Annotated in this window: 84 protein-coding genes (2 of these 84 only partly in view); 43 read left to right on the forward strand and 41 right to left on the reverse strand. The window is 53.9% G+C overall.

Annotated features, from left to right (window positions below; genetic code table 11):
* Together ACS5NO_RS08410 and ACS5NO_RS08415 are read left to right on the forward strand one after the other, a co-directional pair.
* Positions 1-794: the end of a tetratricopeptide repeat protein gene (locus ACS5NO_RS08410; protein WP_439414723.1), read on the forward strand. 2,692 nt of this gene lie to the left of the window's left edge; the window shows 794 of its 3,486 coding nt (coding positions 2,693-3,486); the start codon falls outside the window, past its left edge; the stop codon is at positions 792-794.
* Between the two features lie 103 nt (positions 795-897).
* On the forward strand, positions 898-2,961 hold the full coding sequence (locus ACS5NO_RS08415; protein ID WP_439414724.1) for a caspase family protein: 2,064 nt from the start codon (positions 898-900) through the stop codon (positions 2,959-2,961).
* 27 nt (positions 2,962-2,988) lie between these two features.
* On the opposite strand, the gene ACS5NO_RS08420 is transcribed toward ACS5NO_RS08415, so the two are convergent.
* On the reverse strand, positions 2,989-4,731 hold the full coding sequence (locus ACS5NO_RS08420; protein ID WP_439414725.1) for a DUF885 family protein: 1,743 nt from the start codon (positions 4,729-4,731) through the stop codon (positions 2,989-2,991).
* Positions 4,732-4,867: 136 nt separating this feature from the next.
* On the opposite strand from ACS5NO_RS08420, the gene ACS5NO_RS08425 reads away from it, so the two are divergent.
* The 4 genes from ACS5NO_RS08425 to ACS5NO_RS08440 all read left to right on the forward strand — a co-directional run bounded on the left by ACS5NO_RS08425 (position 4,868) and on the right by ACS5NO_RS08440 (position 12,113).
* A complete protein-coding gene (locus ACS5NO_RS08425; protein WP_439414726.1) occupies positions 4,868-7,057 on the forward strand; it encodes a M28 family peptidase in 2,190 nt (729 codons plus the stop codon).
* 77 nt (positions 7,058-7,134) lie between these two features.
* On the forward strand, positions 7,135-8,619 hold the full coding sequence (locus tag ACS5NO_RS08430) for a glycoside hydrolase family 32 protein (RefSeq protein WP_439414727.1): 1,485 nt from the start codon (positions 7,135-7,137) through the stop codon (positions 8,617-8,619).
* A 79-nt stretch (positions 8,620-8,698) separates the two neighbouring features.
* On the forward strand, positions 8,699-10,633 hold the full coding sequence (locus ACS5NO_RS08435; RefSeq protein ID WP_439414728.1) for a glycoside hydrolase family 2 protein: 1,935 nt from the start codon (positions 8,699-8,701) through the stop codon (positions 10,631-10,633).
* Positions 10,634-10,979: 346 nt separating this feature from the next.
* On the forward strand, positions 10,980-12,113 hold the full coding sequence (locus ACS5NO_RS08440; RefSeq protein ID WP_439414729.1) for a hypothetical protein: 1,134 nt from the start codon (positions 10,980-10,982) through the stop codon (positions 12,111-12,113).
* 74 nt (positions 12,114-12,187) lie between these two features.
* Here the strand turns inward: ACS5NO_RS08440 and ACS5NO_RS08445 are convergent, their stop codons facing one another.
* Genes ACS5NO_RS08445 through ACS5NO_RS08455 form a run of 3 tightly spaced genes read right to left on the reverse strand, consistent with a single transcriptional unit; the run spans position 12,188 to position 16,670 of the window.
* Complete coding sequence (locus ACS5NO_RS08445; RefSeq protein ID WP_439414730.1) at positions 12,188-13,675, reverse strand: restriction system-associated AAA family ATPase; 1,488 nt, start codon at positions 13,673-13,675, stop codon at positions 12,188-12,190.
* Complete coding sequence (locus ACS5NO_RS08450) at positions 13,672-15,225, reverse strand: restriction endonuclease subunit S (RefSeq protein ID WP_439414731.1); 1,554 nt, start codon at positions 15,223-15,225, stop codon at positions 13,672-13,674. Before ACS5NO_RS08450 ends, ACS5NO_RS08445 begins: the two co-directional genes overlap by 4 nt.
* Complete coding sequence (locus tag ACS5NO_RS08455) at positions 15,222-16,670, reverse strand: class I SAM-dependent DNA methyltransferase (protein ID WP_439414732.1); 1,449 nt, start codon at positions 16,668-16,670, stop codon at positions 15,222-15,224. Before ACS5NO_RS08455 ends, ACS5NO_RS08450 begins: the two co-directional genes overlap by 4 nt.
* A gap of 353 nt (positions 16,671-17,023) precedes the next feature.
* On the opposite strand from ACS5NO_RS08455, the gene ACS5NO_RS08460 reads away from it, so the two are divergent.
* Positions 17,024-18,151: a hypothetical protein gene (locus ACS5NO_RS08460; protein ID WP_439414733.1), complete on the forward strand. Its 1,128-nt coding sequence runs from the start codon at positions 17,024-17,026 to the stop codon at positions 18,149-18,151.
* On the opposite strand, the gene ACS5NO_RS08465 is transcribed toward ACS5NO_RS08460, so the two are convergent.
* The 6 genes from ACS5NO_RS08465 to ACS5NO_RS08490 all read right to left on the reverse strand — a co-directional run bounded on the left by ACS5NO_RS08465 (position 18,148) and on the right by ACS5NO_RS08490 (position 29,238).
* Positions 18,148-19,557: a cellulase family glycosylhydrolase gene (locus ACS5NO_RS08465; RefSeq protein WP_439414734.1), complete on the reverse strand. Its 1,410-nt coding sequence runs from the start codon at positions 19,555-19,557 to the stop codon at positions 18,148-18,150. The two genes, ACS5NO_RS08460 and ACS5NO_RS08465, sit on opposite strands and share 4 nt — an antisense overlap.
* Before the next feature lie 57 nt (positions 19,558-19,614).
* On the reverse strand, positions 19,615-21,537 hold the full coding sequence (locus tag ACS5NO_RS08470; RefSeq protein ID WP_439414735.1) for a histidinol-phosphatase: 1,923 nt from the start codon (positions 21,535-21,537) through the stop codon (positions 19,615-19,617).
* Positions 21,538-21,784: 247 nt separating this feature from the next.
* A complete protein-coding gene (locus ACS5NO_RS08475; protein ID WP_114409215.1) occupies positions 21,785-21,976 on the reverse strand; it encodes a cold-shock protein in 192 nt (63 codons plus the stop codon).
* A 141-nt stretch (positions 21,977-22,117) separates the two neighbouring features.
* The gene (locus ACS5NO_RS08480; RefSeq protein WP_439414736.1) at positions 22,118-23,980 is read right to left on the reverse strand and encodes a glycoside hydrolase family 97 protein; all 1,863 of its coding nucleotides are present in this window, start codon (positions 23,978-23,980) and stop codon (positions 22,118-22,120) included.
* A gap of 283 nt (positions 23,981-24,263) precedes the next feature.
* A complete protein-coding gene (locus ACS5NO_RS08485; RefSeq protein ID WP_439414737.1) occupies positions 24,264-25,931 on the reverse strand; it encodes a RagB/SusD family nutrient uptake outer membrane protein in 1,668 nt (555 codons plus the stop codon).
* A 31-nt stretch (positions 25,932-25,962) separates the two neighbouring features.
* Positions 25,963-29,238: a TonB-dependent receptor gene (locus tag ACS5NO_RS08490; RefSeq protein ID WP_439414738.1), complete on the reverse strand. Its 3,276-nt coding sequence runs from the start codon at positions 29,236-29,238 to the stop codon at positions 25,963-25,965.
* A gap of 77 nt (positions 29,239-29,315) precedes the next feature.
* On the opposite strand from ACS5NO_RS08490, the gene ACS5NO_RS08495 reads away from it, so the two are divergent.
* Positions 29,316-29,495: a hypothetical protein gene (locus ACS5NO_RS08495; protein ID WP_421828825.1), complete on the forward strand. Its 180-nt coding sequence runs from the start codon at positions 29,316-29,318 to the stop codon at positions 29,493-29,495.
* Positions 29,496-29,567: 72 nt separating this feature from the next.
* Here the strand turns inward: ACS5NO_RS08495 and ACS5NO_RS08500 are convergent, their stop codons facing one another.
* Complete coding sequence (locus tag ACS5NO_RS08500; protein WP_439414739.1) at positions 29,568-30,689, reverse strand: FecR family protein; 1,122 nt, start codon at positions 30,687-30,689, stop codon at positions 29,568-29,570.
* A gap of 240 nt (positions 30,690-30,929) precedes the next feature.
* Between ACS5NO_RS08500 and ACS5NO_RS08505 the strand changes: the two genes are divergently transcribed.
* Together ACS5NO_RS08505 and ACS5NO_RS08510 are read left to right on the forward strand one after the other, a co-directional pair.
* The gene (locus tag ACS5NO_RS08505) at positions 30,930-31,553 is read left to right on the forward strand and encodes an RNA polymerase sigma factor (RefSeq protein WP_439414740.1); all 624 of its coding nucleotides are present in this window, start codon (positions 30,930-30,932) and stop codon (positions 31,551-31,553) included.
* Positions 31,554-31,765: 212 nt separating this feature from the next.
* On the forward strand, positions 31,766-33,391 hold the full coding sequence (locus ACS5NO_RS08510) for a S8 family peptidase (protein WP_439414741.1): 1,626 nt from the start codon (positions 31,766-31,768) through the stop codon (positions 33,389-33,391).
* Between the two features lie 32 nt (positions 33,392-33,423).
* Here the strand turns inward: ACS5NO_RS08510 and ACS5NO_RS08515 are convergent, their stop codons facing one another.
* The gene (locus ACS5NO_RS08515) at positions 33,424-34,950 is read right to left on the reverse strand and encodes a T9SS type B sorting domain-containing protein (RefSeq protein ID WP_439414742.1); all 1,527 of its coding nucleotides are present in this window, start codon (positions 34,948-34,950) and stop codon (positions 33,424-33,426) included.
* An 84-nt stretch (positions 34,951-35,034) separates the two neighbouring features.
* The gene (locus ACS5NO_RS08520) at positions 35,035-36,258 is read right to left on the reverse strand and encodes a DUF5009 domain-containing protein (RefSeq protein ID WP_439414743.1); all 1,224 of its coding nucleotides are present in this window, start codon (positions 36,256-36,258) and stop codon (positions 35,035-35,037) included.
* A gap of 287 nt (positions 36,259-36,545) precedes the next feature.
* Between ACS5NO_RS08520 and ACS5NO_RS08525 the strand changes: the two genes are divergently transcribed.
* From ACS5NO_RS08525 to ACS5NO_RS08575, 11 genes are all read left to right on the forward strand, one after another.
* The gene (locus tag ACS5NO_RS08525; RefSeq protein WP_439414744.1) at positions 36,546-37,676 is read left to right on the forward strand and encodes a FecR family protein; all 1,131 of its coding nucleotides are present in this window, start codon (positions 36,546-36,548) and stop codon (positions 37,674-37,676) included.
* A 103-nt stretch (positions 37,677-37,779) separates the two neighbouring features.
* Entirely contained in the window at positions 37,780-38,241 is a 462-nt protein-coding gene (locus ACS5NO_RS08530; protein ID WP_439414745.1) for a RidA family protein, read from the forward strand.
* A gap of 69 nt (positions 38,242-38,310) precedes the next feature.
* Entirely contained in the window at positions 38,311-39,531 is a 1,221-nt protein-coding gene (locus ACS5NO_RS08535; RefSeq protein ID WP_439414746.1) for an aminotransferase class V-fold PLP-dependent enzyme, read from the forward strand.
* 27 nt (positions 39,532-39,558) lie between these two features.
* Complete coding sequence (locus ACS5NO_RS08540; RefSeq protein WP_439414747.1) at positions 39,559-40,806, forward strand: amidohydrolase/deacetylase family metallohydrolase; 1,248 nt, start codon at positions 39,559-39,561, stop codon at positions 40,804-40,806.
* 38 nt (positions 40,807-40,844) lie between these two features.
* Positions 40,845-42,602 carry a PQQ-dependent sugar dehydrogenase gene (locus ACS5NO_RS08545; RefSeq protein WP_439414748.1) on the forward strand — a complete coding sequence of 586 codons (1,758 nt, stop codon included), beginning with the start codon at positions 40,845-40,847 and terminating at the stop codon, positions 42,600-42,602.
* Between the two features lie 477 nt (positions 42,603-43,079).
* A complete protein-coding gene (locus ACS5NO_RS08550; protein WP_439414749.1) occupies positions 43,080-43,520 on the forward strand; it encodes a c-type cytochrome in 441 nt (146 codons plus the stop codon).
* A 17-nt stretch (positions 43,521-43,537) separates the two neighbouring features.
* Complete coding sequence (locus ACS5NO_RS08555) at positions 43,538-44,986, forward strand: PQQ-dependent sugar dehydrogenase (protein ID WP_439414750.1); 1,449 nt, start codon at positions 43,538-43,540, stop codon at positions 44,984-44,986.
* 10 nt (positions 44,987-44,996) lie between these two features.
* Positions 44,997-46,214, forward strand: a complete 1,218-nt coding sequence (locus ACS5NO_RS08560; protein WP_439414751.1) for an aminotransferase class V-fold PLP-dependent enzyme — start codon at positions 44,997-44,999, stop codon at positions 46,212-46,214.
* 124 nt (positions 46,215-46,338) lie between these two features.
* Entirely contained in the window at positions 46,339-47,619 is a 1,281-nt protein-coding gene (locus tag ACS5NO_RS08565; protein WP_439414752.1) for an amidohydrolase/deacetylase family metallohydrolase, read from the forward strand.
* A gap of 201 nt (positions 47,620-47,820) precedes the next feature.
* Entirely contained in the window at positions 47,821-48,933 is a 1,113-nt protein-coding gene (locus tag ACS5NO_RS08570; protein WP_138990169.1) for a bile acid:sodium symporter family protein, read from the forward strand.
* 201 nt (positions 48,934-49,134) lie between these two features.
* On the forward strand, positions 49,135-50,061 hold the full coding sequence (locus ACS5NO_RS08575; RefSeq protein ID WP_439414753.1) for an SMP-30/gluconolactonase/LRE family protein: 927 nt from the start codon (positions 49,135-49,137) through the stop codon (positions 50,059-50,061).
* Positions 50,062-50,079: 18 nt separating this feature from the next.
* Here the strand turns inward: ACS5NO_RS08575 and ACS5NO_RS08580 are convergent, their stop codons facing one another.
* Positions 50,080-51,135 (reverse strand): response regulator, encoded by a 1,056-nt coding sequence (locus ACS5NO_RS08580; protein ID WP_439414754.1) that lies wholly within the window; start codon positions 51,133-51,135, stop codon positions 50,080-50,082.
* Complete coding sequence (locus ACS5NO_RS08585) at positions 51,113-52,330, reverse strand: PAS domain-containing sensor histidine kinase (protein ID WP_439414755.1); 1,218 nt, start codon at positions 52,328-52,330, stop codon at positions 51,113-51,115. Before ACS5NO_RS08585 ends, ACS5NO_RS08580 begins: the two co-directional genes overlap by 23 nt.
* 245 nt (positions 52,331-52,575) lie before the next feature.
* On the opposite strand from ACS5NO_RS08585, the gene ACS5NO_RS08590 reads away from it, so the two are divergent.
* Positions 52,576-52,896 (forward strand): thioredoxin family protein, encoded by a 321-nt coding sequence (locus ACS5NO_RS08590; RefSeq protein ID WP_439414756.1) that lies wholly within the window; start codon positions 52,576-52,578, stop codon positions 52,894-52,896.
* 355 nt (positions 52,897-53,251) lie between these two features.
* Here ACS5NO_RS08590 and ACS5NO_RS08595 read toward each other — a convergent pair whose 3' ends face one another.
* Together ACS5NO_RS08595 and ACS5NO_RS08600 are read right to left on the reverse strand one after the other, a co-directional pair.
* Positions 53,252-54,970: a tetratricopeptide repeat protein gene (locus ACS5NO_RS08595; RefSeq protein WP_439414757.1), complete on the reverse strand. Its 1,719-nt coding sequence runs from the start codon at positions 54,968-54,970 to the stop codon at positions 53,252-53,254.
* 132 nt (positions 54,971-55,102) lie between these two features.
* Positions 55,103-56,497, reverse strand: coding sequence for a chloride channel protein (locus ACS5NO_RS08600; RefSeq protein WP_439414758.1), 1,395 nt, complete (start codon positions 56,495-56,497; stop codon positions 55,103-55,105).
* 351 nt (positions 56,498-56,848) lie between these two features.
* On the opposite strand from ACS5NO_RS08600, the gene ACS5NO_RS08605 reads away from it, so the two are divergent.
* Complete coding sequence (locus ACS5NO_RS08605) at positions 56,849-58,243, forward strand: TIGR00341 family protein (RefSeq protein WP_439414759.1); 1,395 nt, start codon at positions 56,849-56,851, stop codon at positions 58,241-58,243.
* 14 nt (positions 58,244-58,257) lie between these two features.
* On the opposite strand, the gene ACS5NO_RS08610 is transcribed toward ACS5NO_RS08605, so the two are convergent.
* Positions 58,258-59,160 carry a LysR family transcriptional regulator gene (locus ACS5NO_RS08610; protein ID WP_439414760.1) on the reverse strand — a complete coding sequence of 301 codons (903 nt, stop codon included), beginning with the start codon at positions 59,158-59,160 and terminating at the stop codon, positions 58,258-58,260.
* Between the two features lie 95 nt (positions 59,161-59,255).
* Between ACS5NO_RS08610 and ACS5NO_RS08615 the strand changes: the two genes are divergently transcribed.
* Both ACS5NO_RS08615 and ACS5NO_RS08620 read left to right on the forward strand, forming a co-directional pair.
* Complete coding sequence (locus tag ACS5NO_RS08615) at positions 59,256-59,867, forward strand: NAD(P)H-dependent oxidoreductase (protein WP_439414761.1); 612 nt, start codon at positions 59,256-59,258, stop codon at positions 59,865-59,867.
* A 122-nt stretch (positions 59,868-59,989) separates the two neighbouring features.
* Positions 59,990-61,576 carry a Na+/H+ antiporter gene (locus ACS5NO_RS08620; RefSeq protein WP_439414762.1) on the forward strand — a complete coding sequence of 529 codons (1,587 nt, stop codon included), beginning with the start codon at positions 59,990-59,992 and terminating at the stop codon, positions 61,574-61,576.
* Positions 61,577-61,752: 176 nt separating this feature from the next.
* Here ACS5NO_RS08620 and ACS5NO_RS08625 read toward each other — a convergent pair whose 3' ends face one another.
* Positions 61,753-62,586 carry a peptidoglycan-binding protein gene (locus ACS5NO_RS08625; RefSeq protein WP_439414763.1) on the reverse strand — a complete coding sequence of 278 codons (834 nt, stop codon included), beginning with the start codon at positions 62,584-62,586 and terminating at the stop codon, positions 61,753-61,755.
* A gap of 295 nt (positions 62,587-62,881) precedes the next feature.
* On the opposite strand from ACS5NO_RS08625, the gene ACS5NO_RS08630 reads away from it, so the two are divergent.
* The gene (locus ACS5NO_RS08630; protein WP_439414764.1) at positions 62,882-65,053 is read left to right on the forward strand and encodes a beta-N-acetylhexosaminidase family protein; all 2,172 of its coding nucleotides are present in this window, start codon (positions 62,882-62,884) and stop codon (positions 65,051-65,053) included.
* A gap of 97 nt (positions 65,054-65,150) precedes the next feature.
* Here the strand turns inward: ACS5NO_RS08630 and ACS5NO_RS08635 are convergent, their stop codons facing one another.
* Positions 65,151-66,530: a glucuronyl esterase domain-containing protein gene (locus ACS5NO_RS08635; protein ID WP_439414765.1), complete on the reverse strand. Its 1,380-nt coding sequence runs from the start codon at positions 66,528-66,530 to the stop codon at positions 65,151-65,153.
* A gap of 190 nt (positions 66,531-66,720) precedes the next feature.
* Here ACS5NO_RS08635 and ACS5NO_RS08640 point away from each other — a divergent pair, with 190 nt between their 5' ends.
* A complete protein-coding gene (locus ACS5NO_RS08640) occupies positions 66,721-69,357 on the forward strand; it encodes a DUF7133 domain-containing protein (protein ID WP_439414766.1) in 2,637 nt (878 codons plus the stop codon).
* Positions 69,358-69,439: 82 nt separating this feature from the next.
* On the opposite strand, the gene ACS5NO_RS08645 is transcribed toward ACS5NO_RS08640, so the two are convergent.
* Positions 69,440-70,033 carry a 2OG-Fe(II) oxygenase gene (locus tag ACS5NO_RS08645; RefSeq protein ID WP_439414767.1) on the reverse strand — a complete coding sequence of 198 codons (594 nt, stop codon included), beginning with the start codon at positions 70,031-70,033 and terminating at the stop codon, positions 69,440-69,442.
* A gap of 63 nt (positions 70,034-70,096) precedes the next feature.
* Positions 70,097-71,143, reverse strand: a complete 1,047-nt coding sequence (locus ACS5NO_RS08650) for an Atu2307/SP_0267 family LLM class monooxygenase (RefSeq protein WP_439414768.1) — start codon at positions 71,141-71,143, stop codon at positions 70,097-70,099.
* Between the two features lie 225 nt (positions 71,144-71,368).
* On the opposite strand from ACS5NO_RS08650, the gene ACS5NO_RS08655 reads away from it, so the two are divergent.
* A complete protein-coding gene (locus ACS5NO_RS08655) occupies positions 71,369-71,953 on the forward strand; it encodes a TetR/AcrR family transcriptional regulator (RefSeq protein WP_439414769.1) in 585 nt (194 codons plus the stop codon).
* Complete coding sequence (locus ACS5NO_RS08660) at positions 71,950-72,621, forward strand: NAD-dependent epimerase/dehydratase family protein (protein WP_439414770.1); 672 nt, start codon at positions 71,950-71,952, stop codon at positions 72,619-72,621. Before ACS5NO_RS08655 ends, ACS5NO_RS08660 begins: the two co-directional genes overlap by 4 nt.
* A 38-nt stretch (positions 72,622-72,659) precedes the next feature.
* Here the strand turns inward: ACS5NO_RS08660 and ACS5NO_RS08665 are convergent, their stop codons facing one another.
* The 5 genes from ACS5NO_RS08665 to ACS5NO_RS08685 form a co-directional block, all read right to left on the reverse strand.
* Complete coding sequence (locus tag ACS5NO_RS08665; protein ID WP_439414771.1) at positions 72,660-74,036, reverse strand: sensor histidine kinase; 1,377 nt, start codon at positions 74,034-74,036, stop codon at positions 72,660-72,662.
* A gap of 6 nt (positions 74,037-74,042) precedes the next feature.
* A complete protein-coding gene (locus ACS5NO_RS08670) occupies positions 74,043-74,243 on the reverse strand; it encodes a hypothetical protein (protein WP_439414772.1) in 201 nt (66 codons plus the stop codon).
* 211 nt (positions 74,244-74,454) lie between these two features.
* The gene (locus ACS5NO_RS08675; protein WP_138990148.1) at positions 74,455-75,132 is read right to left on the reverse strand and encodes a response regulator; all 678 of its coding nucleotides are present in this window, start codon (positions 75,130-75,132) and stop codon (positions 74,455-74,457) included.
* 261 nt (positions 75,133-75,393) lie between these two features.
* Positions 75,394-76,005 (reverse strand): RNA polymerase sigma factor, encoded by a 612-nt coding sequence (locus ACS5NO_RS08680; RefSeq protein ID WP_439414773.1) that lies wholly within the window; start codon positions 76,003-76,005, stop codon positions 75,394-75,396.
* 262 nt (positions 76,006-76,267) lie between these two features.
* Positions 76,268-79,705 (reverse strand): ThuA domain-containing protein, encoded by a 3,438-nt coding sequence (locus ACS5NO_RS08685; protein ID WP_439414774.1) that lies wholly within the window; start codon positions 79,703-79,705, stop codon positions 76,268-76,270.
* Between the two features lie 161 nt (positions 79,706-79,866).
* On the opposite strand from ACS5NO_RS08685, the gene gloA2 reads away from it, so the two are divergent.
* Positions 79,867-80,259, forward strand: a complete 393-nt coding sequence (gene gloA2 / locus ACS5NO_RS08690; protein WP_439414775.1) for an SMU1112c/YaeR family gloxylase I-like metalloprotein — start codon at positions 79,867-79,869, stop codon at positions 80,257-80,259.
* 9 nt (positions 80,260-80,268) lie between these two features.
* Here the strand turns inward: gloA2 and ACS5NO_RS08695 are convergent, their stop codons facing one another.
* From ACS5NO_RS08695 to ACS5NO_RS08710, 4 genes are all read right to left on the reverse strand, one after another.
* Positions 80,269-80,850 carry a hypothetical protein gene (locus ACS5NO_RS08695; RefSeq protein WP_439414776.1) on the reverse strand — a complete coding sequence of 194 codons (582 nt, stop codon included), beginning with the start codon at positions 80,848-80,850 and terminating at the stop codon, positions 80,269-80,271.
* A complete protein-coding gene (locus ACS5NO_RS08700; protein WP_439414777.1) occupies positions 80,847-81,989 on the reverse strand; it encodes an efflux RND transporter periplasmic adaptor subunit in 1,143 nt (380 codons plus the stop codon). The genes ACS5NO_RS08695 and ACS5NO_RS08700 overlap by 4 nt, the downstream gene beginning before the upstream one ends.
* Positions 81,986-85,228, reverse strand: coding sequence for an efflux RND transporter permease subunit (locus ACS5NO_RS08705; protein ID WP_439414778.1), 3,243 nt, complete (start codon positions 85,226-85,228; stop codon positions 81,986-81,988). The genes ACS5NO_RS08700 and ACS5NO_RS08705 overlap by 4 nt, the downstream gene beginning before the upstream one ends.
* Before the next feature lie 109 nt (positions 85,229-85,337).
* Positions 85,338-86,666: a TolC family protein gene (locus ACS5NO_RS08710; RefSeq protein ID WP_439414779.1), complete on the reverse strand. Its 1,329-nt coding sequence runs from the start codon at positions 86,664-86,666 to the stop codon at positions 85,338-85,340.
* Positions 86,667-87,011: 345 nt separating this feature from the next.
* Between ACS5NO_RS08710 and ACS5NO_RS08715 the strand changes: the two genes are divergently transcribed.
* A complete protein-coding gene (locus ACS5NO_RS08715; RefSeq protein WP_439414780.1) occupies positions 87,012-87,689 on the forward strand; it encodes a response regulator transcription factor in 678 nt (225 codons plus the stop codon).
* Positions 87,686-88,960 carry a sensor histidine kinase gene (locus tag ACS5NO_RS08720; protein ID WP_439414781.1) on the forward strand — a complete coding sequence of 425 codons (1,275 nt, stop codon included), beginning with the start codon at positions 87,686-87,688 and terminating at the stop codon, positions 88,958-88,960. The genes ACS5NO_RS08715 and ACS5NO_RS08720 overlap by 4 nt, the downstream gene beginning before the upstream one ends.
* A gap of 57 nt (positions 88,961-89,017) precedes the next feature.
* On the opposite strand, the gene ACS5NO_RS08725 is transcribed toward ACS5NO_RS08720, so the two are convergent.
* Complete coding sequence (locus tag ACS5NO_RS08725; protein WP_439414782.1) at positions 89,018-90,082, reverse strand: winged helix DNA-binding domain-containing protein; 1,065 nt, start codon at positions 90,080-90,082, stop codon at positions 89,018-89,020.
* 172 nt (positions 90,083-90,254) lie between these two features.
* Here ACS5NO_RS08725 and ACS5NO_RS08730 point away from each other — a divergent pair, with 172 nt between their 5' ends.
* Together ACS5NO_RS08730 and ACS5NO_RS08735 are read left to right on the forward strand one after the other, a co-directional pair.
* The gene (locus tag ACS5NO_RS08730; protein ID WP_439414783.1) at positions 90,255-91,127 is read left to right on the forward strand and encodes an arylamine N-acetyltransferase family protein; all 873 of its coding nucleotides are present in this window, start codon (positions 90,255-90,257) and stop codon (positions 91,125-91,127) included.
* A gap of 132 nt (positions 91,128-91,259) precedes the next feature.
* The gene (locus tag ACS5NO_RS08735; RefSeq protein WP_114405507.1) at positions 91,260-91,907 is read left to right on the forward strand and encodes a carbonic anhydrase; all 648 of its coding nucleotides are present in this window, start codon (positions 91,260-91,262) and stop codon (positions 91,905-91,907) included.
* 68 nt (positions 91,908-91,975) lie between these two features.
* Here ACS5NO_RS08735 and ACS5NO_RS08740 read toward each other — a convergent pair whose 3' ends face one another.
* The gene (locus tag ACS5NO_RS08740) at positions 91,976-92,680 is read right to left on the reverse strand and encodes a hypothetical protein (protein ID WP_439414784.1); all 705 of its coding nucleotides are present in this window, start codon (positions 92,678-92,680) and stop codon (positions 91,976-91,978) included.
* A gap of 222 nt (positions 92,681-92,902) precedes the next feature.
* On the opposite strand from ACS5NO_RS08740, the gene ACS5NO_RS08745 reads away from it, so the two are divergent.
* On the forward strand, positions 92,903-97,120 hold the full coding sequence (locus ACS5NO_RS08745) for a hybrid sensor histidine kinase/response regulator (protein WP_439414785.1): 4,218 nt from the start codon (positions 92,903-92,905) through the stop codon (positions 97,118-97,120).
* A gap of 28 nt (positions 97,121-97,148) precedes the next feature.
* Here the strand turns inward: ACS5NO_RS08745 and ACS5NO_RS08750 are convergent, their stop codons facing one another.
* A complete protein-coding gene (locus ACS5NO_RS08750; protein WP_439414786.1) occupies positions 97,149-98,408 on the reverse strand; it encodes an asparagine synthetase B in 1,260 nt (419 codons plus the stop codon).
* Between the two features lie 236 nt (positions 98,409-98,644).
* Between ACS5NO_RS08750 and ACS5NO_RS08755 the strand changes: the two genes are divergently transcribed.
* From ACS5NO_RS08755 to ACS5NO_RS08765, 3 genes are all read left to right on the forward strand, one after another.
* The gene (locus ACS5NO_RS08755; RefSeq protein WP_439414787.1) at positions 98,645-99,646 is read left to right on the forward strand and encodes an ankyrin repeat domain-containing protein; all 1,002 of its coding nucleotides are present in this window, start codon (positions 98,645-98,647) and stop codon (positions 99,644-99,646) included.
* Positions 99,647-99,655: 9 nt separating this feature from the next.
* On the forward strand, positions 99,656-100,660 hold the full coding sequence (locus tag ACS5NO_RS08760) for an ankyrin repeat domain-containing protein (RefSeq protein WP_439414788.1): 1,005 nt from the start codon (positions 99,656-99,658) through the stop codon (positions 100,658-100,660).
* A gap of 449 nt (positions 100,661-101,109) precedes the next feature.
* Positions 101,110-102,144, forward strand: coding sequence for a YrzE family protein (locus ACS5NO_RS08765; RefSeq protein ID WP_439414789.1), 1,035 nt, complete (start codon positions 101,110-101,112; stop codon positions 102,142-102,144).
* A gap of 81 nt (positions 102,145-102,225) precedes the next feature.
* Here ACS5NO_RS08765 and ACS5NO_RS08770 read toward each other — a convergent pair whose 3' ends face one another.
* The 3 genes from ACS5NO_RS08770 to ACS5NO_RS08780 form a co-directional block, all read right to left on the reverse strand.
* Positions 102,226-102,462, reverse strand: coding sequence for a PspC domain-containing protein (locus tag ACS5NO_RS08770; protein ID WP_439414790.1), 237 nt, complete (start codon positions 102,460-102,462; stop codon positions 102,226-102,228).
* 141 nt (positions 102,463-102,603) lie between these two features.
* Complete coding sequence (locus tag ACS5NO_RS08775; RefSeq protein ID WP_439414791.1) at positions 102,604-104,754, reverse strand: FUSC family protein; 2,151 nt, start codon at positions 104,752-104,754, stop codon at positions 102,604-102,606.
* A 63-nt stretch (positions 104,755-104,817) separates the two neighbouring features.
* On the reverse strand, positions 104,818-105,042 hold the full coding sequence (locus ACS5NO_RS08780; RefSeq protein ID WP_138990131.1) for a hypothetical protein: 225 nt from the start codon (positions 105,040-105,042) through the stop codon (positions 104,818-104,820).
* A gap of 536 nt (positions 105,043-105,578) precedes the next feature.
* Between ACS5NO_RS08780 and ACS5NO_RS08785 the strand changes: the two genes are divergently transcribed.
* Positions 105,579-106,697 carry an AI-2E family transporter gene (locus ACS5NO_RS08785; RefSeq protein ID WP_439414792.1) on the forward strand — a complete coding sequence of 373 codons (1,119 nt, stop codon included), beginning with the start codon at positions 105,579-105,581 and terminating at the stop codon, positions 106,695-106,697.
* 58 nt (positions 106,698-106,755) lie between these two features.
* Positions 106,756-107,880 carry a DmpA family aminopeptidase gene (locus ACS5NO_RS08790; RefSeq protein WP_439414793.1) on the forward strand — a complete coding sequence of 375 codons (1,125 nt, stop codon included), beginning with the start codon at positions 106,756-106,758 and terminating at the stop codon, positions 107,878-107,880.
* Positions 107,881-107,884: 4 nt separating this feature from the next.
* On the opposite strand, the gene ACS5NO_RS08795 is transcribed toward ACS5NO_RS08790, so the two are convergent.
* From ACS5NO_RS08795 to ACS5NO_RS08805, 3 genes are all read right to left on the reverse strand, one after another.
* Positions 107,885-108,937, reverse strand: a complete 1,053-nt coding sequence (locus ACS5NO_RS08795; protein ID WP_439414794.1) for a methyltransferase — start codon at positions 108,935-108,937, stop codon at positions 107,885-107,887.
* A 68-nt stretch (positions 108,938-109,005) separates the two neighbouring features.
* The gene (locus ACS5NO_RS08800; RefSeq protein ID WP_439414795.1) at positions 109,006-109,815 is read right to left on the reverse strand and encodes a 3-keto-disaccharide hydrolase; all 810 of its coding nucleotides are present in this window, start codon (positions 109,813-109,815) and stop codon (positions 109,006-109,008) included.
* 104 nt (positions 109,816-109,919) lie between these two features.
* The gene (locus tag ACS5NO_RS08805; protein WP_439414796.1) at positions 109,920-111,248 is read right to left on the reverse strand and encodes a rhamnogalacturonidase; all 1,329 of its coding nucleotides are present in this window, start codon (positions 111,246-111,248) and stop codon (positions 109,920-109,922) included.
* A 131-nt stretch (positions 111,249-111,379) separates the two neighbouring features.
* On the opposite strand from ACS5NO_RS08805, the gene ACS5NO_RS08810 reads away from it, so the two are divergent.
* Entirely contained in the window at positions 111,380-112,285 is a 906-nt protein-coding gene (locus ACS5NO_RS08810; protein ID WP_439414797.1) for a PIG-L deacetylase family protein, read from the forward strand.
* A 126-nt stretch (positions 112,286-112,411) separates the two neighbouring features.
* On the opposite strand, the gene ACS5NO_RS08815 is transcribed toward ACS5NO_RS08810, so the two are convergent.
* Entirely contained in the window at positions 112,412-112,957 is a 546-nt protein-coding gene (locus tag ACS5NO_RS08815) for a DUF4833 domain-containing protein (protein ID WP_439414798.1), read from the reverse strand.
* A 154-nt stretch (positions 112,958-113,111) separates the two neighbouring features.
* Between ACS5NO_RS08815 and gldG the strand changes: the two genes are divergently transcribed.
* The gene (gene gldG, locus ACS5NO_RS08820) at positions 113,112-114,767 is read left to right on the forward strand and encodes a gliding motility-associated ABC transporter substrate-binding protein GldG (RefSeq protein WP_439414799.1); all 1,656 of its coding nucleotides are present in this window, start codon (positions 113,112-113,114) and stop codon (positions 114,765-114,767) included.
* Between the two features lie 170 nt (positions 114,768-114,937).
* Positions 114,938-115,343: the beginning of a DNA polymerase III subunit beta gene (gene dnaN, locus ACS5NO_RS08825; RefSeq protein WP_114405491.1), read on the forward strand. 731 nt of this gene lie beyond the right edge of the window; the window shows 406 of its 1,137 coding nt (coding positions 1-406); its start codon is at positions 114,938-114,940; its stop codon lies off the right edge, out of view.

Here is a 115,343-nt window from a genome sequence, read left to right on the forward strand (position 1 = left end):
TGGACAGCATGAACGTTGATTACGCCTTTATGGCCGCTAAATTATACTTCTATGATGGCTACAATCTGAGCAAACCAGACCTGGTTTTTGAGATGGCCAGTCGCGTAATCGCTGTCGACACAATTGCTTATCCCGTAGCCGCCCGTCGCGATTCTGTCGTAAGGGCCCGGCTAGCGACAACTTATGGCATGTTAGGAAAAGTTTTATTTGTCCGGAAACAGCATCTACAATCCATTCTTTGGAATAGGAAAGCGATAACTGAACAACCTGAAAGCAAGTTCAACGATTATTATTTGTCCCAGATTGGATTGGCCTACATCGATTTAAATCAACCCGCCAAAGCCATCTCCTCTTTCCGGGAAGCCATTCGATTAAAGCCCAAGGATATCAGTTATCGTTTACAGTTAATGGTGGCTTTGGTCCGATCGGGTGATGCCGTCGCAGGTGAAACCGAAGCCAGAGCCGCGTTGCGCCTGGACTCCGTCAACGTGCGGGCTACGCAGACCTTAGCCGTTGCCCTCTTGCGCCAAAACCGGTATGCCGAAGCCTGGCAGTGGGGGCAGCGGCTCGAAAAAATAGCCACGGTCAACCTGTGGGAAGCGCCCTATTTCTACGCCCGCTGGTTTGCCCGGCAAGGCAATACAAAAGAAGCGTTACCCCACTTGGAGAAAGCCTTTAAACAAGGCTTCGGCACCGATGCCAGCGTCATTCTGACCAATCCCGATTTTGATCCCATCAAACCGGACACCGGGTTTATGAACTTGATGCGAACCTATTGCCCGGAAAAGAAATAAAACCGCTACTCTTAACCCATTTCGGCCGTTCGCACCTGTTACTTTTTGCCCGGTTTTCGGGATAACCTACTGAATACGTTCTTTCAACCTAAGTCTTTTTTCTATGGATCTTCGTCAATTTATCCCGTATTCGGTTCTGGCGGTTTTAGCTGCGTTGGTGCTGGCTACAACGCCCGCGCTGGCCCAGACCAAACGCGCCCTCATTGTTGCCATTGGCGACTACCCGAACGAAACCAACAAAAACCGGGGCAACACCGACTGGCCGGATATCAATTCGGCCAACGATGTGTTGCTGATTCAGGGCGCGCTGAAACGGCAAAATTTTACGGACATCGTTGTGCTGCGCGACGCCCAAGCGACCCGGAAAGGTATTCTGGCGGCCGTAGACACCCTGATTGCCCATAGCCAGAAAGGGGATATTGCGGTCATTCATTTCTCCAGCCACGGCCAGCAGATTAATGATAATGACAGCGATGAACTGGATGCCCTCGACGAAGCCATTGTGTGTTACGGCGCACCGAGCGATACGACCGGTCAATTTGCAGCGTACGACGGAAGCCAGCACCTGCGCGATGAAGATCTGGGCGAATCCATCAACCGCCTTCGTACCAAACTGGGGGCCGATGGCGACGTCCTGCTGATTGCCGATGCCTGTCATTCCGGCACCATTACGCGCGGAAACGATGGCCCGTTCCTCTTGCGAGGCAACAAAAAGCCGATGTATCTGGCAAATCATAAAACCAAAACCGCCCCGCCGGTTGTGCAAAAACCGCGTCCATTTTTGGCTGCGACTTACAACCGCCCCGCCAGCCCGACTGGTATGGCACCCTACGTCGTGATCTCGGCGGCCCGGGCCAATGAAGTCAATCAGGAATGCATTACAGCGACCAAAATGCCCGCCGGATCACTCTCCTACGCTTTCACCCGGTCGATGACGAACCTTCGGCCGGGGGAGACCTACCGGTTATTATTCAACCGGATTGTTACGGAGTTGCTGCGCATGGGCAAGAGTCAGCACCCCGAAGTGGAAGGGGATGTGGACCGGCAACTGTTTGGGGGGCAGGTGGTGGAGCAGCAACCCTATTACACCCTGAGCGAAGTGACTGAAAACCGGCGCCAGTTGACCATTCCGGCGGGGCGGTTGGAAATGATTTATCCCGGAACAACCGTCCGCGTTTGCCCCGCCGGAACCCAAAATCCCGCGATGGCAACGAAGGCGGTTTCGGGCACCGTAACGACCGGTACGCTGTTTTCGACGACCATCAACCTGGCCAAACCGCTTCCTCCGGGTCTGGAGAGTGAATACTGGGTGTTTCTGCAGGAACGGACTTTCGGCGATCTAACGGTTCGGGTTAGTCTCGACAGCCTGCAGCGACCCGCCTTGCGGCAACAGATGCAGGCTTCATTGGCTAAACTGCCGCTGGTGAAATTTGACCGGACGACGCCCGACTTGCAACTCTGCCAGCGCGATTCCGCGGGATTTTCGCGGGTGGCCGTGCAGCGAATGTCTGACGGAACGCAATTTGGCGACTTAATAAGGCTGAACGAACCGGGCGGAGCAGAGAGGGTGAGTCTCCGGATTCAGGATTATGTACAGGCCAAATTTCTGCAAAATTTCAATCCGTCATATCCCGGTATCGACGTTCGGATGGAAATCCTTCCCAACAAACCCCAAAGCCGCGACGCCAACGATACCACCAGCCGGGAGCCGTTTCTTCAGAATGGGTTGCTGGCGTTGCCGCCGGGTTGGATCTCGGTGCGGATGTTCAATGCCGGTGATTTACCGGTTTATTATTCCGTGATCGACATTCAACCCGACGGCATCGTGTCGGTTATTTTTCCCCGACCGAACACACCCGATACGCCCGACCAATACCGACTCGAGCCGAAGCAAAGCCTGATCATTCCGAGCCGTGTGGCAATTTCTGCGCCCTACGGAAGCGAAACGTTCAAAGTGCTGGCATCCCTCGAAAAATTTGACTTGCGTAATGTGATTAAAATGCGCGAACGAGGCAATTTGAGCATGCGGGGCGTCAACAATGTGCTGGAACTCCTGTTTGGTCGGGCTCAGGTGATGGCCCGGTCGTCCGTTGCCGAAACCGGGTTCCCCGAAACCACCATCGGATCATTTAGCTACCCTTTCCTGATTGTTCCGAAAAAACCGTAAGACTGTCTGTCTGAACCACAAAACCGTTTACTTCCCGTCTTTCTCATAAAACCGCCAGGAGGTCTTGAAATCTTTGCTCAGTTTCTGATTGGTCAGAATGGCCCGGATCATTTCGACCGGCATGGCGTTGAGCTGCAAAATGGCGTCGTGGAATTGCTTGTAGGTCATCTTTTTACTGTCCACAAATTCCTTTTTCAGGCCGTAAAACTGAAAACCGCCCGTCATGTAAGCCAGTTGGTAGAGCGGGGGATAACCGCCCACGAACGACCGGCGCACTTCGCCCTCGGCATTAGCCCGCTCGTGGCCAACCCGGTCCACCAGAAAGTCAATGCACTGCTGCGGGGACCATTTGCCGAGGTGGTAATTGAGCGAAAAAATGATGCGGGCGCAGCGGTGCATCCGCCAGAACAGCATCCCGATCTGGTCTTCGGGCGACTGCGGAAACTGCATGTCCCACAGAATCATTTCCCAGTACAAGGCCCAGCCCTCCGTCCAGAAGGGTGTGTCGAAATTGCGGTAGGTCTTATAGCGGTTGTTCATAAACCCCTGGAGATGGTGTCCGGCAATCAGTTCGTGGTGAACCGTCGAGCGCGAAAAGTGCGGATTGTTGCCCCGCATACTCATCAGCTTATCCTCGTGTTCCATGGTGTTCGTTGGATACGAAATCAGGATGGATTCGCCCCCCAGAAAGAACGGTGACACCTTCTGCCGGGCGGCTGCCATCATGTTCATTCGCCAGGTTTCTTCGGCGATGGGCGGAATGGTCACCAGATCATTTTTTTTCAGGAACGCAATCGACTCATCGTACAGTCGTAAGATCAGTTCGGGCTGTTTACCGGCCGGAACGGCGGTATTTTTGACTTTTTCCTGAGCGGCTTTCCAGTCTGTACCAAATCCCATTTCCTGCGAAGCTTTCAGCAACTCCCGGTCGCACCACGCAAATTCGCGGTTGGCAATGTCGACCAGTTCTTCCGGCGAATACGGAATGAGTTCAAACTGAAGCTGCCGTAGCAATTCTTCACGGCCCACTGCAATGCCTGAAATACCGCTGCCGTCGTCTTTGGTCGGCGCGGCCTCCCTGACTTTTTTGGTCAGCAAAGCCGTATACGTCGTCAGCAAGCTGTCGGTTTTTCGATACGGTTCGGGCACCCACCAGCTAAATTGCGGGTCGTAGGCGTTGTAGAACGTAAAGACGCTTTTTAGGGCAGCCTGCAAGCCTTTGGCGGTTCCTTCGGCGCGTCGGGCCTGCGCCGGTTCAATCTTCTCGGTTTTCTCAACCACCTTCCGAACCGTGATGATCTGTTTTCCAATGGCGTTCAGGTCCGCAGCCACCTGCTCGGCCACCAGCGGCATTCCCCGCCGACGGAGTTTTTCCAGCGTGTAGATTTTGTCGGCAAACGGAAACCAGTCTTTGGTCTGGTTAATCTCCCGTTCTTCGTCCGCTAATTCCTGAAGCGCTTTCTTCAGGTTTCGTTGAAACAGCAGGTAATCCACCCGGCTGTCGGTGCTCATCCGGTCAAAATCCAGTTGCTGCAATTGCCGGAGGTAATCGGTATGAAACGTCTTGAAACGCTCCCGCCGTTCGGGCGAATTTTCAAGGGTGTAAAACCGGCTGAGACTGCCCCGATCGGCTTCATAGTTCGTCAGCAGATGATGAACATCGCTCGTTTGCCGGTATAATCCGCTCGCCGGATTCGGTTGAGCGAATGCCACCAGTGGGCCGACAAAAAGCAGGAAGGAAAGGAAGGAACGGGTAAACGGTGGTTTCATGGGCGGTTTCATCGGTGGTTTCAATTCACTAAAGTAGTTATTGTATAATAAAAACCGGAAAATATTCGGCCAAAAACGATTTTTGCCAACTATTCTGTAACTTTTAGGCCTGTTAACCTGAACAACCTGCTCATCTATGAAACACAACTCCGTTTACTCAGTGCTTTGGCTGGCGTTGAGCCTGACCGCGGCACAGGCCCAAAAATTTACCGGTTTTACCCCCGCTCGTCAGGCCACTGAGGAAAAAGCGGAAGCCGAATTCAAGAAACACCAGTCGTCGGCAGCTTTTAAAAAGCACCTCGAAATGCTGAGCAGTGTGCCCCACGTGGCCGGAACGCCTGAAAATGAGAAGGTTCGGGATTACATTGCCGAAACCATGCGGAAAGCGGGCTGGCAGGTCGATATTTACCCGCACGACATTTATTTACCCAAAGGTCCGGGCGAAATTGCCGTCGAACTGGTAGAACCCATTCGCCAGCCGCTGAACATTCGGGAGTATCTTTTTGCGGAGGACAAATACGCCAAAGACCCGCGCCTGATGCCGGGCTGGAACGCCTATTCCGGTTCGGGTGACGTCACGGCGGAAATCGTTTACGCCAACTACGGTCGCAAGGAAGACTTCGAGCAACTGAAGGCGATGGGCATTTCGGTGCAGGGGAAAATCGTCATGGCGCGTTATGGCGGTAATTTCCGGGGCTACAAAGCCCTGTTTGCCCAGGCCGCCGGAGCTGCCGGGGTGATCATTTATACCGATCCGGCCGACAACGGCTACACCAAAGGCTTGACGTTTCCGGAAGGACCACAACCCAGTGAAAGCGTTATTCAGCGCGGATCATTGCTGACGGTTCCGTATACCGGTGACCCACTGACGCCCGGCGAACCCGCGTTGCCGATCGACGGAAAAACCAAAATCAAACGGCTCGATCCGAAGGATGTTGCCCTGCACACCATTCCGGTGACGCCCATTCCGTACGGGTCGGCCACCGAAATTCTGAAACGCATGACGGGCAGCAAAGCCGTTCCGACGGGCTGGCAGGGCGGTTTGCCGTTTACGTATCGGCTGGAAGGCGGTTCGGCCCTGAAAGTGCGGCTGATGGTGAAGCAGGAAAAAGCCATCACCCGAATTTATGAAGTGGTCGGGACGATGGTCGGAACGGAATTTCCCGACGAATGGATCATTGCCGGGTGCCATTACGACGCCTGGTCGTTCGGAGCCACCGATCCCAACAGCGGTACGGCGATGTTGCTGAGTCTGACCGAATCGTTGGGCAAACTGGCAAAAACCGGTCAAAAGCCCCGGCGAACGATCAAAATAGCGCACTGGGATGCCGAAGAGTTCGGCGTTATCGGCTCGGCGGAATGGGCGGAGCAGTTTCGGGATGAACTGACGCAGAAAGCCGTTGCCTACATGAATTATGATGCCGCCGTGTCGGGCCGGAATTTTGGGGCCAGCGCGTCGCCGTCCCTGAAAAAGATTCTGATTGAAGCCACGCAGGCTGTTCAATATCCTGATTCCAACAAAACCGTCTATGAGCATTGGCTGGGGCAGGGCGGTCGCCGGGGTGGCAGCACCGTTGACATTGCCTCATCGGCACCGGCTACGGTCGTCAACGAGCCGGTCATCGGCAACCTGGGCGGTGGTTCAGATCACATTGCGCCCTACATGCACGTCGGCATTCCGTCGCTGAACGCCGGAACGGGTGGGCCGACGCTCTACCATTCGTCCTACGACGACCTGTTTTTCTACGATAAATTTGCCGATCCGACTTACAAAATGGGGCCGATGGTGGAGCAGGTGGTGGGAACCATGACGCTGCGGCTGGCCAATGCCGACGTGCTGCCCTATGATCTGGTGCGCTACGCCAACGATCTGTCGACGCATTTGAAAGCCGCCGAAAAAGCCATCAAAGCGTATTCGCCGACCTATTCCATCGAACCGTTGCTGACAGCGGTGGTCGATCTGAAAAAGAATGCCGAAGCGGCCGAAACCGCCCGCCAGAATTATTTACAGGCGGGTCGCACCGATAAACTGGCGGAACTGAACAAAACCATGCGCCAACTGGAACAGTCGTTCATCGACCCCAAAGGCATGGCGTTCGGGTCGTGGTATCGCTCATTGTATGCTTCTTCAGATCCGAACAGCGGGTATGCGTCGTGGATGCTGCCGGGCCTGCTCTACGAAGCGTCGCTGAAATCGACCGCCAACCTGCCCGATCTGGAATCCCGCTACAAGAAAGCCATCCAAACCCTGAGCGACCGGTTGGGAACGCTGGTGGAAGGCATGGCTTCGGGCAATCCGGCGACCCTGGGCGGAGGGAAAAAATAGCGGTTTTTGGTACCTTCGGGCAGTTGAGGAGATTTTTGATTGCCCGAAGGCATCTGCCACTAACCCGACCCGTTACCATGACCTTTTTCAGTGTTCGAACCGTGATTCTTATCGGTTCATTTTGTGCGTCTTTCGTTGGATTTGCCCAAAACCAACCCATTATTCTCCGAAACCAGCGGGAGCTGTTTGTCGACGATTACCTGATCGACACACGCACCAACCTGGAACTGCGTCTGGGAACTCCGGTTTCGGCCGGAAAAGTGCTGCAATTTACCGAACCCTGGGAAGGACAGTTTTGTACGTACGTGTCCGTTGTGAACGCCGGTGACCGCTTTCAGCTATATTACCGGGGGCTGGCCGGCTATGAAGGCAAAGGTGATCAGCAGGTTACGTGTTACGCTGAAAGTCAGGACGGTATTCACTGGATGAAACCGAAACTGAAGCTTTTCAAGGTGAACGGCACGCTGGAGAACAACGTGGTGCTGGGCGACAATCCTCAGCGGAGTACGCATAATCTGGCGGTGCTTTACGACAACCGGCCCGGTGTTCCGGCCGACGAACGGTACAAAGCTGTTGGCGGAGAGTCGAACACCAAAATTCCGTCCAGCGGGCTGTTCCGGTATGTTTCGCCGGATGGCATTCACTGGAAACGCTACGCCAGGGATACCGCGGCTTTGTTCCATGATTATGCACTGGACTCCCAGAATGTACTGACGTGGGTGCCTGAGGAAAAAGTTTACGCTATCTACCTCCGCGCCTGGACGGGTGGAAAACCGGGTGAACTGTATCCCATTGGCGGCATTCGGTCCATTGCCCGGTCCACGTCCCGCGATTTCATCCATTGGTCAAAACCGGAAATGATGACCTTCGGCGACACCGCACGGGAACATCTGTACACCAACACCACACAACCCTATTTCAGAGCACCCCAGCTTCTGATTTCCATGCCTTTCCGCTTTTCACCCCAGTTAAAAGTGCTTTCGGATGCACAGTTGATCGAAAACGGGACTGACAAAACCCAGTGGAAGGGCGTTGCCGATGGCGTTTTTATGACTTCCAGGGGCGGAACAGTTTACAACCGGAAATTCATGGAGTCGTTTGTCCGGCCGGGTTCCGAGCAGAAAAACTGGGGAGCGCGGAGTAACATTCCGGCGATGGGCGTCATTGCAACCGGTCCAGCCGAAATGTCATTTTTCGTCACCCGGGCCTACGGCACCAAGGCGGTTTTTCTGGAGCGCATGACCCTGCGTACGGACGGTTTTGCTTCCCTGCATGGCGGTTATACAGAAGGAAGCGTCGTGACGAAACCGCTTGTTCTTCAGGGAAATAACCTGGTCGCTAATTACGCAACTTCGTCGGTGGGTTACGTGAAAGTGGCGGTTTTGGATGATAATGGCAAGGCCATTGCCGGTTTTGAAGAGTCGGAATTGTTGGTCGGCGATCAAATCGATGGCCTGGTAAGCTGGAAAAACGGCAAAACCGTCAAAGAACTGGGCGATCGGAAAATTCGGTTGAAATTCATCGTTCGGGATGCTGATCTGTATTCCTTCGCCATCCGTTGACCCGGCGGGCATTGCTTGTCCGGCGAATGTCTGAGCAACGGAAAGTATTCTATCTTTGCAGATCAACTTCCTGAATCCCATGAAACACCTGATTCGACACACGTTCGACCGTGTCACGTATTGTCTATTCTTCGCAACGCTTCTCCTTCCGTCCGTTCGGGCGCAAACCAACGCCACCGGTCCGGCCACGGCGGCCATTCTGAGTCGCTGGGAAAAGCAGGTGACGCCCGAAAACGCCTGGCGCGACTACCCCCGACCGCAATTGGTGCGGGCCAACTGGCAGAACCTGAACGGAATGTGGGAATACGCCATCCGGCCCAAAACCGAAGGCCAGCCCGCCACTTTCGACGGGCAAATTCTGGTGCCCTTCTGCGTGGAATCGACGCTTTCGAAAGTAACGAAATCACTCAAATCGGACCAACGGCTGTGGTATCGCCGGAATGTGACGATCCCCACCGACTGGAACGGGCAGCGGGTGTTGCTGCACTTCGGCGCGGTGGATTACGAATGCAATCTGTGGGTCAACGGCGGTTTGGTTGGATCACATGTCGGCGGTTCGGATGCGTTTGAATTTGACATTACGGACTTTCTGAAAGCCGGTCAGAATCAACTGGTTCTGGGCGTGACGGACCCCACCACCGACGGCGAACAACCGCGCGGCAAGCAGGTTTTTAATCCGAACGGCATCTGGTATACGCCGGTGTCGGGCATTTGGCAAACCGTCTGGCTCGAACCGGTTCCCAACCCGGCTTACATTGAGGAAGTTCAGCTCACCCCGGACCTGGATTCCAGCCGGTTGCGGGTGGAAGTGCTGCTAAACCGGCCCCTCACCAACCCAACGAGCGCGATCCGGTTGACGGCGCTGGACGGAACCCAAACCGTTGCGAGCCTTCTGGTTCGGTCGGGACGGGTGGCCTATTTGCCCATCAAAAACCCCAAGGTCTGGTCGCCCGACAGTCCGTTTCTCTACAATTTCAAGGCGGAACTGGTGACGGTGAAAGACCCCTTTCCCGGAACCGAAAACCGCCACCGTCCGCGCCACAACGACGCCGAGCGGTCGGCTTATGCCAAAGCCGAGGTAACGGGCAATGCCGTTGATGCCGTGACGAGTTATTTCGCGATGCGGAAAATGTCGATGGGGCCGGGCAAGATCGCCGGGCAGCCCATGATGTTGCTGAACAACAAGCCGGTTTTTCAAAACGGCCCGCTCGATCAGGGCTGGTGGCCGGGGAGTTTGCTGACTCCTCCGTCGGACGAAGCCATGATTTTTGAGCTGGATTTTCTGAAAAAATCCGGTTTCAATATGCTGCGGAAACACATCAAGGTGGAACCCGACCGGTATTATTACCACTGCGACCGGCTGGGTTTGCTGGTCTGGCAGGATATGCCGTCCGGTTTTTTGAGCGGACAGGACATGGGTCGTCAGGAGGTCGTCGAACCGTTGCGCCGGTCGAAAGGCAAAGAGCAGTTTGAACTGGAACTACGCCGGATGATGAACCGGCTGCACAATCACCCGAGCATTGTGACCTGGGTCGTACACAACGAAGGCTGGGGGCAGTACGACAACGTTCGGCTGGCGGATTGGGTGAAGGCACTCGATCCCAGTCGGTTGGTGAATGCCGCCAGCGGCTGGTCGGACCTGGGCGCGGGCGATTTTTTCGACATTCATACGTATGAAGAAGTGCCGAATATTCCGGAGCCCAAAAAAGACCGCGTCATTGTCGTTGGTGAGTTCGGAGGCATCGGCTGGCCGATTACCGGGCATTTGTGGGACCCCAAAAAACGGAACTGGGGATATCAGACGTATCAAGATAAAGATGCGGTTTTGAAGGCGTATCGCACCAAATACGCCAAAATGGTGGAGATGTACCAGAAAAATGGCGTTTCCGCAGCGGTGTATACCCAGACGACGGATGTGGAAGGCGAGGTCAATGGTCTGCTGACGTACGACCGGGAAATTATCAAGATTCCGGTTGAAACGCTGCGGGAAATCCACGCGCCCCTGTTCAAATAAAGGCGGTTTTCCCGACCGGCCAAAAGTCCGGCAAGGCCATTCAATTTACCGGATTTTGAGTGAACAGAAACAGCCCTGCAACGGTCGGCACCCGCTGGTTGTCGCCCGTTGCAGGGCTGTTTCTGTTGTTGTGCAGGCGTATCGTTTTAGTAACTCCCCAAACGGGCGGGATTATGCGCCAATTTTGGTCGAAATTAGCAGCTTTTCAACTGGTATGATCTGATTATCAGTCCGAAAATTCTTGCTTCGTAATGTCTCTCATCCATTTCCGGCCAAAATATTACGGTTTACTTGCGTATTAAAATAAAAAACGATTACTTGCTTGCAACTACAAACAACTATCTCGATGAAGATACAATTTCTACTTCTGATTTCTTTCATCCTGCTCAGCCTGGGGGGATCGGCGCAGGATTTGGATTGGAATACCTATCCGGATGGCTCGCTCAATCACACCTACCCAACGGTTGGCAATGCTCCGGTCAGTGTGGGCGTTGAGACGACCGGCAGTACGTCGTCGCTCAATGCGAATGAACCCAACGGCCGTCCGACGGGCCTGCGGCTTGCGGCTGATTTTCCCGCCAGCGGTAATTGTGTTTCGGTGAAAATTACGTTTTCGCAGCCCGTCAGTAACCTGAATTTCAATCTGATCGATATTGATTACGCAGATGGGGATAGTGACTATCAGGACGTTGTAACGGTTTCGGGTAGCAACGGGGGAACACCGGTTAGTCCGAGTATTGGGTCGGCGGCTACCAATACAGTCAGCGGCAATACCGTCACGGGAACGAACAGTGACGTTGCTTTAGCCCAGAATCTGGTCACGTTCAGCAGTCCGGTCACCGAAGTAACCATTCAGTACTGCGCCGGACCGGCTTTTGCTCTTCCCGAATCGCAGGAAATTTACATTGGCGACTTTACCTGGGACGATGCTGCGGCCATGCCGGTACGGCTGGCGTCGTTCAGTGGCAAGCGGGTCGAGCACCAGATGCTGCTGGGCTGGCAAACCACCTTCGAATCCAACAGTGCTTATTTTGTCGTGGAACGCAGCACCGACGCTCAATCCTTTGAAGCCATTGGCCGGGTGATTTCCCAGGGTTTTTCCGAAACGATGCAGGCATATGGTTTTACGGATGAGGCTCCGCAAAAAGGAACCAACTACTACCGCTTGCGGCAGGTCGACCGCGACGGCCGGTTTGCATTATCGAAAATCCTGGGGCTGACGTACGATGCCGACGGCTTCTATTTTGAGGTACTGGCGCTGGAACGGGGCCGGATCGAAGTGAAAACCAATGCGCCGGACCCCGCGTTTGCGGTGGTGGATCTATGGGGCATTGGCAACCTGGGGTCGGTTGAAAAAGTGGGCGCAACGCGGTATGTTTTGCAGGTAGCGCCCTCGGGTCTGGCCACACCATCCCTGAAAATCGTCCAGATGCGAACGAACCAGTTCGGCTACGCTAAACGCGTGCTGCTGAATGAATAACCTGAATTAATGTTTATTTGTGTATACCAGACACCCTGCCGGTTTTGCTGACAGGGTGTTTTTATGCGTATTGCTCAAGGGCTGGTGTGAACGCCGAAACACGACCGGAGAATCGCGTCGAACGTGGCTCCGTAGGTTTCCTGATCCGGGCGGCTCACTTCTACTTTCCGGGTGAGGGGCGCCCGGCTGAAAATGAAGACCTTTTCTTTGGGGAGATCGGCGGGAAGGTAGGGCGAATGGGTGGTGATGAGGCAGTCCTGCCGGATGGTTTCCGCGTGGTCGCTGCGCTTTCCGTCCGACGTCGGCAATTCCCGCAGCCGATCCATCAGGTTCATTCGCCAGACCGGATTGAAGTGCGATTCGGGTTCGTCCAGCAAGAAGAGGACATTCGAAAACGAAAGCATGCTGAAGGTGCCCAGAAGCTGGGCCAGTTGATGCTCACCGTCGGAAAGAGACACATAATCGACAATGGCGGTATGATTCCGGGCGTGGAAGTTCACCCGTTCGAAACGGAAAACCTTGTCTTCATCCTGCGGCTCCGGCAACCGCGAGGCAAACCGACGCGCTTTGGTTTCCTTGCTAAACCGTTCGCGGGCGTGTTTGGGAATCACGAGATCATTCAGCATGGCGAGCTTGTGAAATGCCGAATACAGGTCGAAGGCGGTTTTCCAGAAAAACCGGAAGCCGGTTTTGGTTTCGGTATCGACCAGAAAATCAAAGGTGTAGGTTTCGGTTTTGTCATCGTACTGGTAGCAGGTGGCACAGCGTTGCAGTCGGGTCAGGTATTCTTCGAGTTCATCCGTGAGCTGAATGCCTTTTCGTTTCGACTGCTTGCCAGCGCGGGCCGGTGCGCGGGGAGCCGCTCCGTGGGCCAGTTGAATGCTGCATCGAAAGGAGTGGAGGTCGTCCAGGTGGGCGTGTTTCAGCAGGGCGGAACGCTGTTCATCACTGCCCAGCAACAGATTGGCAACCAGCACTTCCAGGTGCGTTCCGTAGTCGATCAGCATCAGGCGCGTATCCTGAATACCGGTTGACGGGGTGGCTTGGTCGATGGCACTCTCGCGTACCTCTTCCGCATACCCACTCCGGCTGAGCAGGAAAGGCAAACTCAGCGTCTCGTTATCCCCGGACGAATACCCAACCACCTTGCTGGGCAGCAATTCCTTCGTTTCGGGCGCGGTCAGTTCGCAGTTTATCCAGGCTCCGTCCACTAGTTTCCGGATCGTCACCACCGGTCGGCGTTTTGTTTGCGCCCGTCGCGAAATCCGGACGTGAACCGTTGCCGGGCTGCCGTGGGGGCGGATCAGGTAGTCGACTTCGAACTGCAAACCGGGGTTTCCTTCAATGCGTTCTTCCTGACACACCACGGCATGAAAGGCCGACTGAAACATTTCGGCCAGCACCTGGAGCAACTGCGACTTACCAGTTCCGTTGGCACCCAGCAGACACAAGGGAGCGAAAGTTGTTTGCTCATCCATTTGAGAGCGCAACGAAATGTCGAGCCCATCGAGTAGTCCGCCACACGTATCGGCTGAAATGATGTGAATGCGTAAAAGCTTCATGGTTTTATCCGGATCAGGGTCATGGCCTGTTTTTCGGGGTCAAAGACCTGTTTCAGTGCCGGTTGTTTTTCGGAGAGAAGCGTAAAAACCGCTTCTTTCAAGGCATCGTATTCAACGGCGAGCTGACGGCGCAGTTCGTCGAAGGTGAACGGTCCATCCGGCAGGAAGCGAATGGATTCCAGCACGGTTTCGGGCGAGAGTGGGGTCATTCTGGGTTTTCGGGTACGTTTGGCCAAGGGCGTCGTTTGGGATCGGGCGGTTTTGTCGGCCTGCAGGCGCTGGAGAAGCAAGCCAGCGGGTTCATCTTCCGGATCTTGCGGGACCAAGTGTCCGCGAAAGGCGCTATCCAGGGTGGCCGCCGGCAACCGCTCAATTTTTGCCCGGGCCGCCACGCAGCGGGCTTCCAGGGCATCGGCATACGCAAACAGGGCGTCTACCCGGCGGACAATTTCGTGCTGCTCGGCAACGGGCGGCACCGGAAACCTGAAATGGCGGCATTGGGAAAGCGAAATGTTGATCTGCCCCGCCGACCCGCGCGTCTCGTGCAGGATGGACGCCAGGTTATCACCTTTGCAAAGCAGGTAATACAGCCAGCCGCTTGTGATTCGCGGGCCGGGCCGGAAGAGCGTCAGGGCCTGGTTGATGTTCCATTCGGGATAGGTATCGGGCACGATGGCAACCTTCCCCAGCGGTGGCCCCACGATGTTCATAAGCACATCCCCCGGCACGGTTTGCGACCTTTTCAGGGCCTTGTCGTGCGATGCCGTCGAAATGAATTGCGGTCTGGAAGTGAAGTCAATCGACTGATTGACAATATTATAAACCTTTAAAAACGGAATATTGGGGTGGTCGAGGAAACCTTCTGCGGGGGTGCCGCCGTTTTGAACTTTCGCGCAAACCGCGTCTGCCCGCTCCAGTGTCCAGTCCGAAAGGTCTTTCCCGCGCCATTTCTCTGTGAGTTTTCCGGTAATAGCCGCCGATAGAATCGATTGGCGCAGGTTTTTCAGCAGGCCCAGCACGCGGTCCAGACGGTCGCGGCAGGCTTCGATTCGGGCGAGGGTAGCCCCGATTTTGTGTACAATCCGGTGCTGCTCCCGGAGCGGGGCAATCAAAACCGGCAAGGTGGCTACTCGCTTGGGTTGCGCCCGGGTGAGCGACCCCCCAACGCCCGTGACCCCCCGGCAAATCAGTTCGCGGAAAACGGGTGTGCTGAAATAATACCGTAAAAAATCAGGCGATAAAACCGGTAACCGCACCACAATCCATTCGGACGACGCAATTTGCCGGAACTCGCCTTTGGGCCTTACTTTCCAGACGCGGTTAATCCGGGGGTTGATCTTGCAGATCAGAATGTCGTTGGGCTCCACCAGTTGTTTAATGGAACCAATGGCCGTGCCGGGCAGCCGCTCGGGCTGACGGGTTGGAAAGGCCGGTACGCTGTAGAGTTCAAAAATGACATCGGGTTGACTGGCCGGGTTGATCACCAGCGACGAAAATTCGTTGATTGCGCCCAGATCGACCCTGATCCAGCCCTGTGGTACGTCGCTCATACCTCCACCTCCTCTCCCAACTCCTCCATGATTTCCCGCAATTCTTCCAGCGCCCCCTCCAGTTCTTCCATCACCTCCAGCGCCAGCACGCCCGGCTCCGGCAGTTCTTCGCTTTCGTCCTTGAGCCACGAAATATCCAGGTTGTCGTTGTGCTGCGCGATCCACTCGCGGCTAAACCGGCGGAAGCGGTTGGTGATGCCGGTATCGTCCCGTCGCCGGGACAGAGCCTCCGGACGCCCCAGCGGATCGTCGCCAAAGGCGGCTTCAAATTCGGAAAAGTGGTTCCGGGTCAGGAGCGTGCGTTTTCCGTATTGCGGCATGTTCGCCCGCAAATCATATACCCAGACTTCTTTCGTATTACCCTGATCGGTGTGGCCTCTTGTGAAGAAAACCACGCAGGTTTTTACGCCCTGGGCGTAGAAAATGCCCGTCGGCAGACGCAAAATGGTGTGGAGATTGCATTTGTCCATCAAATCAGCCCGAATCTGTTTTCCGATGTTGCCTTCGAAAAGCGCGTTGTCGGGCAACACGACGGCAGCCCGGCCACCCGGTTTGAGGCCCCGGTAAATGTGCTGTAAAAAACAGAACTGCTTGTTGCTGGTCGGGTAGGGGAGGTCGGTGCGCTCGGGCAACCCCCCGCCTTTTTTGCTGCCAAAAGGCGGATTGGAGAGAATCAACGTGGCCCCCGGTAGCTTCTGCCCGTCGGGCGACAGCGTATCGCCGTAATGAACACCACCCGCATCGGGGTTGAAATCAATACCGTGGAGAAATAGATTCATGAGTGCCAGCCGATGCGTATCCTGCACATGTTCCATGCCAAAAAAGGTTCGGGTGCGGTATTTTTCAAGCTGGTGTTTGTTCCAGTTTTCCGGATTCTGGTGTTCACGAATGTAATGATTGGCCGCGATCAGGAAACCGCCCGTTCCGGCCGCCGGATCCTGAATCAGATCATCCAGCGTGGGTTTCATCACCGTCACCAGGCTGTCGATCAGCGAGCGGGTGGTGAAATACTGACCAGCTCCCGACTTTTTTTCGTTCGCACTCTTTTCCAGCAGTCCTTCATAAATGTCCCCCAGATCTTCCCGGCCGGCATTGTACCAGGCCAGTTTATCGATTCCATCTACCAGCGCGGAGAGAGTCGCTGGTTTTTTGATGACCGAGCTGGCATTGCTGAAGATTTCCTTCACAATCTGCTCCCCGTGTGCGCCCAGGTGAATCAGGGTAATTTTATAGGCTTCAAGTCGTTCCGGTTTTGGTTTGGCAATCAGGTTGTCCCAGCGGTGACCCTTCGGAATCTGCCCTTCTGTACCGGTTTCCTTCGCCATCTTGAAAAACAGCAGGTAGGTTAATTCGGTAACGTATTGGTGATACGTCACGCCATCGTCTTTCAACACATTGCAGAGATTCCAGAGCCGGGCGATGATGTCGTTGGAAATAGGTTTCATAGGGTCGTTTTCCGGGTTGTGGGGCCGGAAGTAAAAAGCCGGTTAGGCTGCGAAACTGCAGGGGTTAAATGGATCAACGGCCCAATCTAAAGAGGATGCCCGCGAAAAACAAAGCAGAAAGCGGTATTCTGTATCCTCATTTTCCGGAAAAAGTTACATGGGGTAACTGTGGTTACGGTTCGCTGGAGCTACTGATTCGGGTAAAACCGCTCTTTGTTGTTTACGCAAAGAATCCCTGTGGAATCTTCTCAGACGCCATTTTTGTCTTTTTCTCCTACTGCATTTGACTTTTGCTTGTGTTTGATCCGAATTATTGTTAATTCGCATGTACACACAAATAAACATTAAACATCATGAGACAGTTTGTACGACTGGCCATTTTTTGGCTATCAGTGTCGGTGGGTTGGGCGCAGGACCTCAACTGGAATACCTATCCGGACGGGGAGTTGACGAATACCTATACCAACATCGGGAATATTCCGGTCGATGCCACGGTCGATATAACCGGCCTGACGAGTTCCTTTTACCTCGATTATCCCCGCCCGAGCGCCAACGGGCTGGAGCTAAATGCCAACTTTCCCACGAATGGCAATTGTATTTCTGTCAAAATTACCTTTTCGCAGCCCGTCAGTAATCTGAATTTCAACCTGCTCGATATTGACCGGATCGATGGCGACAGTCAGTATCAGGATGAGGTGACGGTTTCGGGCAGCAACGGAGGAACGCCGGTTAATCCGGCCATCGGATCGGCGGCAACCAATACCGTCAGCGGCAATACCATCACGGGAATCAACAGTAACGTTAACAATGCGGTCAACACGATTGCGTTCAGCAGTCCGGTGACCGAAGTGACCATTCAATACTGTGCCGGACCGGATTGGGTCGACCCGAAACGACAGTTTATTTTCATTTCCAATTTCAATTGGGACGATGCTGCGGCCATGCCCGTGCGGCTGGCGTCGTTCAGCGGCAAGCGGGTTGAACACCAGATGCTGCTGGGCTGGCAAACTACTTTTGAATCCAACAGTGCCTATTTCGCTGTGGAACGCAGCACCGACGCTCAATCCTTTGAAGCCATTGGGCGAGTCGTTTCCAAAGGGTTCTCCGAATCGATGCAGGTATACGGTTTTACGGATGAAGCTCCGCAAAAGGGAACGAATTATTACCGCTTGCGGCAGGTCGACCGCGACGGCCGGTTTGCGTTTTCGAAAATCCTGGGGCTGACATACGATGCTGACGGCTTCTATTTTGAGGTACTGGCGCTGGAACGGGGCCGGGTCGAAGTGAAAACCAATGCACCGGACCCCGCGTTTGCGGTGGTGGATTTGCAGGGAATTCCGAATCTGGGAACAATTGAAAAGGTCAGTGCCACCCGGTATGTACTCCACGTTACGCCCTCCGGTCGGGCCACGCCGGTCCTGAAAATCGTCCAGATGCGAACGAATCAGTTTAAGTATGCCAAAAAAATTCTGCTGAATTAACGGGTCTTTACGGTCAAAGCCAGATCGGCCCCGAAAGCCGGGGTTTTAAGCGTTGCCAAACCGCCGGAATGCCGAAGTTTTTCCTTCTGCTTCCGGCCGGTTTCCGGCTCAACGTAGGTGACCGTATAGCGACCGGCGGGCAGATTCAGCGTCAGGCTCATCGGTTCGGGCTGTTTCGGATGGTTGCCGTTGTAGATGTACAGGGCGTACTGTTTCCCGGTTTCGCTGAGGGCGTGAACCCGCACCCGCGACGGTAACGAACCGCCTGGCAAAACCGTATCCGGTTTCATCCGAACGAAATCCAGCCCTTGCATAAAATCTTTCAGTACACCCAGTTGCTTCCGAAACGCCGGACTGCCCCCGCCGGGCGATTTCGGCCCCGGCGTGTAGGTGCCGTTGGGTTGAACGGACGTGAACGAATAATCGAGGTTGTTGTAGAGACCGCCCCCGGCCAGCAAAAACTCCCAGCCTTCTTTGCGGTAGGTGGAGTCGGCAGTGCCTTTAAAACCGGTTTCGTTGTCGCCCAGGACTTTGTTCAGCCCGTAATTGAGCGGGACCGCTTTGGGTGGCGTTGCGTAGTGAAAGTTAAAAACCGACACGGCCGAATGCGGCTTTTCGATTTTGGCCGAACCATTGGCGATGTTCTGCGTAATGAGGTGTTTGTTGGGTAAACTGGTCTCGGTTTCCACAATGAGGTCGGCGATGTGGTGCTGCCAGTTTAGTTGTACCCCGCCAAAATACGGTTCGTTGCAGATTTCAAACAGCACATTGCTGAAACCGTTCAACTCCGTCACGATTTTCCGCACCATGGCTTCCTGAATGGCCAGCAACCCGCCGTTTTTGTCGAGTGTGTAGACGTCGTTCCGCCCGACCGTTCCAACCGAATTGACGTTGTTAGCGGCATTCTTTGGGCTGATGACCCACATTTTCTCTTCGTAAAACGGACAGAAGAGCGCCAGTTCGACAATAATGCCGCGTTGTTCGGCGGCTCCCACAAAGTCCTTCAACCGGTTGAAATAAGTATCATCCCAACGCGAAAGGTCAAACTTGTTGCCACCCAACGCGTAGCCAGCCTGTTCGCTGCGGGGCCACGGACAAACAAACCGCCCCGTTTCCGGTGCCATCGTGTTGTGTTCGATCCCGAAGTCGCCGGGGGCTTCGCGGTAGGCTCCGGTGAAGGTGCGGGTCAGGTTCAAACCGTCTTTTTGAAGCGTGTTGAGATACGTAATGAAATCAAAATCCAGGTTCAGAACCGCTCCGTAATGTTCGCCCGACGTAATCAACACCGTGGGTTTGCCCTGGTAGCTGAAATAATGCGGATTGTCGGGGTGCAAACGGATGGGTTGCGCTGAAAGCCAGCCCGTTAGGCCAGTCAAGGCAAGGGTCGCTAGAAACCGGTTTCTCATGGTTCAGGAGTCGAATGGATAAAGGGCTATTATACTCTCTTGTCTTTGCTCTCAGGTCTATTTCAACAAAAAATCCCGTGCCAGTTCCAGTTGATCGGTGCTCAGAAAATCGGCACCGGCTTCGCGGAGTTTGGCCCACACCGCCGGATCTTCGGGACAGGCCCAGAGCCGCAGTTTCTTCCCCTCGGCGTGAACCCGCTGAACCAGTTGCCGGAGTTTTTGAAACTGCTCGTCCGGTATCGGCCCTTGTCCGCGCCATTGAAGCTGGTTGCCATAGGCATCGCTCACCACCGGCATCAGGTCGCGACTGAATCCCTTGCCCAGATCGGCGGGCCGTCCGTCGATGCCTACCAAACGCTCTTTGGCTCTTTTTACGGTTTCGATGGGGCGGTTTCCGGAAATAAAAACCGTGACAGCACCCGGCTGGCAGCGGTTTCCCTTGCAGGTGGTCAGAATCGACCGATAGCGTTGCAACACCTTCTCCAAAGCCCGGTAGGTGCTGTCGGCCCCGGTTTTGAAGTCGATCATCAGGTAAACCGGGCCGCTGTAGTTGGCATACACTTTCCCGCCGTTTTGGCGAATTCGCTCGGCCAGCGGGCGCAGGTACAGATTTTCGAGTGACTTATCCGTGTTCCAGAAAGCCGGGCGGTTGTGGGCGACATACAGCGTGTCCTGGTGCGCATACACATCAGCTTCTACACTCGTAAAACCGTGATCCAGCGCATCCCAAAGCGGGCGCGATTGCTCATAATCATTGTGCGCGTGGGCGTTGGGCAGCGGCACCACGCTGGCGAGTGGCTGCGGAGTCTGCAACGGAGCCATCGGCTGCGTCCAGGCGGTTTCGACATCACCCGGCTCAAACGGATTGAATTTGGGTTTGGTCGAAATGACTTTGGCCCGCACCAGCAACTCGTCGGTCAGCGTATAACTCGCTTCCGTGCCCGCCAGCTCGCGCAGAATTTCCGCCTTTTCCTGCCCTTTCCGAATGCCGATAAATTGAATTCGGTAGGTGACATCCGGTTCGGTTTTGATTTTAAACGCCACGGTTTTAGCGGTTTGCGTCAGGCTTTCGAAGGTGACCCCCGTGGTCGCGTAAAACCGGCCCGCTTCCAGCGCTTCCACAATCGTGTTGGGTTTTAGCTCGGGCGCGTTCACCATCACCCAGCCCCGACCCGAATTGCTGTAGGTGGGTCCGAAGAAATTATAATTATGACTGTCGTCGGTGGCCAGGCCGAGCATCAGCGGGCGGCCCTGCCGCAGAAACGTCAGGTTGATTTTATCCCACATGGCCTCAGTGCCTTCGCGGGTGCTGTCCCCGTAGTTATGTACCTGCGGGTGGCCGTTGAAGACCTCGAAAAACCGCTCGTGCCGGAGTTGCATCAGGTCGTTGGCCGTAATGGCGTAATGAAAATTGGGGTGGTTGATGTGGGGAAACATGGGCTGGCCCGTTTGCCGCCGTTGCGCTACCACCGCGTCGATGTTGTTCTGCATGACCTCGGCTACGCTGTTGCCCGGCAGCGGTTTCAGCAGGTTCTGGAGGTTGGTCATGTTGATGTGAATGGGCTTGCCCTGGTACCCCGTTGAGACTTCTTCGCTCTTGAGAATCAGGAACTTCTCCGGTTCTTCAAAATAGCTGCGGTATTCGCTGAGGTTCTTCAGCCGCACTTTCAGGGAATCATTCGGGCCGGTCTGGTATTTCACCCAATCGGGGCCGAAGGTGCGCAAATACCGTTCGAAGGTGCGCCGACGGTCGGGAGCGCGCGGCACTTTGATCCATTTTTCGCCTTCCTGAAATGTGTTGTGATCCGACAAACCGATGAACTGGTAGCCGTTGGCCTTGTACCAGTCCATGATCATTTCGGGATAATCGTCGCCGTCGCTCCAGAGCGAGTGCGTGTGGAGGTTGCCTTTATACCAGTGCTGGGCCTGGGCAAGCGGAATGAACAACAGAAGGAAAAGAAAGAGGAAAACCGGTCGCATGGGAGCATAAATGAGGATGCAACCGGGAAAGGGATTTGAGGGCGTTTTCTAACCTCTTCCACTTCGTTATTCGGTACTAACTTCGAAATTCGGTGTTCGTTATTCACTATTCGATATTAAGTTGAAATGAATATCGAATAGTGAACACCGAACACCGAATTTCGAAGTAAAATGGGAAGGCATAAAACAAAAAAAAACATGCCGGGAAGCATGTTTTTCAAGCGTTTCAAATTATTATATCTTTCGATTAAATAACCTCTACGTTAACGGCATTCAAACCTTTTTTACCTTGCTCAACTTCAAATTGAACTTTGTCGTTCTCGCGAACTTCGTCAATCAAACCTGATACGTGAACAAAGATGTCTTTGTCTGAATCCGAAGGGGTAATAAACCCAAAACCTTTGAGTTCATTAAAAAATTTAACAGTTCCTGTTTGCATTATATTGTATTGTATTTTAAAATTTCACCAAAGGTAACAAGAATAAATCAGAACCGCATCATGTCCTTTATTTATTTTGATACAAGCCATGATGAATAAAACCGTCCTGTCTGGATTTCCCGTTTTTTTAAGCCCATTCCGTTAGTTTCTTTTCAAGACCACCGCCTGTCCGCCGGAGGGTAACAGATTGGCAGTCAGGCGGTCTTTCGACGTGACGGTGCGGGTTTGCTTCCGGATCTTTCCGGTTCCATCGTCCTCATACACCGAGAGCGAATACCGTTTCCCCGGTTCCAGAAAGGCCAGCGACAGGTCGATTTTCCGGGCTTCGGTGCTGGTAATGGTGCCCAGAAACCAGTCATTTCCTTTCCGCCGGGCCACCGACACATACTGTCCGGGCGTTCCATCCAGCACTTTCGTTTCATCCCAAACCGTCGGGAGGTCTTTCCAGAATTCAATTTCCTGCCGATCCGGGAAATCGGCCGGTTTGCCGTACCAGTACAGATACTGAAGCGGACTGAAATAAATCACCGGCAACGCCAGTTGGTGGCCTTTGGTGTTGGTCAACCGCGGCTGGTTGAAGCAGAACGTATAATCGGCGGCTCCGGCAATGTACCGCGTGAAGGGCAAAACCGTGTTGTGGGTCGCATTGGGCCATTCTTCGTTGCCCCGCACGCCTTCCTGCGTCAAGAGGTTTGGATACGTCCGGCTGAAACCGGTCGGGCTATATTCATCGTGGATGTCCAGAACCAGTTGGTGTTTGGCGGCTTTGCGGATGGCGTCGTGAAGCCAGACCGTCCAGTGGTGCGATCCCGTATGCACAAAACCGTATTTGATGCCGGCAACGCCCCAGCGTTGGTAGAGCGGCAGCAGCGTATCCAGTTGCCGTTCGAGGGCGCGGTGGTTGACGTACAAAATGACTTTCTTCCCCTTCGATTTGGCATACCGAATGGCTTCGGGCAAATCCAGATCGCCTTTCGGATTCCGGCGCGGATCGACCGACACCCTGGTGGCGTCCGACGCAATTTCGTATTCGTGACCGTACCAGCCCGCGTCGAAATGGAGGTAGTCGATGTTTTGCTCCACCGCAAAATCGACCAGATTTTTGGCCCCGGTGGTCGACAGCGTCACTTCCCGCATTACTTTTCCCGGTTTGATCCAGCTCACATCTTTGATTTCATTCGGCGGATTGAGGTTCTGAATCAGGTAGTTGTGTTCCAGCAGATCGCCGGGGCGGTCGGCTGCCATCACCACCCGCCACGAACTGGCAAAGGGCGAAGCTTCGGTGATTTCGCCCGCCAGTTGGCTGACGAGTTGGTTCAGACCGGCGGTTTTGAGCCGCACCAGCGGATAACTGCTCTGCTCGGCTTGTGTGATGCAGGCCCAGGTTCCGTTGTCGAGTTTCAGGGTGAGCGGCATTTGGGCGGCTTTCGTCCAGTTCTCTACGTTCCGTTCTTCGTAGCTCCCCTGCGCATGATCGGTGTAGAGGGCTTTCGTTTTCGGCGGCAGGTTGAAAAAGGTCATTTCCTGCCCAACATCCAGAATCTGCATGCGCAGGTCTTCCGGGAAAAAATACCGGAAAGCCACGCCCTCGTCGTACGCCCGGACGATGAGTTGCATCGTTCCGCCCGACCCCGGCCCGTTGCGCAGGCTGACAACCAGTTCGTTGTAGCGATCCGGAATCTCGGCGCGTTCACCCCAAACCGGTTTCCAGTTTGCTTGCTGGCTTCGTTTCGTCGCCGACACGATCCGCAGGTTCTTATCCCAGTTCAACGGCCGGGAACCAGCGGGATTGCCGCCCAGTCCCAGCCGCGAAGGCTGAATCAGGGGCTGGTTCCGGTACGTTATTTCGTAAACCGGACTTTGGGGCGATTCCGGCATATCGCGCAGGCCAATCGACCAGGTGAGCAGGCCGTTGGGCGAACTGATCCGGAGCGAATCCGGCGTTTGCGCCCGCCCCAAGTTGATCAGGGTCAGGGAGAAAATAGCGAAAAGAATTCGGGTCATTCAGGTTGAACGTTTAAAAGGGTACATACACCAATCTCGCTGATTGTTCGCGATGATGGTTGAATATAAGGATTAAAAAGGTGAGCCATTCATCCCGCAGGGATTTAACAGCGCAGCGTCGGTAGTAGTAGGTCAGGCGATTTGTGGCTCTTGCGTGCCGTGAGGTACGCGACCCATTCTTGCGGTATATTGTCGCGTACCTCACAGCACGCGGGACGTTGAAATTCGTTTTTCTGCTACCGACGCTACGCTGTTATGCCCCTGACGGGGCACGGTTTTTTAATTAATACCCCGGATTCTGTTCGATTTTAGCATCGAGGTTGGCATCGATGAATTTCTGCGGAATCGGGAATAGTTCGTGTTTTTCGACGATGTTGCTGCCGGTTTTGGTATTGTACTTCTTCACCCGCTCAACCAATAGGGGCGAATTGGCCAGAAAACCGAAGCGGATGAGCGTTCGACGGCGGGGCTCTTCCATGATCAACTCCCGCACGCGCTCGTCCAGAATGTAGTCGAGCGTGGCGCGGTCGGCCGTAACCGGTTTGGCTTTGGCCCGGCTGCGCAGCACGTTGAGGTCGTCGGCGGCTTTTTGCCGGTCACCTTTCCGGATGTAGGCTTCGGCCCTGAGCAGGTAGGTTTCGGCCAGCCGGATTTTATAAAACTCAACGAACGTCCGCCCGGCGGTATTTCCGGCCAGCGGATCACCCTCGAGTTTCCGGGTATACGGATAATACCAGCCGGAATTCAGCGTGTCGATTTTGGCCGCCACAGGATCAACTTTCTGTCCGAAAAAACGGGAGGTGGCATTGTTGTAATAGAACGTCCGACGCATGTTGTACGCCGAATTCCGCATGTCGTTCCAATCTTCTTTCCAGACGTCGTAACTGGCGTAGGGCGTTCCCATCACCCAACCCACCGGACGGCCCAGGCTATCGCAAACGACCATACCCGACTTGCCTTCCGGGTCTTTGATGTTGTGATACCCGGCTCCCCAGGCCCGCATGCTGCTGTTTCCGCCGAAAGCGGTCGCGTTGGTTGCATTGGTGTAGGCAACGCCACCGGGTGTCTGGTATTCGAACTGAATGGCCCAGATGGTCTCGGTATTGGCCGCCAGATTCTGGTTTTTATCCCGAAACAAATCCGAAAAAACATCGCCGGGTTTGTCCAGTTTGCTGCCAAAGCGCTGCGTCATGAGCTTGTACGAACCGTCGTTGATCACGGCGGAAGCGGCTTCAATGGCTTTGTCGTTGTTGCCCAGCGCCAGGTAGACTTCGCTCAGAAAATGGTCGGCAGCGGCTTTCACGATCCGACCGGGAGCCGCCGGTTTTTTGGGGAGCCATTGCGAGGCAAACTCAAGATCCTGCCGGGCAAACTCCAGCACCTCCTGACGACTGGCCCGCGTATAATCCGTTTTGGGTGCCGTTTCGACATGCGACACCAGCGGGACACCACCGTACAGATTGGCCAGAATCGAGTAGGTGTAGCCCCGAAAAAACCGTGCTTCGGCCAGAATGGCGTTCTTTTCAGCCTCATTCGCCCATTTGGCGGTCGGTTTATCGGCATAATCGACCACGATGTTGGCACGCGGTAGCATTTTGAGATACGCCCATTCCCACCACAGATCGACGGACGCCAGCGTCGGGGTCAGCGAAACGTTGTAATCACGCAACAGCGTCGATACGGCCCCCGGCATGTAGGCATCCGTGCCGATGTTCATGGCGTGCAGGTTCTCGGTGTCGGTTCCGAATAATTCGTCCCGGGCGGCCGCGTGAATGGCGATGATGGCGGTTTCAAAACCGGCTTTATCCACCAGCACTACATCGGGATTCAAAAAGGCCCGGGGCGTTTCGTCGAGTACATTGTCTTTGCAGGCACTGGCCCAGAAAACCAGCAGCAGCGTTCCCAGGAGCGTCAGATGCCGTTTTGAAGCTAAAAAAAGGATGCGTTTCATTGGTTGAAATCCGTTCAGGGTGGCTGGAATGTTAAAAACTGAGGTTAATACCGCCCGTCAGGGTGCGGGGCATGGGATAACCGCTGGCTTCGGAGCCGATTTCGGGGTCAAACCCGGGGTACTTCGTGAACGTCAGCAGGTTTTTACCACTGACGTAGGCCCGGATGGTTCCGACTTTCCAGCGATTCAGGAGCGTTTTCGGCAACTCATACGCCAGCGAAACATCCTGCACCCGAACAAAATCGCGGCTGACGTAATACCCGTGTCCGTACGGATTGGTATACACCAGCGATGCCATTGTGTTCGATTTGTTTTCGGCCGTCCACCAGCCGTTGTCCGGGAAATTGGACGCACTCCCCGGAAAATTGTTGCTCGGAATCATCTGGTTGTAACTTTTGATCCAGCCCTGCATGGCATTCAGAAAAACCGACAGCGTGAAGTTGCTGTAGCGGAACGTGTTCGTCAATCCCCACCGGTATTTGGGTTCCAGCCGCCCCACCACCGTGCGGTCGTCAGTGGAGATTTTGCCATCGCCGTTCAGGTCTTTCAGGCGGTAAAATCCAGCTTTATAACCGGTCGGGAGCTGATCGCCTTCCTGGTAAACGCCATCGATGAGGTAATCGAAAGCAACCTGCACGGGCTGACCAATGAACCACTTATTGCCCAAATCATTGTCTTCCAGGCCATCCTGGTTCAGATCGCGGCTGTAGATGTGAACAATGCGGTTTCGGTTGGTCGAAAACACGATGTTGCTGCTCCATTCAAAAGGACCCCGCTGAAGGTTGGCGGTATTGATCGTCAGCTCGAACCCCCGGTTGTTGGTGGCTCCCAGGTTGGTGATGACCGACTGAAAACCGGTGGCGGAGGGCAATGAACGGTTCAGCAGCAGGTTTTTGGTGTCCATGTTGTAGTATTCGAGCGTTCCGCCAACCCGTCCTTTCAGGATTTCAAAATCAACCGCGACGTTGGCTGAGGTGGTGGTTTCCCACTTCAGATCGGTGTTGGCCATGCCCGATGGGTAGGTGCCGTTATACGTTGCGCTGCCATCGCCGAAAACATACTGGACCGTCCCGGAACGGCTCAGGGATTGGTAAGGCGAAATCGCCTGGTTGCCCACCGACCCGTACGACACGCGAAACTTCAGCAGGTCGATGAAGGGCATCGACTTCAGAAAAGGCTCGTCGGAAACAATCCAGGCCAGGGCGGCCGATGGAAAGGTCGCATACTTGTTCTGCGCACCGAACACCGAACTGCCATCCCGGCGGGCGGTGAGTGTCAGCAGATACCGGTCTTTGAAATGGTAGTTCAGCCGCAGCATCGACGATATACCGTCGATGGCCGAAGCTCCCGTCGTTGTTTGCTGGGTTTGGGCAATGCCCAGGTTATTCCAGCCATTGGCACCGTTGAAGAAATTGGACGCTGTAGCGGTTGTCGATTCCGACTGGCTGTGGTTGCGGCCATACAAAAGCGTCACATCGAAGGCATGATCGCGGCCCAGTTGGCGGCTGTACGTGGCAATGTTCTCCAGCACCCAGTCGAAAATTTCGACATTGTATTTCGTGGCATTCGACAGAATGTTCTCGCCAAAACGCTGGTACGCCGGTTCGAAGGTGTAGTTGTGCTGCCAGCGATAATTTGGCGAGTAATTGATGCGGTAGCTAAGTCCCTTGATGAAAGGAACTTCAATTTTTGCGTAGAAATTTGAAAACAGGTTGTGGTAAACTTCTTCATTCTGACGCCGGATGGAGTTAAAAAGGGGATTCGGAACCAGTTGCACATCCTGCGGAAAGTGGACCGGGTCTGTTTTGGCGTCATCGTAATACATTTTGGCAAAAGGACTGATCTGGGCCGCCCAGTTGAGGGCCACATCGACGCCCGATAAATCCCGCCGGGCGTAGGTGGCATTGGTACCCACCGTCAGCCAGTCGGCCACCTTCGTCTCCAGATTGGTTCGTAGCGTAACGCGTTTCGCCATGTCCTTGTAAATCAGCCCCTGTTCGTTCACAAAAGCCCCGGATACCAGGTAGTTGGTGCGGCCCGACTGACCGGCAATGCTCAGGTCGTAGGACTGAACCCCGGCTTTCTGCGAAACTTCATCCCAGGGATCGGTGACGGTGCCATTGCGGTAATTCTCGGCTTCGGTATTCTGGAGATAACTGGCCACGTTGGCCGGATTGGCTTCCTGTCCGCTTTGTGCGCGGTAATCCAGTGTTTTCTGGAGGTAGCGTTCCGGCGACAGCATTTTGATGCGGTTACTCCAGTCGGCTACGCCATAATAGCTGTTCACCCGAATGGTCGGTTTGTCGCTTTTGCCGCGTTTGGACGTAATCAGAATAACACCGTTGGCCGCTTTGGAACCGTAAATGGCGGCTGCACTGGCGTCTTTCAGAATTTCCATCGACTCGATGTCGTTCGGATTGATTTCGGCCAGACTGCCGTTGAAAAAAATACCGTCCAGAATAATGAGCGGATCGTTGCTGGCGGTGATGGAACGACGCCCCCGAACGAGGATGCTGCCGCCTTGCCCCGGCCGTCCGTTGTCGATAAACTGCACCCCGGCGACGCGCCCGCGCAGGGCCTGAGCGACGTTCGTATTGGGCAGGTTTTCGGTAACTTTCATGTCTACTTTTGCCACCGAACCGGTTACATTTCGTTTCGACTGGGTTCCGTAACCCACCACGACAACTTCACTCAGCGCCTTGGTATCGGATACCATCTGAATGGTGAGAACCTGCCGGTTGGTAACCGGAATTTCCTGCGTTACATAGCCAATGGAGCTAACGACCAAAACCGCCTTCCCGTCGGATACCTGAAACGTAAACTTGCCGTCTTTATCGGTGGTCGTTCCCCGGCTGGTGCCTTTCTGAATGAGGTTGACGCCCGGCAAGCCCTCACCCTTTTCGTCGGTTACAGTGCCGGACACGGACTGATCGAGCGGGGCGGTTTGGGCCATGTCGTTGTCGGACAGCGGTTTTGCCACGCCGGCCGGCGTGGCGGTGAGCAGAATCTGTTTGCCTTCCACTTTATAGGTAATCTTCAACGGTGTCAGGAGCTGATCGAGGATGGTTTCCAGCCGTTCATCGACCGCCGTAAACGTTACTTTCCGATCGGCCTGAATGAGCAGCGAGCTGTACAGAAACCGTACCTGAGCCGCTTTGCCAATGGACTTCAGGGTGGTTTTAATATCCTTATCGACCACCTGTACGGTTACTTTCTTGTTCAGCATTTCCTGGGCCCGGCTATCGCGGGCGAAGGAGAGGCTAACCACACAGGCAGCAAGCAGCACCTGGAGGAGGGAAAGTTTCATAAGCTTGATAAAGGAGGGTGAAATCCAGTCTGGATTTTTCATAAATTGGGTCGTTTTTTGAGTCGTTTCAGTTCGAAATGGACAAAAAATACCTCATCGACGCCCTTTTGGGCGTCTTGCAATCCGATGAGGAAATGGGTGGAACGGGCTGGGGGGCGCGGTCGGGTGTCGGAACGATGCTGTTGGAACCATTACCGGTCAGGCAGTCGGACACGCCAACCCAGCGACGTTTTCGCGAAGGCGGTGAGGGGAAGTAGAGTTTTTAGTCAGGCATAGGCAAGGCAGGTGGTTTTGAAAAGATACAAATCACGAAAAGCGTTTGGAAACCGTCAGGGCGTGCAACCCTGGCTGTGAATAATCACCCGACCCTCCACAACCTCGTAGGTCGCTCCAATGGCCTGGCAAATAAAACCGAGTTTTACGGACAGCGTTTCATCCGAAAACTGAGCGGTAATCGGGCATTTTTCCAGCAGATCCGCCTTGTAATCGATAGCGACGCCGTAGGCTTTTTCCAGTTTGGCCAGCACCTGCGTCACCGGAACGTCTTCGAAATCCAGCTCCTGAACGTGGGTAGCCACGGCCACTAGCTCCGGTTTTGCGACCAGTCCGCGTTGCAACTGTTCGGTTTTTCGGTTAAAGACCACTTCCTGATTTCGAATCAGGAGAACGCCGTTGCGGGTTTGAGTCTTCGTTTTCCGGAACGTTTTTTCAGCGAAAACCGAGACTTTTCCGGTTCGGACGGCCACGGCCACTTCCGGTTCGTGATCGAAAGCCCGAATGCGAAAGCTGGTGCCCAGCACTTTGGTGACGGTTTCGTTGGCGTAGATCAGGAACGGTTTTTCGGGATTCCGGGCAATTTCAAAAAATGCTTCGCCCGACAAATACACTTCCCGAAACGAACCGGTAAACGTCTTCGGATAACGGATGCGGCTGTTTTTCTCCAGCGTAATGGCCGACCCGTCGCTTAGCACCAGCGTCAGCGGTTCGTTGGTCGCATTCACTTTCTCTGAAAGCACCGTCGAACCAGCGCTCAAAGGCGGGCGGTAGGCCGTCTGATGGGTCGGTGAAGGGAGTTTCGGCAGCAGCAGCAAGCCCAATCCGATGATCACGAGAACCGAAGCGGCCAGACTCAGCCAGGTTCGCCGGTTTTGCCCCCACCAAACAATGGGTTCAGATCGGGATTCGTCGTCGTTTGTCCGCTCGGCCTGTTTCCGTTGACGGAACTGCCCCACCAGGTGTTGCACTTCCTGGCGGACTTCGTCGTCTGACAAATCCACCGGTTGTTGTTTCAGGGCGTATACCAGTGCTTTGGCCTGATTCAAAACCGCCCGTTGTTCCGGGTGCTGGCTGCGCCAGGCCGTCCAGAAGGCCGTCGCGTCCGGGTCGCCGTCGATCCAGGCGTGGAAGGTGGCGTCGTTCAAAAAATCGTCAACCTGCTGGTAGAGCTTCATGAAAAAGGCGGAACGTTAAAAAGGCGGTTCAGAGAAGGAGAATCAACATGGTGCCGGAAATAATCAAAAAAATCATTTTATTTTTTTATAAATGCTGGAAGCAACCCGACTTTTGTAGTCGGAAGAACGCCCCGGGAGCGGGTAAAAACCGGTTGGCAACCTCTTTTACCGGCGGCTCCTGGTGGAATACGGTTTTAGTTTGCCGGTTGCTACCACCAGAAATTAGTCGTACCATGCTGTATGTTTCGCTCATCCTCCCAAAACCGTCCTTCTGAATCGCCAACCGACGCGGCCCTGTGGCATCAGTTCAGGGAAGGGGATGAAGTGGCATTGGGCGAACTGGCCGAGCGGTATTACAAACGGCTGTATGGCTACGGCAGCAAATTCTCCCGCGATCGCGAAGCCATCAAAGATTGCATTCAGGACCTCTTTCTGGAAATCTGGGACAAACGGCACACCATCAGCGAACCGGATTCGGTTAAACTCTATTTGCTGGTTTCGATCCGGCGAAGAATTCTCCGGCGGAAAACCGGAGACAAGTGGCTGGAACAAAGTGAAGAACTGGATTTTGATGCCGCCGTGGTGGGCGATTTACCCATCGAAACCGCTATCATCGAAGACGAAACCAGCCAGTATTACGTCCGGAAGCTTCAGCAACTCATTCCTCAGCTTTCCCGGCGTCAGCAGGAGATTATTTACCTCCGGTTTTACGAAAATCTGGACAACGAGGCCATTGCCGAAGTCATGTCGCTCAGCCGGGGGGCGGTTGCCAACCTGCTCTGGCGGGCCCTGAAAGAACTGAAGGAATACTGGTATGCCGGGTTACTGCTTTTACTTTTACCGGGAATTTGTTTTCTGAAATAACGGGGCAGAAAGCTACACGTTCAAAATAACCAAATTATTGCCTGATGGGCCATACCATCCCCTGATTTGGGTGAAATTGGCGCAGCTTCCGGCAGAAATCAGTAAAATATACCGTAATTCGCCTTCGATTCGTTATACTAGACTGCTACCAGCGCGAACCAGTTTCTGTTTCAGTTGTTAACAGAAATAGACAACTGCTAACCTACTATTCTATGTCGTTCAAAAAGTTTGTATTCCGACTCCTGAGTCTCTATACATTCATCCTGTTTGGTTTTGCCCGTGGGCAGGCCCAAACGTCCCAATGGTTTCACCTCGATTCGAAAGCCGACAGCGTCTGGGGAATCAGCACCGACCGCACCTACCGCGAGTTACTCAGCCACCGCAAACCGACGCCGGTCGTCGTGGCCGTGATCGATGGCGGAATCGACTCCACGCACGAAGATTTAAAACGAATTCTGTGGACCAATCCGAAGGAAATTCCCGGCAACGGGATCGACGACGATAAAAACGGCTACGTCGATGACGTCCACGGCTGGAATTTTATCGGCGGAAAAGACGGCCGGAACGTCCAGTACGAAACCGCCGAAGTGACCCGGCAATACGCCCGGCTGCGCCCTTTGTATGAAGGCAAAAACCGGTCGTCGCTGAAACCGGCGCAACAGAAGGAATTCGACCAGTTCGTGAAATATAAAACGGAGATGGAGAAGAAACGCGCTGAGTATAAGGAGCAATACGATTCTTACAGCACGTTCAGTACCCAACTGGTGACGATCATTGATGGGCTGAAAAAAGCCCTGAACGTCTCCAAACTGGACACCGCGACGCTGCGCAATCCGGCCACCGACAATGATTTTGTGAAGAAAGCGGCTGCCGCTCTCTATGAAATGACCAGTGCGCAGGGATTCGGGCAGGCCGAAGATATTCAGGCCGAACTGACCAGAGGACTGGAAGACCTGAAAGGCAAAGCGGAATACGCCTACAACCCCGACTTCGACAGCCGCTCGATTGTGGGCGATAAACCTGACGATCTAACCGAAACCGCCTACGGCAATCCCGACATTACCGGCCCCGACGCGCTGCATGGCACGCACGTCGCCGGCATCATTGGCGCCGACCGCACCAACAACCTGGGGGTACAGGGCGTGGCGGATCAGGTGCAGATCATGGCCGTTCGGGCCGTTCCCGATGGCGACGAACGGGATAAGGATGTAGCCAATGCGATCCGGTATGCGGTCAATAACGGTGCCCAGATCATCAACATGAGCTTCGGGAAAGACGTGTCACCCCAACGCAAAACCGTCGACGACGCCATGCGGTACGCGCTTTCCAAAGGCGTTCTGCTGATTCACGCAGCCGGGAATGACAACAAGTTGCTGGATACGACCGCCAGTTTTCCATCAGACCGGTTTATGGATGGTTCGGCGATTCCGAACCTGATTACGGTGGGGGCTATTACGTCCAAAAACAATGAAAGTCTGGTCGCACCGTTTTCCAATTATGGCCGGAAAACCGTCGATGTGTTTGCGCCGGGCATGGCCATTTATTCGACAACGCCCCGCAACGGATATGATAACCTGAGTGGTACGAGCATGGCGGCTCCAGTCGTAAGCGGTATTGCCGCCGTCCTGAAATCGTATTTTCCGAAACTGACGTACAGCGATCTGAAGCGGATTATCGAAAAATCGGCTGTTGTGCAAAACCGGCAGGTGCTTCGTCCCGAGTCTACGGATCTGGTCAATTTTACCGATTTATCGAAAACCGGCGCCATCGTGAATCTCTACGAAGCCGTTAAACTGGCCGAGGCTGAAGAAGCCGCAGCGGCCGCGAAAAAAGGCTGACGGTTTTTGGTATTCATGGAAGGCGGGGCGCACTATCGGGTCAGACTGAGTGCGCCCCGTTTTTGTTCGGCCAGTACGCCGGTGCCCTGCTGAAGCTGGTAGCGAATCTGCCAGCCATACACGCCAACGGGCGCGGTTTTTCCCTGATACATCCCGTTCCAGGCGAACGGCGGCTCGGCGGTCTGGAAAACCAGTTCGCCCCAGCGGTTGAAAATCGACAGTGACATAATGGTAATGTCTCCGCAGCCAAAGGGTTGAAAGACATCGTTTTGTCCGTCGGCGTTGGGCGTAAAAATATCCGGTGTATACAACACGCAACCGCAATCTTCATACGAAATGCGAACGGTATCGCGAACGGTGGCGCAATCGTTGCTCACCGATGCCTGAAAAAAACCGGACTGCCCCACGGTTCTGATAACCGCTTCGGATTGATCCTGCCAGCTAAATTTCCCCTCGGCAAAGTCGGGCCGGATCGTAAATACTTCTGCCCCGCACAGGTTTTGATCCGGCCCCAGATTCAGCCGGGGCGGTGGCACAAACCGAACCTGAATGCTGTCGGTCGCTATGCAACTCGCCTGCTCGACCCGCAAGGTGTATAAACCGCCCTGCCTGACAACGTAGGTTGGCGTGGCAGAACCGTCCTGCCAGCGGAATGTTGGCGGAATACCGGGGGGCGTTTTGAGCGTTAGGGTTTGTCCCACACACAGCGTCGTGTCGCGGCCGAGGTCGAAATCGAGGGCGTAATCCACCCGGATGGTGTCGCGCAGAACTTTGCAGGGTGTGGTGACCGTGACGGAATAATTGCCCGGTTTGGTGACCCGAAACGTGGGCGAGGTGCTGCCATCGTGCCAGCGGTATTCGGTGGCACCGGGCGTAGTCGCATCCAGCAACAGTGTGCTGTTTCGGCCACAAAGCGTGGTGTCCTTTCCGAGGTCCATTTCAATGGGCAACAGCGAAACGTCGTCGATGAAGAGGTAGAAATAACCCAGAAAAACCGGCAGTTTTTTAAAGCTCCCGATGGTTAAATATTGCTCCCCGCCTTTGGCTTTGACATAGCCCGAAACCCGTTCCCAGCGCAACTGCGGAATGCTGGTCGTCAGGGCATTGTCAATCACTTGGGCATCCGCCGGAAGCAATCCTTTTTCCGGGGAAGTGATCGGTTTTTCAGACAAGAAAGCACCAATCGTTCCGTTTAAATATTTGTTCGGCGTTGGCGTGGCGACGTACATCTCGAAGAAATAACAGTCGTCGGCAACCAGCGGTTTTTTCAGGGGCGTCGCGAGGTATTCGGCCCAGCTCACATCCAGAAAAAGCCGGGCCAGTCCCTGCCCGGAACGGGGCGGCAATTCCATTTGAACCGTTGGGAAACACTGGTGATAAAAATCAGGCGTGGCCCCGTTGGGATTGTACCAGGGAACCGCTTCTCCCAACAGATTATCTTGGCGGGGGCAGGCTCGGTATTCTTCAAAACTGCCGTTCTGAAGCAGATTTTGGGCCATAGCGATTCCAGGCAGGCAGAATACCAGCCACCACACCATCCAAACGGCACGGCTCCGCATGTTTCAGTAAATCGCTAAAGTGATCGGGGAAATGTAATATACGGCCTTTTTGCGAAAAACCCCATTGGGTTGGGTGGTTGGAAGTTAGAGTTTTAGCCGGACGCCTGCTTTGCCCAGCATTTTGGTAATCCAGACACACAGCAGGGCAAACAGGAAGGATTTCAGCAGGCCGATGCCGCCGGTTAGCAAAACGTCCGGCAGGCGGATTCCCAGGAAAGCCGTGGTGGCGTAGGCAAAATACGGAATCAGGTAGCAGAGCAGCGTGTCCGTTCCGGCGGGTTTGATAAACCGGAACCACTGGCTTTTTCCTTTCACGTCGGCAAGCCAGTAAATGGCCGTGAACGCCAGAATCGTGAACGCACTGCACAGAAACAGCCAGGCAGGCGTGGCATCCAGCTTCGACAGGCCCCAGTAGGGCCGGGTGATGACGGACAGGCCGGTTAGCAAAACCGCCGTTCCCAGAAAAACAAGAGTCATCCGCCGGTTGTCATCTTGTTTGCGGTAATACTGAAACAAGGTCGCGATCACCACCCCGCCCATGCTCAGACCCGCCAGCGTGCCGCCCCGGATGGCCGCCGGGATGAAGTCGATGGCGCTGGGCAAGCGATCTGCCAGCGACAGCATACTCAGCAGTGCAAAACCGCACCAGGCTGCCAGGAGTACGAAAAGCCGGTTTCGGGCAAACACCGTGACGAGCGCGGCCGCCAGATACGACCAGCCGATGAGTCCCAGAATGCCCCACCAGTGCGGTTCGAAACGGGTGATTTTTTCGGCATCACCACCCCGGTACAGGGCGGCTAAAACCAGCAGGATCAGCAAACCGGCGGTTTTCAAACCTGTACGGAGCCAGTTAGGCATGGTCTTCGGGTAGGTATTCCAGACCAGAATGAACGACGTGCAGCACAACACATTCCACAAAAGCCGGGGCAGGCCCGTGGCGGTTTCGTTGATGGATTCGCCGTTGACCAGAAAAACACCCATCGTCAAGAGTGCCACCGACCGCAGCAGAACGTGCCCAACGAGTTGAAGATCAGTGTCGCCTTTTTTTCGCCGGTTATCGATCGCGAAGGGGAGCGACATGCCGACAATAAACAGAAAAGCCGGGAAAACGACGTCGGCCAGTCCGATGCCGTCGGCGCCGGGCGGCACGTGTTCGAGCCAGGCCGGAATGCCGGTTAACGACCAGAGGTCATTGACGAAGATCATGAGCACCATCGTCAGCGCGCGCAGAATATCGATGGCCCCGACCCGCGCCGGATTCAGGGCGGTTTGGGTGGTTTGCGAAGAAAGGGTTGTGGTTTTGTTCATGGTTATTACGGATGGGAACACGGATCAGGCGGATGGAACGGATTAAAAACGGATTTTAATTTGAATCTGTATAAATCCGTTCCATCCGCCTGATCCGTGTTCCCATCCAATTTTGTTCGTAAACTTCACTCACGTCCCAACGCCTACCGTCAAATGTACATGCATTCGCGGATTGGACGAAACGAAAACGAGGGAAAATGCGCTTCGAAATTTTATTCCGAAAAAAGGAGTATTGGCCGTACACACTTGCATCTTTACATACAAATAGCAAAGTATTACTGTTTTGTATGCAAGATTATCGGAATTTCGAGCCTGAAGAATTAGCTATTGATCCGTCTTTTCAACGTTGGAAATTGCTGGACGATCCTGCCGATCGTGATTTTTGGAAAGAATGGTTGGTTCAAAATCCTGATAAAGAGGAGCTTGTCGATAAGGCTTACCAGTTGTTGAGTACCCTGAATGACGTCTATACCCGGTTTCCGGGCGAGCGGGCAACGGTTTCGGACCGGGAAGTACAGAACGAAATCCAGCGGCTGAGTCAAGCCATCGATAGCCACGAAAAACCGTCGGTTCGCTGGTACCGCTCGGAGTGGGTGCGGTATGGCATGGCGGCCAGTATCATCCTGATGCTGGGCCTGTTCTGGCAGTATGGAATCCGCCCGACGGAACCGAAAAGTGGTAACGTTACCTACGACGAACTGGTGGCGCAGGTGTCGAATCCGCTTCGTGAAGTCGTCAACGCGACCAACGCATCGCGTCAGGTTCAGTTGCCGGATGGAAGTACCCTCGTATTAAAACCGAAAAGCCGGGTGAGTTATCCCGATCCGTTTCCGGGAACGACCCGCGAGGTTTACCTCGTTGGGGAGGCTTTTTTTCAGGTTCATAAAGACCCGAACAAACCGTTTTATGTCTACGCCAACGGACTGGTCACGAAAGTGCTGGGAACCAGTTTTACCGTGCAGACTTTTGAAGATAACAAGCAGGTTAAAGTGGTGGTTAAAACCGGAAAAGTATCCGTTTTTGCCGGCAACCAGGCTACGGTAACCCAGCAGAAAGAGGATTATAAACTGGGTGGAATCGTGTTGACGCCCAACCAGCAGATCGTCTTCACACCAACCGACACCCGGATTGTCAAGAGCCTGGTCGCTGAACCGGCTTTGCTGGAAAAACCGGTTCAGAAACAGCCTTTTAGCTTTAGACGAACCCCCATTGCCGAAGTGTTTGCCACCCTCGAAAAAGCGTACGGCATCCGCATCGTGTTTGACGAAGAAATCATGAAATCGTGTTACCTGACGGCTTCGCTGGAAGACGAACCGCTCTTCGAAAAGCTGGACTTAATTTGCAACACCATCAACGCCCGCTACGAACAACTGGACGCCCACATTATCATCAACAGTGACGGGTGTGGATCGCTTTAAAAATTGCTGATACATTTTGGGTCAAACACTGGCACGATAGGTAAAAAATTGGTTGATTTACTTAAATTTTTTAGTATTCATTTATCCATTCTTCAATTTTCTAATGAAACCACAACGCCGATCCATCTTAAAACGACTCTTTGCTTCCATTGCCGGTGTCACTGGCCTGGGTGTGGCTACCACCGCAGCTAAAGCCGAAGCCGCTCCCGAAAAGGAAGTATTTAACGTGGTAACTGAAAAGGATGTGCCACTGTTTTCCGGTTCAACCAAAATGGGAAATCTGGTCTTCGTGGCCGGCAAAGGATACCACAAGGAAGGTGACATCAAAGTACATACGGACGAGGTGCTGAAGGAATTGGAAAAGGAACTGATCAAAGCTGGTTCTTCGATGGAGAAAGTGCTGAAAGTGACGGTTTTTCTGCACGATCTGAACGACTACAAAGCCATGAACGAAGTCTACAAAGGCCGGTTTGGCAGCAAGCCGCCGGTGCGCACGACGGTAGCCGTTTACGGCGGTGTTCCCGGCGACTCGCTGGTCGAAATGGACTGCATCGCTTACATTTAATCTGGGCATTCAATCCCTCCGTCGGAGGGATTGAATGCCGGTTTCCCCGATTTATAGCTAACCCATCCCATGATCAGTAGAAGAACCATTCTCAAACGACTGTCGGCTATGCCGCTTTTAGGCGGTATCATCGGCAGTGCCGCCCCCTTGTCATCGGCTGTGGCCGCCACGGCACTCGCTCCCCGTAACCTGGTGAAAGAGTTGGGTATCAGAACATTCATCAATGCCGCCGGGACCTACACGGCCATGACGGGCTCGCTGATGCAGGACGAAGTAATGGAAACCATTCAGGCGGCTTCCAAAGAATTTATGATGCTCGACGATGTGCAAACCAAAGTCGGGGAGAAAATTGCGGCCATTGTCCACGCGGAATCGGCGGTCGTAACGGCGGGTTGCTTCTCGGCCATGACGCTGGGTCTGGCGGGCGTGCTGACCGGCATGGACCAGAAAAAGGTAGAAGCCCTGCCCCAACTGGAAGGCACCGGCATGAAGTCCGAAGTGATCGTTCAGAAGGGCCACAATGTCGGCTATTCGCACGCCTTGACCAATACCGGCTGCAAGATGGTTTTTGTCGAAACGCCCGAAGAAGTTGAAAAGGCGATTAACGAAAAAACCGCTCTGATGTGGTTTCTGCACATCCAGTCGGATCAGGGCAAAATCATGCACCAGGAGTGGGTGAACCTCGCCAAAAAGCACAACATTCCGACCATGATCGACATTGCCGCCGATGTGCCGCCGGTCGAAAACCTGTGGAAATTCCACGAAATGGGCTTCGATCTGGTGTGTGTGTCGGGCGGAAAAGCCATGCGCGGCCCGCAAAGTGCCGGTATTTTGATGGGCAAAAAACACCTGATTGCGGCCGCCCGACTGAGCATGCCACCCCGGGGTTCGACCATCGGACGCGGCATGAAAGTGAACAAGGAGGAGATCCTGGGCATGTATGTCGCCCTGGAAAAATTCGTGGGTCAGGATCAGCAGAAAGAGTGGAAAATGTGGGAAGACCGCGTCGCGCACATCGCCGATGCCGTGAAAAAAGTCAATGGCGTAACGACCGAAACCTTCCGGCCCGAACTTGGCAACCACACGCCGACGCTACGGATCAAGTGGGAACCGGCCAAAATCAACCTGACCACCAAAGCCTTGCAGGAAGCTTTGCGCAACGGCGATCCGTCCATTGAAATCGTGGGCGAACAGGGTGGTATTAGCCTGACCACCTGGATGTTGAAGCCCGGTCAGGAGAAAATCGTTGCGACCCGCCTGAAAGAAGAACTCGCCAAAGCTGCGGTCTGATTTTTCCGGTTATTGTTCCCTAAACCCATGCGAAAACTTTCCTTTTTACTGGCCGTACTCGGTCTGATCAGCGGTTCGGTTGACGCCCAAACCTACAGCCTCGTCATCAAGGGCGGGCAGGTCATCGATCCGAAAAACAACCTCAACGCGGTGATGGATATTGCCATCACCGACGGCAAAATCGTTCAGGTTGCCAAAACCATCGACGCGAGCCAGGCCAAACAGGTCGTCAATGCCAAAGGGATGTACGTCACGCCCGGTATCATCGACATTCACGGCCACGTTTTCTACGGCACCGAACCGAATCATTACCTCAGCAACGGCCTGACGGCGGTTTCGCCCGACGGTTTTACGTTCCGCGTCGGCGTCACCACCATCGTCGATGCGGGCGGTGCGGGCTGGCAGTCGTTTCCAGCGTTCAAAAAGAACATCATCTTCTCGTCAAAAACGCGGGTTTTGTCGCTGCTCAACATCGTGGGCGAAGGCATGCGGGGCGGTGACTGGGAGCAGGACACCACCGACATGGATCCTAAAATGGCCGCTGCGATGGCCCTCGGTAATCCGAACGACGTGGTCGGTTTCAAAGTGGCACACTACATGGGCGGCAGTTGGGCACCCGTCGATCGGGCCGTTCAGGCCGGAAAACTGGCGAACATGCCGGTGATGATCGACTTTGGCCGACACGATCCTCCGCTTTCGCTCGAAGAACTGTTCATGAAACACCTCCGCCCCGGCGATATTTTTACGCACACCTACACCTTGCTGGAAGACAACGTGCGCGAAACGATTGTGGACGAAGCCAGCGGAAAAGTAAAACCGTTTGTCTGGGAAGCCCGCAAGAAAGGCATTGTTTTCGACGTGGGTTACGGTGGTGCCAGCTTCAATTATTCGCAGGCCATTCCGGCGGTTAAGGCCGGTTTTTATCCGACAACGATCAGCACCGATTTGCACACCGGCAGCATGAACGGTTCGATGAAAGACATCCTGAGCATCATGTCCAAATTTGTCGGCATGGGCGTTCCGGTGGCGGATGTCATCAAAGCCAGTACGTGGACCCCGGCGCAGGTGATCAAACGCGAAATGTTGGGGCACCTTTCAGTGGGAGCCATCGCCGACGTCGCCATCCTGAACATGCGCGAAGGTAATTTCGGCTTCTACGACAAAACCGGGTATCGGGTGGAAGGCAAGAAAAAATTCGAGTGCGAAATGACCATCAAAGGCGGCAAAATCGTGTATGACCTCAATGGGATCGCCAACCCGCTGGTGGTGAACTAAAAATGAATCTGACTAGTCCTATTCTCTGAAACTTCTGAATGTCAAGACTCTATACCCGTAGCCTTTTTCTGGCTTTACTTGCTGCGGTCGGTTTTGTCCGGCCTGAAACGAATACCAACCTTCCGGTTCAGACGGCGGAAAACGGCGGACTTTTTCTGCCGGAAGGATTCGAAGCCACGGTCGTTGTCGATAGTCTGGCGGGTCGCGCGCGGCACCTCGCCGTCAACGACAACGGTGATATTTACGTGAAAGCACGGTTTGCGCGGGATAAGAACGAATCGGTGATTGCCTTGCGGGATACCAACGGCGATGGCCGGGCGGACATCATCAAACGCTTCGGCGGTCTGTCGCGCGAACGGGCGTACGGCACGGCGATGCGGATTCACAACGGCTACCTCTATTTCAGCTCCGAACTGATCGTTTATCGCTACAAACTGACCCCCGGCAAACTGGTTCCTGAAGGCCCAGTGGAAATTATTCTGACCGACGACCACGCCCACGGCATGCACGAGCACATTACCAAACCGGTGGCTTTTGACAACAAAGGCTATATGTATGTGCCGTTCGGAGCCGGTTCCAACGCTTGTCAGGAGAAAAATCGCATTCCGAGTTCGCCGGGTCTGAATCCCTGTGGCCTGCTCGCCGACCACGGCGGCATCTGGCGGTTCGACGCCAACAAAGTGGGACAGACCCAGAAAGACGGAAAACTCTTCGCCACCGGGCTGCGGAGTATCGTTGCGCTGGACTGGAATCCGGTCGATCAAACGCTGTACACCGTCGGCCATGGTCGGGATGATTTTCTGATGTTGTGGTCCCATTTGTATTCGCCCTGGGAAAGCGCGGTGTTGCCTTCCGAGGAGTTTTTGCGGGTGAAAGAAGGGATGGATGCAGGCTGGCCGTATTATTATTACGATCAGGAAAAGAAGAAAAAACTGCTCAATCCGGAGTACGGCGGAGACGGTAAAAAAGCCGGGAAAGGGGCTGATTATGAGCAACCAATCATCGGTTTTCCGGCCCACTGGGCACCGAACGATCTGGTGTTTTATCAGGGCACCGGGGCTTCCAATGGTTTCCCGGAGCATTACAAAAACGGTGCCTTCATTGCGTTTCACGGTTCGACCAACCGCGCACCGTATCCACAGGCGGGGTATTTCATCGGGTTCGTTCCCGACAAAAACGGGTCGCCATCTACTGACTGGGAAGTGTTCGCCGATGGGTTTGCCGGGGTCGATCCGATTGTCAACGTGAGCGATGCGGTCTATCGTCCGATGGGCATTGCGATGGGGCCGGACGGTTCGCTGTATCTGGCCGAAACCGAAAAAGGGAAAATCTGGAAGGTGACCTACAAAGGGGATAAAAGCAAGTTTGGTCCGGCGCAACTGGCGCAGATGGAAAAACGCAAGTCGATGTCGCACATCCGGACGCCGGATAAAGTAAACGACAACCTTGACAAAGACAAGCCGGTGCTGGGGAGCAAAGTCTACGGCGTCTATTGTGCCGCCTGCCACCAGCGCAACGGCCGGGGCGATTCGCAGCGGTTTCCGCCCCTGGCCGATTCGGAATGGGTGCTGGGCGACAAAACCCGCCTGATCGAAGTGCTGTTGAAAGGGCTGGAAGGGCCGATTGAAGTGAAGGGCCAGTCATATAACAACGTGATGCCGCAGCACGATTTTCTGAAAGACGAAGACATTTCCGAAGTGCTGACGTTTGTCCGCCAAAGCTTTGGCAATTCGGCCAGCGCGGTTTCCGCCGATGAGGTGAAAGCCGTTCGGAAGTCGATTAAGAAGAAGAAATAGAGGAGATTCGCCGATTGGTTAAAAAATAGCCCACGGACGGTTCGCCGTTGCGATTTAACCGTGGGAACGTGGGGGAAACGCCGTCTCACACAAACCGTTTCAACGACCAAAACCGTTGAAACGGTTTCAAAAATGCCCGTTATCCGTTTAAACCCCCGGTTAAAACCGGAGGCTAATACAGGGGTCATCCCTCCGGGATTATCAAATCCAACAATCCCGGAGGGATGACCCGTTTTGTAACGGTGGGTTTTAACCCGCCGAACGAGGTAAAGATCGAATGCGCAATCCCGGAGGGATGACCCATTTTGTAACAATGGGTTTTAGCCCGCCGAACGAGGTAAAGATCGAATGCGCAATCCCGGAGGGATGACCCGTTTTGTAACGGTGGGTTTTAACCCGCCGAACGAGGTGAAGATCGAATGCAACAAAATCCCGTCGGGATGAATCATTTTGTAGCGGTTCAATTTCAATTCAACAATGCGATTTTTTAAAGGATTCATCATTGGTTTTTTATCCCTGGGTTTAATCGGTGTTATGGGTTTTTCGGATAACCCAAAAACCGATGACCCCAAGCAGGAGAAATGGAAAGCCCCTGTCTGGGCCGATACGCTGAAAAGCCACTTTCCGACCGAGCCGTTGACGCTGGAACAGGGCGAAGAATTATTTATGGAATACTGCTCGTCGTGCCACGGCGAAGCGGGCTACGGCGATGGCGCTGCGGGCCGGGCGTTGGGGGCCAAACCGGCCAACTTCCACGACCCGGAAGTGACGAAACAAACCGATGGTGCCCTATTCTGGAAACTGTCGACCGGTCGCGGAAATATGCCGCCGTTTAAGGATGTTTTTTCGGAAGAACAGCGGTGGCAACTGGTCGGCTATCTCCGTAAATTAACCAAAAAGAATACCGACACGAAATGAGGGCGTTCAACGCATTTTTGAGAAAAATAAACCTGCTGACGGCCGTGGTATTCTGCCCGGTTCTGCTCCACGCACAAGGCCCCGATGCCAAAGCACCCATCCCGCCGACGGCCCTGCGCCCGGACATCAAGGTCGAGCATTTCATGACCGTTGGCCCCGAAGCCGTGCGGCTGATTCAGCATCCGACTACCGGCGATATCTATTACACCACCTTTATCGGCGACGTGTTTCGGGTGAAGCTAAACGGCCAGCCGCCGGTGGCCGAGAAGGTTTTTTCGGCCGAAGACCACGGCATTACGCGCTTGCAGGGGGCGGCTTTTCTGAAAAACACGCTGTTTCTGGCGGGCAACATCAGCGTCAACGACAACAAGGGAACCAAGGGCCGGATGGTGCGCTACGACCTGGCGTCGGGCGAAAAACCGGAACTGACCGTTGTGTTCAATACCGTCGAATACGGTACCAACAAAACCACCTTCGACCACGGTTGGAATGCCTTGGAAATCAGCCCCGATCAGAAATACATCTATGTCAATACCGGCGCGCGAACCGACCACGGCGAGGTGCAGGACAACGGCGGAGTCTATCCGAATGCGCGGGATAATGCGCTGACCGCCAAAATTTTCCGGTTTCCGGTCGATGCCAAAAACCTGGAGCTGCCGAACGACGAAGCCAAGCTGAAAGCTGATGGCTACATCTACGCAGAAGGCATCCGAAATGCGTACGACATGGCATTCGACGGTGATGGGAAGCTGTTTGCCGTTTCCAATTCCGGCGATTACGACCATGCCGAAGACATGTTCTGGGTCCAGAAAGGGCATCACTACGGTTTTCCGTGGGTCATGGGCGGCATCGACAATCCGCAGCAGAACCCCGACTGGCAACCCGATCCGGAGAAAGATCCGTTCCTGAGCAAGTTCGCCCACGCCTGGCTGATGCGGTATTTCCGGAATGATCCCGAGTTTCCGAAAAAACCGGCGGGCGTCAAGTTTACCGGGCCGGTTTTGAACGTCGGTCCCGATGCCAACGAATACCGCGACCGGGCGACCGGCGTCGTCATGGATGGCGATACGACGGGCGTTCCGGTTGGCACGTTCAACGCGCACAGTTCGCCCCTGGCCTTGTTTTTCGATACCCAAAACGTGCTGGCGGATGACCTGAAAGGCGACGGTTTTGTGATTCGGTATTCCGGACCACGACGCAATTCGACAGCGATCAACCCGCTGAAAAAACAGGGCCGGGACCTGTTGCATCTTGATTTAACGTACAACAAAACCACCGACAATTATTCCGTTAAAACCACCCGACTGGTTGACGGTTTCATGGAGCCAACCGACGCTTTGCTGGTCGGCAACACCGTCTATGTGATCGAATACGGCGGCAAGGGCGGCAACCTCTGGAAAGTTACTTTACCCGCCGATCCGAAAGCGGCCAAGAAACAGCGTAAGAAATCCAAATTAACCGATTAACGACACACGGATGTTAAGCAGAAGAAAACTCATTAAACGCCTGTCGACTGTTCCGCTGTTGGGCGGGCTGGTAGGCGGTTTTTCAGTACCGGCTTCGGCCGGTACTGTGGCGGCCCCCAAGCGGGATTTATTCAAGGAATTTGGGGTACGGACATTCATCAATGCCGCCGGAACACTGACCTACATGACGGGTTCGCTGATGCACGACGAAGTGCTCGAAGCCATCAATTATGCCTCGAAAGAGTTCTGTTTGCTGGACGAATTGCAGGATAAAGTCGGGGAGAAGATTGCCAAAATGGTGCATTCGGAAGCTGCGGTAGTAACCTCTGGTGCCTTTTCCGGGATGACCCTGGGCCTGGCCGGCATCCTGACCGGAACCGATCAAAAGAAAGTGGAAGCGTTGCCGCATCTGGAAGGCACCGGCATGAAATCCGAAGTGATTTGCCAGAAAGGACACGACATTGTGTATAACCACGCGCTGACCAACACCGGCTGTAAAATGGTGATGGTTGAAACCGTCGAGGATGTGGAAAAAGCGATCAACGAAAAAACCGCCTTGATGCACTTTCTGCACATCCAGTCGGACAAAGGTAAAATCATGCACGAAGAGTGGGTGGCGCTGGGCAAAAAACACAACATTCCGACCTCCATCGACATTGCCGCCGACGTGCCGCCAACCGAAAACCTCTGGAAATTCAACGACATGGGGTTCAGTTTTGTGGTTGTTTCGGGCGGAAAAGCCATGCGCGGACCCCAGAGTGCGGGTTTGCTAATGGGCAAAAAAGACATCATTGCCGCTGCCCGGATGCACATGCCCCCTCGTGGGTTCAACATCGGTCGCGGGATGAAAGTGAACAAGGAAGAGATTCTGGGCATGTACGTCGCGCTGGAGAAATTCATCACGCAGGATTACACCAAGCTCTGGAAGTCGTGGGAAGACGGGGTTGCGCACGTTGAAAATACCGTCAAAACCATCAACGGCGTCAAAACCGAGGTGCGCGTGAATCCGCTGGGCAACCACACGCCCTCGCTCCGCATCTCCTGGGACCCGGCGGTGGTGAAAGTGACCGGAAAACAGGTGCAGGAAGCCCTGCGGAACGGCGATCCGTCCATCGAAGTGGGTGGTGGTGGCCCCAGCAGCATCGGTGTGACGGTCTGGATGATGAAACCGGGACAGGAAAAAATCGTGGCGAAACGAATCAAGGAAGAGCTTTCGAAGGCGGTTTGAGAAAAAACGCCCCTAAATCCCCTAAAGGGGACTTGGACGCGGCTTAATCCGGATGCTGTCGCGTCCGTGCCCCTTTAGGGGGCTGGAGCAAAAGCGAATTCTTATAATCAATAACCTGAACTCTATGAAAAAATTAACATTTTTCATTCTTGCGGCTTTTGTCGCCTTCGGCAATCTCGCCTGGGCGCAACCCTATCACGTCGTGATCAAAGGCGGTCACGTCATCGATCCGAAAAACAACATCAATGGGATTATGGATGTAGCCATTCTGGACGGCAAAATCGCGAAGGTGGCGAAAAACATCGACGCGACGGGCGCCCGGCAGGTGGTGAAGGCCAAAGGATTGTACGTAACGCCCGGCATCATCGACATCCATACGCACGTGTTCTTTGGAACGAACATGGACCAGACCTACAGCAACGGACCGAATGCCTTGCCGCCCGATGGCTTTACGTTTCGGAACGGCGTGACGACCATTGTCGATGCGGGTTGCTCGGGCTGGCGGGATTTTGAAGCGTTCAAGAAACAGACCATCGATGCGTCACAAACACGGGTGCTGGCGTTGCTCAACATTGTCGGTAGCGGCATGCGGGGCGGAAAATTTGAGCAGAACATCGACGACATGGACGCCAAAGCGACGGCGGAAATGGCTCAAAAATACCCTGATCTGGTTGTTGGGGTTAAACTGGCCCACTTCAACGGCCACGACTGGACGCCCACCGACCGCGCCGTGGAGGCCGGAAAGCTGGCGAACAAGCCGGTGATGATCGACTTCGGCGGCAGCAAACCGACGCTTTCTATCGAAGAATTATTCCTGAGACGGCTGCGTCCGGGTGATATTTTTACCCATTGTTTCGGTCAACTGGCAACCCGCGAGCCGATTCTGGACGTGACAACCAACAAAGTCAAACCGTTTGTTTGGGAAGCGCAGAAGAAAGGTGTCATTTTTGACGTGGGCTACGGCGGGATCAGTTTCGCGTTTTCGCAAGCCATTCCGGCGCTGAAAAGCGGTTTTTTTCCGAACACCATCAGCACCGATATTCATACCGGCAGCATGAACAACGCGATGAAAGACATGCTGAATGTGATGTCGAAATTTATGGCGATGGGCATGGATTTGCCGGCGGTTATCAAAGCCAGCACGTGGAGTCCGGCGCTGGCCATCAAGCGGCCCGAACTGGGCAGCCTGACCGAAGGTTCGGAAGCGGATGTGGCCATCCTGGACTTGCAGGACGGCAAATTCGCGGTTCGGGATACCGGCTATTTTGGTTTTTTCGATTATACCGGCCACAAAATTGAGGGAAAACAGAAGCTCACCTGCGAAATGACCATCCGCAAAGGCCGGATCGTATACGACCTGAACGGCATCGCCGATCCGATTGTGGTGCGTCAGCGGGCGCAGTGACGGTTTACGGTATTCGGTTTTCTGTTTCCGGTGGGCTGACGCATTCACTGGGGCTAATCAAAATTGCAAACCTTGATCAGCGGAGTTAGCCTAAATGCGCTATCAGAAACGCGTCAGCCCACCGTAAACAGAAAACCGTAAACCGAATACCGAATACTGTTATATTTGGGGGTAATTCCTAAACCTTCTGAAAATAGTATCATGTATAAACTGATTTTAGGTCTGGCGGGCGTCTGTCTGCTGGTAGCACTGGGGTTGATGTTCACCGGAAATCTTCCGCTGGCGGGGCCGTTTCTGATTGCTTTCTTTCTCGCGGTCGCCATTGGGTTTCGGGGGTTCGAAAACCTGAAAGGGTTTTCCTACACGGTTATGATTTTTGCCGCCGTCACCACGGCGTTATTTTATCCCACGTATTTTGTTTCCTACAACGGCTTTAAATTCAGTACGTTAATTACGCCCCTGATCCAGCTCATCATGTTCGGAATGGGAACCTCGATGAGTCTCGATGATTTTGTCGGCGTGGTCAAAATGCCGCGCGGGGTGTTGATCGGCGTCGTTAGCCACTTCATCATCATGCCGACCATCGGCTACACCCTGGCGAGCATCAGCGGTTTGCCGCCCGAAATTGCTGCCGGTATCATCCTGATCGGTTGCTCGCCCAACGGCATGGCTTCCAACGTGATCTCGTATTTAGCCAAAGCCAATCTGGCGTTGTCGATCACGATTACGGCCATTTCCACCATGCTGGCTCCCTTCGTAACGCCCCTGTTGATGCGGACGCTGGCGGGTGCTTTCGTCGAAATCGACACGCTGGCGATGATGTGGGACATTACGAAAATGGTAATTCTGCCGATTGGTGCGGGCTTGCTGTTCAACAAGTTTTTGAGCGGGAAAGCCAAATGGCTGGACGATGCCATGCCGTATGTGTCGATGTTTGGCATCACGTTTATCATTGTGATCATTACCTCGGCGGGTCGCAACAGCCTGCTGTCGATCGGCCCCATTCTGCTGGGACTGGTTCTGATTCACAATTTGTCCGGTTATTTTCTGGGCTACTGGTCGGGCCGGTTGTTCCGCATGAGCGAGCGCGACTGCCGAACCATCGCCATCGAGGTCGGGATGCAAAACGGCGGTCTGGCGTCGGGGATTGCCAATCAGATGGGGAAAATGGCGACCGTCGGTCTGGCCCCGGCCATTTTTGGGCCGCTAATGAACATTACGGGTTCCATTCTGGCGTCGTGGTGGCACCGCCGGATGCCGAAAGAAGAACGCGATGCTCCGCAGGAAGTGGTGCACGGCCACCGAAGTTTGTAGTCACCCCGGAGGGGTTTTCTGTTAATAGAAATTCATTTTTTGGGTCTGAATAAGCTCCAGCGGAGCTTACTCAACATAAAATACGAGGTCGCCCCGCTGGGGCTTGAAGTTTTGCCCGATTGTTTTTCTATTAACAGGCTGCTCCTCTGGAGCCAAATGACGCTGGCGGGATTATAAACCTTGAATCACGGACTTTTTACAATGAATCGAATGCCCTTCAAAAAAATATCACTCGTTGTTGCCGCGCTGACTGGCGCGGGTTTACTTCTGATTTCAGCCATGCCGAATACCGCTGAGGAATTATTCAAATCGACGGTTTTTACGCCGGTCAACGGTTTTACGTCCGGCGTCGAAGGTCCGGCGGTGGACAAGGCGGGGATGGTTTATGCTGTCAACTTTGGCAAGCAGGGCACAATTGGACAGGTGACGTCAACGGGTGACGCCAGCGTGTTCATCGAACTGCCCGAAGGCAGCATCGGCAACGGCATCCGGTTCAATAAAAAAGGCGATATGTTCATTGCCGATTATCCCAAACACAACATTCTGAAAGTGGCTGCGGGCACCAAAAACCTGAGCGTTTTTGCCCACGAACCGCGCATGAACCAGCCCAACGACATCGCCATCGACAGCAAAGACCGCTTGTATGCGAGTGACCCGAGCTGGAAAAACAATACCGGCAACCTCTGGCGCATCGATACCGACGGCAAGGTGACGTTGCTCGAAGAAAACATGGGTACCACCAACGGCGTTGAAGTAAGTCCGGATGACAAACGCCTGTACGTCAACGAGTCGAACCAGCGGAAAGTCTGGGTGTATGATTTATCCGCCGATGGGAAGGTCAGCAACAAACGCCTGCTGATCGAGTTTCCGGACTTCGGCATGGACGGTATGCGCTGCGACGCCGACGGCAATCTCTACCTCACCCGGTTTGGCAAAGGCACCATTGCCAAAGTGGCCCCGAGCGGCAAGGTGATTCAGGAAATCACCTTGGTGGGTAAACGCCCCACGAACATCTGTTTCGGTGGAAAAGACGGTCGCACGGCCTACGTCACGCTGCAGGACCAGGGCAATCTGGAAAGCTTCCGGGTCGATAAACCGGGCCGGGAATGGGCCATGCGGAAGAAATAACCGGTTTTTTCGGCGGTTTTACCAGCGCGACCGCTTCAGCTTTTCGGGCTGGAGCACGCGGATGTTGGTTCCGCTGATGTCGATGAGTCCGTCGCTTTTAAACTCGCTCAGCGTGCGGATTAGTGATTCTGTGGCGGTGCCGACCATCGCGGCCAGGTCATCGCGGGAAAACTGAATTACCGGCTCACTTTCGTGGGTTTGTAAATTCTGGTGGAGCCTTAGGAGCGTGTCGGCCACCCGCCGGCGCAGCGAATCGTAGGCCATTTCCAGCAGTTGCTGCTCGCGCTCGGTCACCCGATTGGCCAGCAACTGCACAAAACTCCGGGCCACTTCCCCGTCGCGCGAAAGGAGATCGATAAAGATTTCCTTCGGAATGTACACCAGTTCGGAATCTTCCAGGGCCACCGCCGAATCCGTGTGGTCGGTTTGCTCCAGCAGGCTCACATACCCGAAAAAGTCGCCCGTCTGGTACAATCCCGTAATGAATTCCTTGCCATCCGGGTTGGTTTTGTAGGTTTTCACCCGGCCACTCTGCACAAAGTACAACCGCATCGGTTCGTCGCCTTCCGAATACACAAACTGCTTTTTGCGGATCAAATGCCCTTTCCGGTCCACGGTCAGCGAATCGATGCCGGTCAGCGTCTGGGCATCGTCCAGAAATTGAACCAGGCCGTCTTTGGTCGGTTCGTAGGCCGGACGCATCTGGTCGAAGCGTTTCAACCGTCCTTCCACCGCGTTCAGCAATTCAATTTCATCGAACGGTTTGGTCAGGTAATCATCGGCGCCCATTTCCATGCCCCGGCGGAAGTCGGAACGCTCGGTTTTGGCGGTCAGGAAAATGAACGGAATACCCGACAGAACCGGATTTTTGTTGAAAATATGCAGCACGCCATAGCCGTCCAGGATGGGCATCATGATGTCACAAATCACCAGATCGGGCCGGGTTTCAAGCGCTTTCTCCACGCCGATCTTGCCGTTTTCGGCCGTTAGAACGTGGTAGTTGGCGAGTTCCAGAATTTCAGCGGTATTTTCCCGAATATGACTGTTATCTTCAATGAGCAGAATCGTCTTCATGACTGAACGAAATGGTTACGGTGGTTCCCTGGTTAAGTTGGCTCTGGAAGTCGATGGTGCCGTTGAGCAGCGTCAGATACTGCGCGACAATGTGTAATCCCAAACCTGTTCCCTGAATGGCCGTGACGTTTTTGGCGCGGTAAAACCGTTCGAACAAATGCTTCTGATCGTCGGTCGACATGCCGATGCCCTGATCTTCGATCGACAGGCGCACCCGGCCGTCGCGGCACCAGAAACGAACCCAAACCGGTTTGTTTTCGCCGGAGTATTTAATGGCATTCGACAGCAGATTGACCAGCATTTTGCGAACCAGCGACGGATCCAGCCACACGTTTCCGACACAATTTCGCTCGGTTTGAATGGTTTGACCGGGTTTTAGCATGCCCTGTACATCCGCGATTACGCTGGTTACCAGTTCCTCCAGGTCGAACAGAGCGTAAGACGCTTCAATTTTACCTTCTTCCAGCTTCCCAACCGACAGAAATTCTTCCAGAATGTCGTTGAGGTGGTTCACCGATGCCTTGATGCGCTGAATGTGGCGGTTTCGTTTGTCCTGCTGCTCCGTTGTCGTGTATTTATTCAGTAAATCGGCCGACGTCTGGATCGCGCTCAGGGGCGTTCGGAATTCATGCGATGCCATCGACACGAAGCGGGATTTGAGTTCACCCAGTTCGCGCTCGGTCGTCAGGGCTTTTGAAAGCTCGTCTTTCGATAATTCCAACTGGTGCAGCGTCACCATGAGTGCGTTGGTCCGGTCGGCTACTTTCTGTTCCAATTCGGCGTTCAGTTGTTCGATGCGGTTTTTCTGTTCGATGAGCACCCGCTCGGCTTCTTTTTTGTAGGTCGTATCGATGATGTAGGCGACCACAAACAGCTCATTTTCCCGGTGAAAATAACTCAGACTGATTTCGGCCGGAAACAGCGAACCGTCTTTGCGTTTGACGTGCAGATCACGGCCGTGGCCCATCGGGCGTACTTCCGGCCGGGCATTAAACGACTTCCGGAGGTTCTGGTGGAGGTGAACCAGCGAGTCGGGAACGAGCAATTCGATGGATTGCCCCACCATTTCGGCGTCTGAATAGCCAAATAGTTGGAGCGCGTAATGACTCACCGAAATCATCCGGCCCCGGCTGTCGGAGAGAATGATGCCGATGGTCGCGTTGGCAAAAACGGCAGAAAATAGGTCGGTAATCATGCGGTTTGTCCGGAAACTGGCAACAAAAGAGCGTCTAGCGGGATTGGATGCAAGTTAAGCGGGAAAAACAAGCCGCTACCTGACAAAAATCAGTTCGGGAACCAACCTATCTCATGGTCATTGGGGCGGCAAAGCGGCAATTTTGGGTATTCTGTTTAGAGTTTATGATTTCCGGGTTGATAGTTGGCCCGCATAAGCCGCTATCGTATCGTAAACTTTAAAACCGTAAACCATGAACTGAATTTATGAACTCGACCCTTTTTCGGCCCCTGATCGTTCCCGCCAAAACCGTGGTTCTGCTGGTGTTTGTCCCTAATTCCGGGTCACAGCAGGATTCGGTCAATCAGTTGCTGGACCGGGTCGGAGCGGTGTTGGGCGATCGCATTCGGATCACCCGCGTCGATCAGGTCGTTCATCCTGAAGTGGTCCGAAGCTTCGGGGTTTACCAGTTGCCGTCGTACATTCTGCTGAAACAGGGTATCGAAATCTGGCGTCACAACGGGCTGATGGACGCCCGGGAGTTGATTCGCACTCTGTCGGTGCAACTCCAGGAAGAGGGAAAGTAGTAACAAGCTGTTTGAGTTAAGTGGGGAGAGCCCTGGAAGGGCGGTCTGTCAATAGTCAATAGCATCCATCCGCTCGTGGTAGCTCCGGAGGAGCGGTCAAAAAACATCTTCAGGCCGCTCCTCCGGAGCTACCACGAGCGGATGGATGCTATTGACAGGACAGGCCTCCGGCCTTCATTCAAACAACTTCTAAATCAATTGCAATCTAGTAAGCGTAAATAAAGTGCCGTGTAAATTCTGACTTAGCTGTTCGGAAACGTACCCTGAAAGCGTGTGATGGGAAAACAAAACCCTGCCAGGGGTCTAAACCGCCCCGGCAGGGTTCCCATTTACCATCTTACTCAAACGTACTCAACTAGTTATTGTCGTCCGTGTCCGTGGCTTCCGGTTTTTCCTCTTCTTTTTTGGTATCCGCCACCATTTCCCGCTTATCGATGTAGTCCAGCAGTTGCTGAACGTTCTTGTTGGCGGGGTCCAGTTCCAGCGCCTTTTGCAGATACGGAACCGCCTGGGCGATGTCTTTTTCGCGGTAATACTGATAGCCGATAAAGCTGTTGGCTTCAATCAGGTCTTTCTTCGATACTTTGGACGAATCAGCACTTTCCAGAAAAGCCTGGTAATACGTAATGGCCCGCAGACCGGCGCTGTCGTCTTTCATATACCGATTGACCCGCGCGCGCCAGAAGGGACCCCGGTCGTAGGTGGGATTGACCTCGGTCAGTTTGGCAAAAGCCGAGTCGGCTTTCGGCAGCAGCGTGCTGTCTTTGTTGATGGAAAACCCGAAATACGCACTCCGGCCCACGTTGTAATAATCCTGCCCCACAACGCGCTGGTTGTGTTGCTGCTTCCACTGGATGCCCTGCTCGTAGGCATGGGCGGCCTCGCCGTAGTTTTTGAGGTCTTTATACTGAATCAGTGCTATTTCGTCGAAGTAGTTTTTGGATGTATCCGCCGTGGCTTTGTTCAAAAACACCAGTGCCAGCGAATCACTGACGGTTGTCGTGTCGGCGCGGTTGGCATAGGCCCGGCCCAGAGCCGCGTAGTCCATCGTAAACTGGTCTTCTTCCTTCGAGTCTTTCAACACCTGTTCCATCAGTTCCAGGGCTTCGTCATACTTTTTGTAGTCGTCCGTCACGTAGGCGTAGGCATACATGCGCCGGACGGCGTTGCTGTTTTTCAGGAGCGACTGGTCTTTGATTTTGGACAGGTAGTCCATCATGTTCTTGTAATCTTCGCTCAGAAAAGCCAGCTTTGTGTAGCGCAGGATGGTAGAATCGGACGGTTCCGAGTTGTCCACCATTTTTTTGTAGTTATAGGCCGACGACCGGTAATTGCGGCTCAGGGAGTACAGATCGCCCAGATTTTCATAGGCTGGCGTGAACGTCGAATCGACGCCGAGGGCTTTGACGAAATAATCACGCGCGGTGTTGTAGTTTTTCGACCCTTTGAAAATATAACCGATGTTCGTCAGGACGTATGGTTGCTGAGCGTCGAGCTGCAAAGCCGATTCGTAGGCCGACACGGCTTCGCCACCCTGGTTTTTCAGGCGCAGCGCGTCACCTTTCACGACATAATACCCGGCTTTTTTCTCCACTTTTTCGTTGGATAATACCTTGTCGATCAACCGCAGGGCTTCGTCGGGGTTCCGGTTTTTGTCGATGAGAATATTCATTTCGGCCAGGCGGTGGAGCCAGTCGGGGTGTTTGCGTTTGGCTTTTTTCTCCACTTCCGCCCAGATCGTTTTGGCTTCGTCGGCTTGTCCGCGCAACAGCGCCACGCCCCCCAGTCCGATTTTATTCAGGTAATTCTTTTTATCGAGACCGGCTCCTTTCTGGAAAGCCAGTTGGGCCGAATCGGGCTGATTAGTTTGCAGGTAATACCGGCCCAGAAAGAAATAGGAGTCGGGAGAAGGCTGGCTGGACACGGCCTGCCGGTAGAGCTGACCCGCCTGCTGGGGCCGGTCGGACTGGAAATGGGTGATGGCCTGCTGGATCGTGGCATCGGCGGATTGGGCTACCGCCGTACTGCCCGCCAGAAGCGTCCCGATCAACGAGAATAGGATGTGCTTTTTCATGGTGTTGAGCGTTTGCGTGGATGCATTTCACCGGGAAAATCCCGGTGGGATGGACTGCAAATTGCATGAGAAAGCTAAGAACGGGCTTAATAAAACCTTAGAATTGCCTTAGAGCCTGCGGCCGGAAAACCGTCAGTTTGCTTTCGGTGTCGCAGCCGGTTCGTTGGGCATAGCCTGATGGGTTTCGGCCAGAAAACCTTTTTTCAGGTGTTCATACATCGAGTGCGGATCGACCAGCGAAGCAATCAATTGCGCGGTCATGCCGCCGAGCAGCAGCGGGAAAATGGCGGAATGGCGGTCGGTCATTTCCAGCACCAGAATGGCCGCTGTAAACGGCGAACGCACCACGCCGGTCAGAAAGCTCACCATCCCGACCAGCACCACAACGGTAGTTTCCTGCTGGTCAATCGTTAAGACGTGCGCGATCAGTTCGCCCAAAATGGCTCCGGCGCTCAATGAGGTGGCAAAGATTCCCCCGGCTCCTCCGCTGCTGTAGCTCAAAACCATGCCCATGATCCGGGCCGGAAACACGTACCAGGGCACTTCGCCGGGGTGGTGAAACAGCAGGTGATTGATGAGCGGTTTGCCGGTTCCGGCCGCATCGATGCCACCCCAGTAGATCAGGGCCGCAAACAGGAGGCCGCAACCGATGACCCAAATCACCTGCTGCGGCACGGTTTTCCACGTTTTCCGGTATTGATTGATTTGCACCAGCAGTTTGCCAAAGAGCGCACCGGCTAGCCCGGCTATCAGTGCTGTGACAAAGGCCACGCCCAGAAAAGACAGGCCGGTGGTGGGAACGGCGGGATACCCGAGGTACAGATAGGAACCCAGCAGGGCCTGCGCCGTCATCCCGGCAATGATGACGGCGGTAAAAACGGCGGTTCGGTAGAGCGTGATGTGCGTGTGCGTCAGTTCCTCTACCACAAACACGATACCGCCCAGCGGGGTGTTGAACGCGGCCGCCAGCCCGGCGGCTCCGCCAGTGACGAGCACAATCTGGCGGGATAGTTGCGGCCAGCCCCGGGGTTGCAGGCGGTTGATGAGTTGAAAGAGCGAGGCCGAAATCTGAATTGTAGGGCCTTCGCGCCCGATGGCTCCCCCGCCGAGCAGCAGAATCCCGCTGCTCAGGATTTTGACGACGGCAATTCGAAGGCTCAGCAGATACGAAATTTTGGTGTGATGGGCGGGGGTCGCCAGGTCGATGGCGGCCATGAGTTGCGGAATACCGCTCCCACGGGCGGCCGGAGCCAGCGCCCGAACCAGCGCCCAGGAAAGCAAAAAGCAGAGTGGGGTGAGCAGGAAAGCCCAGGCCGGAATCCGCAGAAACCAGGTTTGAAAGGTGGCTTCTGACCACGCAAACAGGCGTTCGTATCCCACCGTCACCAGGCCCGTCAGGAGTGAGGCAATCCAGAACGGAATGGATTGCAGCGTGGTTCGGCGGACGCGTTCATTGTAAATGGACCGGACAAAACGGTTGTCGAAACGGGTTAATAGCTTCTGGTACAATGAGGGCTGGTTTTTCATCAACGATAGAAACGTTCCGACGGTCTGTTTTGTAAATCTGGAAAAAGAACGAATTTTAAACGCTTTCCAATCCAATAAGTTATTCATTGGGCTGAGTCATGGTGTGTTGCAGAAAGCGGTTTACCAACCTGTTTTTTTTGATCGAAGACCCGAAACGGTGGGCTGGTGATGACCGCCAAAGCTGTCGAACACTGATTAGGCCGGGCTTAATACCGGATTAGATTTTGCTTAGAACCCGGTTTTCTGGAATAAAAATTGCGTTTTTTAAAATAGATTCAACCCGGTTCTGGTGTCATCCTCTTATTGAGAAAACCGGAAAGCATCAGATTAGCTCCTAAACCTACCGACGTTATGTTAACCGAAGAGCGGAATCAAGCCCGAAAAGAACGAAGTTCGACCTGGGATACCATCCGCCATTTCATCCGCGACCGGTTCAGTCTGGATGAGGATAAGGCCGATGAAGCCGAAATTATCCAGTCCATCAGCCGGGGTATCGAGTTCAAAGGGACCAATCTGTGGGCGCTTATTTTCGCCATCTTCATTGCCTCCATCGGGTTGGACGTCAATTCGACGGCGGTCATCATCGGAGCCATGCTCATTTCTCCGCTGATGGGGCCTATTATGGGCATTGGATTGGGTGTAGGCATCAACGATCTGGCCCTGATTCAACGGGCCTTCAAAAACCTGTTCATTGCTGCCATCATTAGCCTGCTGACATCCACCCTTTACTTTCTGGTCAGTCCACTACACGTTGCGCAGTCGGAATTACTGGCCCGCACCTCGCCCACCATTTGGGATGCGTTCATCGCTTTTTTTGGGGGCCTGGCCGGGATTGTAGCGGGTTCGCGCCGGGACAAAATCAGCAATGTTATTCCGGGCGTGGCCATTGCTACCGCTCTGATGCCGCCCCTCTGCACGGCGGGTTACGGCATCGCCAACGGCAATCTTTCGTACTTTTTCGGGGCTTTTTATCTGTTTCTGATCAACAGCGTCTGCATTAGTCTGTCCACGTTTCTGATTGTGCGGTTTCTGGGGTACCACCAGAAGGAATACGCCAATCCGGCCATTGAGAAACGGGTTAGAAATACCATTCTGGCCGCCGTCCTGATCGTGCTTGTTCCCAGCACCTACCTGGGCTATCAGATCGTTCGGAAAACCATCTTTGAGCAAGCCGCCAAACGGTTTGTGACCAATGAAGGCAATTTTCAGTATCGGCAGGTGGTCAATTATACGGCGCGCTACCAGCGGGATGGGAGCCGTATTGAACTGATGGTGGTGGGCGAACCCATGCCGCCCGACTCGATTCAGCTCCTGAAAGCCAAATTGCCTGCCTATGGATTGGGAAATACCGCCCTGATCATCAGGCAGGGGGCCTTGAAAGATGCGGAAGTCGATGTCAACACCATCACGTCTACCGTCACCGACCAGATCATTAAATACAGCCAGGGGTCGATTGCCCGCAAAGACCAGACCATCGATTCGCTCCGGAATTACATCGAAGCCACCCAATCGGCCCATTTGCCGGTGGCCGATTTGCGCGACGAACTCAAAACCCTCATGCCCGACGTGCAGTCGTTCACAGCCGCGCGGTCGCTGGTCATGAGCCGTACCGGCAACCGCCCGGATACGGTTTTGCTGGTCTACGCCAAATTTAGCCGCCGACACCGGCCCGCCGAAAAAAAGCGCATTGAAAACTGGCTGCGCAGCCGCACCAAGAGCCGGAAAATTAAATTGATTGTGGAATAGCTTCCGGACTTCAGTCAGATAACCGCATTCTTCTCAAAAATCTGCTGAATCCGGGCAATCTCCTCGCTGTAGATGGTTTTCTTCCGGGTGCCGAAATACAGCGTGTTTTCAATGACGTTCGTTCCTTCCCAAACCAGTTTCACCAGCCCCCGATCCATCTCCTCCCGGCACAGAAAATCCGGAATGATCGAAAAACCCTCCCGGTCGCTTAGACAGCGTACGATGGAACAGATGTTCGGCACGATGTAGTTGGGTTTGAAGTCCGGGTGGCGGTTGAAATTCAGGTGCCAGAACCGCCTGAGATGATCCATGTCGGCGGCTGTGCTGTACCAGACCTGCTGTTTCAACCAGACCTCAGCTTCGCCAAACTTTTTCTGTTTCAGCAACGCGTCCAGTTCGGTGGTTTGCGACCGCGCACCCCCGATCAGCACAATCCGCTCTTTCGAAAACGGCTGGTACGTGAGGTTCGTCTGCGTGCCTTTCTGGGGCGTAATGATCAGATCCAGCAAGCCTTTGTCCAGATCGTGCTGCATTTCGGTGTATTCCCCAAACTTGATGATGACGTTGAACGGCAACGTGGCGATGTGCGGTTCCAGCGTAAATTGAAACGTCTCGAAGCACATGCCGATGCTGATGGTCGCCCTGCCGGTTCTGGAGCTTTTGTGAAACTGCTGTTCGGCGGCTTCGAGCTTGCTGATGGGCTCCAGAATGAAATTATACATGACTTTTCCGCGTTCCGTCGGCACCATTTTCCGGGCTGCCCGGTCGAAGAGTTTGTAGCCCGTATGCGCTTCCAGCGAATTCAGGTGCAGGCTGACGCCCGGTTGTGAAATATACAGGGCCTGGGCCGCTGCGGTCAGTGAGCCGGTTTCGTAGATGGCCTTGAACGTCCGAAACCATTCCAGATTTGCAATCATAATCTATCAGTATTATGATACAAAGCTACTACTTAACTTATTTTTATGATCATTGCCGAGCTATTACTTTTGCATCGACAAAAAAGAGAACACCCATGAAGAATATATTTGTGATCAATGGCGGTCAAAAATTTGCCCATTCGGGCGGGGCATTCAACCAGACGCTGACGGGCTGGACCGTCGATTTTCTGCGCCAGCATCCTGATTTTGCCGTAAAAGTGACCAACATCAACGACGACTACGACCCGGTTGAAGAAGTGAGAAAATACGTCTGGGCGGATGTGGTGATTTACCACACGCCGGTCTGGTGGTTTCAGGTCCCCCACCGGCTGAAGGAGTACATCGACCTCGTGTTTACAGCGGGTCACCAGCAGGGCATTTACGTCAGCGACGGTCGTTCGCGGAAAAATCCGGCCATCAACTACGGTACGGGCGGAACGTTACAGGGGCGGCTGTATATGCTCACCACGAGCTGGAATGCCCCGGAAGAAGCCTTCACGCTGCCCGGCGAGTTTTTCAATCAAAAAAGTGTCGATGAAGGTGTTATGTTTGGTTTTCACCGGATGAATGCTTTCACGGGGATGGAGCCGCTGGAAGGGCTGCACTTTCACGACGTGGAAAAGAACGCCAACATCGACCGGGATCGACAACGGTATTTGGCCCATCTGGAACGGGTGCTGTTGAGCGATTCCGTGATGGCTGCTTAAGGCGGTTTTTGCGTAAACCGACCGGTAGATACGTGGATGCGCTTGGAAGATCGATCAGGAGGGCGTAATTTGTGGACACCGATTTCAGGCGTCTCCCCAACCATTCGATTAACTCCTTATTCATGCGTGACCTGGTTTTCCTCGGACTGGCTTTGTTACTGGGCATGGCCCTGCTCGCTACACTGGCGCAGCGGCTGCGGATTCCGACGCCCATCTTTCTGGTGATGGGTGGTTTGCTGACCAGCCTGATTCCCGGTGTGCCGACGCTGACCATCGAACCGGATCTCATCTTTCTGGTGTTTCTGCCGCCCTTGCTCTACGAAGCCGCCTGGTTCATGTCCTGGCGCGAACTCTGGCGCTGGCGACGGATTGTGCTGGTGCTGGCCTTCGGGCTGGTCGTCCTGACGGCCACGGCGGTGGCCTATGCCTCAACGGCCCTCATTCCCGGTTTTACGCTGGCGCTGGGATTTTTGCTGGGCGGTATTGTTTCACCCCCGGATGCGGTGGCCGCGACCTCGGTGCTCAAAGGGGTCAACGTCCCCAAAAGCACCCTCAGCATTCTGGAAGGCGAAAGCCTGATTAATGATGCGTCCAGCCTGGTGGTCTTCCGGTTTGCGATGGCAACGGTGATTTCGGGGACTTTCGTCTGGCAGGAGGTCGGCCTGAATTTCGTTATGGTGACGATCATGGGCGCGGTGATCGGCCTGGCGGTGGCGGGTGTGTTTTATGCGATTCACCGCTGGTTGCCCATTCAGACCCGAATCACGATCCTGCTGACGTTCATTGCGCCTTACATCATGTACCTGACCGCAGAACAGTTTCATTATTCGGGGGTCATTGCCGTCGTCAGTGGCGGGCTGTTTTTGTCGAACCACAGTTCGCGGTTGCTCAACCACACAGAGCGGGTGCAGGGGCTGGCGATGTGGGCAACGGTCATTTTTATCATCAACGGTCTGGTGTTTGTGTTGATTGGTCTGGAATTATCCGTTGTCGTGAAAGGACTGGACGGCCATTCATTGACGGATGCCATTGGCTACGGTCTGGCGATCTCGGCCCTGGTCATCGTCGTTCGGCAGGTGTTTGCGATGTTTGCCATGGTATTTACCGAAATCGTAGGGCGGTTTATTCCCGTTGCGGTGCGGAATGTGGGTTGGCGAGGCCCCGTCGTCTTGGGCTGGGCGGGCATGCGGGGCGTCGTTTCGCTGGCGGCCGCCCTCTCCATTCCCTTGACACTGCCCTCGGGTGCCCCTTTCCCCGAGCGTCCCCTGATTTTGTTCATTACGTTCGTGGTGATTCTGGTGACGCTGGTGTTGCAGGGACTGACGCTGCCGCTGGTCATCCGCTGGGTTAACCCGAAAGAACTGATTCCGCGCCTGCCCGAAGAAAAGCAGGAAGCCACCATCAACCGCCGGTTGCATGAAGTGGCTTTGCAGGAGCTAACGCAGCAGTATGCGGTAGCCGATAACCAGTTGCTGAGTCATTTAAAAAGTCGGCTGGAAAGCGGTTTGCTCTTGAATCAATACGTTTCGTCGGATCGGGACGGCCCGCTGCTGGCCAACTACAACGAAGCTCTGTCCCGTTTGCACCGCATCAAACGCCAGGAACTGGAGCGGCTCCGGCACCAGGAAGAGTTCGACGTGGACGTGATCCGCAAAATAGAAGCGCAACTCGATCTGGAAGAAGAAAAAACCGATCATGCGATTCGGTAACGACATCCGTTTTTATGCCGCTCTTTGCCCCGTTAGGGGCTCAGTAGCGTAGCGTTCGTTGGTAGGAGCAAGCAGCTATCCCCTCTGCTCCGTTAGGAGCTTAACAGCGTAGCGTCGGTAGGAGCAGGCTATTCCTCCACCCTCAGCGTGCCGTGAGGCACGCGACTTCTCCGATTTTAAATTACCGACACGACCATTTGCACCGGTTTTACCGGCAAAAGGCTTTCGCCAATTCGGAAGGCCGCCGTAAATTCCGCCAGTCCGTGGCTCCCGCCGTTGACGAGTTTACGCGCCTGCCTAAGATCGTTTTCGAGCAGTGCTTCCTTGATTTGCCGTTCTTTCCGTTTCAGAAAAAGCGCCAGAACCGCAGCCGCCACGTCTGGTTTGTTGGCGAGTGCGGGATTCCCGATCAGGTCAACGCCCAACTCTCTTCCGATTGACTGGTAGTTGCTGCGGCCCGTGAGTTGGATAAAGCCCCGGCCCTTGAAGCGGTCGCCGTCGGGCGGCCCCTGATTGCCCAGATCCCGGCGATTGTCGTACAGGTCGAACGGTTTGCCGCCCGGTGAGGTGTTGAAGCGGGATTTGCCTTCGTCGATGGGTTTGAAACCGGCGGTTTCGGCCCGAATGGTCGATAAAGCCATCAGCACCATGTTGCGGTCGGTCAGATCCTGCTTCTTCAGGGCGTCGAGCACGAAAGGTAGGTTTTTTTTGATATTGTCGAGGGGCGTGAGTGGAAACATCCGGGACACCACGCCCACGGTGACCTGCGGCAACACCGAGTCGGCGGCAACCGCTTCCGGGGTGGGTTCAAAACCGAGTGCGCGCAGCGTTTTGAGACCAACGATGCCGTCGGCCAGCAATCCCTCGCTCCGCTGAAACGCGATAACGGCGGCTTCGGTGCCGGTCCCGAAATCGCCGTCGATTTTGCCAGGGTTGAAACCCAGGGCTTTCAGTTTTTCCTGGAGCCGGACGACGTCGGCACCGGAGGAGTTAAGTTGCAAGGGTTGCATAAAGGAGAAGGTTTAGACGCTTGTGGGAATGCGCCCAAGTTCGCTCATTTTCAGGGCAATGGAAAACCGTTTACACAAAAGACAGCGTGAGATTGCCAAATTTCAGAGACCCGCGACATCGCGGAAAGCAGCGGACGGCAACGATTTTTTCCGGCAAACGAATGGGGATTAATTCGCATCTGCCAGAGACATCAACGGGTATGATCGGGCGGATGCTGCCTTTGATGATCGGTATGGAGTGGTTTGTTTCGACGTCATTTTTTACAGGCCATCTTTTCTCTTAATCTTACAACCTATGAAAGCTTTCCTGTTGACTCTGATGGGCTGTTGGCTCGGATTGCTGCCGTTTAGCCTGGCGCAACGGGTGGCCGTTCGGTTGGCCAATCCGTCGCCCCAGGCGGTTTATGCGGCTGAACAGTTGAAAAAAGCACTGCGGGAACGGAAGTACACGGTTGGTTCGGAACCGGTCGAGTATTTCGTTCTGCTGAAGCTGGACGCGGCTACATTCGGCCCGGAAGCCTACGGTATTTCCCGGCAGGGCAAAACCCTTTCCATCACCGGCGGTGACGGACGCGGGCTGATCTACGGCAGTCTGGCGGTGGTGGAGGAGTTGCGGAATGGCGTCGGTTTGCCGCAAATCAAGGCGCAGAACGAACGTCCGGCCTTCGCACTCCGGGCCATCAAATTCGATCTGCCCTGGGATACCTACCGCCACAGTTACGCCCTCGATCTGCATGCTGAAACCTGCCGTGATACGACCTACTGGAAAGCATTTCTGGATATGATGGTGCAAAACCGCTTCAATGCGCTGAGTCTGTGGAACCTGCATCCGTACACGTTCATGATCCGGCCCAAAAATTTTCCGGCCGCGACGCCCTTCAACGACCAAGAACTGAAGCAGTGGCAGAAGCTGTTCCAGGCGATTTTTCGGATGGCGAATGAACGGGCGATCGACACCTACCTGATTCCGTTTAACATCTTTACCAGCCCGGAATTCTCGAAAGCCTACAACGTCAATCCGGCCTTAAACAACCTGACGCATCATCATTTTATCGACGGCGATACGTCCGAAATCGTCAAACGTTACACGCGGGAATGCGTGACGCAGGTACTTCAGGAATACCCCGAGTTGACCGGTTTTGGCCTGACGCTGGGCGAAGCGATGGGCGGGATGACGCCCCAACAGCGCGAAAACTGGATGAAGGCAACGATTATCGAGGGTATGCGGCTGGCGGGTCGGAAAACGAAACTGATTCACCGCATCCCGTTTTCCAGCACGACGGGTTCACTCGGTGTTACCAGCATCGATACGGAAAAACTCACCCGGAAATCCATCGAAGCCGAAGGGGCCTTGCCGTTTATCGAAGGGCCGATCTGGGCGGATTTGAAATACAACTGGTCGCACGCCCATTCGACGCCGAAACTGGTGAAAGTGCATGGCGGTAAGCTGTACGACACCTATTTTGTGCCGGACCCGAAAGCCTATAAAATTACCTGGACGGCCCGGAATGAAGACTTTTTCTGCCTGCGGTGGGGCGTTCCCGATTTCGTCCGGGCGCATTTGGCCGCCAACCGGCAGTTGTATGTAGGCGGTTATTTTCTGGGTTCGGAAACCTACATTCCGGCGAAAGATTACTTCACCAAACCCGGTGGCCCGGTCGACTGGAAGTACGCATTTGAACGGCAATGGTTGTTTTACAAACTCTGGGGGCGGCTTTTGTACAATCCGGCCACACCGGATGCGGTTTTTAAGGCCGAGTTCACCCGGCGTTACGGCCCATCGGCGAGCGGTTTGCTGGAAGCCTACGCGTTGGCGTCGTCCACCCCCCTGCGGCTGGCTTCGCTGTTCGATTTCACCTGGGATTTTTCGCTCTATTGCGAGGGTATGCTGGCGCACGATGCGAAGAAAAACGTCGCCTACATTTCCGCCGACCGACTCCTGACCCAACCCGTGCTTGATCCCGATTATGTGTCGGCCAGCGATTATGTAAAAACCGTCATCGCCGGTGGTGGTTTTGAATCCACAAAAATAACCCCGCCGAAACTGGCTCAGATGCTGGAACAGGATGGTCAGAAAGCCCTGCAATTAGTCAAATCCATCAACACATCAGCCAATCGCTCGCTGCACTACGAGGTGGCCGATGTGCAGGTTTGGGCCAATCTGGGTTTCCATTTGGCCGAAAAGCTGAAGGGTGCCGTTGCATTACAAACCTACCGAACCCAGGGTGGTGAGTCGAATAAACAGGCTGCGGTAACTCATCTGGAAGCCGCTTTGCGGTATTGGGACGCCGTCGTGGCCATCACCCGACCGCTCTACAACGACATGCCACTGGTTCATTTTACCGAACAGAAAGGCTTTACCTGGGAACAAAACGAAACGCTCCGGTTTCACTGGGAGAAGCTCCGGGGCGAGGTCGCGAACGACGTTGAGATTGCTAAAAATGCGGTGTTTAATTCGGAAAAATAAGGTGCGGTTTTTGGTACCAGCCCACGGTTTTAACCGTGGGATCGCGCGGTATTGCGATGGAAAAATCTGGCGTCTGAAACCGTTTCAACGGTTTTGATTATTTGAAATAACGATCCGCAAAAATCAGGAACGTCGGCCAGTTCGGGCCGGTCGTGTGCCCTCCGCTGTGCTGGCGGAAGGCGATGTCGCCGTCGACCAGGGCGGTTTCGATGGGCGGGAATTCCATCGTTCCCAGACCTTTTTTACCCAGCAGTTTATAAACCGGTCCGGCCAATGCGCCCCCCAGAAACATACCTTTGGCATCGACCCAGTTGCCTTCCACCTGCGGTGAACCGGAACTGATGAAAACCGGTCGGGGCGCACACAATGCCACTAATTCATGGGCATCGACGGGTAAATCAATGGGGGTCAGTGGGCCGGCATATTTGATGAAGTTGCCCGCCATCCAGTGGTATTCGGCGGCAGAAGCGACATTCTCGACCTGCTCGCCAAATTTCCGGCGGTGAATTTTAACGCCCCCTTCGCCCGACGAGCCGACAAACGCAATGGCCAGTCGGGGTTCATACGCCATCGTGACAGCGGTGGCCTTGCCGTAGCGCGAAAGCCCTTCGATTCCAATTTTTTTGGCGTCCACTGCTTTGTCGGTTTCGAAATAATCCAGGGCGCGGCTGGCTCCCCAGGCCCAGGCCCGCAAGGCTCCCCAGTCGTCGGGTTTGCGGGTTTGTCCTTTGTTCATCAGCCCAATGATGCCTTGCGTCAGACCTGCACCGTTGTCGGCCTGGTAGCTCGTGGGGTACAAAACCGCATAACCCCAACCCTTGGCCAGAAGCTGCTGCTGCCAGGTCGGTTCGGGTTTCGCCGGTGGGTTGGTCGCGGGAGGGGGCGGCAGCCGGAAACCCGCCGGAAACCGAAATCCATAACTCATCATGACCGGAACCGGGCCGGTAGCGTTGGCGGGGGTCGAAAGCGTTAGCTCAATGTCGACCTTGATGGCCGGATACGCGGAATTGTCGACATGCCCCAGCAGTTTTTTCGTGATCACGGGAATATCGCCGTTCATTTCTTTCGTTTCACTGGTCACTTCCCAGGTCACTTTCGGAAGGTTTTTCGGCACTCGCCCGTAGATTTCCCGGTCAAAATCTTCCACAATTTCCGGTCGTCGCTGCTGCCACCATTGCCTGGGCGTCGTCACTTTTTTGCCATTCTTCAACACCAGCGGATCGGGTAGACGGGTGTAGGGCGAGGCCTGTGACTCATCGATGTTCGCGGCATTGGGCGCATTGGGATTCCCCGATGGGCCGGGTCGCAACGACGTGATATTCAATTGTTCCAGCATCTTTTTGTGATCCTGTTCCGATTGTTTTTGAATAACCGCCTGAGCCGCCAGAAAGGCTTTTCGGGTGGAATCCGAATCCTGCGCAACGGCCTGAAAACCGCTCAGGGCTAAAAAAGAAAGAAGAAAAACCGTGTTTTTCATAGGGTCTTAGGCGGTATTTAGGAATTTTTAAAGCGTAAATAGTGTATGCAAAACCGGTTGCTTTTTTATAAAAATACGGGAAATCGGGTGCCGGAAATAGCCGTTTTTGCCATTTTTATTTATCCGTAAAGTAAACGTACTTCGTATTCGATTTTGCGGCACCCTCGAGAAACGTTCTAAAAAGAAAACCATGTTAAAAATTTCCTTAAGTCTGGTCTATAGTGTCCTGATCCTGATGGGGTTGGTTGGACAACTGGGCAATTCTGAAACCAAACTACTCCAAAAATCTACGAATCGGGCGGTTATTTCTGCCGACCCAGATGAACTGGTAATTACGAATTTCGCCGGTCCCGACCTCACGCCCAGCCCATCCTGTCTTGCCGTGGCACCGACCGGCGAAGTCTACGTCGGTGTAGACATGATTGGGTCGCTGGGCAAAACGCCGGGCAAGGGCTACATCATCAAACTGGTCGATAGCAACAACGATGGCAAAGTCGACCGGCACACCAAATTTGCGATGGCCGACAACCCGCGCGGTATTATTTCCCAAGGTGATCAACTGTTCGTCCTGCACACGACGTTTTCGGCGGAAACCGGGATCGCCAGTGGCATGGATCTGGTAGTTTTCGAAGATAAAAACCACGATGGCGTGGCCGACGGCCCGTCAAAACCGCTGATTCAAAACATCAGCTCGCCCAAATTTCTGCAAAGCCGGGGCACCGACCACTCGACCAACGGCATCCGGATGGGAATCGACGGCTGGATTTACATCGCCGTCGGCGACTTTGGCTTCCACGGTGCCGTGGACCGGAGCGGAAAGAAGTTGACCCAACTCGGCGGGGGCATCGTGCGGGTGCGGCCCGATGGAACCGAAATGGAAGTGTATTCGCACGGGATGCGGAACATCTACGATGTGGCCATCGACCCGTATATGAATATTTTCACGCGCGACAACACCAACGACGGCGGGGGCTGGAACATCCGGTTTAGCCACCAGATTCAATCCGGAGAATACGGTTATCCGGTTCTTTTTAAGGGTTTTACGGATGAAATCATTCCCGCGCTGGTCGATGTGGGTGGTGGCTCCGGTACGGGTTCGCTGTTCATGGACGATCCGACCTGGCCGGAAAAATACAATCATGTGCCGATGATGGCCGACTGGGGAAGAAGCCAGCTTTACATTCACCGCGTGACGCCGGATGGCCCGAGTTTTACGCAAAAAGAAGAAGAGTTTATCAAATTACCGCAAATCACCGATGTGGACGTCGACGCGTCGGGCCGGATGTATCTGTCGGCTTGGGACGGTGCGGGCTATTCCGGCAATCCGGCCAAAGGCTACGTGGTGCGGGTTGTGCCGAAAACCTGGTCGTACAAAGCCTTTGCGGATGTCAAAAAAGCGTCGGTGAAAGAGCTGGTCGCCTTGTTGAAATCCGGGAGTGCCGTGGCACGTCTGGCGGCCCAGCAGGAGTTGCTGACCCGCCCGAAAGACGCGGCTGACGCTTCCTGGAAACTGGCCGCCGACAAAAGCCTGCCGCTTTACGTCCGGGTTGCCGGCATTTTTACGTACGCGCAGGCGGCCGGAGCCAACGGGATAACCAATCTGGTGAAACTGACCTCGGAAAACGACGTTCGGGAGTTCGCGTTGAAAGCACTGGCCGACCGGAAACCGAACCTCCAAACCGTGCCCATCGAACCGTTTCTTCAGGGATTGAAGGATCCGTCGGAGCGGGTGCGGCTGGCGGCTACCGTCGGTTTGGGGCGTTTGGGACGGATCGAAGCCGCTCCGGCCTTGTTGCAGGTGAAAGTGCCGGCTTCCTTCGTCGCCCCGGCGAAAGGCACGGAAGGCCCGCACGCGACGCCCAATGCCGCCATCGTCCCTCCGCACCTGGCGGTTCGGGCGTTGGTGAGCCTGAACGCCGTCGATGCGTGTGTGAACGCCATCGGTACCGAAAATTCCACGATTGCACTCTGGGCGCTACGGTATATGCACGATCCGAAAGCGGCCACCGGTTTGATTGCAGCCTATAAAAAAGCGAAGGATGAAACCCTGAAAAAGCAGATTCTGACGACTTTGTCCCGGCTTTACAAAAAGGAAGCGGATTACGACGGTTCGTGGTGGTGGAGTACCCGGCCCGATACGCACGGTCCTTATTACAAGGGTGTTACCTGGGAGTCGTCACCGGCGATCAAAGACTTGCTGATGCAGGAATGGACGAAAGCGGATGCGTCAGGCAAGCAATTTTTTGCCGATTTGAACGGACGGCACCGGATGGAAATCACCGAGTTTGGCGGGGAAGAGGTTGTGGCAGCCAATGAAGAAACCAAAGTGGATCTGGAAAAAATCAGAAACCAGAAAGGGCAGGTTGGCAAAGCGTCGATTGAAGACGTGATGCTGGCGATGGCGAAAATCAAGGGAGATGCGGCCCTCGGAAAAACACTTTTTACCCAGCAGGGCTGTATTGCCTGCCACAGCCTGAGCAAAAGCGAGCCGATGAAAGGGCCGTTTATGGGTCAGATTGGCTCGATCATGAACCGTGAACAGATCGCCGAGTCGATTCTGAAACCCAATGCGTCGATCTCGCAGGGTTTCGCCACGGTGTTGATCACGGCCAAAGGCAATAAGACGTACATGGGTTTTGTTTCGGAAGAATCGGCCAGCAAAGTGGTGATGCGCAACATTACGGGCGAAGTGTTCACCATCAAAACCAGCGACATTCTGACGCGGAAAGAACAGGAAACCTCGATGATGCCGTCGGGCCTGGCCAACGCCCTGTCGTACGAAGAATTTGCGTCGCTGATCACGTTCCTGTCGCAACAGAAAAAGTAAAGGCGGTTTACGGTATACGGTTTACGGTGGGCTGACGCATCCAGGATAACGCGTCAGCCCACCGTAAACGGAAAACCGTAAACTAATTCACCTTCAACCAGCCGGTTATACTCATCCGGGGTTTATTGGTCCGGAGGACTTCGTGTTCCAGTTCGTTACTCTTAAAAAAGACGATTTTGCCGTTTACCGGGGCGATGTGTTGTACGGTATCGCCCCGGTGAATGCACAATTCGCCACCGTCATCTTCCTGCCAGTCGGCGTTTAAATACAGGATCATCGAATACTTCCGGCTGTCGTTGTTGCGAAACTGATCGAGGTGTTTCTGGTAAAAACTGCCCGTTTCATACAGCGTATAGTGAAATTCGTAGCCGGTGATGCCCGTGTAACAGGTCTGGTTTAAATGACGGACAAACCGGTCCATCAGGTCAAAAAAGTCATTTTCGTAGCGGTCATTGTGCTGGCGATCCAGCCAGTAAATCAGGTCGCTGCGAACCCGTTTATTCTGCACAACCTGGCCGTCGCTGCCGGTACCTGCCGACCGAAGCCGGTTTTCGGCATACAATGTGGTCAGATTTTCTTTCAGATGAGCCGCCAGCGCGTCACTTAAAAAATGGTCGGCGATGCCGACGTTATGGTCAATAAAACTTGTGATGAGGGAATCAAAGATCGTTTGCAATCCGGATGGGAGCACTGCGCCCGTATTCCGGTGAAGGTACGTCTAATTCCCGGCAATTACGGTTTAAACCGGCTCGGGCGTTCGTAAGGCTTTCCGAACGGCTGGCGCCACTTTGGTTCCGAACAATTCGATCGCGCGAAGCACTTTACTGTGCGGAAGCTGATGGCTACCAATGAGTTGAGCCAGATACCGGGTGTTCTGGAACAATTCGTGAAAGTGCAGAATCTTGTCGATGGCCTGCTGCGGACTGCCCACCAGCAGCGGCCCGGACTGGCGCATGTACTCAAAATGCTCGCGTCCAATGGGCGACCAGCCCCGTTCACGGCCAATGCGGTTCATCATCTGTTCGTAGGACGGAAAGAGTTCGTCCGACGCCTGTTGTGAATTGTCGGCCAGGTAAAAATGCGAATTGATCGCCAGCGGCAGTTTCGCAACGTCGTGACCGGCTTTCTGCGCCGATTGCCGGAACAAATTCACGAACGGCACAAACCGGTCGGGCGAACCGCCCAGCATCGCCAGCGTCATGGGCAGGTTCATCGTGCCCGCCCGAACGGCGGATGCGGGTGTGCCACCAACGGCCAGCCAGATTGGGAGCGATTCCTGATACGGACGCGGATAAACGCCCAGGTTGCGGATGGCGGCCCGGTGTTTGCCCTGCCAGTTGACGATTTCGCTTTTATTAATCGCCACCAGAAGGTCCAGTTTTTCGGTAAACAGCTCGTCGTAATCCTTCAGGTCGTAGCCAAACAGCGGGAAAGATTCGATGAACGAACCGCGCCCGGCCATGATCTCGGCCCGGCCGTTGGAAATGAGATCCAGCGACGCGAAATTCTGGAACACCCGAACCGGATCGGCTGAACTCAAAACCGTCACGGAACTCGACAGACGGATATTTTTCGTGAGGGAGGCTGCGGCTGCCAGAATGACCTCCGGGGCCGACACCATAAAATCCGGCCGGTGGTGTTCGCCGAGGGCAAAGACGTCCAGCCCCACTTCGTCGGCCAGTTTAATTTCTTCCAGCAATTGCTGCATCCGCTGGTGGGCGTTGACGGCTTTTCCGGCCACGCCATCGGGCAGAACTTCGCCAAAACTGCTAATACCTAATTCCATGATTATTCAGTTAAAAAGTATTGGTCGAAAAAAGAAGACGACTCTCAACCGGTTGGCCGGATTCAGAAAGCCGATCCATATTGTTAGTAGTACTTTTAAAAACCGCCAATAGTTCATTTAAGGCATTCACGGCGTTACAGTTTTCCATTTATCCCATTTTTGTGGAATTCCGCCGTGACCTGCTTATTTTGCGTATATTTATAGAGCGATTAGTCAATCAAAGAAATGAGCAAACTGGATAAACCCGAAAAAATACTGGCAACCGCGTTGAAACTCTTCGTCGCTTACGGTTTTCACGGCACGCCCACGAGCCGGATTGCCAGCGAAGCCGGGGTTTCGAACGGAACCCTTTTTCATTATTTCAAAACGAAAGACGAGCTGGTGGTGGCTTTGTATACGGCTATCAAGGAAGAACTGAATCAGTATTTGGCGGAAAAAGCCAACGAAACCGGCGACGTGAAAGAAAAATTCAGGAACCTGTTTCGGTATTCCCTGGCATGGGCGCTGGAAAACCGGGACGCTTTTTACTTCATCCAGCAGTTTCATTTCTCACCGCATCTGGGCCTGGTTCCGGACGAGGAGATTCGGAAGCAATCTGAAAAGCACCGAAACTTGTTTCAGGAGGCCCGTGACGCGAAGGTGTTGAAACCGTTGCCGCCAGACTTGCTCATGATGCTTTCGATAAACCAGATCAATGGACTCTTTCAGTATCTGACTGCCCAAACCGTGCCCGCTGAGAACCAGCCGCAACGGATCGATGACGTTTTTGAACTCACCTGGACAATGATTGCAAACCCCGAAAAACCATGAAAACGAACGGAATCAGAGCCATTATCACCGGAACGACCGGTATGGTAGGTGAAGGTGTTTTGCACGAATGCCTGCTGCATCCGGAGGTGGAAGCGGTGTTGATTATCAACCGAAAACCGTCCGGAATGTCCCATCCCAAATTGACAGAAATCATTCATGCGGATTTTTATGACCTGTCGACGATTGAAAACCGCCTGGCTGGTTACAACGCGTGCTTTTTCTGTCTGGGCGTTTCGTCAGTCGGCATGAGCGAGCCGGATTATTACAAAGTAACCCACACGCTCACGCTGAACGTGGCGACGGTTTTGAGCAAGCTGAACCCGGACATGACGTTTTGTTACATTTCGGGAGCGGGTACGGACAGCACGGAGCAAGGCCGTTCGATGTGGGCGCGGGTCAAAGGGAAAACCGAGAATGATTTGCTGAAACTGCCTTTTAAACAGGTATTTAACTTCCGGCCGGGTTTTATCAAACCGACCAAAGGACTGAAAAATACACTGAAAATGTACCGGTATATCCGCTGGCTGTTTCCCATTGGCCGGGCGTTGTATCCCGGCGGTTTTTGCACCTTACGGGAGTTGGGACTGGCCATGATCCATACGGTCAACAAAGGCTACGAAAAGCAGATTCTGGAGGGAAAAGATATTATTGAACTGGCCAAACGGTAGAGACTGGCAAGCGGATCTGAACAGTAATCCGTTCGTTTTCAGGAAGTAAACTGACGAACCAGTTCCAGTTGAAAAACCGTTGGCTGGCCTTCGCCCGAAGTGACGGACACCCGGCCCTGATGGAGCCGGACGATGCGTTCCACCAGCGACAGCCCGACGCCGTTGCCCCTGACTTCGGCGGTTTGTCGGCTCCGGTAGAAAGGTTCGAAAATATACGGCAAATCATCGGCAGGAATGGGTGTGCCGTTGTTCTGCACGCTGATCACAACGGCGGTTTCGGTGAATCGGACGTGGATCACGGCTTTGCCATCGCTGGAAAACTTGCAGGCATTTTCGGTCAGATTTTTCAGGGCCGTTCGCAGCAGAGCGGTATTGCCCGGCACGGCCAACTGGTTGAAATCGTCCGGTAATTCGTCAAAATGAACGGTTACTTCGTAGCGGGAATGGATGTTGCTCACTTCCTCCCGAATGTCCCAGACCACTTCGTCCAGGCGCACCGAATCCGTCAACAAGCCGACCGCCGACGCCTGGTTGACCTGCGAAAGCTGCAACAATTCCCGCGTCAATGTTGACAGCTCGCCCACATCGTCCAGCACCGACCGGATGGTTTCTTCATAAACCGCCGATTCCCGGCGGTTGAGCAACGCCACTTCCAGTTGGGAGCTGATCTGGGTCAGCGGATTTTTCAATTCGTGCGAGACATTGGCCACAAACATCCGTTGTAGCCGGAACGATTCGTCGATGCGGTCGAGCAGGCGGTTGATGGTGGTCGATAGGCGGCTGATTTCGTCGTTATCCGTGCTGACTGGCAAGCGTTCCTGCAACGTATTCGGAAAAATGTGGTTCAGTTGCTGTTCCATGCGCTTCATGGGTCGGAGCGCGTCGCCCGCGTAGAGCCAGCCCGAAAAGGCAACAATCCCGACAATGCCCCCGAACAATCCGACCAAAACGACCAGCATCTGGCGCAGAAACTGGTCGCCATAGCGGTTTTCGGCGCTGGCTAGCACCACATACTGGCCCGAGGTGGTTGCGTAGCGTACGCCGGTTACGTAAGCCGCTCCCTGCCGGAATTTCTTGTTTTTTTTCGCCCGAATGGCGTCCAGCACCTGGGTCGATACAGCCAGCGGAACCTGCTCATTGGTGATGAAAACCGGACTGTTCCGTCCGTCATATACGGCTATTTTCTGCGCCGGAAGCTGGTCTTTTCGCAGTCGGGTAAACTGAATCAGGAGTTGAGGACCCATTTGCTGCCGAATTAGTAATTCGCCCACCGTGTCGGCTTTACGGTCGAGCCGCCGGTAGAAATCGGACGAGATAAAATACCAGCAAAATGCGTAAAGGCAAGCAAAAGCGAGGGCCAGAATGGCTGAAACCAGGCCCGTGAAACGGAGCGTCAGGCGGGTACGGATGGTCATAAAACATTACCGGAGTAAAGCCGGAATATCGACCAGCCAGGCAATCAACAGCGTCAACACAAACAGGCTCACCATCAGGATCATCAGCCAGTCGGGCTGTCGTGGTTCGCGGGTTTTCGACCCGGAAGGAGGTGAACTGTCTCGATGCCCCATCAAAGGACCCGAATCCGTTCCGTAGGTGGGGCTGTGTCGCGAGTTAGAAGTCATATTACGTGCTGGGAAAACCTCCCTGACGACAAAACTGAAGCGAAGAACTTAAACAGGATTAAATAATTGCTTAGAATTTCCTTAGAAGTTGTTTGAATGAAGGCCGGAGGCCTGTCCTGTCAATAGTCAATAACTATTGACAGACCGCCCTTCCAGGGCTCTCCCCGGTTAACTCAAACAGCTTGTTAGAAAACGGTTCGCCCCCGCGAACCTATTCTTCTTTTAACACATAACCCATACCAAACTGTGTATGAATGAGTTTTTTAGGAAAATCTTTGTCGATTTTCTTACGTAAATAATTGATGTACACCTCCACGACGTTCGTTCCCGCATCAAAATTCAAATCCCAGACCCGTTCGGCAATATCGACTTTCGACATCACCCGTCCCTGGTTTCGCAACAGGTATTCGAGTAGGGCAAACTCCCGGGCGGTGAGGTCGATCACCTGACCATCGCGACGAACGGTTTTGGCATCCAGGTTCATTTCGATCCCCGCAAACCGGAGCGTCTGGGCCGTCATGGCGACCTGCGTACTCCGTTTGGTCAGGGACCGTACCCGCGCGAGCAGCTCGGCAAACTGAAACGGTTTGGTCAAATACTGATCCGTTCCGGCATCGAAACCCATCACTTTATCACTACTTTCGCCCAGGGCCGTCAGCAACAGAATGGGGGTCGTGACACCCTGCGCCCGCAACTGGCGAATCAGTTCGAAACCGTTCAGGCCTGGAATGATGACGTCGGTAATGATGACGGCATACGAGTTCTTCAAGGCCAATCGCTTGGCAATCAGGCCGTCGTAGGCAATGTCTACTTCAAATTGTGTTTCTTCCAGACCCTGCCGAATGGCATTCAGGGTTTTGGGCTCATCCTCAACCACTAAAATTTTCATATCCAAAAGGCCAGATTCTGACTACCTAACCATCGCTGAATCGGATTGTTATCGTACCCCTTTTATTTCATTGACCGCGTTAGCGGGGAAACCGGCATCCGGCCCCGGCTTACTAAGCAGATTCTAAGCAGTTCTTAACCTCGCTCTAAGAACGCTCCGGTTATTTTACGGGCAGAGGTCAAAAAAATAGCGTTTTTAGGTTTGTCTATAATTCCCGGATAGCCACTGGAAAGGAGTTCAGTGGCTATTTTTTGTCCCGCTTTACTGGAGTAGACACATTACGAGCAGCCAATACTTAAAAAAAGAAATCTGACTTTTAAGCGAGGTCAACGCCTTGTAGAGCAAATTGGCCACGGATTGGCGGTTGATTTCCATCAGTTCCGCGATCTGCTCATTTTCCAGTCCTTTGTAAAACTTCAGAAAAACCACTTCCTGTTGCCGTTTCGGGAGGGTGTCGATGGCCTGACGGACTTTGCGCTGGTTTTCCGAATCGGCCTCATTTTTCTCAATGACAGTTTCAACGGTTTCCCAGTCAGACAGTTGGCTAATTTCCTGAAAAGATGGAGCCGAGACCGCGTTTTTATTCCGCCGGAATTCCTGCAAAAGCTGGTTGCGGAGCGATTTGAACAGATAGATCGCTACATACTGAATCGTGAGCGACTGGCGTTTTTCCCAGATCGTAATAAAGATTTCCTGAATCGAATCCTTAATAAACTCGCGATCCTCCGTAAAATTGGCCGCATAACTGAACAGAGCCCGGTATTGCGACTCGGCCAATTGGCAAAAAGCCGCCTTGTCTCCGGCCTTCGAACGCTGCCAGAGTTCCAGTAAATAGTCGTTTTCCTCGATTATGCGCTGTCGGTGGTCCAACATACCTTGTGCAATTCAAAGGTAAAATAACAGCAATAATCGTTAATACATAAATAAAAAATGGATGATTTGTGATTTATGCAAGTAAAAACCGTTTAAATGCCAGGTTGTCAGAATAAAATTGCGCAGAATGGTTTACGGTTTTCAGTATACGGTTTCCGGTATTCGGTGGCTGACGCATTCATAAGCGCGCGTCAGCCACCGGATACCGGAAACCGAATACCGGAAACCGAATACCGTAAACCGTATACTGAAAACCGTAAATTCATTCTTGAAACTGAATCGTGACGAACTTCAGAATCGCATCGTTGGGTTTGGTGCGCTTGATGGCAAAAAAGTAGACGTCGTGCTTGCCCGATACGGGCTTGCTGATCGAACCAGTAACTTCTTTGTTGGTGTTCCAGGCCCCGGTTGGCTGATAGGCCGTCGTGCTGATTACCGGCCCGGCCTGCGAGTCGATCCGCACCTGAATTTCGCCCGGCTGATCCAGCGAGGCATACTCGTAGGTGAACTGTTTGATGTGGGTTAAGTCGACGTTTTTCAGGAGAAGATACGCCTTGTGGCCACCCTGCGACAGGTTGACGCCAAACCGGGGGAAACCCACCTGGGCATCGGTATACACCGCCCGAACCTTCGCATTCCGCAGCGTAACGGCGTCAGTGCCGGTCAGTGGACCCACCACGTTCCCACCTTTATCAGTATACGAAGCCAGCAAGGTATATTGCCCTCTCAGTTCTTCTTTCTGGTGATCATTCAACGTCAGCGAGCCTTGCATCGGTACGGTTTTCTGTGCCCTTGGTTTGTCGGTCAGCGAGAAAATATAACGGACCATTTCCTGCGCATCAGTTACCGAAATCTGGGGGTGAGCGCTCATGACGTGTACGGTTCCCCAGTTACCGCCACCGCCGTTGATGATCTTGGTGGCCAGTTGTTCCAACGCGCCGGTTTGGGTTTTGTACTTTTGCGCCACCGCCAGCAGCGACGGCCCCACCGACACTTTATCAATCGTATGGCAGGCTTTGCAATCACTGGCATCCATCAGCATTTTGCCCGGCGGATTGCTCACCAGCACGGAGGTCGGCGACTTGGGTGCGTTTGGATCGGCAGTACTGGGCTGCGGATTGTAAGCGTAAAGCACCTTAACGCGCTTCGGATCGATTTTTCCATCTTCCTGATCCTGCACTTTCACCGTATACGCAAACGGTTTGCCTTCCCAGAAAAAGGATTGGTTGTCGGTGCTGGCAATGGTTACCGCTGGTTTGGAATTACCAACTTTAACGATAACCGTATCCCGGCCGACCAATCCGGCCCGGTCGGTGACTTTCAGAATGGCTTTGTAAATACCCGGTTTGGCGTAGGTGTAGGTCGCATTTGGCGTGGTAGCACCCACTTTTTTGCCATCGAATAGCCATTCGTATTTCACCTCATCATCATCATCCAGATCGCGCGAACCTCGGCTCACGAAGGACACCCGCAACGGAGCCGCCCCGGCGGCTTCGCGCAGAATCGGGAAATTCCGGCGTTCGGACGTCAGAAAAACCGTGCGGTCGAGATGGTTTTCCACCGCCGTGTCCTGCACGCTCGCCTGGGCCAGCGGAGGGCGGTTTCCGGTATTGTATTCGATCTTTACCAGACGCGCATCTTCGTTATCAGCCCCGTAAACCGAACCGTATTCCAGCATGTACATGACACCATCCGGCCCGAAATCCAGATCAATGGGGCGTCGAAAATCGCCGTTGGATGCCATAAAGGGCTCACTGCGCACGTAGTTTTCGTTTTCATCGAAGCTAAGCGCCAGCACCCAGTTGCGCATCCAGTCGAAAACAAACAGCTTGCCGTCGTAATACGCGGGGAATTTATTAGCAGACTTTGACTTCGTGTCAAAGGTGTAAAATTTTCCCGCCATCGCGCTGCGACCGCCGAGGCCCAACTCCGGGAATTCGGTCGAAGCGGCATACGGATACCAGATCATTGGGGGCGTCGCGGGCGGTAGCTGGTTCAATCCGGTATTGTTGGGCGAGTTGTTGACGGGAGCCGCCGGATCGAATTTCGGCCCGGCGGTTTTGGTGGCAAAGTCCCACTTGACATACGGATAATTGTTGCCGACAAAATACGGCCAGCCGTAATAACCGGCTTTTTTCGCCTGATTGAATTCGTCGTAGCCGCGTGGTCCCTGCACGCCTTCTTTGCCCGCATCGGGGCCAATTTCGCCCCAGTACAACACCGACGTTTTCGGATTGACGGCAATGCGGTACGGATTTCGGCAACCCATCGTATAGATTTCTGGACGGGTTTTAGCGGTTCCTTTCGGGAACAAATTGCCATCTGGAATCGTGTAGCTACCGTCTGGCTGGGGATGAATCCGCAACACCTTTCCCTTCAGATCGTTCGTGTTGGCCGCCGACCGCTGGGCGTCCAGGCTGTAGAATTCCTTGCCGGGCCGTTCGTCCATCGGCGAATAACCGTCGGACGGAAACGGGCTGGAACTGTCGCCGGTCGATAGATAGAGGTTGCCGTCTTTGTCCCAGGCCAGCGAGCCGCCGTGGTGCGAACCGCTGTTTTTCTCCACCGGAACCGTCAGCAGAATCTTCTCTGACTTCAGATCGAGGGTATTGTTGGCGTTGACTGTAAACCGGGAAAGCTGAAAATTGATCGGTTCTTCGGTTTGCCCGGCGGGGGTATAATAGACGTAAATGTGCCCATTTTTGGCAAAATTCGGGTCAACCGTCACTCCGATGAGTCCGGTTCCGCCCACGTAGGTGATCGGAAATTTATGAACCAATGCGTTTTTCCGCGTTTTCGGGTCATAAACCGACAAGTTTCCCTGAATTTCGGAGAAAAACACGCGCCCGTCGGGGGCAACCGCCAGCTCCATCGGCGAAGCCAGGTCATTGACCAGAATGGTTTTCACAAAGCGGTTTTGCTCCGGCGTTACGTTGGCGTAGGCTTTTTTATAATCCAGCGGTTTGGCCTCGCCGATGGCGTATTGGATGCCGCCCAACAGGTGTTTGAGAAACAGCGGTTCGCTGTAACTTTCGTCGGTGTGGCCGTTGCCGGTGTAGAAAGCCCGTCCGCCGTCAAATTCATGGTACCAGCTAATCGGATGATTGGCCCCGTTGGTGCCGCCTTCGTACGAGTTTTCATCCAGGTTCGCCAGCACCTTGATGCCCGAATAAAAGGAGCGGTAATTGTACCATTCGTCGGTGCGGTCCCAATGGTCCGGTAAGGTTGTTGTGGAGATGTGTTTCTTGTCGGTAACATCGACGGTCGCTTTGCGGACGTTGGAATTGTGCGGATGACTGGCAAAATGCGCGCCCATCAGCTTGCCGTACCAGGGCCAGTCGTATTCCGTATCGGCGGCCGCGTGGATGCCGACATAGCCACCACCGGCCTGGATGTAGCGTTCAAAAGCCGCCTGTTGTTCACCGTTCAGGACGTTGCCCGTGGTGTTGTTGAAGATCACCGTGGCGTATTTTTTCAGGTTTTCGTCCGTAAACACGGCGGCATTTTTTGTGGTATCTACCTGAAAATTATTCTCCTTTCCCAGTTTCTGAATGGCTGCAATCCCGAACGGAATGGAAGTGTGCTTCCAGCCTTTGGTTTTGGAGAATACCAGCACATGAACCGGGTCGGCGACCCGGACAGTCAGGCTCGAATGCAGTAAAAAAACGAGGCCGATGATGACACAGGAACTGATTCTCATGAGTATTGACATAACGCAGGGCTTAGGAGGTTGTTTTTTTTCGCGCAAACCCGTGCGGCCGGTCTCCTGGGTTTGCAGACTATAAAGCAGATTTGTCGAACAATCTGCTTTATAGTTCTAAAAAATAGTGCTATTATTCCTACTGCGCATCAAAAATTGCCATGCTACAACTCAACAGCGTTCATCACATCGCCATTATTTGCTCGGATTACGAGCGTTCGAAGCATTTTTATACGGAGATATTGGGATTGAAAATCATTCGGGAAGTGTATCGCGCCGAACGCGATTCGTACAAACTGGATCTGGAACTGAACGGCCAGTACATCATCGAACTGTTCTCGTTTCCGCATCCGCCCGCGCGCCCATCCTGGCCCGAAGCCCTGGGGTTGCGGCATCTGGCGTTTGCGGTGTCGGATGTGGAAGCCGCCAAAACCGCCCTGGAAACCGCTGGTATTGAAGCAGAACCCATCCGGATTGATGCGCATACCGGGCGACGGTTTACGTTTTTCAGCGATCCGGATGGGTTACCGTTGGAGTTTTATGAAGAGGATTAACTACTCCCGTTAGGGTCTGCGACCGTTGACAGGAGTATCATTGGTCGAGAGTTGCGAACCCGCGCTTTTCTGGCGGCAGTGATCATAGCTGTCGATCAACCGGTAGCTTTTGTGGTCGGTTTTGAGCCAGTTGCGGGCGGGCGTTTGCTGGATTAGCTCCTGCATGCAGGGATATTTGGCAAAAGCCACTTCCAGATTATGACGGTTCAGTGACAAAACCGGTTCGTCGGGCGTGACGCTGAAAAAATAATGTTCCGTGGCCCCTTCCCCAAAGTCCGACTGGCGGTAGAGCGTCAGTGTCTTTTCCTGCACCACCTCGTAGGTGTTGCCGAGATACAGCCGATACAGGGTTCCGTCTGTCTGCTTATAACCCCAAAGCCGTTCGGTGGCTACGGTTTTTCTCTGACCCGAATCCGTCGTTACCTGCACGTTGTACGGGTGCCAGTGGACCTTCACTGACCGCAGATCCGGTGCCTGAATCTGATAGCCGCCCCGGTCGTTGCGATACACCATTTGGTAATGCGTTCGGTGAGTAGCACAACCCTGAACGAACAGTAAAACCGCTCCCAGCAAAATCCAGTACCGCATCATTGTTGAGAAGCGTTTAAAGCCTGACCATCGCGAATTTCCTCTGAAGCAATCCGGACCACCGGTTCGCCGGCTTTGAGACCGCCGAACACTTCGACCAGGCTGTCGAGCGTGTTGCCTTTTTCGACCGACACCCACTCGGCTTTGTGGTTATTGACGCGAATCACGAACGTTTTTTCGCTGGAACTAACCACGGCGGTTTTCGGCACAAACAACGTAGGAGCTGTTCGTTCCATCGGCATCTTCACCTCGGCATACATCCCGGATTTCAGTTGGTTGGCCTTGTTGTCAAAGTCAAACTCCGCCAGCATCGACCGGTTGGCTTCCACCAGGCTCTGGGCGCTCCGGGCCAGTTTTGCGTTAAAGTGCTGTTCGGGAATGGCGTTGACCGTAAACGTAACCGCACTTTTGGCGGCCAACTGATTCGCAAACGTTTCGGGAATGGCTACCGTTAACCGCAACGTCCGGCTGTCTTCCAGCACAAACAACGGTTTGGAATTGCTGTCACCCGCACCCACCAGCGCCCCGGCACTTACATTCCGTTCGGTGATCACGCCGTCGAACGGTGCGGTGATGGTCAGGTATTGCCGCAACTCTTTTTTGGTCTGGTAATTGGAACGGCCCACCTGAATATTTCCCGTTGCCACGGCTACCGTCGCGCTGTCGGCCATCATCTTCGCCTGCGCCTGATCGAGTTCGTGCAGCGAAACTGCTCCTTCGACCTTGCTGGTTTGCAGCAAGCGGTTGTAGGTCAGCCGACTGGCGCGGAACCGGGCGGTTTGTTCCTGCAACGCGGCTTCCTGCGCCTGGAGTTGCGCCTGCGCGGTGCTCAGTTCCGACAACACCTCCGGCGCATCGAGCACGGCCAGCACCTGACCTTTCCGAACCGGCGAACCGCGATCAACCCGCACATCGCGGATGAATCCTTTCACTTTGGCGTACAGGCTGACGCGGTTCCAGGGCTTCAGTTCGCCCGGCAGGGTGACCGCCTGGCTGGGCCGCATCGTTTGCACTTCAGTTACGGCAACCTTTTGTACGTCAGGTGTTTTAACGGTTTTCTTTTCTTCACTGGCGGCCGACGTACAGGCCGCCATTCCGGCAGCAGCGACGACGGGCCAAACAAGTTTTAACAACGGTTTCATACGACGGTATGCAGGGGTTGATGGTAAAATTTGCTTTCCGGATCTTCCGGATCGAGGGATACAGACTGGACGGAAGCGTTGGTCTGAAACTGGGTGAAAACACAGGGTAGGATCAGCAGAGCCGCCAGCGTGGAGGCAATCAAACCGCCGATGACGGCCTGACCGAGCGGAGCAATCTGGTCACCGCCCTCGCCCATGCCGGAGGCCATCGGCACCATCCCGGCAATCATGGCAATGCTGGTCATCAGAATCGGGCGAATCCGGCTGTTGGCCGCTAGCACGACGGCTTTGCGGGTGTCGCCTATTTCCAGCCGTAAATTCTCGGCATTGGTCACCATCAAAATGGCGTTGGCCACCGACACGCCCACGGACATGATCAAACCCATGTACGATTGAAGGTTGAGCGTGGCCCCGCAGGCCAGCAGCATCAGCAGTGCCCCGGCCACCACGGCCGGAATAGCCGCCAGAATGACCAGTGAGAGCTTGAAGGACTGATAGTTAGCGGCCAGGAGTAAGAAAATAATGACAATCGCGACCAGAAGCCCGGTTTGCAAACTGCTTAGCGTATCCGTCAGCAGGCTGGTTTGACCACCCAGTTCAACGAGCACACCCCGGGGCGGTTCACCCGCGTTTTTGATCGCCAGTTCAACGGCTTTTTGCGCCGAACCGAGGTCTTTGTTTTGCAAATTGGCCGTGATCGTCACCAGCCGGTTGGGGCCGGCGCGGTCGTATTCGCCGGGGGCGGTTCCTTCCGAAAATGTCGCGACGTCCGACAGCAGCGGGTGCATTTCGCCACTCTTCAACGGAATATTCCCGATGTCGCTGGCGCTGCTCATTTTGTATTCCGGAATCTGCACTTGCACCTGGTAGGCCAGTCCTTTCGATTCATCGAGCCAGAGGTTTTTGTCGGTAAAGCGGCTGGACGAGGTGGCCGCGACCATCGACCGGGCGACTTGCGTGGACGTCACGCCCAGTTGACCCGCCCGTTCGCGGTTCAGCGTCACGTTCAAAACTGGGTAGGCGAGGGGTTGCGCAATTTGCACATCACGCAAAAAGTCGATCTTCGCCATTTCCGCCCGAATCTTGTTGGCAAACCGCCCGGCTTCGCTCAGGTCTTTGGCGGCCACGGTCACCTCAATGGGTGTCGATGCGCCCTGACTCATGATTTTTTCGGTCAGCTCGATCGGTTCAAAGGAAATGTTGGCTGTTGGCAAGGCCTTCGCAATTCGCTCCCGAAGTTCTTCCTTCAGGTCATCCATCTTCACGGTATGATCCTCCTTCAGCGACACCTGCAAAACCGCTTCGTGCGGGCCGCTGTTGAATACGAAAATGTTGGACGTCCCGTAACTCGACGGAACCGTACCGACGTAGGCCGACGAAATTTCGACGTTATCGGCTCCGACCGATTCTTTGATGATATCCAGCACTTTCAGCGTGGCGGTTTCGGTGCGTTCCACCCGCGTTCCGTCGGGAATCCGCAGGCGCATCTGAAACTGGTGGCTGTTGCCGTGGGGCAGAATATCCGTTCCGATCACCATAAAACACACGACGATAATGGCCAGACTACCAGCCAGATAGCCGCCCACCACCAAGCCCCGGCGGTTCAGGATTTTTTCGAGCCAGGTCGAATATCGTTGTTTGAATTTGTCGAAACCGGTGGCGTTTTTGACCGGATGCGCACCTTCTTCCAGCATCGTATGCCGTTCTTCGGCATCGAGTGCCAGCGTGGCCGGTTCGTGTTCGGCCCTTCCGTGGGCCGGATGACTTTTCAGCAGCCAGTTGGCTAAAACCGGTACGAACGTTTGCGACAGTAAAAACGACGCAATCATCGCAAAACCGACCGACAGCGACAGCGGGAGGAACATCGAGCGTGGAACCCCGCTCATCACGAACGCCGGAGCAAAAACCGCCAGAATCGCCAGCAGAATCAGGAATTCCGGGAAAACGATTTCTTTACAGGCATCCCAGATCGCAACTGCTTTGGGCCGACCCATTTCGAGATGCTGGTGGATATTCTCAATCGTTACGGTGGCCTGATCAACCAGAATCCCGATGGCCAGCGCCAGCCCCGACAGCGTCATGATGTTGATGGTTTGCCCGCACAGATTGAGCATGATGACCGCCGACAGAATCGAGATCGGGATGGTGACCACCACGATGATCACGCTGCGCCAGTCGCGGAGGAAGAGCAACACCATCAAACCGGTCAAAACCGCCCCCAGAACCCCTTCCGTCACCAGACTTTTCAGGGCGTTGGTGACGTAAACCGATTGATCAAATTCGTAGGAAATCTTGACGTCTTCCGGTACGGCGGCCCGCAATTCCGGCAGGGCTTTGCGGATGTTGTTCACGACGTCGAGCGTGGAGGCATCCGATTTTTTCACCACCGGAATATACACCGCCCGGCGACCGTTGACCAGCGCGTAACTCACCGTGACGTCGGCTCCATCTTCCACCGTGGCAATATCCCGCACAAAAACCGTCGGTCCCGACCCCACCCGAATCGGAATGTTGAGAAAATCTTCGGGCTTCTTCACCAGCGAGTTAACCGGCGTCATCAGCGTTTTTTCGCCAATGCGAATGTTCCCGGCGGGAGACGGCTGGTTGTTGGTCACAATGGATTTGATCACTTCCTCCGGCGTCAGTTGATAACTGCGCACGAGGGCCGGATTCACCTTCACGATCACCGTCCGCTGGTTTCCCCCGAAGGGCGGAGGGCTGGAAACGCCCGGAATCCGCGAGAACATCGGCCGCACCCGCGACGACGCATAATCCTGAATTTCGTTGAGCGAGCGGCTCGGACTTTCAAAAACCAGTTGCCCCACCGGCACCGAGCTGGCGTCGAACCGGACCACCTGGGGCGGCACGGTTCCTTCCGGCATGTAGGCTTTGGCGCGCGACACGTTGTTGGCCACCTCGGCAGCCGCCTGGGCCATGTCCGTGCCCGGATAGAACGACAATTTGATCAGCGACAGGCCCTGAATGGTCTTCACGTCGATGTCGCGAATACCGGACACGTAGAGAAAGTGATCCTGGTAGCGGGTGGCAATAAAACCGTCCATCTGGTCGGGGGCCATCCCGCCGTAGGGCTGCACCACGTAAATGGTCGGCAAATCCAGGTTGGGGAAAATATCGACGGGAATGGTAAACAGCGACATCACCGAAAAAAACAGGAGGCCGAGCACCAATACCACCACCGAAATGGGTTTCCGCAACGCGGAACGAATGAGTTGATACATGGGAAATGGGTTTAAGGTTTAAAGTTTGAGGTTTAACGTTAGCTCCCTGAATACCAAATTGTTCGTGGTTGTTTTGGCCTTAAACGTTAAACTTCAAACCTTAAACCTATTACTTCAATTGATTCATAAACAGCGAGATGTCTCCCTCAGCCGCGGCTTTCAGGAGCAGGTAGCGCCAGACGTTGCTGGTGGCGACGTAGCCATCGGTTTCGGCCCGGTTCAGGGTAACGAAGCTTTGCAGGAGCGTGGGCAAATCGGCCAGTCCGTTCTGGTAGCGGGCCTTGGCCTGGTTGTAGGCTTGCTGCGCGGCCCGGAGCTGAACGGGTGCCTGACGCGCCTGTTCCAGTCCGAGCGTCAGTTGCGTTTCGGCTTCCCGGTTTTGCCGGGTGATGCGCAGTTGCTGGTCGTTGTAGAGTTGCCGGAAGCGTTCGACCTGGAATTGTTCGCTGCGGGCATCGTGTTTGAGCCGCAGGCTGTTGGTCAGATTCCAGCGGGCCACCACGCCGACCAGGTAGTTGGAAGCCTGATAACCCAGTCCCCGGTTGAAATCCATGGCGAACGTTTCATCGGCATTGGCAAATCCCGACCCCCGAGCCCAACCGGCCCCGACGAGCGAGATCGACGGGAGCATCGAACGCTGGAGCGCCACGGTGCGCGCGGACGAAAAGTTGATTTGCGACTGGAAAAACCGCAAAACCGGATTTTTCGGCGAAATGGAATCCGATTGAAACGTGGTTTGTGGCAACGTGGTATAAAACCGCATGCTATCGATGCGAAGACCGGTCTGTACCTGACCGATGAGTTCCGAGAGTCGCAGCAGCTGTACCTGTTCACGTTGCTGGCTTTCGAGCAGCAACAGTCGCGCCCGAACCGCTTCGGCGGTGGCCAGTGAACTATCGACGCCCGCCCGCATCCCCGAACGAACCCCGGCATCAACCACGTTTTTGAAGGTTTCCGCCCGCTCGACGTTGCTGCGCTGGACATCGACCAGTTTCTGGTTGACCAGGAGCGTGAGGTACGCGTCGATAATCCGGATCTGGTGCTGAAACAGCTCGTTGTCGTAATCGGTTTGCGAGCGGTTGAGATCGGCTTCGGCCGCTTTCACGCTGGCTTTCACGCGACCGAAGTTGACGATTCGCCAGTCGATGACGGCGCTGACAAAGCTGCCGGTGGTGCCCCGGTAAATGTTGTCGGGCCGAATGCCGCCGGAAGTCGAAATGGACGTGCCTTCGTTGGGGAAAAACGAACCGTTCAGGGCATTGCTGGTCGCATAGGTATACTGATCCTGAACGATGACGCTGGGCAGAAAGTCTGTTCGGCTGGCCTGAACCCGCTTTTCGGCGCTCTGGATTTCGGCCTGTTTGGATTTGAGAAACGGATAGGCTTGGGTTCCCTGCTCCAGGGCCTGCGATAGCGTCAGGGTTTGGGCCTGAACCATACCTTGGCTAAACAGGAACGTTGCGGTTATGGCTGTTAGTAACCAGGTGCGCGATCGGCGGAACCTAAAATGTACGTGTTTCATTGGCAACTCGTTTTCCGGCCTTGGTGACAAAACCGTGGTAAGTGCCTGCAAAACAACGGGGCAATTCTGGAAACATTTGGGAAGAAAAAAGATTGTTACGCAGAGTTTAGCGGAGGAAAAGGGGAGTTACACAGAGAAAAAACAACTCTGCTTAACTCTGATTTCCTCCGCTAAACTCTGCGTAATAACTTTTCCCTCCAGAATGTTTCCAACATTGCCCGCTACTTTTGGTGTTTAGGAATTGGATGAACCCGGAGAAGGATGAAAGTACTGGTGGTAGAAGATGAAAAAGGCTTGGCCGAAAGCATCACCGACTATATGAACAAAGAGGGGTATCTTTGCGAGACGGCGGGGACTTTCCGGGAAGCCGACGAGCGGATTTATCTGTATCACTACGACTGTGTGATTGTGGATCTGACGTTGCCCGACGGCGACGGTTTTCAACTGATTCAGACGTTGAAAAAACTGCTGGCCACCACCGGTGTCATCATTATTTCGGCCCGTAACGCGCTGGAAGACAAGATCAGAGGGCTGGAAATTGGTTCGGATGACTACCTGACCAAACCGTTTCATCTGTCGGAGCTGAATGCCCGGGTGAAGTCGCTGATTCGCCGGCGGAATTTTGGGGGACACACCGAAATCCGGTTCCGGGAAATCCGGGTGAATCCGTCTTCGCGGAAGGTGTATGTGAACGGCCAACTGGCGGTTTTATCCCGGAAAGAATACGATCTGCTGCTGTATTTTTTGTCGAACATCGACGTTGTGCTAACCAAAGTTTCCATTGCCGAGCATTTGTGGGGCGACAACATCGACTCCGCCGATTCACTGGATATGGTCTATTCACACATCAAAAACCTGCGCCGGAAACTGCTGGAAAAAGGCGGCTCGGACTATGTTAGTTCGGTATACGGGATCGGTTACAAATTCGGGGAACCGTGAAACTACTCGCTAAAACGAACCGCATTTACCTGGCCTTCTCGCTGGCCATTTACCTCTTCGCCGGGCTGGCCTTCTATCAGGTCGTCCGGATTTTGATTTACAACGAAGTGGAAACCCGGCTGAAGGTTGAAAAGCGGGATTTTGAAGCCTATCTGAAACAGCACAAAGCCTGGTCGGATACAACCTATTTTGTTGAAAACAAGATCGATGTCGTTCCGGTTGGGCGGCAAACCCGGCTTTCGGAGACGTTTATCGACACGCTGATCCAAAACCGCTACGACCAGGAGCTGATGCCGTTTCGGCAACTTACGTTTTACGTGCCGATCAAGGGTGTGATGCACCGGGTGTCGATTCGGAAATCCCTGATTCAATCTTACCAACTCATCGAAGTCATCACGGTGACGATGGCGGCCTGTCTGGGATTGCTGCTGCTTGGCACGTTCTGGTTTCAGGGGAAACTATCGGGGCGGCTCTGGATGCCGTTCTACGAAAGTTTGTCCCGCATCAAACGCTTCAATCTGGCGAGTGCGACGCCCCTGCAACTCGACAAACCGGAGATCAATGAGTTTCGGGAATTGAACGAGGTGCTGCGCAAGATGGGCGACAAAATGCAGCAGGATTACCGCAGCCTGAAGGAATTTACCGAAAATGCCTCCCACGAAATCCAGACACCCCTCGCGCTGATCAACGCCAAAGTGGAACAACTCATCCAATCGGAAAAACTGACGGAAACGCAAACCCGCTGGATCGAGGAAATTTACCAGGCCTCCCGGCGCATGGCCCGGCTGAACCAGGGATTGCTCTTGCTGGCAAAAATTGATAATCAGCAGTTTACCGACAATCAGACCGTTGATCTGGCGGCTTTGCTGGCCGGGAAGCTGAGCGCAATGGACGAGGTGTTGCTCCACAAACAGATTGCGGTCACGATCGGGAATTTGGCCCCTTTTGCGGTTCAACTGCCCCCGGCGCTGGCCGATAGTCTGGTGACCAATCTGGTCAACAATGCCATCAAACACAACCACGCAGAAGGGCGCGTCGAACTGTGGTCCGACGGAAAAAATCTGTCGCTGGGCAATACCGGCCATGCGCTGGTTTCGAATCCCGAACGCTTGTTCGAACGCTTCAAAAAAGAAGGTTCCAGCCCGGATTCCGTGGGTTTAGGGTTGGCCATCATCAGAGAAATCTGCGATACGTACGGTTTGGAGGTGCAGTATGACGAAAGCAACGGTTGGCACCGGTTTGTCATTTCCCGGAAAGTGAACGAAGCGTAACCCTGACAGCGGTTTCGGTTTATGCAGAAGAAACAGGCATTGCCTGACTCTTCAATTCTATTCACATCCCAAAAACCGTTGATACCGCTCTTTGGCATCCGACAAAGCCTGTTGCTGCGTGTCGGTCAGGGTGGCGAACAGGCTGTTTTCGATCAAAACCGCATCTTTCTTCAACGTCCGTTTCCAGGTGCCGACCACCCGCCCGTCGATCACGATAACCGGACTGAAAATACCGTTACCGGCTTTGGCGATCTGCGCCGGGTCCAAGCCGCCGAGCGGAGCGCACCGGTCTTTGTAGGCGACTAAATATTCGTCGTAAACCGGTAATAGATAGGCGGTTGTGGTGTGTTCGTGCAATGCAGGCAGAGACGCGGGCATCCAGTACGTTTGACCAGCCACCACCTCGGACACAAAACCGGATTTGATCAGATCCATCCCGGCTCTGGCGTCGGTCAGCGTCAGGCCCGACCACCAGCTAAAATCCGCCAGCGTTGCCGGTCCGTGGCTGGTAAAATACCGTCGGGTCCATTCGGCCAGGGCTTCTTCGCGCAGCAGCGGTTTTGTGGGTGGCACCCAGTCGTCGAGCAGTGTGAACGTAAACTCCTTGCCCCGCCGGACGCCGTGGCAAAGCAGCCGGTCGTAGGACGCCCGCGCCAGCAGCATACTCAGGCGGTTTCCGTGGGCCGGAATGCCCGCCTGTTCCAGAGCGGTTTTTAATTCGGGGCGCGTCAGGTGTCGACCGTCCGACAACGCTTTCGTGAAAACCGCTTTACTTTTTGCAATAACCGGTTCGCTGAGTTCAAGTTGGCGGAAATGACTGGCGTAAAGGGCCTGTAAACGGGGTTGGTTCAGTTCCAGAATCCAGTGAATATCGGCAGCCGCCACAAAATGCAGGGTACCGCGCATTGGCCAGGTGCGCAGGATGGTCCGGTTGGCAATTGCCTGCTCGATGTCGGCGTCGGTGCTGCCGGGCAGTCGGTTGCCGATGGCCCACTTGCTGGCCGCATAATCCTGTCCCTGAACGGCCCCAAACCAGGCTATCAGGTCGCCAGGCGTTGTCAGCGACGATTGCATCAGGTGTTGCTGATGAAGGCGGTATTGAACGAGGTCTGAATGGGTCATGGCATGAAGATGAAAGAAAACGATGGCATTTGCCTTGATTGGGTTGGGTGACGCGCCGATCAAAAGTACAACCGACGGGTGACAGCCCTGTGTCAGCAGCAAAAATCGGGCGTTTGCATTTTTGAAAAATTTTCCCGCTTATTTTTTCAGGGGTGTTGATAACTTTGTACCCATGCCATCCCAACTCATTCAGCCACAAGAACCCGCGCCAGCCCTGTCGGAAATCGATCTCGATGCTTATTTTCAGCGCATCGGCTACACCGGCGACCGCGCGCCCACGCTCGAAACGCTGCGAACCCTCCAGCGTCTCCATACCGAAACCATTCCGTTCGAAAACCTCAATCCGTTGCTGGGCCTGCCGGTTTTGCTGGACAGCGATTCGCTTCAGCAAAAAATGGTGCAGCGTGGGCGGGGCGGGTATTGTTTTGAGCAAAACCGGCTGTTAAGCTTCGTGTTGCAAGCGCTGGGTTTTCGGGTTCGGGGGTTGGCCGCCCGCGTTCTCTGGAACGTTCCGGAAGGTGAAGTCAAAGCCATCACGCACATGCTGCTGCAGGTGGAGGTGGGGCCGGAATCATACCTGGTGGATGTGGGTTTTGGCGGTTTGTCGCCCACCGGCCCCGTACAACTCGTGCTGAATACCGTGCAGGCGACCCCTCATGAACCATTCCGATTGATCGAGTCAAATGGTGAACTGGAAGTACAGGCGGAAGTCAGGAACGAGTGGCGGTCGTTGTATCGCTTTACACTGCGGGAATTTCTGCTGCCTGATTATGAAATGTTTAGCTTTTACCTGTGTACGCATCCCAACTCGTATTTTCTCCGCAGCCTGGCCGTTGCCCGAACGACGGCCGACCGGCGTTATGGCCTGCGCGATACAATTTTGACCACGCATCGTTTGGGGGGCGAATCGGAGCAGCGGGAACTCCGCAGCGTGGCCGAATTCCGCACCGTACTCGAGGAGATTTTCCGGCTGACGCTGCCTGATGCGCCAAACCTTGACACAACTTTGCAGCGAATTATCGACGCATCATCTGCGGAAAAATAACTATTTTGTGGTTACCATGTTTCGTATTGTAGAGGGGAGCGACTGTCGCTTTTCAGTACAGGCTGCCCGGTTTGATTTTGATAGAACGGAATAAATTCCCGAGATTGGGCGCTTACTTTATCATCCTATCCCATGAATATTAGCAGCGTATTTCAAAACAACGAAAAGTGGATCGCCGAAAAACTGGCCGGCGACGAAGATTATTTCACCAAGCTGTCGCAGGGGCAACAACCGGAGTTTCTCTACATTGGCTGTTCCGACAGCCGGGTTACTGCCGAAGACCTGATGGGGGTTAAGCCGGGGGAAGTGTTCGTTCACCGAAACATTGCGAATCTGGTCAACAACGTCGATTTGAATGTCATGTCGGTGCTGAATTATGCCGTCCGGCACTTGAAAGTCAACCATGTGGTCGTGTGTGGACACTACAATTGCGGGGGCGTGAAAGCGGCCATGGAACCGGTCGATCTGGGGATTCTGAACCCGTGGTTGCGCAACATTCGCGATGTATACCGCTACCACAAGGACGAACTGAATGCCATCGAGGACGTTAAAGCCCGTTACGACCGGCTCGTGGAACTGAATGTGGAAGAACAGTGTGTCAACCTGATCAAAACCGCAGCCATTCAGGAAGCCTTCCGCGAACGGGGCGTTAAGGTACACGGCTGGGTGTTCGATGTTCGCACCGGAAAATTGATCGATCTGAAGATTAATTTTGAAGAAAAAATGAGAAGCATCATGGAGATTTATAACCTCTATGAGCCGGTTTCACTGGTGAAATAAGTCGTTAACTGAGCCGCCCGCCTGAAAAATAATCATCGGTTAGGCGGCTCAGTTGCTATATAGCGTACTTATTCCGGTGACCCGTGGGGAATCAGCCGGAAGCGATACCGGAGTGCGATGTTTTCCAGAACACCATCGGGCAACGAATCTTCCTGTTTTTCGGACGGAATCAGCCAGGCCGACCAATCCGTCGATGCCTGCGGTCGCCTGGGCAGATCGAGCGGAAAATCGACCGGGGTGTTGTGAACGAATACCCGCATTTGCCATTTTTTCAGACTGATTGGGGTGGTTTCCCACGGTAGAATCACAAAATCCCCTTCTTGCCGTATCCGGTCGGGATGCGGGTTGTCCATGTCCTGCCCGATGAATTGAGGAACCAGAATCGAGTCGATGGCTGCGCCCTTAAGAAAGGATTGTGTGGCACGCAGTTCCACTTCCACCACCGCCCGGTGATCGGCGTATTCCAGCCTGTATTCCTGCTGATCCGACCAGTTCAGATAGAGTATGAACCAGCCAATGAGCGCAATACCGTCGAAGATCTGGAGATACCGGATGTAATTTTCGACCAGGAAATGCCGCGCCAGCAACCAGACTACAAAGAAGCCGACGAATGCCGCCAGAAAACCGCCCCAGGTTGCCAGGTAGGCCACCCCCAGCCGGGCATCCGGGCCGGCAACATGGCTGTTGAGGGCAACGGTCACTTCGAAAAACAAAAAATAAAACAAGGGAGCCGCACACAGGCTGGCGACAAATAAGGTAAAAAATCGTTCCATGATGGATCGAAATAACGAACCGATAACTCACTATTTAAGTGGTAATTGACACTAAGTGGGGTTTGGGGAATAAGGCGACATGAAAAATTAATAGATAACAAAACTGTTTTCTGTGAATACAATTTCACGCACGATTTTTGATGGAATAGTACAATTGTCAGACATGGTTATAATTTGTTGAGAAATAGTTGTTTTACCAAAAAATAACGCAGCGGGCTTTGTATGAAAGTAATATGTGCTGTTCTATTGCTATTCCTGTTGCAGGTTCAGCCATTTAACGCCCGGGCCGTTCCGATACGGTTCAAACACCTTACCACCAACGAGGGGTTATCCCAGAACAATGTAACCTGTATTTTACAAGACAGGCAGGGATTCATGTGGTTTGGCACGCAGGACGGTTTAAACCGGTTTGATGGTTACACCTTTACAGTATATCGGAATGACCCCAAAAAAGCGAACAGCCTGAGTCATAATTTTATCCGGGCACTCTACGAAGACCACAAAGGCCGCCTGTGGGTCGGCACGGAAGACGGCGGTTTGAATCTTTTCAACCGCGAAACCGACAACTTTGTCAGCTTTCAGCGGACCTCCGACAAGCTCAACAGCCTGAGCCATAATCAGGTGATCTCGATTGTGGAAGACCGTCAGGGAATGCTGTGGGTTGGAACCTACGGTGGCGGTTTGAACCGTTTCGACCCTGCCCGGCAATCCTTCACCCATTTCACCCACGATGCGGCTAACCCCCGCAGTCTGGGAAATGATTTTATTTACGATCTGCTGGTCGATGCGAAAGGACGGCTCTGGGCGGCAACCGGCGGGGGGGGACTGGACCTATTCGATGCGAAGACTCAAACTTTCCGGCACTTCGTCAACAACCCCGCCGATCCGGGCTCGCTGAGCAACGATAACGTCACCGCCCTCCTGCAAGATTCGCAGAACCGGATCTGGGTGGCCACCGAAGGCGGTGGGTTGAACCTGCTGAATGCCGATCAGCACACGTTTACCCGGTTTCAACACAGCAAAACCGATGTCAATACCATTAGCCACAATGACGTCATTTCGCTGGAAGAAGGTAATACGGGAAGTCTGTGGATAGGCACCCGAAACGGCGGCATTAGCGTTCTGAGCAAAGATCTTACCACCGTAACCCGCCATCCCTACAGCGAAACCAACAGCGAGGGCTTGAACAACGGCTCGATTTATGCCATCTGCCGGGATCGAAAAGGCGATATGTGGATCGGTACCTACAGCGGAGGAATCAATTTTTACGACCGTGAACCCCGAAAATTTGAACGCTATGAAAAAGATCGCTACAATCCCAATAGTCTGAGTAACAACAATGTGTTGTCTGTTCTGGAAGATGCCGAAGGAAATCTCTGGATGGGGACAGACGGCGGAGGGCTGAACCGCCTGAACCGAAAAACCAATCAGTTTACCCGGTTTATGCACCACGCTGATCGTCCGCGCAGCATCGGCAGCAACTTCGTGATGTGCGTTTTCGAAGACCGCGGACACAGGATTTGGGCGGGTAGTTACAAAGGAGGTCTCAGCCGGTGGGAAAAAGAACCGGGCGAGTTTGTCAATTTCCCGAAGAGTGACAGCCCGGATGGCATCAGCCACGAAAGCATTTGCGCCATTACCGAAGACAACGAAGGCAATCTGTGGCTCGGGACGCTCGGCGCCGGGGTGAGCCGTTATGATAAAAAAACCGGGTTATTCACGCATTACCGGCCTGATCCGACCCAACCGGGCAGCCTGAGTCATGCGGTCATCCGGACGTTGTACTGCGACCGGAGTGGCACCATCTGGGTCGGAACGGAAGGCGGTGGGCTAAACCGGTTCGATCGCCGGAGTAACAGCTTTACGAGTTACCGGTACAATCGAAATGTACCCGGAAGCCTGAGCAACAATCTGGTCAACAGCATCTACGAAGATGCCGGCGGAACGGTCTGGGTGGGTACCGACAGCGGGCTTAATAAATTCAATGCCAAAAACCAATCGTTTACGGTATACCGTCAGCAGGAGGGTTTGCCGAATGATGTGGTTCAGGGGCTGGTGGAAGACCGGCGGAAAGACCTCTGGATCAGCACCAATCGGGGCCTTTCCCGGTTTAATCCGCGAACCGGCACCTTCCGGAACTACGGCGTCAGCGATGGTTTGCAAGGCAACTCGTTCAACCGGAGAGCGGTATTCAAAGGCCGCTTGGGTGAACTTTTCTTTGGCGGAACCAACGGTCTGAACACGTTTTATCCCGATAGTTTGCGCGATAATTCGGCGATTCCGCCGGTTTTTATCACCCATTTCCACCTGTTTAATCAACCCGTTGCCATTGGGGCGCCGGATTCGCTGCTGCGAAAAAGCATCGATGAAAACACCCAAATCACACTGGCCTACTGGCAGTCGATGTTTTCGGTAACTTTTGCCGCTTTGAATTACAGCTTGCCCGAAAAAAACCAGTATGCGTATCAACTGGAGGGGTTTGATCGGGGGTGGATTTACGCCGGTCATTCCCGGATGGCAACCTACACCAACCTGGACCCCGGCGAATACGTTTTTCGGGTCAGGGCGTCCAACAACGACGGCATCTGGAATGAGCGGGGCACCTCGCTCCGGATTGTCATTACCCCGCCCTTCTGGGCCACCTGGTGGTTTCGAACCGGCCTGGTGCTGGCTTTGCTGCTGGGGGCCTATGGCTTATACCGGCATCGGGTAAAAACCATCGAAAACCAGAAAGAGGAACTGGAAAAAGAAGTGGGCGAACGAACCGCCGAAGTGTTGTACCAATCGGAAGAAATTCAGACCCAATCGGAACATTTGCAGGTTCTTGTCGAAGAAATCCACGAACAGCGGTTGCAGGAAAAACACGCGCGGGAAGAAGCTGAAAAAGCCAACCAGGCCAAGAGCGTTTTTCTGGCCACAATGAGCCACGAAATCCGGACACCCATGAATGGCGTGCTGGGCATGACCTATTTGTTGCAGGAAACGGAATTGTCGGAAGAGCAGCACGAATACGTCGACACCATTCACCAGTGCGGAACGAACCTGCTGGGTGTGATCAATGACATTCTCGATTTTTCCAAGATCGAATCCGGGAGTCTGGAACTGGAACTCCAGGACGTCGACTTGCGGCATTGTGTGGAAGACGTCCTGGATCTGTTTGCCAGCAAAGCCGCCGAACTGGAACTGGATCTGGTCTATGAACTGGATCCTCAGGTGCCGACACAGGTCATCGGCGACAGCCTGCGGCTGCGTCAGATTCTGATCAACCTCGTGGGCAATGCCATCAAGTTTACCGAGCGGGGCGAAGTGTTTGTGAGCATTGGGTTGCAACGGCGGATCAGTGATCAGGAACTGGAGCTGGTTTTTCGGGTTCGGGATACGGGCATCGGCATTCCGGAAGACAAACTGCAACGGCTGTTCAAAGCCTTTTCCCAGGTCGATTCGTCCATGACCCGGCGGTATGGCGGCACGGGCCTCGGGCTGGCCATCAGCGAGCGGCTGGTCAAACTCATGGGCGGGGAAATTACGGTCGACAGTCAGATCGGGATGGGAACGACGTTCACGTTCACGATTCAATGTCAGATCAGCCAGCAGGCCCAGCGGCAGTATATTTTCTTCAATACCGGCGAAAACGATGGGAAACGGGTTTTGCTCGTCGATGACAACCCCACGAATCTGACCATTTTGAAGGCCCACCTCGAACAGTGGAAACTCATGGTGGTGGCGGCATCGTCGGGCAAGCAGGCCCTGGCGATCATGAACCAGGAAGCGCCTTTTCAACTGGTTATTACGGACATGCAAATGCCGGAAATGAACGGGGTACAACTGGCGCGGGCCATTCGCGGGCGAAACCTGACCCTGCCGATCATTCTGCTGAGTTCCATTGGTGAAGAAAGCCGCAAATCGTATCCAGAGCTTTTCTCGGCGGTTTTGACCAAGCCTGTCAAGCAGCAGCAGCTTTTTGATGTGGTTCAGAAGCAACTCAAGCAATCGGTAGAACCCCGGGCGGTTGCCGCCAAAGCCGTCCACCACGCGCTGTCGGATCAGTTTTCCAAAGACTATCCCCTGCAGATTCTGGTCGCGGAAGATTACCCGGCCAATCAGAAACTGGCGCTCAATATTCTGAGTAAACTGGGCTATCAGGCACATTTGGCCCAAAACGGCGCCGAAGTGCTGGACCTGGTAAGACGGCGGTTTTACGACGTCATTCTGATGGATGTGCAGATGCCGGAAGTAAATGGTTTGGAAGCTACCATCTGGATTCGCCAGCAGCCGGGGGCCCAACCGACCATCATTGCGATGACCGCCAACGCGATGGCCGACGACCGCGAAGCGTGTTTACACGCGGGGATGGATGATTACATCGCCAAACCGATCGTGATTGAAGAACTGAAAAATGCTCTCCAACAAGCCGCGATTCTGCGGCAAACCGAACCCTGACAGCGGCCAACGGCCCTGTCAGCGGCAATTACGTCTTCCGCTTCTTCTTCTTGGCGGATGGAAACAGTACGTTGTTCAGAATCAGGCGGTAACCGGGCGAATTGGGGTGTAAGTTCAGGTCGGTCGCCATTCGCCAGCCTCCGCCCCGCGTTCCTTCAGGATCGTGGCCCCCGTAAAACGTCCACTGGCCAATGCCGACTTCGCCGTAGATGTAGCGGTCGGAGGAAGGGCTGGTGCCCATCACCAGCACATTGGGCTTGACGGTGCTTTTGCGAAAAGCCGTGGTCTGTCCGTGAAATTCCTTGATGTTCGATTCGTGGTTCTGAACAAGCATGGCGGGAATCATGTCCCATTTCGCCGAGAAATTGAACAGGTTGAAATAGCCCGAGGGCTGATCCCAGCCTCCGCCAAACCGCCCCGCCGAGCTGTTGATGTCGGAGAACGCCATGCCGCCGTAGCCATTGTCGAGTTCGAGGGTGAAGTTCTGGAAGGCGACGGTTTTTTCGAAATCCAGTTTCGACTGTGCTTTGGGATCGATGCCATCGCCGTCGTAGGTGCTGCTCACAATGTCGACGCCCTCGGCCGCCAGCGCAATGTCGAACGTTTCGGCACCCGAACACATGGCAAACATATAGCCGCCCCCGGCGCAGAAATCGCGGATTTTCTTGGCAACGGCCAGTTTCATTTGGGACACTTTCGGGTAATTGAATTTCTTGGCAATGTCTTCCTGCGCCTTGACATCTTCCGCCGACATCCGGCGCGTGTTGCGGCCATACTGACCCGTAAAATCTTCGTGGTGCAGGTGAATCCAGTCGTATTTGGCCAGATCACCTTTCAGAATTTCTTCGTCATACACAACTTCAAACGGAATTTCGGCGTATTTGAGCACCAGTAAAACCGCATCCGTATTTTCAAATTCGGACGGACTGACCTTGATCGGCGAATACACCACAATCCGGGCCGCCGACACCAGTTTGACCGACGCCATGTTCAGGTCCGGGTTGGAAATCTGCTGTTGAATGGTGTTGGCATCGGCATCCGATATGATCTCGAAGGAAATACCCCGAACCCGGCACTCGGTCTCGACGGTCGGGCTGTGTTTGATCATGAAACTCCCGCCCCGGTAGTTCAGCAGCCAGTCGACTTCCAGCCCGGCTTTCAGAACAAAGTAGGCAATCCCGTATGACTTTAAGTGGTTTTTCTGGCGATCGTCCATCGGAATCAGGATGGAATTGGCGCGGCTGGCAATCGACAGTATGACCAGCAGGAGTGTGAGGTATCGTTTCATAACGGAATTCGGTCCATGAAAATAGTAAACACAAAAAACTCCCTGTAATTCAGTTACCTAAGTTACTTTAAGTTTGGTCAAAAACGGTGGTCAGACTGAAATTTATGACGGAAATCTATTGAGTGAAATTTCACAGGCAAAGGGAGTCGTTGGATACCGGCGTTACTTATTAACCCAAAACAACCCAGTGTTGATTTTCGATGGCGTTTGCCGGTTGGTATCCCCATCTTCGGTGCATGAAAATCATTACCACGACCAACTGGATCTTGATCGGTATTTATGGAGCACTGGTCATTTTTACCCTGATGACCGTAAACCGGTCCGGCAACGATGCCGCCGGGCGGGGCATGGAATCGGGCCTGGCAATTTTTGCCACGCTCGTGCTGGCCGGTCTCATCGTTCTCAATCTGTTGCCATACCGTTTTGCGAAGATCACCACGTTGATCGTCCTGGCATTGCCTGCGGTTTTTGGCCTGTACAACGGCATCAGCAATTATTTTGAATTACAAAAACAGCGCAGAGATGCCGTGGCTGTGGAAAACGGTTCGTTCTACTTTCCGGATGTGGAGCGGCAGCAAATTGCGGCTGCGGTGGCGGTTGGTGATGTGGAGCAACTGAAAACGCTCTTGCAAAAGACACCACGCCAGATCAATCAAAGCGGCTACCAATCTACGACGCTGCTCGATTTTGCGGCCATGACGGCGGTCAGAAGCCAGAACCCGCAACGGATTCTGCAATGCATGGAACTGCTGATGGAACACGGTGCCACCCTTCAGGGGCCAGACTCGTTGCACATGCCCACCCAGTTCCTAATTTGCGAAACCGGTTCACCCGCCCTTCTGGAGTGGTTTCTCGCCAAAGGCGTCGATCCTAATGAAAGACCGCACGACGGAAGCCCGCTTCTTTTTAAAGTGATGGATCTGGATGTTGAGCGGCTGGAGAAAGTAAAGGTATTGCTCGATCATGGTGCCGATCCGAACGCACCCGCCGGTCGCAATGAGTATACGATCAGGCCCTTTACGTCGCCCCTGATGTATGCCGCGCAGCGACAGTCCTGGGCCATTTGCCAGCTTCTGCTGGAACGCGGGGCCGACCCGGATTACCGGACTCCGGAAGGCGAAGATCTGAAAACTGTGCTGTCTAAGTTTGAAGAACCGTATACGGATCGGAAAAGTCTGCCGGCAGATTACCAGGCTTTTAAGACGTTCCTAACCACAAAGGCGGCCAAAAAATCTTAATAAGGGTGTATGAAAGCCATTGCCATACTGAATTGGATTCTAATCGGTTTATACGGGAGTTGGGTGTTGTATATGTTGCTGGGACCGAGCCGGCCGGGGGGGGATGCGGCCACCCGGGGGCTGGACACGGCATTGGCCTATGTCGTCGCTTTCGTCTTGGTGGTATTTTTTGGGCTTAACCTCCTGCCGTATACGATCCCGAAGGTCCTCATACTCATTCTTATGCTGGCACCGGGGCTGCTCTTTTTGTCGCGTTTAACCAACCAATATCTCAATTCACGGACACAGGATCGGGTTGAAGCAGCCCGCGCCAACGGTTCAATCTTCTTCAACGACAAACCCCGCCGGGACGTTGCGGCCGCCATCGGTGCCGCCGACACCACAAGGCTTCGGCAGTTGCTGCAGCAGCCGGTTCCGCACCTGAACGAACCCGGTTATCAGGCAACGACTCTCCTTGATTTTGCGGGTGAGAGAGCCGCTACCAGCCAGAACATCACGCAAATGCTGGCGTGTCTGAAGCTATTGATCGACCACGGCGCCACCATCCAGAGTGCTGACCCACAGCATGTGCCGACGCATTTCAGGGTCTGTAAACACGGCCCGGCGGTTTTGCTCAAGTGGTTTTTGAACAAAGGCGCCGATCCCAACTTCCGGCCTGCGGGCGGTAATCCGATATTGATTGAAGTGATGCGGTACGGCGATGATCAACTGGAAAAAGTGCGGTTACTGCTCGACCGGGGTGCTGATCCCAATGCCGTGATGGCGAGTGATGATACGACGTACGATGCGAATTATTCACCCCTGATGTATGCGGCCCGGGAGCAGTTGTGGGACATTTGCCAACTGTTGCTGAAGGAAGGGGCCAATCCGGCCTATCGGACACCGAAGGGCGATGATTTGAAGAAAATAATGGCTCAGCACGCGGAATTGTATGCCGATGTGGACGATACCCCGCCCGCGTATACGGTTTTTAAAAAACTGCTCGAAAGTCATACGCAGCCCGGACCAAAGTGAAGCGTTGCACCTCTTATCCACTATCGCGCTGATGCGGTTTTCCAGAACCCGCCGGGGCTTCACTTGCCTTAAACAGTCGCTAAAATTCCTCATTACCGGGAAAATCCATCTACGTTACATTTACAAACAAAAGCCAGGTTAACATTTTTTCTAAGTTAATGAACTGATCGTCAATTGCTGATTGGCCTTTTTTGGGTAATGGCACGGTTTTATCCACAGGCAGATATGAATTCGAAAAATTGGACGAAATCGTTAAAGAGCAAAGACCTGAAAGATTAGTAAAAAAAGACTGGTCAAATTCTCTCCTTCACTGATTACGTAAAATCTAAAACGAGTTTATTTAAACGCAACACCACTGCTTTCACCCGACTGAAACCAGTCAGGTTGGAATACAGGCGGGGAAGCGTATGTCTTACCCAATCTCTATCATCTCTATTTTAAACACGTTTATGGAACACACAATTCTGTCCGAAGACCGGCCAAGCCGGATGAACATTATCAAGCGTATTTCCTGGAGTGTGGTCTTCGCTGGTGTACTGGTGGCCATTGTTACCCAGATGTTGTTGACCCTGCTTGGATTAGGAATCGGGCTTGGCACGATCGATTCGGTCGAGGAGCGTAATCCAACGGCCGGATTGGGCATCGGAAGTGCGATCTGGTACATTATCAGTAGTTTGATCTCCTTGTTTTTGGGCGGCTGGGTGGCCGGGCGTCTGGCCAGTACGCCCCGGTTATTCGACGGTGTCATTCACGGCATATTGACCTGGTGTCTGGTAACGCTACTGACTATTTACTTTCTGACGACCACCATCGGCAGTCTGATCGGGGGCGCCGGTCGGTTGGTTGGCGGTGTTGTCAGATCGGCCGGGAACGCGGCTGCTTCAGCCGCACCGGGCCTGGGAAATATGGTGCAGAATCAGCTCAAGGAAAACGGAATTGATGCCGACAATCTCGATTTGAGCAATCTGAAAAACGAAGTCAACACGATTCTTCGCCAGACGGGCGATCCGAACCTGAATCCGAACGCGTTGGAACGGAAAGCCGACAGAGCAGCCGGGCAGGCTGAAAACACGGCCGAGCGGGCGGCATCGAATCCACAGGCTGCGGATGATATGGCCAGCGGATTGTTTAACCGGCTTTTTAAAGAAGGACAAAGCACCATCAACCAGGTTGACAGAGACGATGCCGTGAATGTGGTGATGAAGCGGACTGGCAAGAGCCGGGTCGAATCCGAGCGCATTGTAGACAACTGGATCAATACGTACAAGCAGGCGGCTGCAAAATTCGAGCAAACGAAAAAAGAAGCCGAAGCCAAAGCGCGGCAGATCGCCGACGATACCGCTTCAGCCGCTTCGAAAGCCGCCATTTTTGGGTTTTTTGGTCTGCTCATTGGTGTCGTTGCTTCGGGCTACGGCGCCAAGATGGGTACCGAGTCAAAAGACGATTACAGCAGGTATGACCGCCCGGTGGGTGCAGCACAATAAGCCTGATTGAAAATTGAGTCTGTAAGCAGCCAAAAAAAGCGGACTTTAGCGGTCCGCTTTTTTTGTGATTTGTAATCCGTGTTACCTGGGTTGGTACGGTTGTTCGGGCCGGGCCGTCAAATACCGCTCACCTTTCGGCATAATGATCCACAAAACGATGTAGATCAGGACGGTGGGAACGGGGTTGGGGATAACTACCATCAGGACGAAGAAAATACGGACTAAAACTTTATCGATCCCGAAATAATCAGCGAGTCCGGCGGATACACCACCCAGCATGGATTCGGAAGGAATGCGGTGCAACTGTTTCGTATTCATGGCTTTATTAGTCTGGTTGTTTACTGTTTGTTGTTCTTTTGCTGTTACTGTTGATTCAAAGGTACTGTGCAATACCAAGTAGCAAAAGGACTTTCTTACCAACGGATTCGGGGCTATATGACAGGTGAAAAACCGGGATGTTCAGGTCAGAAAGGCGTCGGTGAGTTTGCCGATGTCGTAACTCACTTTCTGAATAAACTCCAGTTGTTCTTTCAGGGAGCGGTCTTCTGTGACAACGGTTTCCGATTTTTCCGGCAACACCGGCTCAGGAGCGGAGGATTCTGCTGCAGCTTGGGGTGGGGCAGGGTCGAGTTTTTTCAAACTTTCGTTCAAAACCGTCAGTGAACGCCGGACGGGACGCAGGATTTCGGGCGAACAGGCCGACGGATGCTCGGCGTTCAGCCGGGCGGAGGTGATGGTGGCGATGTTGGAGGATAGAATGTGGTTCAACACCACAAATTGGTGGATTTCGTTCTTATGCCATTGCTTGCTCTGCGGCTCGGACGTCATGCGCTGAAAAGCCGCCGACAGGTTGGCCGAACTAACGTAGACTTCCTTGCGGACCAGTTTGTATTCCAGTAGCGTCAGCGGTTTTCCCGACAGGCTTTCGACCAGTTTGCGCAGATACGCGCGGTTGGCTACCAGCACATCACGCAGCAGATTTTTGAGTTGCTGCGATTCCCAGTGCGGAAAAAGGTAACTGGCCGCAAAGGCAATTACGCAGCCAATCAGCGTATCGACCACGCGTTCTTCGGCCACGCTGAGGCCTCCTAAACCCAGAAACCGGAACAGAATGAGGATGTAAGGCGTCATCAGGATGACCATCACGATGTAGTTGGTGCGCTGGAAACTGTAGGCACCGATCATCAGAAACAGCATCACCCAGAACAAACCGGTGGTGTTTGGAATCAGTAGCAGCAGCCCCACGCCGATCAATCCGCCGATGACCGTGCCGATGATCCGTTCGTAATTGCGCTGTTTGGTCAGACTGAACGCCGGTTTTAGAATCAGTGAAGTAGTCAACAGAATCCAGTAGCCGTGGTTGCCATACGCAATCAGTTTAGCAGCCACAAAGCCGACCAGACAGGCAATCGTGACCCGGAGCGAATGCCGGAAAATTGAAGAGCTGAGCGTCAGGCTGTTGACCGCCAGTTTCGGATCGATTTCCTGATGTGAAACAAAGCGGGAATATTCGGCGGTTCTATTCTTTTGCGGTTTTTCGCTCAAAACCGTCGGCGAATACGTATGAATGTCGTTCAGCCGCTGGTTCAGGTTGCGGAGGGTGATCAGGATTTTTTTCAACACCAGGTTGCTGCCTTCGGTGTCCTGTTTGCCAATGTCATCGATCTTCGTTTTGAGTCGTTCCAGGTGCCGCATCAGATCCTTCCGGCTCTTGTAGGGGCGGTTCGACTGGATGGCCAGACCGATGTAGTCCATTTCGATGGCCAGTTGGCGGATAAGCCGCGCAATGTCGTCCAGAATTCCGGTTTTGCCGAACCGTTCCCGAATGGACGGATAATCGTAATACATCGCCGTAATCTGCTCGTACAGATCCAGAATGTCGCTGAACGTCAGCACCAGCAGGCGGCCTGTCCAGGTCGTTTCTTTTACGATCACGCGGGTTTTGAACAGGATTTCCCGGACGGCATCCTGTTTTTCGCTGACAATGGCCTGTTGCGCCATCAGTTTGCGGTAATCTTCCTGTAAATCCGTCCGAATGCTGTAAAAGTCGGCCTTGATCATCAGGAATTTCGAAATTTCGTGGATGCATTCGCCCAGAGCCTGCTGAGCGGCCCGGTAGGGGCGGAGTTGGGAAAACGTCAGGCTGATGGCTGTATACCAGAGCCCTCCCGCGCAAACGAGTGCGCCATACTGCCAGACAGCCGCCGGTTCGAGTTCCCGGTCCATGGTCAGAATCATCGCCAGTAAACCGGCTGTGCCGACGGCGGTGGCCCGGTTGCCGTAGAGGGCAAACATCGAGAAGAAGAAACTGAAGAGCAGGATTTCGACGCCCAGAAGCCAGACGTTCATGCGGGCAAAACCGGTGATGAGCGAAACCAGCACCACCACCAGCAGACCGTATAACATGCCATTCCGCCGGTGGACGACCGGGCCGGGCGCATCCGTAATGCTAACCCAGAAGGCCCCCAGCGAAATAATAAGACCGGTTTCGAATTGCCCAAACCGGTAAAGCACCACGGAAGGAATCAGGATGGCTAACGTGATGCGCAGGCCATCCGAAAAATGCTGACCGAATAGAAAATACCGGACTTCCCGGATCTGCCTTTTCATAGTGGCAAGGTAGGCGGTATTGCCCGTGTAACCAACTCCGAAAGGCGATATTCCCGTTTGTCTTTAGCGAACCGCGACGGGATACCCGGCTTTTTCCAGTTGCCGGACCCATTGGGGAGGCACCACGCAGAACCGCCGTTTGTCCAGGCGCAGAATGCTGTGGAGTTCGCCGGTGCGTTTGTCGATGCACTGCCGGCGATAAAGCGCGTCGGAAAGGCAGTCGAACTGTGGAAATGTTTTCAGAAAATCAGAGGATTCAGCTTGCTGCTGGGTCAACGGTAACGACATACACACGTAAACTTAAAGGGGCGATTAGGTATAACACGGATCAAAAAGACGCTTCAAAAAGTGTTACGGTGGGGTAAAAGAGACGGTTGGAAAACCGAATGGTGTGGCGTTTTCGAGAAAGTACCCGATCACTTAAACACAGTTACAAAAGTAGAAGATTTATTAAATAAATACAACTAATAGAAGGTGTAAATATCCTTGTATTGATATGATTTTACGAATATTTTTTACCGATCAATCACTTATTATTATGATAATAGCGAGTTTGTCTCTAATCGGATTCTAATGACAGGCTTACCTTTGCGACTAGAAATTTACTATTTTTGAATTGGTTTGTCAGACAAAGTGTGGAGATTGCTGCCAATTTGCGATCTTCAAATATCTTGCGAAAACCAGACTGTCTTTTGCTTTTCCTGTCGGCAATGTGTAACAATTTCCATACCAATCCCGTTAAAAGGTGATTCAACCAGTCCGAAACGTGCAGAAAGGAATGAGGTGACCGGGGAGATACACACATTACGTAAACGTTACTGCCCATGTCTTCGGTTACCCCCCCGCCGTTTTACCACCGGCTTTCGCACACGCTTCTGGCTTTGGGTCTGATTATGACCGCGTTTTACCTTGGTCAGGACATCATTGTGCCGTTTGCCATGGCTGGTTTGCTGGCGGTTTTGCTGCGCCCCGTCGAAGCCTGGCTCGTTCGGCGCGGTTTACCGAGAGTAGTGGCCATTAGTCTGGCATTGTTTCTGGCCATTGGAGCGATCGTGGGACTGACCATGCTGATTTCGATGCAGATCGCCCACTTTGCCGACGACTGGCCAAAGTTGCAAAAAAACCTCAACGACTTCTACAATGACGCCCGGCGCTGGATTCGGCAGGAATACAATGTGAGCTACAGCAAACAGGATCAATACCTCAAAAAAGCCCAGGATCAAACGATGGACACGCTGCAGGGCTCCGGAACCCTCGGCGTCATCACCGGGCCGCTGGGGACATTGCTGATTCTGCCGATTTATATCTTTTTGTTGCTGTATTACCGGGCCATGCTGATTCAGTTCATCATCCGGCTGTTCACCAGCCAGCATACGGAGCGCGTTCGTGAAGTATTGGGGGAAATCCGGAGTGTCATTCAGAGTTACGTGGTGGGGCTGGTAACCGAAACCGTCTGTGTGGCCGTGCTGAATTCCGTCGGATTGCTGGTTCTGGGTGTTCAATACGCGGTTCTGATGGGCGTAATTGCCGCCATTCTGAATTTGATTCCCTACATCGGCGGATTGGTGGCTACGGGTCTGGCAGTGGCAGTTACGTTTGTCAACCATCCCGAACCGTCGATGCTGCTGGGGGTCGTAGCGGTATTTCTGGTGGTACAATTCATCGACAACAACTTCCTGGTGCCGGTCATCATCGGTTCCAAAGTGCGGATCAACGCGCTGGTTTCCATCGTGGGTGTACTGGTCGGCGGGGCGCTGTCGGGTGTTTCCGGGATGTTCTTGTCAATTCCGATCATCGCCATTCTGAAAGTGATTTTCGACCGGGTCGAAGGCATGGAGCCCTGGGGCATTCTGCTGGGTGACCAAACCTCGGAGGAAGACATCAATAAAATGCTGCGATTGCGACGGCGGAAGAAGAAAATTCCGTCGAGCCAGCCGAGCTAGCCAAACCGGCGCATTGCCGTGCTGTTGGAAAAGACCGCTTCTCTGCCTATTTTCCGGTATGAAAACCGCCTTCCGCGTATTCCTGACGGCCCTGCTCTTCACCGGCTGGTACACCATGCACGCTCAATCGACCAAACGCCCCCGCGACTACGGCATTCGCTTCGGCGTCATGCCCACCGGTCCCCTCAATGCCATCACCGATGTGCCGGGCGTGCGGGTCGGGCAGGTGACCTTGCAGGAAGGTCAGCGGGTGCGGACGGGCGTGACGGCCATTCTGCCCCACGGCGGCAATCTGTTTCAGGAAAAATGCCCGGCGGCTATCTACATCGGCAACGGTTTTGGCAAACTGGCGGGCTACACGCAGGTCGAGGAACTCGGCACACTCGAAACGCCCATTGTGCTGACCAACACCCTCGGCGTTCCGACGGCGGCCGATGCCGTGATCGATTACACCTTAGCACAACCCGGTAATGAACAGGTGCGCTCGCTGAATCCGGTGGTCGGCGAAACCAACGACGGTGGTCTGAACGACATCCGCAGCCGCCCCGTTACAAAACAGCACGTTTTGGATGCCATCAAACAGGCCAAAACCGGTGCGGTGGACGAAGGCAATGTTGGTGCCGGAACCGGTACGGTTTGCTTCGGTTTCAAAGGCGGTATTGGCACGGCTTCGCGCAAACTGCCGGTTTCGCTCGGCGGCTATACGGTTGGGGTTTTGGTGCAAACCAACTTTGGGGGTGTTTTGCAAATTGCGGGCGTACCCGTCGGCGTGGAACTGGGCAAATTTTCGTTCAAGGAAAAACTCGACGGTTCGTGCATGATGGTGGTGCTGACCGACGCGCCACTGGACGCCCGGAATCTGAAACGACTCGCCAAGCGGGCGTTCATGGGCATGGCCCGCACAGGTGGCATTGCTTCCAACGGCAGTGGTGATTACGTCATCGCCGTCTCGACCGCCAACCGCATTCCCAATGCCTCGAAAAGCACCTTCGACGAAATGAAACTCCTTCGCAATGACGAGACTTCGCCCTGCTTTATGGCCGCCATCGAAGCCACCGAAGAAGCGATCATCAACTCCCTGTTTGCCGCCCGGTCGATGACCACCAGCAACGGTTATCAGGTTGAACAACTGCCGGTTGAGAAAGTGGTCGACCTCCTGAAAAAAGCCGGACAGGTGAAGTAACTTCTTATCGTTTCCGCGCCCAAATCAGCCCGTAATCCATCTGCGTTGGAAGGTTCTCGTCAATGGGTTCCAGTCCGGCTTTGCGAAGCCAGTCGCGGTATTCCCGGCGGCTGTAGCAGCGGCCTTTGGTGCCCCAGAACAATTGGGCGGAATAGTCGGTAACGGCCAGCGGGCCATCCAGCGCGTCGTTCAGAAACGCATCGTGTACCCACAATTCCCCGCCCGGGCGAATGGCGGCAGCAAACCGGTCGGCCAATCGCTGACAGGTTTCCGTCGGCCAGTCGTGAAACAGGCTGGCAGCCAGTAAAATATCCGTCTGCGGGATGTCGTCGGTCAGCATGTCGCCGGGTTGGAACGTCACCCGGTTTTTAACGGTTTCGGCGCCAGGACGTCCGCTTTGGGCAAACGCATCGAGTAGTTCGGCGGCCACGTCCAAAACCGCCGGACGATCCAGAATCGTAGCCGTGGCCGATGGGTTGAGCAACAACCATTCGTAGGTGTAAAAACCGGTGCCACCCGCCACATCCAGTAAATGCCCCTCGCTTTTCGAAAGTTTTCCGGCTACGATTGGCGACAGTTTCTGCGCCCTGCCAGCCAGTCCGAGCGTAAACATCCGGGAAAGGTCGGCATCGTCCATTGGCGATGGATTGTCGCCTTCCTTGACATACGAAATACCGCCTGACGTATCCAGCGGCCCATCGTTCCGGAGCCGAATCGCCATTTCCACGGCCCCCGGATCGTTCTTTTCCAAACCAACGTATCCGATCAGATTGGGGGTCTGGTTTTGGGTAAGAAACCGCCCTAATGCCGTGATTTGAAGCGCACCGGTTTCGTTGACTTCCAGCATCTCCATCGCACAAAGCGCGGGGAAGAGGACGCTGGCCGGGCGGTTTTTCAGCCCAATCCGCTGACTGAGTTCGGCAATTGACAGCGGCCCGTTGCTGAGTTCTTCAAAAACCGCCAGATGGTGAACGGCGGCAATCAGCAGCCGGGAGCCAAACATGGCGCGCAGGTGTCGGGTAATGGGAGCGAGGTCGGGTTGGGGTGTTGGTTGCATTCGTATGAAGTAAGAAGAATAGTAAGTCGCCGTTGGTCAAATTTCGCCCAGGTTCACTGAACCCGCTTCTATTTTGACTCTATTTTCTTGTAGAAAATATTTTTGTATTGGACGATAAAGGGTGGTCCTGCGTGCATCTGAAAGCCTAATAATCCCTCCGGAACAAAGTTTTTAGAATCTTCATCGATCGATATACTCATAACCTGATTGTTAATGATATGGATCATGATGGGGCCACGGGCAATAATATGGTAGGCGTTCCAACCATTCGTATTGACTACCCCCCGCAACAGAACCGGGTCTGCAATTTTTGCCACGGACTTAAAGGCGGGTCCGTCGACCACCCGCGTTACTTCCCCGCGTCTGGCTAAGACCACATGCCCGGTTCTTCCTCGTTCTTCATGAACATTTCCGGTAAATAAATTAGTAAAATCCAGATCGGCCTGATAGCCTTTCAGAATCCATTTTCCAACTTCCGGCAATTCGGTACTGCGATACTGCATCCCACTGTTGGTTCCGTTTATTTTGAAATCAAATTTGATTTCAAAATCTTTCACTTTCCCTCCGCGCCAGATGAGAAAATTATTGACCTTGACGACTTTTTCGGGTGTTGTTTCGCCGATGAGAATGCCATTTTCGGCACGCCAAAAGGTGGCATCGCCATCCCACCCATTCAATGTTTTTCCATCAAAAATAGAGACAAATCCCAGGCTGTCATCCTTTACGGTTGCGGGAAATAACCGCCCCACTCCACTTCCTGGTCTGTTGGCTGAATTAGCAGCAGGGACGGTTTGAGCCTCAACAACAGAGCTGGTTAATAATGAGAAGAGTAATAAGCATTTTGAAAGATGGATGGGATTGGGCCAGGTATTTTTCATTTTGGTTCCGGTTTAAATGTTGAATTTATTATTTTAAAATGGCCTTCAAATGGTTATACATTGTACAATAATTCGTTTAATCCTGCACCTGAAAATGGGGGATTTTACTGTATTAGTTTCGAATTTACCCGCACATTGTTGAGCACAAACCCCTCGACGACGGTTTTGTCAATGGCCGCGTTTTTACTTTCTACCCGAAAGTTCTCAAAGGTAAAATGGGTGAGTTTGTCGCGTTCTGAAACCGCTACGTCAAAGAACGTATCACACACCAGTTCAATGTTTTTCAGCGTCACGTGATTCGCGAATGAAAGCGGCTGGTCCTTGCGGCCCTGTAAGTCATAAAACTGGGTCCAGGGTTTGGCATACAGCAGGCTGTGGGCCTGACCTTTTATGTTTTCGACGGTAATGTATTCGTACAGTTGGGGCGTATCCGGCCGCATTTTCAGCCACAACACCCGGCTGGCCTCGCTGACGTGGCAGTTTCGCAGAATGATGTTTCGGTTGTGAATCGCTTCACTGCCGCAGGTCAGCGCCGAATGGCAAAAGCCAAATTCACAATCTTCGATGATGATATTGGTGTTGGCTCCGTTGCTGGGGACCCGGTCGGCCCAGGGGCCCTTGCCGCCTTTGAGAGCAATCGCGTCATCATTGACCGACAGATAACAGCCTTTAATCAATACGTTGGTACAGACATCAAGGTCGATGGCATCCGTACTGGGGGCTTTCACGGGTTGGTAGGGCGAATAAATGTGTACATTCAGCACTTTCACGTTCCGGCACTGGTAATAGTGGCTGGTCCAGAAACCCGCATTGTGCAGGTTTACGTCCTGCACCTGCACGTCGTTGCATTTCCAGATGAATACCAGCCGGGGCCGGGAAACCTCCAGATTCGTGCAGTTCGGATTTTCTTTCCGCCGGGCCCAGAAGGCCTCCCAGAAACGCAGCCCGTTGCCATCAATCGTTCCTTTTCCCGAAATCGTAAAACCGTCGACTTGATAGGCATTTACCAGCGCAGCAAAGTAATCCAGACTCAGCCCCTCCATCCGCGATGGCAGTTTCGGGTAGTCGGCGATGTTGTCGGAGCCTTTCAGCGTGGCCCCTTCTGCCAGGTACAAATGGGTTTTGGGTTTGAAAAATAAAGCCCCGCTCATAAACGTCCCTTTCGGGATCACAACTACGCCCCCGCCTTTCCGGGCTGCGGCATCGATGACCTGCTGAATCGCATCGGTTTGCACGAGGGAACTGTCTGCTTTTACGCCAAAATCCGTAATCACATACCGCTTTCCGAGTTGGACCGGGTTTACTTTCCGGTTTGTCGTAAACCAGCTACTAATCGGACTGCCGTCCGGGAAAGAGGCTTTCACCGCGTTTTGCGCCAAAAGGGGTGCGCTTAGTGCTGCCCAACACACCAGGGCAACGATCCTTGTTTTCATACTGACTCCGTTTTGCTCAACAGGGTTTGTCTGGTAAGCAAACAGGATGTCTACTTCTACTGATTGATCTTTCTTCGCTTTCCCCTATTTTAGCGAAAGTCTTGAGCCCAATCGTTTAACCTGTTGATACCATGCAAAACCGGATGACCCTGAAGATGCGATTTGCCCTGCTGCTAGCCCTCTGCCTGAGTGCGGTCTGTACGTTTGCCCAAGTGCCAAACTCGCCTTTGCGCATCATCGTTATTGGCGCCCATCCGGACGATTGCGATCTGGGAGCGGGTGGAATTGCCTCCATTTATTCCGCCATGGGTCACAAGGTGAAATTTGTGTCGATGACCAATGGTGACGCCGGGCATCAGGACATGGGTGGGGGCGAACTGGCCCAAAGAAGGTACCGGGAAACCCAGGAAGTGGCCAAACGGCTGGGCATCACCTACGACGTGCTCGACAATCACGACGGGGAACTGATGCCCACCCTGGAAAACCGGCTGGCAGTCATTCGCAAAATCCGGGAATGGAAAGCGGATCTGGTGATTGCGCCACGAACCAATGATTATCACCCGGATCACCGAAATACGGGCGTTATCGTGCAGGATGCGGCTTATCTGGTCATCGTGCCCAACGTGCTGAGCAGTGTGCCCCCGCTGACCAAAAATCCGGTTTTTCTTTATTTTCGCGACGGTTTTCAGCGCCCCAATCCGTTCCGGCCCGACATTGCCATCGATATTACCGAAACATTGGCTATGAAAGTAGACGGTCTCGATGCACACACCTCTCAATTCTATGAGTGGCTGCCCTGGACCCGACAGGATCTGGCCAACGTTCCCAAAGACCCCGTGGAGCGAAAAAAATGGTTGCTGGCTGCCATGGAAAAGCGTTCTTCCCTGACGCCGGAAATTAAGGTTTCCGTCGAAAAATGGTATGGCCCGGAAAAGTCCGCGAAGGTCAAATCGGTTGAAGTTTTCGAAATTTGCGAGTACGGAAGACAGCCCGGTCCTGAAGAAATCAAACGCCTTTTCCCCATGTTGCCGCGCTGACATTGGCAAAGCAACCGGCTATCGACGATGACCTATCCCTGCGGGCGTTTGCGGATAGCTTTTCTTACAAAGAACCGGTGTCCAGGAGTACTTGAAGAAACCGTGTCTGGCTAGGTAAATCGGTTTTTAGACCATCATCCGTTCATAAACCGGATTTCCGGCCACCGGGTCGATGCCAAACAGTTCGACGTATAACACCTTTGGCATCAAACCGGAACCGGTTTCGAGTTGCACGAAGACTTTTTGCAGACACGCTTTTCGCCCGTTAATGGTGGTCAGGGCCATCGGTTTTCCCTGTTGCATATCCACCCAGATGGTGCGTTTTTTGAAGGCATTCAGGTAAATTTCAAAACTGTTGTCGTTCGCCGTCTTGTGTTTGTAGCCGTACGCCAGTTTCCATTGAATCATCGACAACGATTCGCGTTGACCCTGCTCGGCGTAGCGAATCCAGTACACGCTGACCGGATCGTTCGCATCCAGCCGCCGACCGGCTGTTAGATTCGCTTCATAAATAACGGTGTTGGTGTTATTGCTCCGCTGAATGTAAAACAGCCGGTTGGGGGCAGACGGCGGCACTGGAAACTCGCGGACACCGGCCAAAACCGGGATGAATGTGCTGGTCAATTCCAGCAAAAACAGAAAAAAGACGGTGTGGAGGCTCTTTGTGATCATGATTCAGTAGTTTGTTGTTTACGACCCTAAGACCGCTATCATTGATGTTACCCCTACGCCGGTTTTGAAAATTTAGCGGATCATGCAGCGTGCGGCCCGTCATTTTTTCTTCTACTTTCGCACAACTTAACTGCTTTCAGCGTTTTACGCAGGTATGAAGTCATTCCTTTTTCGATTCGGTGTTGTTCTGGCCGTCCTGGTACTTGTCAACTTGCTGTCGTCGTTTTTGTTTTTTCGGGTCGATCTGACCCAGGACGGTCGCTACACGCTGTCGGAAGCCACCGAAAACCTGCTGGCCAACCTCGATGACGACATCCACGTCAACGTCTACCTGACGGGCAAGCTGCCGCCTGGTTTCAAACGGCTGGAAACCAGCATTCTGGAAACACTGAACGAGTTTCAGGCACGATCCGGCAAAACCCTGACGTTCCGGTTTATCGATCCCACCGCCAATCCGGACGCCAAACAGCGCGCCGAGCAACAGACGCAACTGATCCAGAAAGGACTGGCTCCCACCAGCCTGAATTTTACGGCCGAAGGCAATCAGCGCACCGAACAACTGATTTTTCCGTGGGCGATTGTCTCCTATCAGGGTCGCGAACAGCCGGTTTTGCTGCTGCGCGGAAACCGCTCCAATTCGTCGGAAGAGCAGTTGAACCAGTCGATTGAAAACGTGGAATATGAGCTGGCATCGGCCATTCGTCGGCTGACCATCAAGGAGAAAAAAGTGCTGGGGGTGGCGGTTTCGTACACCAATGTCGAACCGCTCCGGCTTTCCGATCTGCTGGCGACACTCAATGCGTTTTACGACATCAAGCTGATCAATTTGCAGGAATCCCGCGATCTGGTGGGGCTCGATGGACTGATTGTTCCCAAACCCGACCGCGCCTTTTCGGAAGCCGATAAATACAAAATTGACCAGTTTGTGGTCAACGGCGGCAAGGCCCTGTTTTTTGTCGATGGCCTGAAAATCGACAGCGTAGGGCGGGAGGGAACCTTCGCCCAGCCACTCGACCTGAACCTGAACGATCTGTTTTTTCGCTGGGGAATCCGGGTCAACAACGACATTATCAAAGACTTAAGTTGCGCCATGATTCCGCTGAACGTCGGCGATATGGGCGACAAACCCAATGTTCAGATGTTGCCGTGGCGGTTTTTTCCATTAATCAACACCTTCGGTAAGAGTCCGATTGTCCGCAATCTGGATGCGGTTTACACCCGGTTTACCAGCACACTCGATACGGTGCAGGCTGTGGGCATTGCAAAAACGCCCTTGCTGATGACCTCGCAATACACCAAAATTCTGAAAGCCCCGGCATTGGTGAGCTACAACGAAGCCCGTCAGCAACCCGATCCGCGCACCTACAACAACGGCGTTCAGATGATTGCCTGTTTGCTGGAAGGTCGTTTTCAGTCGCTGTATGCCAACCGCATTCTGCCCGGCGATCCGCGCGCTGCGGCTTTCAAAGCGCAGGGAGAATCCACCAAAATCGTGGTTTGTTCCGACGGCGATCTGCTCATCAACGACATCAATTACCGCACCAACGCGCCCTATCCGCTCGGTTACGAACGGTTCTCGAAGAACACCTTCGCCAACAAGGATTTTGTGGTCAATGCGGTCAATTATCTGCTGGACGACAATGGTATCATTGCGGCCCGCACCAAACAGGTGACATTGCGGCCGTTGGACCGAATCCGGATGAAGGAAGACCGTTTACCGTGGCAGCTTTTGAACCTCCTCGGGCCGGTGGTTTTGGTCGCTTTCGTGGGCGTCATCTGGCAATTTGCTCGCCGGAGGAAGTACGCATAGGCAGGGAAAAGCTATTACACAGAGTTTATCAGAGAAAATCAGGGGTAATCAAAAAACTCTCTGATAAACTCTGATTTTCTCTGATAAACTCTGTGTAACAACTCCTGAAAATTCGACTATTTTTCCTACTTTTGTTCTCATTGGACTAACGGCCCCAAACAAAATTGCATATGAAATTCATCGTTTCCTCCTCCGTATTACTCAAGCAACTTTCGGCCATCAACGGTGTGGTGGCAACGAATCCGATTGTGCCGATTCTGGAAAACTTTCTGTTCAAACTGGAAGATGACATCCTGACGGTCACGGCTTCTGATCTGCAAACGACCATGATCACCAACATTGCCGTGGAGTCGTCGGAGAAGGGAGCCATTGCCATTCCGGCCAAACTGCTGCTTGATACATTGCGCGGTTTGCCCGAACAACCGATCACGTTCAACGTCAATACGGAGACGTTCGGAACCGAAATTCTGACGGATAACGGTCGCTATAAACTCTCGGGCGAAAATCCGATCGACTTTCCGAAAATTCCGACGGTCAACCGCAGCCTGACGGTCGAACTGTCATCGGATGCGTTGT

Source organism: Larkinella fluvii (assembly GCF_051857545.1).
In the GTDB taxonomy this organism is placed as follows: Bacteria; Bacteroidota; Bacteroidia; order Cytophagales; family Spirosomataceae; genus Larkinella.

Coding starts and splice junctions, on each gene's coding strand:
- ACS5NO_RS08415 (WP_439414724.1), top strand. CDS start 898: ATGGATCTTCGTCAATTTATCCCGTATTCGGTTCTGGCGGTTTTAGCT.
- ACS5NO_RS08420 (WP_439414725.1), bottom strand. CDS start 4,731: ATGAAACCACCGTTTACCCGTTCCTTCCTTTCCTTCCTGCTTTTTGTC.
- ACS5NO_RS08425 (WP_439414726.1), top strand. CDS start 4,868: ATGAAACACAACTCCGTTTACTCAGTGCTTTGGCTGGCGTTGAGCCTG.
- ACS5NO_RS08430 (WP_439414727.1), top strand. CDS start 7,135: ATGACCTTTTTCAGTGTTCGAACCGTGATTCTTATCGGTTCATTTTGT.
- ACS5NO_RS08435 (WP_439414728.1), top strand. CDS start 8,699: ATGAAACACCTGATTCGACACACGTTCGACCGTGTCACGTATTGTCTA.
- ACS5NO_RS08440 (WP_439414729.1), top strand. CDS start 10,980: ATGAAGATACAATTTCTACTTCTGATTTCTTTCATCCTGCTCAGCCTG.
- ACS5NO_RS08445 (WP_439414730.1), bottom strand. CDS start 13,675: ATGAAGCTTTTACGCATTCACATCATTTCAGCCGATACGTGTGGCGGA.
- ACS5NO_RS08450 (WP_439414731.1), bottom strand. CDS start 15,225: ATGAGCGACGTACCACAGGGCTGGATCAGGGTCGATCTGGGCGCAATC.
- ACS5NO_RS08455 (WP_439414732.1), bottom strand. CDS start 16,670: ATGAAACCTATTTCCAACGACATCATCGCCCGGCTCTGGAATCTCTGC.
- ACS5NO_RS08460 (WP_439414733.1), top strand. CDS start 17,024: ATGAGACAGTTTGTACGACTGGCCATTTTTTGGCTATCAGTGTCGGTG.
- ACS5NO_RS08465 (WP_439414734.1), bottom strand. CDS start 19,557: ATGAGAAACCGGTTTCTAGCGACCCTTGCCTTGACTGGCCTAACGGGC.
- ACS5NO_RS08470 (WP_439414735.1), bottom strand. CDS start 21,537: ATGCGACCGGTTTTCCTCTTTCTTTTCCTTCTGTTGTTCATTCCGCTT.
- ACS5NO_RS08475 (WP_114409215.1), bottom strand. CDS start 21,976: ATGCAAACAGGAACTGTTAAATTTTTTAATGAACTCAAAGGTTTTGGG.
- ACS5NO_RS08480 (WP_439414736.1), bottom strand. CDS start 23,980: ATGACCCGAATTCTTTTCGCTATTTTCTCCCTGACCCTGATCAACTTG.
- ACS5NO_RS08485 (WP_439414737.1), bottom strand. CDS start 25,931: ATGAAACGCATCCTTTTTTTAGCTTCAAAACGGCATCTGACGCTCCTG.
- ACS5NO_RS08490 (WP_439414738.1), bottom strand. CDS start 29,238: ATGAAACTTTCCCTCCTCCAGGTGCTGCTTGCTGCCTGTGTGGTTAGC.
- ACS5NO_RS08495 (WP_421828825.1), top strand. CDS start 29,316: ATGGACAAAAAATACCTCATCGACGCCCTTTTGGGCGTCTTGCAATCC.
- ACS5NO_RS08500 (WP_439414739.1), bottom strand. CDS start 30,689: ATGAAGCTCTACCAGCAGGTTGACGATTTTTTGAACGACGCCACCTTC.
- ACS5NO_RS08505 (WP_439414740.1), top strand. CDS start 30,930: ATGTTTCGCTCATCCTCCCAAAACCGTCCTTCTGAATCGCCAACCGAC.
- ACS5NO_RS08510 (WP_439414741.1), top strand. CDS start 31,766: ATGTCGTTCAAAAAGTTTGTATTCCGACTCCTGAGTCTCTATACATTC.
- ACS5NO_RS08515 (WP_439414742.1), bottom strand. CDS start 34,950: ATGCGGAGCCGTGCCGTTTGGATGGTGTGGTGGCTGGTATTCTGCCTG.
- ACS5NO_RS08520 (WP_439414743.1), bottom strand. CDS start 36,258: ATGAACAAAACCACAACCCTTTCTTCGCAAACCACCCAAACCGCCCTG.
- ACS5NO_RS08525 (WP_439414744.1), top strand. CDS start 36,546: ATGCAAGATTATCGGAATTTCGAGCCTGAAGAATTAGCTATTGATCCG.
- ACS5NO_RS08530 (WP_439414745.1), top strand. CDS start 37,780: ATGAAACCACAACGCCGATCCATCTTAAAACGACTCTTTGCTTCCATT.
- ACS5NO_RS08535 (WP_439414746.1), top strand. CDS start 38,311: ATGATCAGTAGAAGAACCATTCTCAAACGACTGTCGGCTATGCCGCTT.
- ACS5NO_RS08540 (WP_439414747.1), top strand. CDS start 39,559: ATGCGAAAACTTTCCTTTTTACTGGCCGTACTCGGTCTGATCAGCGGT.
- ACS5NO_RS08545 (WP_439414748.1), top strand. CDS start 40,845: ATGTCAAGACTCTATACCCGTAGCCTTTTTCTGGCTTTACTTGCTGCG.
- ACS5NO_RS08550 (WP_439414749.1), top strand. CDS start 43,080: ATGCGATTTTTTAAAGGATTCATCATTGGTTTTTTATCCCTGGGTTTA.
- ACS5NO_RS08560 (WP_439414751.1), top strand. CDS start 44,997: ATGTTAAGCAGAAGAAAACTCATTAAACGCCTGTCGACTGTTCCGCTG.
- ACS5NO_RS08565 (WP_439414752.1), top strand. CDS start 46,339: ATGAAAAAATTAACATTTTTCATTCTTGCGGCTTTTGTCGCCTTCGGC.
- ACS5NO_RS08570 (WP_138990169.1), top strand. CDS start 47,821: ATGTATAAACTGATTTTAGGTCTGGCGGGCGTCTGTCTGCTGGTAGCA.
- ACS5NO_RS08575 (WP_439414753.1), top strand. CDS start 49,135: ATGAATCGAATGCCCTTCAAAAAAATATCACTCGTTGTTGCCGCGCTG.
- ACS5NO_RS08580 (WP_439414754.1), bottom strand. CDS start 51,135: ATGAAGACGATTCTGCTCATTGAAGATAACAGTCATATTCGGGAAAAT.
- ACS5NO_RS08585 (WP_439414755.1), bottom strand. CDS start 52,330: ATGATTACCGACCTATTTTCTGCCGTTTTTGCCAACGCGACCATCGGC.
- ACS5NO_RS08590 (WP_439414756.1), top strand. CDS start 52,576: ATGAACTCGACCCTTTTTCGGCCCCTGATCGTTCCCGCCAAAACCGTG.
- ACS5NO_RS08595 (WP_439414757.1), bottom strand. CDS start 54,970: ATGAAAAAGCACATCCTATTCTCGTTGATCGGGACGCTTCTGGCGGGC.
- ACS5NO_RS08600 (WP_439414758.1), bottom strand. CDS start 56,497: ATGAAAAACCAGCCCTCATTGTACCAGAAGCTATTAACCCGTTTCGAC.
- ACS5NO_RS08605 (WP_439414759.1), top strand. CDS start 56,849: ATGTTAACCGAAGAGCGGAATCAAGCCCGAAAAGAACGAAGTTCGACC.
- ACS5NO_RS08610 (WP_439414760.1), bottom strand. CDS start 59,160: ATGATTGCAAATCTGGAATGGTTTCGGACGTTCAAGGCCATCTACGAA.
- ACS5NO_RS08615 (WP_439414761.1), top strand. CDS start 59,256: ATGAAGAATATATTTGTGATCAATGGCGGTCAAAAATTTGCCCATTCG.
- ACS5NO_RS08620 (WP_439414762.1), top strand. CDS start 59,990: ATGCGTGACCTGGTTTTCCTCGGACTGGCTTTGTTACTGGGCATGGCC.
- ACS5NO_RS08625 (WP_439414763.1), bottom strand. CDS start 62,586: ATGCAACCCTTGCAACTTAACTCCTCCGGTGCCGACGTCGTCCGGCTC.
- ACS5NO_RS08630 (WP_439414764.1), top strand. CDS start 62,882: ATGAAAGCTTTCCTGTTGACTCTGATGGGCTGTTGGCTCGGATTGCTG.
- ACS5NO_RS08635 (WP_439414765.1), bottom strand. CDS start 66,530: ATGAAAAACACGGTTTTTCTTCTTTCTTTTTTAGCCCTGAGCGGTTTT.
- ACS5NO_RS08640 (WP_439414766.1), top strand. CDS start 66,721: ATGTTAAAAATTTCCTTAAGTCTGGTCTATAGTGTCCTGATCCTGATG.
- ACS5NO_RS08650 (WP_439414768.1), bottom strand. CDS start 71,143: ATGGAATTAGGTATTAGCAGTTTTGGCGAAGTTCTGCCCGATGGCGTG.
- ACS5NO_RS08655 (WP_439414769.1), top strand. CDS start 71,369: ATGAGCAAACTGGATAAACCCGAAAAAATACTGGCAACCGCGTTGAAA.
- ACS5NO_RS08660 (WP_439414770.1), top strand. CDS start 71,950: ATGAAAACGAACGGAATCAGAGCCATTATCACCGGAACGACCGGTATG.
- ACS5NO_RS08665 (WP_439414771.1), bottom strand. CDS start 74,036: ATGACCATCCGTACCCGCCTGACGCTCCGTTTCACGGGCCTGGTTTCA.
- ACS5NO_RS08670 (WP_439414772.1), bottom strand. CDS start 74,243: ATGACTTCTAACTCGCGACACAGCCCCACCTACGGAACGGATTCGGGT.
- ACS5NO_RS08675 (WP_138990148.1), bottom strand. CDS start 75,132: ATGAAAATTTTAGTGGTTGAGGATGAGCCCAAAACCCTGAATGCCATT.
- ACS5NO_RS08680 (WP_439414773.1), bottom strand. CDS start 76,005: ATGTTGGACCACCGACAGCGCATAATCGAGGAAAACGACTATTTACTG.
- ACS5NO_RS08685 (WP_439414774.1), bottom strand. CDS start 79,705: ATGAGAATCAGTTCCTGTGTCATCATCGGCCTCGTTTTTTTACTGCAT.
- gloA2 (WP_439414775.1), top strand. CDS start 79,867: ATGCTACAACTCAACAGCGTTCATCACATCGCCATTATTTGCTCGGAT.
- ACS5NO_RS08695 (WP_439414776.1), bottom strand. CDS start 80,850: ATGATGCGGTACTGGATTTTGCTGGGAGCGGTTTTACTGTTCGTTCAG.
- ACS5NO_RS08700 (WP_439414777.1), bottom strand. CDS start 81,989: ATGAAACCGTTGTTAAAACTTGTTTGGCCCGTCGTCGCTGCTGCCGGA.
- ACS5NO_RS08705 (WP_439414778.1), bottom strand. CDS start 85,228: ATGTATCAACTCATTCGTTCCGCGTTGCGGAAACCCATTTCGGTGGTG.
- ACS5NO_RS08710 (WP_439414779.1), bottom strand. CDS start 86,666: ATGGTTCAGGCCCAAACCCTGACGCTATCGCAGGCCCTGGAGCAGGGA.
- ACS5NO_RS08715 (WP_439414780.1), top strand. CDS start 87,012: ATGAAAGTACTGGTGGTAGAAGATGAAAAAGGCTTGGCCGAAAGCATC.
- ACS5NO_RS08725 (WP_439414782.1), bottom strand. CDS start 90,082: ATGACCCATTCAGACCTCGTTCAATACCGCCTTCATCAGCAACACCTG.
- ACS5NO_RS08730 (WP_439414783.1), top strand. CDS start 90,255: ATGCCATCCCAACTCATTCAGCCACAAGAACCCGCGCCAGCCCTGTCG.
- ACS5NO_RS08735 (WP_114405507.1), top strand. CDS start 91,260: ATGAATATTAGCAGCGTATTTCAAAACAACGAAAAGTGGATCGCCGAA.
- ACS5NO_RS08740 (WP_439414784.1), bottom strand. CDS start 92,680: ATGGAACGATTTTTTACCTTATTTGTCGCCAGCCTGTGTGCGGCTCCC.
- ACS5NO_RS08745 (WP_439414785.1), top strand. CDS start 92,903: ATGAAAGTAATATGTGCTGTTCTATTGCTATTCCTGTTGCAGGTTCAG.
- ACS5NO_RS08750 (WP_439414786.1), bottom strand. CDS start 98,408: ATGAAACGATACCTCACACTCCTGCTGGTCATACTGTCGATTGCCAGC.
- ACS5NO_RS08755 (WP_439414787.1), top strand. CDS start 98,645: ATGAAAATCATTACCACGACCAACTGGATCTTGATCGGTATTTATGGA.
- ACS5NO_RS08760 (WP_439414788.1), top strand. CDS start 99,656: ATGAAAGCCATTGCCATACTGAATTGGATTCTAATCGGTTTATACGGG.
- ACS5NO_RS08765 (WP_439414789.1), top strand. CDS start 101,110: ATGGAACACACAATTCTGTCCGAAGACCGGCCAAGCCGGATGAACATT.
- ACS5NO_RS08770 (WP_439414790.1), bottom strand. CDS start 102,462: ATGAATACGAAACAGTTGCACCGCATTCCTTCCGAATCCATGCTGGGT.
- ACS5NO_RS08775 (WP_439414791.1), bottom strand. CDS start 104,754: ATGAAAAGGCAGATCCGGGAAGTCCGGTATTTTCTATTCGGTCAGCAT.
- ACS5NO_RS08780 (WP_138990131.1), bottom strand. CDS start 105,042: ATGTCGTTACCGTTGACCCAGCAGCAAGCTGAATCCTCTGATTTTCTG.
- ACS5NO_RS08785 (WP_439414792.1), top strand. CDS start 105,579: ATGTCTTCGGTTACCCCCCCGCCGTTTTACCACCGGCTTTCGCACACG.
- ACS5NO_RS08790 (WP_439414793.1), top strand. CDS start 106,756: ATGAAAACCGCCTTCCGCGTATTCCTGACGGCCCTGCTCTTCACCGGC.
- ACS5NO_RS08795 (WP_439414794.1), bottom strand. CDS start 108,937: ATGCAACCAACACCCCAACCCGACCTCGCTCCCATTACCCGACACCTG.
- ACS5NO_RS08800 (WP_439414795.1), bottom strand. CDS start 109,815: ATGAAAAATACCTGGCCCAATCCCATCCATCTTTCAAAATGCTTATTA.
- ACS5NO_RS08805 (WP_439414796.1), bottom strand. CDS start 111,248: ATGAAAACAAGGATCGTTGCCCTGGTGTGTTGGGCAGCACTAAGCGCA.
- ACS5NO_RS08810 (WP_439414797.1), top strand. CDS start 111,380: ATGCAAAACCGGATGACCCTGAAGATGCGATTTGCCCTGCTGCTAGCC.
- ACS5NO_RS08815 (WP_439414798.1), bottom strand. CDS start 112,957: ATGATCACAAAGAGCCTCCACACCGTCTTTTTTCTGTTTTTGCTGGAA.
- gldG (WP_439414799.1), top strand. CDS start 113,112: ATGAAGTCATTCCTTTTTCGATTCGGTGTTGTTCTGGCCGTCCTGGTA.